Raw genomic sequence first — 115,343 nt, 5'->3', positions numbered from 1 at the left:
CCGCAGGAAAGTGCATGGGGACCGGCGGCAACCATCGCGGCACGCCAGTCAGCCACCGCGACCAAAACGGATACCCCGATTCAGAAAGTTCCCCAGTCTATTTCTGTGGTGACTGCCGAAGAGATGGCGCTACACCAGCCGAAGTCCGTGAAAGAGGCGCTCAGCTATACCCCAGGCGTTGCCGTGGGCACGCGTGGCGCATCTAACACCTATGATTACCTGATCATTCGCGGTTTCGCTGCCGACGGCCAAAGCCAGAATAACTATCTGAATGGCCTGAAGATGCAGGGGAACTTTTACAACGATGCGGTGATTGATCCTTATATGCTGGAACGCGCGGAAGTGATGCGTGGGCCGGTTTCTGTTCTGTACGGTAAGAGCAACCCAGGCGGTTTGTTGAACATGGTCAGCAAGCGTCCAACCACCGAGCCGCTGAAAGAAGTTCAGTTTAAAATGGGCACTAACAGCCTGTTCCAGACCGGTTTTGACTTCAGCGATGCGCTGGATGACGACGGCGTTTACTCTTATCGCTTAACAGGTCTGGCTCGCTCGGCGAATGCGCAGCAGCAGGGGGCGGAAGAACAGCGTTATGCTATTGCGCCGTCCTTTAGCTGGCGTCCGGATGACAAAACCAACTTCACGTTCCTGTCCTACTTCCAGAACGAACCTGAGACCGGTTACTACGGTTGGCTGCCGAAAGAGGGGACTGTCAGCACGCTGCCGAACGGTAAGCGTCTGTCGACAGACTTCAACGAAGGCGCGAAAAACAATACCTACTCTCGTAATGAGAAGATGGTCGGTTATAGCTTCGACCATGAATTCAACGATACGTTTACCGTGCGTCAGAACTTGCGTTACGCGGAAAACAAAGTGTCGCAGAACAGTGTATATGGTTACGGCATGTGTTCCGATCCGCTCTATTCGAGCAACCCGAGCACCAGCCCTTGCGCCAGCGTACCGCAGTCACAGTGGGGGCATACGCTGACCCGTCAGTATGTGGATGATAACGAAAAACTGCAGAACTTCTCTGTGGATACCCAACTGCAAAGCAAGTTTGCGACCGGTTCTCTGGATCATACCCTGCTGACCGGCGTTGATTTTATGCGTATGCGTAACGACATCGACTCCTGGTTTGGCTGGGCTGGTTCAGTTGCGCCATCTGACATCTACAACCTTGATCGCAGTGATTTCGACTTCGGATCCCATCCAGGGCCTGGCGCCGCCTATCGCGTGCTGAACAAGCAGAAGCAGACCGGCGTGTACGCCCAGGATCAGATGCAGTGGGATAAAGTGCTGGTGACGTTGGGCGGACGTTATGACTGGGCGCAGCAGGATACTCTGGATCGTGAAGCGAATACTCAGCACTCGCGTAATGATAACGAGTTTACCTGGCGCGGCGGCGTAAACTACCTGTTCGACAACGGCGTGACTCCGTACTTCAGCTACAGCGAGTCGTTCGAACCGGCTTCTACCGTGGGCGCGAACGGCAGCATCTTTGCGCCGTCTAAAGGCAAGCAGTACGAAGCGGGCGTGAAATATGTCCCGAACGATCGTCCGATCGTGATCACCGGTGCGGTCTATCAGTTGACCAAAACCAACAACCTGATGGCCGATCCTAACGGTTCGTTCTTCTCGGTTGAAGGCGGTGAGATTCGTTCACGCGGCGTTGAAGTGGAAGCAAAAGCGGCGCTGTCTGCCAGCGTTAACGTGGTCGGTTCCTACACTTATACGGATGCGGAATACACCACCGACACCAACTACAAAGGCAACACCCCGGCGCAGGTGCCAAAACATATGGCGTCGCTATGGGGCGATTACACGATGTTTGACGGCCCGCTTTCCGGTCTGACTCTGGGCACCGGCGTTCGCTATACCAGCTCCAGCTATGGCGATCCGGCTAACTCCTTTAAAGTCGGCAGCTACACCCTGGTGGATGCGCTGGTTCGGTACGATCTGGCACGCCTTGGCATGGCAGGTTCCAACGTCGCGCTGCATGTCAACAACCTGTTTGACCGCGAATACGTCGCCAGCTGCTTTAACACCTATGGCTGCTTCTGGGGCGCGGAACGTCAGGTCGTTGCTACCGCAACCTTCCGTTTCTAATTTTTCTTTGGGCACGCATTGCGTGCCCGCTTTACAAGTTGGCCGCTATGCAGGAACAGACTCATCATCCCGATACCACGTTTGCACTGCGTGATGTCTCCTTTCGCGTGCCAGGTCGCACGCTTCTGCACCCTCTGTCGTTAACTTTTCCCGTCGGTAAAGTGACTGGCCTGATTGGTCACAATGGTTCAGGTAAATCCACGTTGTTAAAAATGTTGGGTCGCCATCAGCCGCCGTCAGAAGGGGATATCCTGCTCGATGCGCAACCGCTGAACAGTTGGAACAGCAAAGCGTTTGCCCGTAAGGTGGCGTATTTACCGCAGCAGTTGCCGCAGGCGGAAGGGATGACCGTACGTGAACTGGTGGCGATTGGTCGCTATCCGTGGCACGGGGCGCTGGGCCGTTTTGGCGTCGCGGACAGAGAAAAAGTGGAAGAGGCGATCGCGCTGGTAGGGTTAAAACCCCTGGCGCATCGTCTGGTCGACAGTCTTTCCGGCGGTGAACGTCAGCGCGCGTGGATTGCGATGCTGGTGGCGCAGGACAGTCGCTGTCTGCTGCTCGATGAACCCACCTCGGCGCTGGATATTGCCCACCAGGTGGATGTGCTGGCGCTGGTTCATCGACTCAGCCAGGAGCGTGGCCTGACGGTGATCGCTGTGCTGCATGATATCAACATGGCTGCCCGCTACTGTGACTACTTAGTCGCCTTGCGCGGGGGCGAAATGATTGCCCAGGGAACGCCCGCCGACCTAATGCGTAGCGAAACCCTGGAACGTATTTATGGCATCCCGATGGGGATCCTGCCGCATCCGGCAGGCGCTGCACCTGTGAGTTTTGTGTATTGATGAGCGGCTTACACCACATAACACGTCGTCGTTTATTAACGGCGATGGCACTTTCCCCGCTGCTCTGGCAGATGAAACCGGCGCGCGCGGCCGCTGTCGATCCACATCGTATCGTGGCGCTGGAGTGGCTGCCGGTCGAGCTGTTGCTGGCGCTTGGCGTGACGCCCTATGGCGTGGCAGACATTCCTAACTACCGCCTGTGGGTGAATGAACCGCCGCTGCCTGCGTCGGTGATTGATGTCGGATTACGCACTGAGCCGAACCTTGAGCTGCTGACCGAAATGAAACCCTCCTATATGTTCTGGTCGACAGGGTACGGCCCTTCTCCCGAAACGCTGGCGCGAATTGCGCCCGGACGTGGCTTCAACTTCAGCGATGGCAAACAGCCCTTAGCCGTGGCGCGTCGATCTCTGATCGATATGGCGCAGATGCTGAATCTGGAATCTGCGGCTGAGCGACATCTGGCGGAATACGACCAGTTTATTGCCAGCCGGAAATCGCGCTTTGTGCAGCGCGGAGAGCGCCCGCTGCTGTTGATCACTCTCCTCGATCCTCGCCATATGCTGGTTTTCGGCCCGAACTGCCTGTTCCAGGACGTGCTGGATGAATACGGGATTCGCAACGCCTGGCAGGGAGAAACCAATTTCTGGGGCAGTACGGTGGTCGGGATCGATCGCCTTGCAGCCTACAAAGATGCCGATGTGCTTTGCTTTGATCATGGGAATAACAAAGAAATGGCCACGCTGATGGCAACGCCGCTCTGGCAGGCGATGCCGTTCGTACGTGAAGGGCGTTTCCAGCGCGTACCGCCCGTGTGGTTTTATGGCGCCACACTGTCGACCATGAATTTTGTCCGTATTCTGGATAATGCGCTGGGGGGCAAGGCGTGAGTCAACGTATTGCACGTTTCCCGGCGTTATTGCTGGCGCTGTTGTTTATCGTCGCCGTAGGGTTAACCTGGACGAATTTCACCGTTGCGCTGCCGCGTACCCAGTGGCAGCAGGCGCTGTGGTCACCGGATATCGACGTCATCGAGCAGATGATTTTCCATTACAGCCTTCTTCCTCGTCTGGTGATCTCCCTGCTGGTTGGGGCCGGGCTGGGTCTGGTTGGCGTGCTCTTTCAACAGGTGCTGCGTAACCCGCTGGCCGAACCGACTACGCTGGGCGTGGCGACCGGCGCACAGTTAGGGATGACGGTCACGACATTGTGGGCGATACCGGGCGTGATGGCCGGGCAGTTTGCCGCTCTGGCGGGCGCCTGTATTGTCGGGGCGCTGGTGTTTGGCGTCGCCTGGGGAAAACGACTTTCTCCCGTCACGCTGATCCTCGCCGGTCTGGTGGTCAGTCTGTACTGCGGGGCCATCAACCAACTGTTAGTCATCTTTCACCACGATCAGTTGCAGAGCATGTTCCTGTGGAGTACCGGAACGTTGACGCAAACTGACTGGGGCGGTGTGCAGCATCTGTGGCCGCAACTGCTGGGCGGCGTCATGCTCACTCTGTTGTTGTTGCGCCCGCTAACCCTGATGGGGCTGGATGATGGCGTTGCGCGCAACTTAGGGCTGGCGCTGTCGCTGGCGCGTCTGGCGGCGCTGACGCTGGCGATTGTACTTAGCGCGCTGCTGGTCAATGCGGTAGGGATTATCGGTTTTATCGGTCTGTTTGCGCCGCTGCTGGCGAAAATGCTGGGCGCGCGTCGTCTGCTGGCGCGCCTGATGCTGGCTCCGCTGATTGGGGCGCTGATTCTGTGGCTGTCCGATCAGGTTATTCTCTGGCTGACCCGCGTATGGATGGAAGTGTCCACCGGTTCTGTGACGGCACTGATCGGCGCACCGCTGCTGCTGTGGCTGCTACCGCGCCTGCGTAGTATGAGCGCGCCGGACATGAACGTCAGCGACCGGGTGACGACGGAACGTCAGCATGTGCTGGGTTATGCGCTGATCGGCGGCGTGCTGCTGTTAATCGGGGCATATGTCGCGCTGTCGCTGGGGCGTGGCGCGCAGGGCTGGAGCTGGGCCAGCGGCGTGCAACTGGAAGAACTGATGCCCTGGCGCTGGCCGCGCATTCTGGCGGCGATGATCGCCGGGGTGATGCTGGCGGTGGCGGGGTGTATCATCCAGCGGCTGACCGGGAACCCGATGGCGAGTCCTGAGGTGCTGGGGATCAGCTCCGGCGCGGCGTTCGGCGTTGTGCTGATGCTGTTTCTGGTGCCGGGCGATGCGTTTGGCTGGCTGTTGCCCGCAGGGAGTCTCGGTGCTGCCGCCACGCTGTTGATCATTATGATTGCCGCCGGACGGGGAGGGTTCTCCCCCCACCGTATGCTGCTGGCCGGGATGGCGCTCAGCACGGCCTTCACCATGCTGCTGATGATGCTACAGGCAAGCGGCGATCCGCGCATGGCCGGGGTACTGACCTGGATCTCCGGTTCGACCTATAATGCGACGGGTCAGCAGGTGCTGCATACCGGGGTGGTGATGGCGATCCTGCTGGCGATCACGCCACTGTGCCGTCGCTGGTTGACGATTTTGCCGCTGGGCGGTGATACCGCCCGTGCAGTCGGTATCGCGCTGACACCGTCGCGGGTTGGCCTGCTGCTGCTGGCAGCCAGTCTGACGGCTGCCGCCACAATGACAATCGGCCCACTGAGTTTTGTCGGGCTGATGGCGCCGCATATCGCGCGGATGTTAGGTTTTCGTCGAACGATGCCGCATATTGTGATGTCGGCGCTGGCGGGAGGATTATTGCTCATCTTTGCCGACTGGTGCGGGCGGATGGTGCTGTTTCCGTATCAGATCCCGGCGGGGATACTCTCGACGTTTATCGGTGCGCCGTACTTTATTTATCTGTTACGTAAGCAGAGTCGTTGATTCGGATGTTTTTCGCGTCGCCATCCGGCAATAAAAAAGCCGGGTGGCGGCTTCGCCTTACCCGACCTACGGTTTAAAACGTACTCTGTTACAGCTTTGCAAACACCCGACGCGCGGCGTCGATAGTGTTGTTGATGTCTTCCATGCTATGCGCCACGGACATAAAGCCCGCTTCAAATGCGGATGGCGCAAGGTAAATCCCCTCGTCCAGCATCATGTGGAAGAAGCGCTTGAAGCGTTCCACATCACAGGCCATCACGTCCTGATAGCAGGTGACAGTTTCCGCGTCGGTGAAGAAAATCCCGAACATGCCGCCAACGTGGTTAACGACCAGCGGGATCGCGGTTTCCTCTGCCGCTTCCAGCAGACCTTCCGCCAGGCGCGTCGTGAGTTCATCCAGCGTTTCGTGAATGCCCGGCTGCGCCACTTCGGTCAGACAGGCAAAACCGGCCGCCATGGCAATGGGATTGCCGGAGAGGGTGCCAGCCTGATAAACCGGGCCGGTCGGGGCCAGCGCGTCCATCACGTCGCGACGACCGCCGAACGCTCCTACAGGCATACCGCCGCCAATGATTTTGCCCAGACAGGTCAGATCCGGCACCACGCTGTAGTAATCCTGTGCGCCAGCCAGCGCCACGCGGAAGCCGGTCATCACTTCGTCGATAATCAGCAGCGCGCCGAACTCATCGCACAGTGTGCGCAGACCCGGCAGGAATTCCGGCAGCGGCGGGATGCAGTTCATATTGCCTGCCACTGGCTCAACGATGATACAGGCGATCTCCTGCGGGAACTGCTCGAACGCGGCACGCACGGAATTGAGATCGTTATAAGTACAGGTCAGGGTATGCTTTGCGAAATCTGCCGGCACGCCGGGAGAGTTCGGCTGGCCCAGCGTCAGTGCGCCAGAGCCTGCTTTTACCAGCAGACAGTCCGCGTGGCCGTGGTAGCAGCCTTCAAATTTGATGATCTTATCGCGGCCAGTGAAACCACGCGCCAGACGAATGGCGCTCATGGTCGCTTCGGTACCGGAGTTGACCATTCGTACCATGTCCATCGTCGGTACCAGTTCGGTCACAAGCTCCGCCATTTTGACTTCCATCTCGGTCGGCGCGCCAAAGCTCAGGCCGCGCTCAGCCGCTTCGATCAGCGCGTTGCGGATCGCCGGATGGTTGTGTCCCAGCACCATCGGTCCCCAGGAGCCGACGTAATCGATATAGGCTTTGCCATCGACATCGTACAGATACGCGCCGTCCGCTTTTTCGATAAACAGCGGAGTACCACCCACGCCAGTAAAGGCGCGAACAGGGGAGTTAACGCCGCCGGGGATTAGCTCGCGTGCTGCGCTGTAGAGGTTTTCAGACTTACTCATGGATGGGTTCCTGGTTCGTAGAAAAAGTGAATGCCCGCTATTCTAGTTATTCAGAGAAGGTTATGAAAGTTTTGCGCATTTGAAACATTACGATTTGCAGGGGATTTTCGGGTAAGAGGCGAGTACAATGCCGCCTCTGCATTTGTATTACCAATTAATGATCATCTGATGAAGACAGAAACTCCCTCTTTTGAAGCACAGCAAATTGTGCGCTTACGGCGCAGGGACCAAATCCGTCGACTGCTGGAACGAGATAAAACGCCGCTGGCGATCTTAATGATGGCGGCAGTGGTGGGGACGCTTACCGGTCTGGCAGGCGTGGCGTTCGAAAAAGCGGTGAGCTGGGTGCAAAACCTGCGTATCGGTGCGCTAGTGAATGTGGCTGACCATCCGATGCTGCTCTGGCCGTTGGCGTTTATTCTCTCTGCATTACTGGCGATGGTCGGCTATTTTCTGGTGCGTAAATTTGCGCCGGAAGCTGGCGGGTCGGGGATCCCGGAGATCGAAGGGGCGCTGGAAGAGCTTCGCCCCGTCCGTTGGTGGCGTGTGTTGCCGGTGAAGTTTATCGGTGGGATGGGCACGCTGGGTGCAGGGATGGTGCTGGGACGCGAAGGGCCGACGGTACAAATCGGCGGAAATATTGGCCGCATGGTGCTGGATATCTTCCGCATGCGTAGCGCCGAGGCGCGCCACACGCTGTTGGCAACTGGGGCAGCGGCAGGGCTTTCTGCCGCCTTCAACGCACCGTTGGCGGGCATTCTGTTTATCATTGAGGAGATGCGCCCGCAGTTTCGCTATAACCTTATCTCGATCAAAGCCGTCTTTACCGGCGTGATCATGTCGAGCATTGTTTTCCGCATTTTCAACGGTGAATCGCCGATTATCGAAGTGGGGAAACTGTCCAACTCACCGGTCAATACGCTGTGGCTGTATCTGATCCTCGGGATGATTTTTGGCTGTGTAGGACCGGTTTTCAATAAGCTGGTGCTGCGTACTCAGGATATGTTCCAGCGCTTTCACCATGGAAACACCACTAAATGGGTGCTGATGGGCGGGGCGATTGGCGGTCTGTGTGGCATTTTGGGGCTGATTGAACCCGCGGCGGCTGGCGGCGGTTTTAACCTTATCCCTATTGCGGCGGCGGGCAATTTTAGCGTCGGACTGTTGCTGTTTATCTTTATCGCGCGAGTGATCACCACGTTGCTCTGTTTTTCTTCCGGTGCGCCCGGCGGGATCTTTGCGCCGATGCTGGCGCTGGGTACGTTGTTGGGCACCGCATTTGGTATGGCAGCAGCGGCAGGCTTTCCGCATTATCAGCTTGAGGCCGGAACGTTCGCCATTGCCGGAATGGGCGCGTTGCTGGCGGCATCGGTGCGCGCGCCGTTGACCGGGATTGTGCTGGTGCTGGAGATGACCGATAACTATCAGCTCATTTTGCCAATGATTATTACCTGTCTTGGCGCAACACTATTAGCACAATTCCTGGGCGGAAAACCGCTATACTCCACTATCCTTGCCCGCACGCTGGCGAAGCAGGAAGCGGAGCAGGCGGCAAAAAGTCAGACGACCACCGCTGGCGAGAATACTTGAATGAAATACCAGGGTATTAGATAATGGCGTTAATATTGGGTCAGAATTTGCCCAATTGCTGATGTCGTTTGGAGCAAAAATATGAGTGATGACGTAGCGCTGCCACTGCAATTTACTGAAGCAGCAGCCAATAAAGTAAAAAGCCTGATCGCGGACGAAGAAAACCCGAACCTGAAACTGCGTGTCTATATCACCGGTGGCGGTTGCAGCGGTTTCCAGTATGGTTTTACCTTTGATGACCAGGTCAACGAAGGCGATATGACCATCGAGAAACAGGGCGTTGGCCTGGTGGTTGACCCTATGAGCCTGCAGTATCTGGTCGGCGGTTCCGTTGACTACACCGAAGGTCTGGAAGGTTCTCGTTTTGTAGTTACCAACCCGAATGCGAAAAGCACCTGCGGGTGTGGCTCTTCCTTCAGCATCTGAGTGCTGTCTGTAATGTGCCCGGTAAGCGCAGGCGCTACCGGGCAAAGCGTCTAATCCGGCCTGGATTTAACGGCTATTCTCATCTAACGCAAATGTTGGTAGCTTCAGATGCCAGCGGATCGCCGCGAGGCGAATGACCAGCGTCACAACCATCCCCATCATACTGGCGGCTTCCAGCGGCATCGCGAAGGTGTAATACGCGGTTGCGTGGACAATTCCGCCGATAATACAGGCCGTTGCATAGATTTCCGTACGCAGGATCATCGGGATTTCTCGTGCCAGCACATCGCGAATAATACCGCCGCCCACGCCGGTGATGACACCCATACAGATAGCCACCAGCGGCCCCGTCCCTGCTATAAATGCTTTGTTGACGCCGATCCCGACAAACACCGCCAGGCCGACGGCGTCCAGCACCGGCAGCATCCATTTAGGCAAGCGTCTGGGCTGACGCACCAGCAGGATCGTCAACATGCTGGTGACCATCGCCACCACCAGATCGGTTGGGTCTTTAACCCAGAAAACGGGACCGTTATCTAATGCCATATCACGGATCGTCCCGCCGCCCACGGCGGTAACGACGCCCAATACCAGCACGCCAAACGGGTCCATACGCAGTTTCCCGGCCAGTAACACGCCAGAGATAGCAAATACTGCTGTGCCTACAATATCCAGCCAATAGACGAGCATGATCAAATCCTCACAACACACCTGTTGGGGCAGGCGCTAATTCACCAGGGAAAGCGCATTACAGAGTTGTTTTGCGGCGAGGATAATACGCGGGCTTGCGCGTTCAAACCAGTCACTGTTGAGAGGAATTACCGGAATTTGTAGTTGATCACCCCAGTATTGCTTAATTTTGAGAATTTCACCTGCATCGCCGGCGACAACGATCGCTTGCGGCGCGCGCGCCAGCACCTGTTCACGACTGACCTGCGGCCAGGGAACCCGACTGCCGGCAAAGATGTTTTCTCCCCCGCAGAGCTCAATAACCTCGTTTTGAATCGATCCTTTTCCGCTGGTAAAGGGCGGATTGATACCAAACTGCAAAAACACGCGTTTTTTCGCTTTGCCTGCATACTGAGATTTTAGCTGCGAATAGTCGTCCAGCAAGGTTTGCGCGGCGTGCTTTGCCATTTCGGGATGCGGGCTAAAGTCGGCCAGCGTCTGCAACGTGTCGGCAATCTGTTCGATGGTGACGGCATCGATCCACATGACCTTGATGCCTAGCGAGGAGAGTTGATTCACCTGCCGTTCGGCATTACCGCCGCGCCAGGCGAGGACCAGATCCGGCTTCAGCGCCACAATCCTTTCCAGATTCATGCCTTGCCAGGTCGAGATCTGCTCGATACGTTGCGCCTGTGGCGGATAGTCTGAATAGCTGCTGACGCCAACGGGGGTGATCCCGGCGGCAAAGGCGAGTTCCGTGTTGGCAGGAGAGAGTGAAATCACGCGCGGTGCGGCATGCAGCCACACCGGGAGGGCTAACAGCAGGGCGACAAGCGCCCTGGAGAAGGATTTAGCCATGCGCCAGTTTCTGTACCAGCGATTCAACCATCAGCGTGGATTGCTTCGCGGCAACGGCCAGGAACTCATCAAAGCTGAGATGGGACTGCTGATCGGCAACGTCCGAGATCGCGCGGACCACCACAAACGGTACCTTGAAGTTATGGCAAACGTGCGCAATCGCGGTGGCTTCCATCTCAACGGCAATGGCCTGCGGGAAGTTGTGACGGATTTTCGCCAGCCCCACGGAGCCGTTAATGAAGGCATCGCCGCTGACAATCAAGCCGCGTACCGCGTTCAGGTTCAGCTCAGCGATGCAGGATTCCGCTGCGGCAATCAGTTTTTCATCGGCTTTAAAACCGGCCGGGCAGCCCGGCAGTTGGCCGAACTCATAACCAAATGCGGTGACGTCAGCGTCGTGATAGCGCGCTTCATCAGAGACCACAATGTCGCCCACTTTCAGGGTTGGAGCGAGGCCGCCTGCGGAACCGGTGTTAATAATGACGTCCGGCTTGCAGCGTTCGAGCAGCAGCGTAGCGCCCAGCGCCGCCGCCACTTTACCAATACCGGATTTCAGCAGCGCAACGTCGATTCCGTTAAGCTGACCGGTGTAAATTTCACAACCGCCCAGGGTGAGAGTTTGACGGTTTTCGATTTTGTCACGCAGCAGCGTAACCTCTTCTTCCATTGCACCAATGATGCCGATTTTCATAGATTTACTCGCGCCAGGTGAGATTTAAAGGCATAGTCTATCATGCGCTTAAGGCGAAGTGCATTCTCACGCGGGAGAGGACATGTCACAGATTGATTTCCGGAAAAAAATAAACTGGCACCGTCGTTTTCGTTCACCGCAAGGGGTCAAAACCGAGCATGAGATCCTGCGCATTTTTGAAAGCGACCGTGGACGCATTATTAACTCTCCGGCGATCCGTCGCCTGCAGCAGAAAACCCAGGTGTTTCCCCTTGAGCGTAATGCCGCCGTGCGTACGCGCCTTACCCATTCGATGGAAGTTCAGCAGGTGGGGCGTTATATTGCCAAAGAGATTTTAAGCCGCCTCAAAGAACAAAAACTGCTGGAACCATACGGCCTGGATGAGTTAACGGGACCGTTTGAGAGCATCGTCGAAATGTCCTGCCTGATGCATGACATTGGCAACCCGCCTTTTGGGCATTTTGGCGAGGCGGCGATCAATGACTGGTTTCGCCAGCGCTTACATCCGGCGGATGCGGAAAGCCAACCCTTAACCGAAGATCGTTGCATTGTGGCGACGTTGCGTCTGCGCGAAGGCGAGGAGTCGTTGAACGATATCCGCCGTAAAGTACGCCAGGACCTGTGTCATTTCGAAGGGAATGCTCAGGGGATTCGGCTGGTACATACCTTGATGCGAATGAACCTGACATGGGCCCAGGTCGGCGGGATCTTAAAATATACCCGTCCGGCATGGTGGCGGGGAGAAACGCCCGCGACGCACAACTATTTAATGAAAAAACCCGGCTATTACCTTTCTGAAGAACCGTATATTGCGAGGTTACGTAAAGAACTCGATCTGGCGGTTTACAGTCGCTTTCCATTAACGTGGATAATGGAAGCCGCCGACGATATCTCTTATTGTGTCGCCGATCTGGAAGATGCGGTAGAGAAAAGAATCTTCAGCGTTGAGCAACTCTATCATCATTTATATGAGGCCTGGGGGGAGCATGAGAAAGGTTCGCTCTTTGCGCAGGTTGTCGAAAATGCCTGGGACAAATCACGGGCGAATTATCTGAGCCGCAGTACTGAAGATCAATTTTTCATGTATTTGCGGGTGAATACACTTAATAAACTGGTGCCCTACGCCGCGCAGCGTTTTATTGATAACCTGGAACAAATCTTTGACGGAAGGTTTAATCAGGCATTGCTGGAAGACGGCAGCAGCTTTAGTCGCCTGCTGAAAATCTATAAAAATGTTGCGATGAAACATGTGTTTAGCCATCCTGATGTGGAGCAACTCGAATTACAGGGCTATCGGGTGATCAGTGGCTTACTCGATATCTACCGTCCTTTATTAAGCCTGCCGCTTGCGGATTTCAGTGAGCTGGTGGAAAAAGAACGCCTGCAGCGCTTTCCTATCGAATCCCGCTTATTTCAGAAATTGTCAACGCGTCACCGACTGGCCTATGTGGAGGCCGTGGGTAAATTAACACCAGATTCGCCTGAGTATCCCGTGCTGGAATATTATTATCGTTGCCGGCTGATCCAGGATTATATCAGCGGCATGACAGACCTCTATGCATGGGATGAATACCGCCGCCTGATGGCGGTCGAACAATAGACTGAGTTTTGTAAAGACGGACAATAAATTTTTACCTTTTCCATAAACTTCTGTCCGGAACTTAGCGCTATAAAATGAATCTGACGTACACAGCAATTTTGCGTTATCTGTTAATTGAGATTGAGACACATGAAAAAAACCACATTAGCAATGAGTGCACTGGCTCTGAGTTTAGGTTTGGCGTTATCCCCGCTTTCTGCAACGGCGGCTGAAACTGCATCAGCGACGACCGCACAGCAGATGCCAAGTCTGGCACCGATGCTCGAAAAAGTGATGCCATCGGTGGTCAGCATTAACGTGGAAGGTAGCACAACCGTCAATACGCCGCGGATGCCGCGTAATTTCCAGCAGTTCTTTGGTGATGATTCCCCGTTCTGCCAGGACGGTTCCCCGTTCCAGAGTTCGCCTTTCTGCCAGGGCGGCCCGCAGGGCGGTAATGGCGGCGGCCAGCAGCAGAAGTTTATGGCACTGGGTTCCGGTGTCATCATTGATGCCGCGAAAGGCTATGTCGTCACCAACAACCACGTGGTGGATAACGCCACGGTGATTAAGGTTCAACTGAGCGATGGCCGTAAATTCGACGCTAAGATCGTCGGCAAAGACCCGCGCTCTGATATTGCGCTGATCCAGATTCAGGATCCGAAAAACCTGACGGCGATTAAGCTGGCTGACTCCGACACCCTGCGAGTGGGGGATTACACTGTCGCCATCGGTAACCCGTTTGGTCTCGGCGAGACGGTCACTTCCGGTATCGTCTCTGCGCTGGGCCGTAGCGGCCTGAATGCGCAGAACTATGAAAACTTCATTCAGACCGATGCGGCGATCAACCGCGGTAACTCCGGCGGCGCGTTGGTTAACCTGAACGGCGAGTTGATCGGTATTAACACGGCGATCCTCGCGCCGGACGGCGGCAACATCGGTATCGGATTTGCGATCCCGAGCAATATGGTGAAAAACCTGACCTCTCAGATGGTGGAATTCGGCCAGGTGAAACGCGGCGAACTGGGTATCATGGGTACCGAACTGAGCTCCGAACTGGCGAAAGCGATGAAAGTCGATGCACAGCGCGGTGCCTTTGTCAGCCAGGTCATGCCGAACTCGTCCGCTTCGAAGGCCGGTATTAAAGCCGGTGATGTGATCACCTCCCTGAACGGTAAGCCGATCAGCAGCTTTGCCGCACTGCGTGCGCAGGTTGGCACCATGCCGGTGGGCAGCAAAATTACCCTCGGCCTGCTGCGCGACGGTAAGCCGGTTACCGTGAATCTGGAACTGCAGCAGAGCAGCCAGACTCAGGTTGATTCCAGCTCCATCTTCAGCGGTATTGAAGGGGCTGAAATGAGTAATAAAGGTCAGGATAAAGGCGTCGTGGTGAACAACGTGAAAGCGAACACCCCGGCGGCGCAAATTGGCCTGAAGAAAGGGGATGTGATTGTCGGCGCTAACCAGCAGCCGGTGAAAAACATCGCCGAACTGCGTAAAATCCTCGACAGCAAACCGTCTGTCCTGGCGTTGAACATTCAGCGTGGCGACAGCAATATCTACCTGTTGATGCAGTAATCTCCCCAAAACCCCTTCCTGTCACAGGAAGGGGTTTCTTTTTGTGATATTTCCCACAACTCCATACTTCTTCCCTTTGCTTTGTGCATCTGCACAATGTCAGCGTTTGTTATCTTCTTTATGCTGGAGCTCTGCTCACAGGAGGGCTTTATGGCTGGCTGGCATCTTGATACCAAAATGGCGCAGGATATCGTGGCACGCACGATGCGCATTATTGATACCAATATCAACGTGATGGATGCCCGTGGACGGATCATCGGTAGCGGCGATCGCGAGCGAATTGGGGAATTGCACGAAGGCGCGCTGTTAGTCCTCTCTCAGGGCCGCGTGGTGGATATCGATGATGCCGTTGCGCGTCATCTGCATGGCGTTCGTCAGGGGATTAACCTGCCGCTGCGCCTGGAAGGCGAAATTGTGGGCGTGATTGGCCTGACCGGCGAACCGGAACATCTGCGCAAATATGGCGAACTGGTGTGCATGACGGCGGAGATGATGCTGGAGCAGTCGCGCCTGATGCATCTGCTGGCCCAGGACAGTCGCCTGCGTGAAGAGCTGGTGATGAACCTGATTCAGGCGGAAGAGAACACGCCAGCGTTGACCGAGTGGGCGCAACGTTTAGGTATCGACCTCAACCAGCCGCGCGTGGTGGCGGTGGTGGAAGTGGACAGCGGACAACTCGGCGTGGACAGCGCTATGGCGGAATTGCAGCAATTACAGAATGCACTGACCACCCCGGAGCGTAATAACCTGATTGCGATCGTTTCGCTGACCGAGATGGTGGTGTTAAAACCGGCGTTGAATTCGTTTGGCCGTTGGGATGCCGAAGATCACCGCAAGCGCGTTGAGCAGCTGATTGCGCGCATGAAAGAGAACGGACAGTTGCGCTTTCGCGTTTCGCTGGGCAACTATTTTACCGGGCCTGGCAGTATCGCGCGTTCGTACCGTACTGCGCGCACGACGATGATGGTCGGCAAACAACGAATGCCGGAAAGCCGCAGCTACTTTTATCAGGATTTGATGCTGCCGGTACTGCTCGACAGTCTGCGCGGCGGCTGGCAGGCCAATGAGCTGGCGCGTCCGTTGGTACGGCTGAAGGCGATGGACAATAACGGCCTGTTGCGCCGCACTCTGGCGGCGTGGTTTCGCCACAACGTGCAGCCGCTGGCGACCTCTAAGGCGCTGTTTATTCACCGGAATACGCTGGAATATCGACTGAATCGCATCTCGGAATTGACCGGGCTGGATTTGGGGAATTTCGACGATCGGCTGCTGCTGTATGTGGCGTTACAGCTGGATGAGCAGCATTGATTCATTGCCTGATGGGGCTACGCTTATCAGGCCTACGCGGATGTGCCTGTAGGCCTGATAAGGCGTATGACGCCGCCATCCGGCAACAAACTGCTTATTTTCGCGTCAGTTTTTCCAGATCGGCTTCGATTTCGGTGATCTTATTCGCCACCACGCTTTCCAGATGGCGTAAATCATCAAGGATCTTACGTTTCAGATCCACTTCCGTGCGATCGCGCTGGCAGATCTGATCGAGTTCGTCGATCACATAGCGCAGGTTGGGACTGATCTCCTGTACCTCTTTGTATCCCTGACCCACTCCATCGGCAACCACGGTTTTGCGCTGGCGGGGGTATTTAAACTTCACGCTTTTGGCAAAGAACTCACCTTTATCCTTCTGGAAATAGATTTTCAGGATATCGTTATTGGCTTCTTGCCGCAGGCTGTAACGATCGATTTCTTCAGGATTAGTAATGCCCAGACTTTTCAGATTGTCATACATAGCGGTACCCTTAAGCTCACTATAACTATTGAATAATTAACGAAAAGCCCTGTTTCTGCCACTCGCAGATGTAAAAAAAGCGGGCTAAGCCCGCTTTTTCAAATCGCCGTTAGTCGATGGTACGCAATAACTCGTTGATGCCGACCTTGCCACGGGTTTTGGCGTCGACTTTTTTCACTATTACCGCACAGTACAGGCTGTACTTGCCATCTTTCGACGGCAGGTTGCCGGAAACGACAACGGAGCCTGCCGGAACGCGACCATAATGGACTTCACCGGTTTCACGGTCGTAAATGCGGGTGCTCTGACCAATATAAACGCCCATCGAAATCACCGAGCCTTCTTCGACAATCACGCCTTCTACGACTTCAGAACGCGCGCCGATAAAGCAGTTATCTTCGATGATGGTCGGGTTCGCCTGCAGCGGCTCCAGTACGCCACCGATGCCGACACCGCCGGACAGGTGAACGTTCTTACCGATCTGCGCGCAGGAACCGACGGTTGCCCAGGTATCGACCATCGTGCCTTCATCAACGTAAGCGCCGATGTTGACATAGGACGGCATCAGCACGGTGTTACGGGCGATAAACGCACCCTGACGAACTGCCGCAGGCGGAACCACACGGAAGCCTTCTTTCTGAAAGCGTGCTTCGTCGTAGTCGGCGAATTTCATCGGCACTTTATCGAAGTAGCGGCTTTCCGCGCCATCGATCACCTGGTTATCGTTGATACGGAAAGAGAGCAGCACCGCTTTCTTCAACCACTGGTGAGTCACCCACTGACCGTCTACCTTTTCTGCCACGCGCAGCGCGCCGGAGTCCAGCAGGGAAATCACCTGATTCACCGCTTCACGGGTCACGGTATCCACATTGGCCGGAGTAATGTCGGCACGGCGCTCAAAAGCGGTCTCAATAACGTTCTGTAACTGCTGCATTGTTAAACTCTTTCCCTATAAATAAACACACTACCCTTTATCGTTTGGATTGAGGGCCTCTGTCAACCGTTGATGCACTTCCTGCTGCAGCGCATTATTAAGTGCACGCCGGTCTGCTGTAGCGATTATGAATAAATCTTCTACTCGCTCACCAATGGTTGTAATTCGGGCGCCATGAAGCGAAATTCCCAGATCGGCAAAAATTTGCCCGACCCGCGCCAGCAGCCCTGGCTGATCGAGCGCGATAAGCTCGAGGAACGATTTGCGGTCGGTGTGCGTGGGCAGGAATGTGACCTCGGTATCGACGGTAAAGTGGCGTAATTTTGCCGGCTGTCGGCGCGGCTGCGGCGGCTGCCAGCTGCGCTGGGTGATTGCCTGTTCCAGCCCAAAGCGGATGGCTTCATGCCTGTCTGACGACAGCGGGCTACCGTCCGGTTCCAGTACGATAAAGGTATCCATCGCCATGCCATCGCGGGTGGTGAAAATCTGCGCATCGTGGACGCTGAGGTTACGCCGGTCCAGCTCGGCGCAGACGGCGGCAAACAGATACGGGCGATCCGGACTCCAGATGAAGATTTCCGTCCCGCCGCGCGTTGCCTGCGGGCTGAGCAGAATTAGCGGCTCGCTGAGATCGTGCTGCAACAGATGACGCGCATGCCAGGCCAGTTGGTTCGGGCTGTGGCGCACGAAGTAGTTGGCGCGACAGCGCGACCAGATATGGTGCAATGCTTCTTCATCAATGTTATCCATCCGCAGCAGCGCCAGCGCCTGCAACTGGTGATGGCGCACGCGTTCACGCATATCCGGCGTGTTTTGCATTCCCCGACGCAGCTGTTTTTCCGTGGCGAAGTACAGCTCGCGCAGCAAACTTTGCTTCCAGCTGTTCCATAGCGTTTCGTTAGTGGCGCATATATCCGCCACCGTCAGGCAAACCAGGAAGCGCAGGCGATGTTCCGTCTGTACCTCTTCGGCGAACTGCTTAATCACTTCGGGATCCTGAATATCCCGGCGCTGAGCGGTCACCGACATCAGCAGGTGCTGGCGAACCAGCCAGGCAATCAGCTGCGTTTCGCGCGAGTTCAGGCCGTGCAGTTCCGCAAACTTGAGCACGTCCTGTGCGCCCAGCACCGAGTGGTCGCCGCCGCGTCCTTTGGCAATATCATGGAACAGCGCGGCGATAAAAATGAGCTCAGGCTGGCGCAGACGCGGCCAGAGATCCACGCACAATGGGTGGCGCTGACGGGTCTCTTCTTTGGCAAAACTTTCCAGCTTCAGCATCACGCGAATCGTGTGTTCGTCCACCGTGTAAGCATGGAACAGGTCAAACTGCATCTGCCCGACAATACGTGACCACTGCGGCATGTAGGCCCACAGCACGCTATGGCGGTGCATCGGCAGCAGACCGCGGCTGACCGCACCAGGGTGACGCAGCATACTGAGAAACAGCGATCGCGCCTCCGGGATGTAGCACAGTGGCTGATTCAGGTGGCGGCGCGCATGGCGCAGATGGCGCAGGGTGGTGGAGTAGATCCCGGTGATCGCACTGTTGCGTACCATGGTATAGAACATCCGTAGGATCGCTTCCGGTTCGCGGATGAACAGATCGTCCTGACGCAGATCGATCAGCGTACCGCGCAGTTGAAAATCGTCATCAATAGGACGCGGCTTTTCGTCGGCGGACAGCGCGAGGATCGCTTCGTCAAACAGCTGCAGCAGCATCTGGTTGAGTTCCGTGACGCGGCGGGTGACGCGGAAATAATCCTTCATCATCTGCTCCACCGGCTCGTTGCCTTCGCCGCTGTAATTCAGGCGCTGAGCGACGCTCAACTGGCGATCGAACAGCAGGCGGTTATCGTAACGACTGACCACTAAATGCAGGGCAAAACGAATGCGCCACAGAATGTGCAGGCACTCGTTGAGCTCAGCGCGCTCTGCCTGAGTCAAAAAGCCGAAGCCGACCATTTCGTCGAGCGAGGTAGCGCCGAAATGGCGACGGGCGACCCACTGCAGCGTGTGGATATCGCGCAGACCGCCGGGGCTACTTTTGATATCCGGCTCGAGGTTATAGCTGGTGCCGTGATAGCGCTGGTGGCGCTGATGCTGCTCTTCCACTTTGGCGGCGTAGAACTTGTCGGAGGGCCAGAAACCTTCGCTGAAGATATGTTTTTGCAGCGCCAGAAAAAGGGCCACGTCACCAATCAACAGACGGGTCTCAATCAGGTTGGTGGCGACGGTCAGGTCCGACAACCCTTCCAGCAGGCATTCTTCCAGCGTACGTACGCTGTGCCCGACCTCCAGTTTGACGTCCCACAGCAATGTCAGCAGCTCGCCGACCTTTTGCGCCTGATCGTCCGGTAATTTTTTACGACTCAGGATGAGCAGGTCGATATCGGAAAGCGGGTGCAGCTCACCGCGTCCGTAGCCACCGACGGCGACCAGCGCCAGATCGGCAATCTGTCCAAAACCGGCGTCGATCCACAGACGTTGCAGCAACTGGTCGATAAACTCGGTCCGGGCTTCAATCAGCTGTTCGGCGGAAATCCCGCTGTCGAAGGCATCGCCCAGCCATTGCTGGAACGCGTCGATATGCGTTTTGATTCCGGCGACGGTGAGTTCGTCGCGAGACCAGGTCCCCGGGTTCTGCGGCTGACCGGGGAGGGTGGGGAGTGCGGTATTCGCGTGTTGTTCAGGAAGTGTATTCATTATGCGCCACCCATTAAAAAAGCCGGATATGGCGAAAGTGCCTTATCCGGCCTACGGAATAGTGCCATTTGTAGGCCTGATAAGCGAGAGCGCCATCAGGCAAAAAAGTTATGCGTCGTGCGTAATGACCGCCGGGATGGTGTCATCCTTACGTAACGTCAGAATTTCACAGCCGTTATCGGTCACCACAATAGTATGCTCGTATTGTGCAGACAAGCTCCGGTCTTTGGTTTTGACCGTCCAGCCGTCTTTCATTGTGCGGATACGGTAATCACCGGCGTTGAGCATCGGTTCGATGGTAAAGGTCATGCCCGGTTTCAGCACCACGCCGCCGTCATCCGCATCATAGTGCAGCACCTGCGGCTCTTCGTGGAAGCCACGACCAATGCCGTGTCCGCAGTATTCACGCACCACGGAGAAACCTTCTCCTTCCGCATATTTCTGGATCGCCGCACCGAGCGTACGCAGACGGATACCTGGTTTCACCATTCGCAGCGCCAGATACAGGCTTTCCTGGGTGACGCGGCACAGACGCTCGCCCAGTATGGTCGGTTTGCCAACGATAAACATTTTGGAGGTATCGCCGTGGTAATCGTCTTTAATGACGGTCACGTCGATGTTGACGATATCGCCATCTTTTAGATGTTTGGCATCATCCGGAATCCCGTGACATACCACTTCATTAATAGAGATGCAGACGGATTTCGGATAACCGTGATAGCCGAGACAGGCCGAGATCGCATGCTGCTCGTTAACGATGTAGTCGTTACAGATACGATCCAGTTCACCCGTGCTAACACCCGGTTTGATATACGGTTCGATCATCTCCAGCACTTCCGCGGCCAGACGGCCCGCGACGCGCATTTTTTCGATTTCTTCAGGGGTCTTGATTGAGATAGCCATGAATTCTGTCCATCAGTGTCGATTATTTCGACAATAATTGTGTAAGTGCTGTCAATGGTATCAGTCCAGCATACATGCTGCCAAATTGAGAATCATTAACAGCACAGCAAGCCAACAATTATTGGTGTCCACGGCGTATTTGTGGTATAAAGCGCGCCGGACTTCCGATCTCATTTCGTATACACAGAATGGACGGAAGCGACAAATCTCACTTTGTGTAACAACACACACGTATCGGCACATATTCCGGGGTGCCCTTTGGGGTCGGTAATATGGGATACGTGGAGGCATAACCCCAACTTTATCTATAGAGGTTTTAATCATGGCAACTGTTTCCATGCGCGACATGCTCAAGGCTGGTGTTCACTTCGGTCACCAGACCCGTTACTGGAACCCGAAAATGAAGCCGTTCATCTTCGGTGCGCGTAACAAAGTTCACATCATCAACCTTGAGAAAACTGTACCGATGTTCAACGAAGCGCTGGCTGAACTGAACAAGATTGCTTCTCGTAAAGGTAAAATCCTTTTCGTTGGTACTAAACGCGCTGCAAGCGAAGCGGTGAAAGACGCTGCTAACAGCTGCGACCAGTTCTTCGTGAACCATCGCTGGCTGGGCGGTATGCTGACTAACTGGAAAACCGTTCGTCAGTCCATCAAACGTCTGAAAGACCTGGAAACTCAGTCTCAGGACGGTACTTTCGAAAAGCTGACCAAGAAAGAAGCGCTGATGCGCACTCGTGAGCTTGAGAAACTGGAAAACAGCCTGGGCGGTATCAAAGACATGGGCGGTCTGCCGGACGCTCTGTTCGTCATCGATGCTGACCACGAGCACATTGCTATCAAAGAAGCAAACAACCTGGGTATTCCGGTATTTGCTATCGTTGATACCAACTCTGATCCGGATGGTGTTGACTTCGTTATCCCGGGTAACGACGACGCAATCCGTGCTGTTAGCCTGTACCTGGGCGCTGTTGCTGCAACCGTTCGTGAAGGCCGTTCTCAGGATCTGGCTTCCCAGGCGGAAGAAAGCTTCGTAGAAGCTGAATAATAAGGCTTGATAACTTCCCTGAAATAGTGCGAGTTGCAGGAAGGCGGCAAGCTCGAGAATTCCCGGGAGCTTACATCAGTAAGTGACTGGGATGAGCGAGCGAAGAAAACGCTCCTGCGGTTCGGAATATGAAGGGGAAGAGCCCTTATAAACCAGGTAGTATCATGTTTGGTTAGGGGGCCTGTATATGGCCCCCTTTTTCACTTTTAAATCTGTGCGGTTTGACGCCGGGCAGATCAAATCTTCCGAGGATTTTAGAATGGCTGAAATTACCGCATCCCTGGTAAAAGAGCTGCGTGAGCGTACTGGCGCAGGCATGATGGATTGCAAAAAAGCACTGACTGAAGCTAATGGCGACATCGAGCTGGCAATCGAAAACATGCGTAAGTCCGGCGCTATCAAAGCGGCGAAAAAAGCAGGCAACGTTGCTGCTGACGGCGTGATCAAAACCAAAATCGACGGCAACATCGCTTTCATTCTGGAAGTTAACTGCCAGACTGACTTCGTTGCTAAAGATGGTGGTTTCCAGGCATTTGCTGACAAAGTGCTGGATGCCGCTGTTGCTGGCAAAATCACTGACGTTGAAGTGCTGAAAGCGCAGTTCGAAGAAGAGCGCGTTGCGCTGGTAGCGAAAATCGGTGAGAACATCAACATCCGCCGTATCGCTTCCCTGGAAGGTGACGTTCTGGGTAGCTACCAGCACGGTGCGCGCATCGGTGTTCTGGTTGCCGCTAAAGGCGCAGACGAAGAGCTGGTTAAGCAGCTGGCAATGCACGTTGCTGCAAGCAAGCCTGAATTTGTTAAGCCGGAAGACGTGTCTGCTGAAGTGGTAGAAAAAGAATACCAGGTTCAGCTGGACATCGCGATGCAGTCTGGTAAGCCGAAAGAAATCGCAGAGAAAATGGTTGAAGGCCGCATGAAGAAATTCACCGGCGAAGTTTCTCTGACGGGTCAGCCTTTCGTTATGGAGCCAAGCAAGTCTGTTGGTCAGCTGCTGAAAGAGCACAACGCTGACGTAACTGGCTTCATCCGCTTCGAAGTGGGCGAAGGCATCGAGAAAGTTGAGACTGACTTTGCAGCAGAAGTTGCTGCGATGTCCAAGCAGTCTTAATTGTCGAAAAGGAGCCGCCTGAGGGCGGCTTCTTTTTGTCACCCGTCTCGCAAAATCAGTATGGCTCTTATTTCGTTGTACTGAGTAGCGACATATCATTGTCGCCAGAATTTACCCCCATTTTTAATCGTTGACAGTCTCAGGAAAGAAACATGGCTACCAATGCAAAACCCGTCTATAAACGCATTCTGCTTAAGTTAAGTGGCGAAGCTCTGCAGGGTTCGGAAGGCTTCGGTATTGACGCAAGCATACTGGATCGTATGGCTCAGGAAATCAAAGAACTGGTTGAACTGGGTATTCAGGTTGGTGTGGTGATTGGTGGCGGTAACTTGTTCCGTGGTGCTGGTCTGGCGAAAGCGGGTATGAACCGCGTTGTGGGCGACCACATGGGCATGCTGGCCACCGTGATGAACGGCCTGGCAATGCGCGATGCGCTTCACCGCGCCTATGTGAACGCCCGCCTGATGTCCGCTATCCCACTGAATGGCGTATGCGACAACTACAGCTGGGCAGAGGCTATCAGCCTGCTGCGTAATAACCGCGTGGTTATCCTCTCTGCGGGTACCGGTAATCCTTTCTTCACCACTGACTCTGCGGCGTGCCTGCGTGGCATTGAAATCGAAGCCGACGTGGTGCTGAAAGCAACGAAAGTCGATGGCGTCTTTACTGCCGATCCGGCGAAAGATCCTTCGGCCACCATGTATGAGCAGTTGACCTACAACGAAGTGCTGGATAAAGAACTGAAAGTGATGGATCTGGCGGCGTTTACGCTGGCGCGTGACCATAAGTTGCCGATTCGTGTCTTCAACATGAACAAGCCAGGCGCACTGCGTCGCGTGGTCATGGGTGAAAAAGAAGGCACGTTAATTACGGAATAATTCCCGTATTGGCCAATTCCGGGTAAGATTTGCCTTTACCCGGCGGGACTTTTATATCCTGTGTCATAAATTAAACGAGACTATACTGAGCACATTCTGAATACACAAAGTCATTCATGCTGCGTCAAGGCGACAAGAGCGTGAATCTCCAGGAGCGTACCTGAGTACGTGACTGGAGTGAACGCTTGCAGTCAACGCAGAGGCAGCTTGAAGGATGAAGTGTATTGTGTGCTGTCTGGTCTGACTGAGACTAGTATCCAAGGATTCGTAACGTGATTAGCGATATCAGAAAAGATGCTGAAGTACGCATGGAAAAATGCGTAGAAGCGTTCAAAAACCAAATCAGCAAAATACGCACGGGTCGTGCTTCTCCCAGCCTGCTGGATGGCATTGTCGTGGAATATTACGGCACGCCAACGCCGCTGCGTCAGCTGGCAAGCGTAACGGTAGAAGATTCCCGTACCCTGAAAATCAACGTGTTTGATCGCTCCATGAGCCCGGCCGTTGAGAAAGCGATTATGGCTTCTGACCTCGGTCTGAACCCGAGCTCCGCAGGCAGCGATATTCGCGTTCCGCTGCCTCCGCTGACGGAAGAGCGTCGTAAAGATCTGACGAAAATCGTTCGTGGTGAAGCTGAACAGGCGCGTGTTGCCGTACGTAACGTCCGCCGTGACGCGAACGACAAAGTGAAAGCACTGCTGAAAGACAAAGAGATCAGCGAAGATGACGATCGCCGTTCTCAGGACGACGTACAGAAAATGACGGATGCCGCCATCAAGAAAGTGGATGCGGCGCTGGCAGATAAAGAAGCAGAACTGATGCAGTTCTGATTCCACTGTACGCTCAAAACGCCGCTCAGAAGATCATACGATCGGCTGGCGGCGTTTTGCTTTTTATCCTGTCTCTTTTTTCGGATGTTTGATGAAGCAATTAACCATTCTGGGTTCGACCGGCTCTATCGGTTGCAGCACGCTGGACGTGGTGCGTCAAAACCCTGAGCACTTCCGCGTTATCGCGCTGGTGGCAGGTAAAAATGTCAGCCGTATGGTGGAGCAGTGCCTGGAATTCTCCCCGCGTTATGCCGTGATGGACGATGACGCCAGCGCGCGCCTTCTCAATGACGCGCTAAAGCAGCATGGTAGCCATACGGACGTTCTCAGCGGGCAACAGGCGGCTTGTGATATGGCGGCGCTTGATGAGGTCGATCAGGTCATGGCAGCCATCGTTGGCGCGGCGGGCCTGCTGCCAACGCTTGCCGCCATTCGCGCGGGAAAAACCATTCTGCTGGCAAACAAAGAATCTTTGGTGACCTGTGGACGCCTGTTCATGGACGCCGTGAAGCACAGTAAAGCCCGACTTTTACCGGTAGACAGCGAACATAACGCTATTTTTCAGAGTATGCCCCAACCCATTCAACACAATCTGGGATACGCTGACCTGGAGCAGAATGGCGTGATGTCCGTTTTGCTTACCGGGTCTGGTGGCCCGTTCCGGGAAACGCCGCTGCATGAACTGGTGTCGATGACGCCCGATCAGGCATGCCGTCATCCGAACTGGTCGATGGGACGTAAGATCTCCGTCGACTCAGCCACTATGATGAATAAAGGTCTGGAATACATTGAAGCGCGTTGGTTGTTTAACGCCAGTGCCCGTCAGATGGAAGTGCTGATTCACCCGCAGTCGGTGATTCACTCGATGGTGCGTTATCAGGACGGCAGCGTTCTGGCGCAACTGGGTGAGCCAGACATGCGCACGCCTATCGCACATACGATGGCCTGGCCGAATCGCGTAACCTCTGGCGTTGCACCGCTCGATTTCTGCAAACTCAGTGCGTTGACGTTTAGCGCGCCGGATTACCAACGTTATCCGTGCCTGAAACTGGCGATGGAGGCGTTTGAGCAGGGGCAGGCCGCCACAACCGCGCTGAATGCAGCCAATGAAATTGTCGTGGCTGCATTTCTTGCTGAAGAAATACGCTTTACCGATATCGCCGATCTCAATTTAGCCGTGCTGGAGCAGATGGATCTACAGGAACCACAGAGCGTCGATGACGTACTTAAGGTCGATGCGATTGCGCGAGAAGTCGCCAGAAAACAAGTGATGCGACTTGCAAGCTGAGGATTATCCTCCCGGAGGAGATCGTGCTATTTGTTAGCGTTGTGCTTCAGTGATATAGTCTGCGCCACCTGATCGCAGGTATTTGGCTTTTTTCGGTCAGGTAAGCCGTGGTTTGACACGGCTTTTTTGTGGATGCACAAAATCATTCAGGTTGCATCAAGGTGGCAAGTGAATGAGTTTCCAGGCGCATACAAAGAGTATGTGACTGAGGCGAATGATCACAGCCAACGAAGAGGCAGCCTGAAGGATGAAGAGCAAAAGGCTTCAGTATTCCTGAGTACCGCTAAATCCTTTCAGGGACTATAAACGCGTTATGTTGTCTGCAACTCAACCAGTAAGCGAAAATTTGCCTGCACATGGCTGTCGCCATGTCGCGATCATTATGGATGGCAATGGTCGCTGGGCGAAAAAGCAAGGGAAGATTCGCGCATTTGGGCATAAGGCCGGAGCGAAATCCGTCCGCCGTGCCGTCTCTTTTGCTGCCAACAATGGTATTGATGCGTTAACGCTGTATGCCTTTAGTAGTGAAAACTGGAACCGACCGGCGCAGGAAGTGAGTGCGTTAATGGAGCTATTTGTGTGGGCGCTTGATAGTGAAGTGAAAAGCCTGCATCGCCATAACGTCCGCCTGCGCATTATTGGCGACACCAGTCGATTTAACTCGCGTTTGCAAGAACGTATTCGTAAGTCCGAAGCGCTTACCGCCCAGAATACCGGGCTGACGCTGAATATTGCGGCGAATTACGGCGGACGTTGGGACATTGTCCAGGGAGTCAGACAACTGGCAGAACAGGTGCAGGAAGGTTTACTGCGTCCTGATCAGATTGATGAAGACATGCTCAACCAACAAATCTGTATGCATGAACTGGCTCCGGTGGATTTAGTAATTAGGACTGGGGGAGAGCATCGAATAAGTAACTTTTTGCTTTGGCAAATTGCCTATGCCGAACTTTACTTTACAGATGTTCTTTGGCCCGATTTCGATGAACAAGACTTTGAAGGTGCACTGCATGCCTTTGCTAATCGAGAGCGTCGTTTCGGCGGCACCGAGCCCGGTGATGACAAAGCCTGATGGGGGTCGCTTTTGCTGAAGTATCGCCTAATTTCTGCTTTCGTTTTAATACCCGTGGTCATCGCGGCGCTGTTTCTGCTGCCGCCGGTGGGGTTCGCCATTGTGACGTTGGTTGTTTGTATGCTGGCCGCGTGGGAATGGGGACAGTTAAGCGGTTTTGCCACGCGCACGCAACGCGTCTGGCTGGCGGTGCTGTGTGGGCTATTGCTCGCACTGATGCTGTTTCTGTTGCCGGAATATCATCATAATATTCATCAGCCGATGGTCGAAGCCTCGTTGTGGGCATCGCTGGGCTGGTGGGTTGTTGCGTTAGTGCTGGTGTTTTTTTACCCCGACTCGGCGACGATCTGGCGTAATTCGAAGACATTACGCATAATTTTTGGTGTGCTCACGATCGTTCCCTTCTTCTGGGGAATGCTGGCGCTGCGTGCATGGCACTATGACGAGAATCATTACAGTGGCGCAATATGGCTGCTCTATGTCATGATCCTGGTCTGGGGGGCGGACTCCGGGGCGTATATGTTTGGCAAACTGTTTGGCAAACATAAACTGGCGCCGAAAGTGTCGCCGGGGAAAACCTGGCAGGGCTTTTTTGGTGGCCTTGCCACAGCGGCTGTGATCTCCTGGGGTTACGGCATGTGGGCGAATCTGGATGTTGCACCTGTCACCTTATTAATCTGTTCTATTGTCGCTGCGCTGGCCTCCGTGCTGGGCGATCTGACTGAGAGCATGTTTAAGCGTGAAGCAGGAATTAAAGACAGCGGTCATTTGATTCCAGGACACGGTGGTATTCTGGACCGTATTGACAGCCTGACGGCGGCAGTACCGGTCTTTGCTTGCCTGTTGTTACTGGTATTCAAGACGCTTTAACGGAAGGTTTTATGCTGAGTATTCTCTGGAATCTGGCTGCATTCATTGTCGCACTGGGTGTGCTGATCACCGTGCATGAATTTGGTCATTTCTGGGTTGCCCGGCGCTGCGGTGTCCGTGTCGAGCGCTTTTCCATTGGATTTGGTAAAGCGCTCTGGCGCCGTACCGATCGGTCTGGGACCGAATATGTCATCGCCCTGATCCCGCTGGGCGGCTATGTCAAAATGCTGGATGAGCGCGCGGAACCGGTGATCCCGGAGCTGCGCCACCACGCTTTCAACAATAAAACCGTCGGCCAGCGCGCCGCGATCATTGCCGCCGGTCCGGTTGCCAATTTCCTCTTTGCCATCTTCGCTTACTGGCTGGTGTTTATCATCGGCGTCCCCGGTGTTCGTCCGGTTGTTGGTGAAATTACGCCCAACTCGATTGCCGCTCAGGCGCAAATTATTCCTGGCACGGAACTTAAAGCCGTTGATGGTATCGAAACCCCTGATTGGGACGCAGTGCGTTTACAGTTGGTCGCAAAAATTGGCGACGAACAGACGACAATCAGCGTGGCGCCTTTCGGCAGCAACCAGCGACAGGAAAAAACGCTGGATTTGCGGCAGTGGGCATTTGAGCCTGATAAGGAAGATCCTGTATCTTCTTTAGGGATTCGACCGCGCGGACCACAGATTGAACCGGTGCTGTCAGAAGTCCAGGCTCACTCCGCCGCAAGTAAGGCGGGTTTGCAAGCTGGCGACAGGATCGTTAAAGTCGATGGTCAACCGCTAACGCAGTGGATGACGTTCGTGAACCTGGTGCGCGATAATCCGGGTCAGCCGTTAGCGCTGGAAATTGAAAGGCAGGGCAGTGCCTTGTCTTTAACATTAATTCCGGATTCGAAACCGGGTAATGGGAAGGCAGAAGGGTTTGCCGGTGTTGTGCCGAAAATCATTCCTCTGCCGGATGAGTACAAGACAGTACGCCAGTATGGGCCATTCAGCGCCATTGCACAGGCCACGGATAAAACGTGGCAGTTGATGAAGCTGACGGTCAGTATGCTGGGAAAATTGATAACCGGTGATGTGAAACTGAACAACCTCAGTGGGCCGATTTCTATCGCTCAGGGGGCTGGGATGTCAGCGGAGTTCGGGGTGATTTATTATCTGATGTTCCTTGCGCTGATTAGCGTGAACTTAGGGATAATCAACCTGTTTCCGTTGCCCGTTCTTGACGGGGGGCATCTGCTGTTCCTGGCGATTGAAAAGCTTAAGGGCGGACCGGTATCCGAGCGGGTTCAAGACTTTAGTTATCGCATTGGCTCGATATTGCTGGTGCTGTTAATGGGGCTTGCACTTTTCAATGATTTCTCTCGGTTGTAAGAGAGTTAGTTAGGAAGAACGCATAATAACGATGGCGATGAAAAAGTTGCTCATAGCGTCGCTGCTGTTTAGCAGCGCGACCGTATACGGTGCTGAAGGGTTCGTAGTGAAGGACATTCATTTCGAAGGCCTGCAGCGTGTCGCCGTTGGTGCGGCCCTCCTCAGTATGCCGGTGCGCACAGGCGACACGGTTAATGATGAAGATATCAGTAATACCATTCGCGCACTGTTTGCCACTGGCAACTTTGAGGATGTTCGTGTCCTTCGCGATGGCGATACGCTTCTGGTTCAGGTAAAAGAACGTCCGACTATTGCCAGCATCACCTTCTCCGGTAACAAATCGGTGAAAGATGACATGCTGAAGCAAAACCTCGAGGCTTCTGGCGTGCGTGTTGGCGAATCTTTGGATCGCACCACTATTGCCGATATCGAGAAAGGTCTGGAAGACTTCTACTATAGCGTCGGTAAATACAGTGCCAGCGTGAAAGCCGTTGTCACGCCACTGCCGCGCAACCGTGTTGACCTTAAACTGGTGTTCCAGGAAGGGGTATCGGCGAAGATCCAGCAGATCAATATCGTCGGTAATCATGCCTTCAGCACGGATGAACTGATCTCTCACTTCCAGTTGCGTGATGAAGTTCCGTGGTGGAACGTTGTTGGCGATCGCAAATACCAGAAGCAGAAACTGGCGGGTGACCTTGAAACCCTGCGCAGTTACTACCTGGATCGCGGTTACGCACGTTTCAACATCGACTCAACGCAGGTCAGCCTGACCCCGGATAAGAAAGGGATCTACATTACCGTGAACATCACGGAAGGCGAGCAGTATAAGCTTTCTGGCGTTCAGGTAACGGGGAACCTGGCGGGGCACTCTGCGGAGATCGAAAGCCTGACCAAAATTGAGCCGGGCGAACTCTATAACGGCACCAAAGTGACCAAAATGGAAGATGATATTAAGAAGCTTCTGGGTCGCTATGGTTACGCCTATCCGCGTGTTCAGTCACAGCCGGAAATCAACGACACTGACAAAACCGTTATGCTGCGCGTAAACGTTGATGCGGGTAACCGTTTCTACGTGCGTAAGATCCGTTTTGAAGGTAACGACACGTCCAAAGATGCCGTCCTGCGTCGCGAAATGCGCCAGATGGAAGGGGCATGGCTGGGCAGTGATATGGTTGATCAGGGTAAAGAGCGTCTGAACCGTCTGGGTTACTTTGAAACGGTCGACACCGACACGCAGCGTGTTCCGGGCAGCCCGGACCAGGTTGACGTGGTCTATAAGGTGAAAGAGCGTAACACCGGTAGCTTTAACTTTGGTGTCGGTTACGGTACGGAAAGCGGGGTAAGCTTCCAGGCCGGTGTTCAGCAGGATAACTGGCTGGGCACGGGTTACGCGGTAGGGATTAACGGTACCAAGAACGATTACCAGACCTACAGCGAACTGTCCGTCACCAACCCGTACTTCACCGTTGATGGCGTGAGTCTGGGTGGGCGCATCTTCTATAACGACTTTGATGCGAACGATGCGGATCTGTCTGACTATACCAACAAAAGTTATGGTACAGACGTCACGCTGGGCTTCCCGGTCAACGAATACAACACTCTGCGTGCGGGTTTAGGGTATGTGCATAACTCCCTGTCTAATATGCAGCCGCAGGTCGCGATGTGGCGTTATTTGAACTCCGTGGGTGAATACCCGAGTGAATCGAATGACCGCAACTCCTTTAGCGCCAACGACTTCACCTTCAACTATGGTTGGACTTATAACAAGCTTGACCGTGGCTTCTTCCCGACGGAAGGGACGCGTATCAACCTGAACGGTAAGGTGACGATCCCTGGCTCTGATAACGAGTTCTACAAAGCGACACTGGATACCGCAACCTACGTACCGATCGACGACGATCATAAGTGGGTGGTCCTCGGTCGTACCCGTTGGGGTTATGGGGATGGAATCGGCGGTAAAGAGATGCCGTTCTATGAGAACTTCTATGCCGGTGGCTCCAGCACCGTGCGTGGCTTCCAGTCCAATACCATTGGTCCGAAAGCCGTTTATTATCCATCCAGCAGTCGTCATGATGGCGATAGCGACTACGATAACGAATGTGAAAGCACGCAATCGGCGCCGTGTAAATCGGATGATGCAGTGGGCGGTAACGCCATGGCTGTCGCCAGCCTGGAGTTCATTACCCCAACGCCGTTCATCAGTGATAAATACGCCAACTCGGTACGTACTTCGTTCTTCTGGGATATGGGTACCGTCTGGGATACTAACTGGGATTCAAGTGCATATTCCGGTTATCCAGACTACAGTGATCCAAGCAATATCCGTATGTCTGCTGGTATCGCATTACAATGGATGTCCCCATTGGGGCCGTTGGTCTTCTCCTACGCCCAGCCGTTTAAGGATTACGATGGAGACAAAAAAGAGCAGTTCCAGTTTAACATTGGTAAAACCTGGTAATTGTTCTTCGCAAAGGAATGTAATGGTAGTGTAGCGATGACTTAAGGCGATCATCTTGCATGGGATCGCCTGGCCACGCAAAGAACTGCACCTTCGGGTGCAAATGGGATGGTAAGGAGTTTATTGTGAAAAAGTGGTTATTAGCGGCAGGTCTCGGTTTAGCAATGGTTACGTCTGCACAGGCTGCTGACAAAATTGCTATCGTCAACATGGGTAGCCTGTTCCAGCAGGTTGCACAGAAGACCGGTGTTTCCAACACGTTGGAAAATGAGTTTAAAGGCCGCGCGAGCGAACTGCAGCGTATGGAATCCGATCTGCAATCTAAAATGCAGCGTCTGCAGTCCATGAAAGCGGGCAGCGATCGTACTAAGCTGGAAAAAGACGTGATGGCTCAACGCCAGACCTTCTCTCAGAAAGCGCAGGCTTTTGAGCAGGATCGTGCACGTCGTTCCAACGAAGAACGTGGCAAACTGGTTACCCGTATCCAGACTGCAGTGAAATCTGTTGCCAGCAGCCAGAGCATCGATCTGGTCGTTGACGCAAACACCGTTGCTTACAACAGCAGCGATGTAAAAGACATCACCGCTGACGTACTGAAACAGGTTAAATAAGTAATGCCTTCAATTCGACTGGCTGATTTAGCAGAACAGTTGGATGCAGAATTACACGGTGATGGCGATATCGTCATCACCGGCGTTGCGTCCATGCAATCTGCGCAAACGGGTCACATCACCTTCATGGTGAATCCAAAATACCGTGAGCACCTGGCCTTATGCCAGGCGTCTGCCGTTGTCATGACGCAGGACGATCTTCCTTTTGCTAAGAGTGCTGCGCTGGTAGTGAAAAATCCTTACCTGACGTATGCGCGAATGGCGCAAATTTTAGATACCACGCCGCAGCCGGCACAGAACATTGCACCGAGTGCAGTGGTTGATGCGACGGCAACGCTGGGTAGCAATGTTTCAATTGGCGCAAATGCGGTGATTGAGTCTGGCGTGGAGCTTGGCGATAACGTGGTTATCGGCCCGGGCTGCTTCGTCGGGAAAAATACGAAAATTGGGGCCGGTTCGCGTCTGTGGGCGAATGTATCGGTTTACCACGACATTCAGATCGGTGAGAATTGCCTGATCCAGTCCAGTACGGTCATCGGTGCTGACGGTTTTGGCTATGCCAACGATCGCGGCAACTGGGTGAAGATCCCGCAGTTAGGTCGCGTTATTATTGGCGATCGTGTGGAGATCGGCGCCTGTACCACCATCGACCGTGGCGCGCTGGATGATACTGTGATCGGCAATGGGGTTATCATTGATAACCAGTGTCAGATTGCACATAACGTTGTGATTGGCGACAATACGGCAGTTGCCGGTGGCGTCATCATGGCGGGTAGCCTGAAGATTGGCCGTTATTGCATGATCGGCGGTGCCAGCGTAATCAACGGGCATATGGAAATATGCGACAAGGTTACCGTGACGGGCATGGGGATGGTGATGCGTCCCATCACTGAACCAGGCGTCTATTCCTCAGGCATTCCGCTGCAACCTAACAAAGTATGGCGTAAGACAGCCGCACTGGTGATGAACATTGATGATATGAGCAAGCGCCTCAAAGCCATTGAGCGCAAGGTTAATCAACAAGACTAAACTCTCACCCGGTCACACATACTTTACGGCCTGTCGGCATTCATACGATTGCGGCAGGCCGTGTTATTATTGGCTTTTAGCATATTTGGACAGGAAGAGTATTTTGACTACTAACACTCATACTCTGCATATTGAAGAGATTTTAGAACTTCTGCCGCACCGTTTTCCGTTTTTACTGGTTGATCGCGTGCTGGACTTTGAAGAAGGTCGTTTTCTGCGCGCAGTGAAAAATGTCTCCGTTAACGAGCCGTTTTTCCAGGGGCATTTCCCGGGTAAACCGATTTTCCCTGGCGTGCTGATTCTGGAAGCCATGGCACAGGCTACCGGTATTCTGGCGTTTAAAAGCGTTGGTAAACTGGAGCCGGGAGAACTCTATTATTTCGCCGGTATCGATGAAGCGCGCTTTAAGCGTCCTGTCGTGCCAGGCGATCAGATGATCATGGAAGTCACTTTCGAGAAAACGCGCCGTGGCCTGACCCGCTTCAAAGGGGTTGCTCTGGTCGACGGTAAAGTAGTTTGCGAAGCAACGATGATGTGCGCTCGTAGCCGGGAGGCCTGATACGTGATTGATAATTCCGCCTTTGTTCATCCGACCGCCATTGTGGAAGAGGGCGCTTCACTTGGCGCTAACGTTCACATTGGTCCTTTTTGCCTTGTTGGACCCCATGTTGAAATTGGTGAGGGTACCGTACTGAAGTCTCACGTTGTCGTGAATGGTCATACCAAAATTGGCCGCGATAACGAGATATATCAGTTCGCCTCCATTGGCGAAGTGAACCAGGATCTGAAATATGCTGGTGAACCGACCCGTGTGGAAATTGGCGATCGTAACCGCATTCGCGAAAGCGTTACCATTCATCGTGGCACAGTGCAGGGCGGTGGATTGACGAAGGTGGGCAGCGATAACTTACTGATGATCAATGCCCATGTGGCACACGATTGCACAATAGGGGATCGCTGTATTCTGGCTAATAACGCCACGCTAGCGGGTCACGTCTCGCTGGATGATTATGTCATCATCGGTGGCATGACCGCTGTGCACCAGTTCTGCATTATTGGTGCACACGTGATGGTTGGCGGCTGTTCTGGCGTTGCTCAGGACGTTCCGCCGTACGTTATTGCGCAGGGCAACCACGCGACGCCGTTTGGCGTCAACATCGAAGGGCTGAAGCGTCGCGGATTTACTCGCGAAGCAATCACCGCCATCCGCAATGCTTACAAAGCGTTGTACCGTAGCGGCAAAACGCTGGAAGACGTAAAACCGGAAATCGCCGAACTGGCGAAGCAGTATCCGGAAGTACAGGCGTTCAGCGATTTCTTTGCCCGCTCAACGCGCGGTCTGATTCGTTAATGGCTGAGCAGCGCCCCTTAACGATTGCCCTGGTCGCCGGAGAAACCTCCGGCGATATTCTTGGTGCTGGCTTAATCCGGGCGCTGAAGGCGCGTGTTCCCGACGCGCGTTTTGTCGGCGTCGCAGGCCCACGTATGCAGGCCGAAGGCTGTGAAGCCTGGTATGAAATGGAAGAACTGGCGGTGATGGGCATTGTGGAAGTGCTTGGACGCCTGCGTCGTCTGCTGCATATCCGCGCCGATCTGACTCGTCGATTCACTGAGCTGCAGCCCGATGTTTTCGTTGGTATAGATGCACCCGATTTCAATATCACCCTCGAAGGGAATCTGAAAAAACAGGGTATCAAAACGATTCATTACGTCAGTCCGTCCGTCTGGGCGTGGCGACAGAAACGCGTTTTCAAAATAGGCAGATCCACCAATATGGTTCTGGCTTTTCTGCCTTTCGAAAAAGCGTTTTACGACAAGTACAACGTGCCGTGCCGTTTTATCGGTCACACCATGGCGGACGCGATGCCGCTGGACCCGGATAAAAACGCGGCGCGAGATGTGCTGGGGATCCCCCGTGACGCGCACTGTCTGGCGTTATTACCCGGCAGTCGCGGTGCGGAAGTCGAAATGCTCAGTGCCGACTTCCTGAAAACGGCCCAATTGTTGCGTCAGACCTATCCTGATCTTGAGGTGGTGGTGCCATTGGTGAACGCCAAACGGCGCGAGCAGTTTGAGCAGATCAAAGCAGAAGTCGCCCCGACGCTTTCCGTCCATATGTTGGATGGGATGGCGCGAGAAGCGATGATTGCCAGCGATGCCGCGTTGCTGGCATCCGGTACCGCTGCGCTCGAGTGCATGCTGGCCAAATGCCCGATGGTGGTGGGATATCGCATGAAGCCCTTTACGTTCTGGCTGGCGAAGCGACTGGTGAAGACAGATTATGTCTCGCTGCCAAACCTGCTGGCGGGAAGGGAACTGGTGAAAGAGCTGTTGCAGGAAGAGTGCGAGCCGCAAAAGCTGGCTGAAGCGCTTCTCCCCTTACTGGCGAACGGTAAAACCAGTCATGCGATGCACGATACTTTCCGCGAACTGCATCAGCAGATCCGCTGTAATGCTGATGAGCAGGCGGCGGATGCGGTCCTGGAGTTAGCACGATGATCGAATTTGTTTATCCACACACGCACTTAGTGGCGGGTGTGGATGAAGTCGGACGTGGTCCGTTGGTTGGCGCGGTCGTTACCGCAGCCGTGATCCTCGACCCGGCTCGCCCGATTGTGGGTCTTAACGATTCCAAAAAATTATCTGAAAAGCGCCGTCTGGCGCTGTATGACGAAATCAAAGAAAAAGCGTTGAGCTGGAGCCTCGGTCGTGCGGAACCGCACGAGATCGATGAGCTGAATATACTCCACGCCACGATGCTGGCCATGCAGCGAGCGGTGGCGGGGTTACATATTGCGCCGGAATATGTGCTGATCGATGGTAATCGCTGTCCGGCATTACCTGTGCCGTCTCTGGCGGTAGTGAAGGGCGACAGTCGGGTGGCGGAGATCAGCGCCGCTTCTATTCTTGCAAAAGTCACGCGTGACGCCGAAATGGCCGCGTTGGATAGCGTTTTCCCGCAATATGGTTTTGCCCAGCACAAAGGGTATCCAACCGCTTTCCATCTGGAAAAACTGGCTGAACATGGCGCAACGGAGCATCACCGACGTAGTTTTGCTCCCGTTAAACGCGCACTGGGACTCGCGTCCTGATTCTTGTGTCGAAGGAATCTGAAGATGTCTGAACCTCGTTTCGTCCACCTGCGGGTGCACAGCGACTACTCCATGATCGATGGGCTGGCAAAAACCGGGCCGCTGGTGAAAAAGGCGGCCGCGTTGGGCATGCCTGCGCTGGCGATCACCGATTTTACTAACCTCTGTGGTCTGGTGAAGTTCTACGGAGCGGGTCATGGCGCAGGGATTAAACCCATTGTTGGCGCTGATTTCCATGTTCAGAGCGAGCTGATGGGGGATGAACTGACGCATCTGACAGTGCTTGCCGCCAATAACACCGGGTACCAAAATCTTACCCTGCTGATATCCAAAGCTTATCAGCGCGGCTATGGCGCGGCGGGACCGATCATCGACCGTGACTGGCTGATCGAACTGAAAGAAGGGTTGATCCTGCTTTCCGGCGGGCGCATGGGTGACGTCGGGCGCAGTCTGCTGCGCGGCAACGGCGCGCTGGTTGATGAGTGTGTCGCGTTCTATGAAGAACATTTCCCGGATCGTTACTTCCTTGAGCTTATCCGCACTGGTCGTCCCGATGAAGAGAACTATCTTCATGCTGCCGTTGCGCTGGCGGAAGCGCGCGGTTTGCCGGTGGTCGCCACCAACGACGTGCGCTTTATCAACAGTGATGACTTTGACGCGCATGAAATTCGCGTCGCTATCCACGATGGTTTCACCCTCGACGATCCCAAACGTCCGCGTAATTACTCGCCGCAGCAATATATGCGTTCGGAAGAGGAGATGTGCGAACTCTTCTCTGATATTCCGGAAGCGTTGGAAAACACCGTTGAAATTGCCAAACGCTGTAACGTAACGGTACGTCTGGGCGAGTATTTCCTGCCGCAGTTCCCGACCGGCGATATGACCACGGAAGATTTCCTGGTCCTGAAATCGAAAGAAGGGCTGGAAGAGCGTCTGGCCTTCTTGTTCCCGGATGAAGCCGTGCGAAAAGAAAAGCGGCCGCCTTACGATGAACGTCTGGATATTGAACTGCAGGTGATCAACCAGATGGGGTTCCCGGGTTACTTCCTCATCGTGATGGAATTTATCCAGTGGTCGAAAGATAACGGCGTGCCGGTAGGGCCAGGCCGTGGTTCCGGTGCGGGCTCGCTGGTGGCTTACGCGCTGAAAATTACCGACCTCGACCCGCTGGAATTTGACCTGCTGTTCGAACGTTTCCTTAACCCGGAACGTGTCTCGATGCCTGACTTCGACGTTGACTTCTGTATGGAGAAACGCGACCAGGTGATTGAACACGTGGCCGACATGTACGGCCGTGATGCGGTATCGCAGATTATTACCTTCGGTACGATGGCGGCGAAAGCGGTGATCCGCGACGTGGGTCGCGTACTGGGCCACCCGTACGGCTTTGTCGATCGTATTTCGAAACTGGTGCCCCCCGATCCGGGGATGACGCTGGCGAAAGCCTTCGAGGCTGAACCGCAACTGCCAGAAATCTACGAGGCAGATGAAGAGGTTAAAGCGCTGATCGACATGGCGCGTAAGCTGGAAGGCGTGACCCGAAACGCCGGTAAACACGCTGGTGGTGTGGTTATCGCCCCGACGAAAATCACCGATTTTGCGCCGCTGTACTGTGATGAACAGGGGCTGCACCCGGTTACCCAGTTTGATAAAAACGACGTGGAATATGCCGGCCTCGTGAAGTTCGACTTCCTTGGCTTGCGTACACTCACTATCATTAACTGGGCGCTGGAGATGATTAACGCCCGCCGTGAAAAGAACGGTGAGCCGCCGCTGGATATTGCCGCTATCCCGCTGGACGATAAGAAAAGCTTCGATATGCTGCAACGCTCGGAAACCACGGCGGTCTTCCAGCTTGAATCCCGCGGCATGAAAGACCTGATTAAGCGTCTACAGCCTGACTGCTTCGAAGATATGATAGCCCTGGTGGCCCTGTTCCGTCCGGGGCCGTTGCAGTCCGGGATGGTAGATAACTTCATCGACCGTAAGCACGGGCGCGAAGAGATCTCCTATCCGGATGTGCAGTGGCAACACGAAAGCCTGAAACCAGTACTGGAGCCAACCTACGGCATCATCCTGTATCAGGAACAGGTCATGCAGATTGCCCAGGTGCTTTCTGGCTATACTCTTGGCGGTGCGGATATGCTGCGTCGTGCGATGGGTAAGAAAAAGCCGGAAGAGATGGCCAAACAGCGCTCCATCTTTGAAGACGGCGCGAAGAAAAACGGTATTGACGGCGAACTGGCGATGAAAATCTTCGACCTGGTGGAGAAATTCGCCGGTTACGGGTTTAACAAATCGCACTCTGCTGCCTACGCGCTGGTCTCTTACCAGACGCTGTGGCTGAAAGCGCACTATCCTGCTGAGTTTATGGCGGCGGTAATGACTGCCGATATGGACAACACCGAGAAGGTGGTGGGGCTGGTGGATGAATGCTGGCGCATGGGGCTGAAAATCCTGCCGCCGGATATCAACTCCGGGCTGTACCACTTCCACGTCAACGACGATGGCGAGATTGTCTACGGTATCGGCGCGATCAAAGGCGTGGGTGAAGGCCCGATCGAGGCGATCATTGAGGCGCGTAACAACGGCGGCTATTTCCGTGAGCTGTTTGATCTTTGCGCGCGCACCGATACCAAAAAGCTCAACCGGCGGGTGCTGGAAAAATTGATCATGTCCGGGGCCTTTGACAGGCTGGGGCCGCATCGTGCTGCGCTGATGAATTCGCTGGGCGATGCGCTGAAAGCCGCCGATCAGCACGCGAAAGCAGAAGCGATTGGTCAGGCAGATATGTTCGGCGTGCTGGCGGAAGAGCCGGAGCAAATTGAACAATCCTACGCCAGCTGCCAGCCGTGGCCAGAGCAGGTGGTGTTAGATGGGGAACGCGAAACGTTGGGGTTGTACCTGACGGGTCACCCGATCAACCAGTATTTGAAAGAAATTGAGCGCTATGTCGGAGGCTACCGGCTGAAAGACATGCATCCGACAGAACGTGGTAAAGTGACCACGGCTGCGGGGCTCGTCATTGCCGCAAGGGTTATGGTCACCAAGCGCGGCAATCGTATCGGCATCTGTACGCTGGATGACCGTTCCGGACGTCTGGAGGTGATGTTATTTACCGACGCCCTGGATAAATACCAGCAATTGCTGGAAAAAGACCGCATACTTATCGTCAGCGGACAGGTCAGCTTTGATGACTTCAGCGGGGGGCTTAAAATGACCGCCCGCGAAGTCATGGATATTGACGAAGCCCGGGAAAAATATGCTCGCGGGCTTGCTATCTCGCTGACGGACAGGCAAATTGATGACCAGCTTTTAAACCGACTCCGTCAGTCTCTGGAACCCCACCGCTCGGGGACAATTCCAGTACATCTCTACTATCAGAGGGCGGATGCACGTGCGCGGTTGCGTTTTGGCGCGACGTGGCGTGTCTCTCCGAGCGATCGTTTGCTTAACGATCTCCGTGGCCTCATTGGTTCGGAGCAGGTGGAACTGGAGTTTGACTAATACAGGAATACTATGAGTCTGAATTTCCTTGATTTTGAACAGCCGATTGCAGAGCTGGAAGCAAAAATCGATTCTCTGACTGCGGTGAGCCGTCAGGACGAGAAACTGGATATTAACATCGATGAAGAAGTGCATCGTCTGCGTGAAAAAAGCGTAGAACTGACGCGTAAAATCTTCGCCGATCTTGGCGCATGGCAGGTTGCCCAACTGGCACGCCATCCGCAGCGTCCTTACACCCTGGATTATGTTCGCCTGGCGTTTGATGAATTTGACGAACTGGCGGGCGATCGCGCTTATGCGGACGATAAAGCTATCGTCGGCGGCATTGCGCGTCTGGATGGTCGTCCGGTGATGATCATTGGTCATCAGAAAGGCCGCGAGACCAAAGAGAAAATCCGTCGTAACTTCGGGATGCCGGCGCCGGAAGGCTATCGTAAAGCGCTGCGTCTGATGGAAATGGCCGAGCGTTTCAACATGCCGATCATTACCTTTATCGACACTCCGGGGGCTTACCCAGGCGTGGGCGCCGAAGAGCGCGGTCAGTCCGAAGCTATCGCCCGTAACCTGCGTGAAATGTCACGTCTGAGCGTGCCGGTTATCTGCACCGTGATCGGCGAGGGCGGTTCCGGTGGCGCGCTGGCGATCGGCGTGGGCGATAAAGTGAATATGCTGCAATACAGCACCTATTCCGTTATCTCTCCGGAAGGCTGTGCTTCCATTCTGTGGAAAAGTGCGGACAAAGCGCCGCTGGCCGCAGAAGCGATGGGGATCATTGCGCCACGTCTGAAAGAGCTGAAGCTGATTGATTCCATCATCCCGGAACCGCTGGGCGGCGCGCATCGTAATCCGGAAGCGATGGCGGCTTCGCTGAAAGCGCAGCTGCTGGCGGACCTCGCGGATCTCGATGTATTGAGCACAGAAGATTTGAAAAACCGTCGCTATCAGCGTCTGATGAGCTACGGCTACGCGTAAGCGTTGACCATTCCGAAAAGGGCCACAATTTGTGGCCCTTTTTTTTACCTGCGGTTTGAACAGGCTATGATTAGCTAAGGTTTTTCCAGGAGGAACGCATGAATATCATCGCCATTATGGGGCCGCACGGGGTTTTTTATAAAGACGAGCCCATTAACGAGCTTGAGCGTGCGCTGCAATCACAGGGATTTCAGATTATCTGGCCGCAAAACAGCGTCGACCTGCTGAAATTTATCGAACACAACCCGCGCATTTGTGGGGTGATTTTTGACTGGGATGAGTACAGTCTCGATTTGTGCAGTGAGATTAACCAGCTCAATGAGTATTTACCGCTGTATGCGTTTATCAACACGCATTCGACGATGGATGTCAGCGTTCACGACATGCGCATGGCGCTATGGTTTTTCGAGTATGCGCTCGGGCAGGCGGAAGATATCGCGACGCGCATTCGCCAGTACACCAACGAGTACCTCGACAATATCACGCCGCCTTTTACCAGAGCGCTGTTCACCTATGTGAAAGAGGGGAAATACACCTTCTGCACGCCGGGTCACATGGCCGGAACGGCCTATCAAAAAAGTCCGGTTGGCTGCCTGTTCTATGACTTTTTCGGTGGCAATACCCTGAAAGCGGATGTGTCGATATCAGTCACTGAACTGGGTTCGTTACTCGATCACACCGGGCCACATCTGGAGGCTGAAGAGTATATCGCCCGAACGTTCGGCGCAGAGCAGAGTTATATGGTGACTAACGGCACCTCCACCTCAAACAAAATTGTGGGGATGTATGCCGCGCCAACCGGCAGTACGCTGTTGATTGACCGTAACTGCCATAAGTCGCTCGCGCATTTGTTGATGATGAGCGACGTCGTGCCGATCTGGCTGAAACCAACGCGTAATGCGCTCGGTATTCTGGGCGGCATTCCGAAGCGTGAGTTCACGCGCGAGAGTATTGCGAACAAAGTTGCCACCACGGCGCAGGCGCAGTGGCCAGTTCATGCCGTGATCACTAACTCGACCTATGACGGCCTGCTGTATAACACTAACTGGATCAAACAGACGCTGGATGTCCCTTCTATCCACTTCGATTCTGCCTGGGTGCCCTATACCCACTTTCATCCCATTTATCAGGGGAAAAGCGGGATGAGCGGTGAACGGGTGCCTGGCAAGGTGATTTTCGAAACGCAATCCACCCACAAAATGTTGGCGGCGCTATCGCAGGCGTCGCTGATTCATATTAAAGGGGATTATGACGAAGAGACCTTCAACGAAGCGTTTATGATGCACACCTCGACCTCGCCGAGTTATCCGATTGTCGCCTCCATCGAGACGGCGGCAGCGATGCTGCGGGGAAATTCCGGTAAGCGATTAATCAATCGCTCTGTGGAGCGCGCGTTACATTTTCGCAAAGAAGTGCAGCGGCTACGTGAAGAGTCTGACGGTTGGTTCTTTGATATCTGGCAGCCGGAAGAGGTTGATGAAGCCGCGTGCTGGCCGGTGGCACCCGGTGAAGACTGGCACGGATTTACCGATGCCGACGATGACCATATGTTCCTCGATCCGGTAAAAGTCACGATCCTGACGCCCGGTATGAACGAGCAAGGGGAGATGAGTGACGAGGGGATCCCCGCCGCGCTGGTGGCGAAATTCCTTGATGAGCGCGGCGTGGTGGTGGAGAAAACCGGGCCGTACAATCTGCTGTTTCTCTTCAGTATTGGTATCGATAAAACCCGGGCAATGGGGCTGTTGCGTGGACTGACCGAATTTAAACGCTCTTACGATCTCAATTTGCGCGTGAAGAATATGCTGCCGGATCTGTATGCAGAAGATCCTGATTTTTATCGCAACATGCGTATTCAGGATCTGGCGCAAGGGATCCACAAGCTCATCCGCCAACACGATCTTTCCGGTCTGATGCTGCGTGCGTTTGATACATTGCCGGAAATGATCATGACGCCGCATCAGGCCTGGCAGCGACAGATCAAAGGCGAAGTCGAAACGGTCCCCCTCGATCAACTGGTGGGACGCGTGTCGGCGAATATGATCCTGCCATACCCTCCCGGCGTTCCGCTGCTGATGCCGGGAGAAATGCTCACCGAGCAGAGTCGCGCCGTACTCGATTTTCTGCTGATGCTCTGTTCTATTGGTCAGCGTTATCCGGGCTTTGAAACGGATATTCACGGGGCGAAACAGGATAACGACGGCGTATACCTCGTACGAGTCTTAAAAACGGCATGACGACTTGCCTTCAGCGCTCCCGGGCGGGTAACGTGCTGATGATAAATAACGGAGATGAAGACATTATGCTGGGATTAAAACAGGTTCACCATATTGCGATTATTGCGACAGACTATGCCGCGAGTAAGTCCTTCTATTGCGATATTTTGGGGTTTACGCTGCTGAGCGAGGCCTACCGCGCAGAACGAGACTCGTGGAAGGGCGATCTGGCGCTGAACGGACAATATGTGATTGAGCTTTTTTCATTTCCTTTCCCGCCGGCGCGTCCTGGTCATCCGGAAGCCTGTGGCTTGCGCCATCTGGCGTTCAGCGTGGATGACCTGGATAACGCGGTGGCGCATCTGGAAGCGAATCATGTTAATTGTGAAGCCATCCGCATTGATCCCTTCACCAACAAGCGCTTCACCTTTTTTAAAGACCCGGATGGCCTGCCGCTCGAATTGTATGAGCAGTAAGGCTTGTTATTGTGACGATTGCCCGGTAACGTGCCGGACAACGTCACTGTAAATAACCGCTATGACAACACTCACGCTGAACACCTCGCTTATCACTTCCCGACAGATACTGGTCGCCTTTAGCGGCGGTCTGGACTCTACCGTGCTCTTACACCAACTGGTGCAATGGCGGACGCAACAACCGACTCTCTCGCTTCGTGCCATTCACATTCATCATGGACTTAGCGCTCACGCCGATAAGTGGGTGGCACACTGTGAAGCCATCTGCGCGCAATGGCAGGTTCCGCTGGTGGTGGAGCGGGTCACGCTGGTGGACGCCGGGCTGGGAATCGAAGCGCAGGCCCGGCAGGCGCGGTATCAGGCATTTGCCGATGCGCTATTGCCCGGTGAGGTGTTGGTGACTGCCCAGCATCTTGACGATCAGTGTGAAACCTTTTTGCTGGCGCTCAAACGCGGCAGCGGACCGGCTGGGCTGTCTGCAATGGCGGAGAGTGCTGAGTTTGCGGGCACGTTACTCATTCGTCCGTTATTGACACAACCCCGTGCGGCACTGGAGCAATGGGCAAGGCAGCATCAGCTTCGCTGGATTGAAGATGAAAGCAATCAGGATGACGCCTACGATCGGAACTTCCTGCGTTTGCAGGTTCTGCCGCTTCTGCAACAGCGCTGGCCGCATTTCGCTGACGCCACGGCACGCAGCGCAGCGCTGTGTGCTGAACAAGAGAGTCTGCTGGATGAACTGCTTGCCGATGAACTGTCTTCTTGCACCACAGATAACGGCACGCTGGAGTTAACGCCGCTCATGGCGATGACCCGTGTCCGGCGCGCTGCGCTACTTCGCCGCTGGCTGGCGGCGAAAAATGCGCCGATGCCTTCACGCGATGGACTGGAACGTCTCTGGCAGGAGGTGGCGCTGGCGCGTGAAGATGCGTCACCGTGCCTGCGTTTCGGCGAGTACGAGGTGCGGCGCTTTCAGGGACAGCTGTGGTGGATTAAATCTGTTGTCGGACAAAGTGAGACAATACTGCCCTGGCCTCGCTGGCAGTTACCGCTCACGTTGCCTGCCGGGCTGGGCCATCTGCGGTTACTGGTGGGGGACGAATTACGCGCGCCTCATGAGGATGAGCGTGTCAGTATCCGTTTTAAAGCGCCGGGAATGCTGCATATCGTTGGCCGTAGCGGTGGCCGCAAGCTCAAGAAAATCTGGCAGGAGTTGAATGTACCTTCCTGGCGACGAGATACCACGCCATTGCTGTTTTACGGCGAAACGCTGATTGCGGCTGCAGGCGTATTTGTCACGCGTGACGGCGCGGCGGGTGAGGAGTCGGGGGTGAGACTGGTGTGGGATCAAATCGGTGGAAATGCCTGATGGCGCAGCGCCACCAGGCAATATGGGTTCAGGATTCGCTAACCACCACGGTACCGATTTCCGGATGGCTGAAGCTGACAATTTTATCGAGACGAAGCTCGCGCGTTTCACCCGCAACCTCGGTGATTAGGTATTCCACGTTTTTCCGTGAAACCAAATCGTTGGCTTTCGCTTGCAAAACTTCACCATCTTTCAGTTCCAGCGTCAGTAATAAATGATGCTGGCAGGCGAGCTCAAGGTTGTCGTAGTCATCACAGTTGATGGGTTGGTATGTATCATTCATTGACATAATCGCTCACCAGTAAGTTCGCCGCAGCATACGCCGCCTTTTCCCTGACCGACTCTGAAAGGGCACTGTCTGCCGCTATTTCATTAAGCACCTTCAATACGCAACCCAGCGCATCCGGGATATACCCTAAGTCTCCGCTGGCGATTTCCGCATACCGCTTGCGTATTAACTCACAATATTTTTCCACATGCCCTCCTGTCAGCATTCTGACTTAACCGTGGATGCAAGTCTAAGCCTACGAAGATAAACTCTGTTTAGCAAGGTGACTATACCACAGCCATTCACGCAATATCAGCGCCTGATTGATGATCCCCGGACAGCCTTTTGGCTCCTTTTTCGCTACAATGGCTGCCTGATTCGAAAGGAGTTTTTCCATGGCGCTTAAAGCGACAATTTATAAAGCCGTCGTCAACGTGGCTGACCTTGACCGCAACCAGTTTCTTGATGCGGCGTTGACGCTGGCGCGTCACCCCTCTGAAACCCAGGAACGAATGATGTTGCGTCTGCTGGCGTGGATTAAGTATGCGGATGAGCGTCTCCAGTTTACGCGTGGCTTAAGCGCAGAGGATGAACCGGAAGCGTGGTTGCGTAACGATCATCTGGGTATCGACTTGTGGGTTGAACTGGGGCTACCGGATGAGCGCCGTATTAAGAAAGCGTGTTCGCAGGCTGCTGATGTGGCGCTGTTTGCCTACAATAGCCGGGCGGCGCAGATCTGGTGGCAGCAGAATCAAAGCAAATGCGCGCAGTTTTCGAATCTCACTGTCTGGTATCTGGATGATGAACAACTGACCCAGCTTAGCGCCTTTGCGAGCCGTACCATGACGCTACAGGCGACAATTCAGGACGGGGCGATCTGGCTGTCTGATTCTCAGAATAATCTGGAAATTCATCTGACGCCGTGGCAACAACCGGTATGATCGTTATTTCGCGGACTGTCTCGATCCCCGACGATGAGCTGGAGATCACCGCCATTCGCGCCCAGGGCGCAGGGGGACAGCACGTCAATAAGACCTCAACGGCGATACATTTGCGTTTTGACATTCGGGCCTCCAGCCTGCCAGAGTATTATAAGGACCGTCTGCTGGCTGCCAGCCATCATCTGATTACCGCTGATGGCGTGATGATTATTAAGGCGCAGGAGTACCGCAACCAGGAACTTAACCGGGAAGCGGCGATTGCCAGACTGGTAGCGGTTATAAAAGAGCTCACCGCAGTACAAAAAAGCCGACGCGCAACCCGACCGACGCGGGCATCGAAAGAGCGAAGATTAAACTCGAAGGCGCAGAAATCCTCAGTAAAAGCCCTTCGCGGTAAAGTCCGTCGTGATGACTGACGGGCAGGAATAAAATGTGATAGGGAGTCAGGGTGAAAAAAACACTACTTTCAGCGATGGCGGCATTTACGCTCTTCGCATTGATTGGCTGTAACAACCGTTCAGAGGTTGATGTTATCCAGCCGACTCAGGTTGCAGAATTAAAACCGATGCAGCAAAGCTGGCGGGGCATTCTGCCTTGTGCCGACTGCGAGGGTATTGAGACCTCACTGTTTCTGGAGAAAGATGGCACATGGGTAATGAACGAACGCTATCAGGGCGTGCGTGAAGAGCCGTCTTCTTTTGCTTCCTACGGCACCTGGGCGCGCACGGCCGATAAACTGGTGCTGACCGACAGTCAGGGTGAGAAGTCTTATTATCGCGCGAAAGGCGAAGCGCTGGAGATGCTGGATCGGGAAGGCAATCCGGTTGAATCACAGTTTAACTATACGCTTGAACCGGTGAAATCCAGTTTGCCGGTAACGCCAATGGCGATGCGTGGCATGTATTTCTATATGGCGGATGCCGCGACCTTTACCGACTGCGCAACCGGAAAGCAGGTTTCTGTTGCCAGTAACGCAGAACTGGAACGCGGTTATCTTGCGGCGCGTGGCACCAGTGAGAAACCGGTGCTGTTGTCCGTCGAAGGGCACTTCACGCTGGAGGCGAATCCGGATACCCATGAGCCGGTGAAAACGCTGATGGCCGATAAAGAGATTAAATTTATTCCGGGTAAGAGCTGCACCGACTGAGTGATGGACTCAATGATAGCTGTCCGGGTGACTGGACAGTTATCGTCTTACCCGCAGTTTTGCTATTGTGTATCGCGCTTAACGCGTCAGTCCTACAAAACGTCCCGTCTTGATATAAATCCCTAACTTCAAATGACCGACATAGCGTAGCTGCGTTTCTGGCTTAAATGCGGCAACGTCGCCTTCCCGCATGTGCATCAGGTCAGCAGGGCTGATCCAGCCCGATTGCGCCAGGGTTAGCGGATGTCCCGCTTTGGTAAACGCATCAGTGACGAATTCGGAGCAAAACCACGCCGTTTTTTCTCCCTCGCGGGCATCGCTCAACTGCGCTTTCGCCAGCCCGCTGACGCACTGTTGCCGGAAATCCGCAGAGAAGGGGTTTAGCGAACACATCTGGCGAGTCACCATAAACGGAATGAATTCTACGATACCGCGATAGTTATAGCCGCTGTCTTTGATTTTATAGGCGAAGGTTTTGATCTCAGCGGCCTGTTGCGGAGTCAGCTCCGGGACTCTCAGGGCAAAAAGTTTATCACTGTGTTTCATCGCCTGTTTGAGTGACACGATTTGTACCCCAGCACCGGTGGCTTCTGCGACTTCATTATCGCCCAGATAGACGGCAACATGGCTTACGGAAGCATTGCTGAACGCGCGGATGCCTAATGAGGTCACCCCGAGGCTGGAGGAGAACAACAGATCGCCTGGCTTAAGGTCGGTATCGGTAATTTCGACGAGTGCTTTATTCGTGAATGAGCTCTGGCGCTGGAATGTAACCGCCCATTTTTTGGTAATGACTCCAACTTACTGATAGTGTTTTATGTTCAGATAATGCCCGATGACCTTGTCATGCAGCTCCACCGATTTTGAGAACGACAGCGACTTCCGTCCCAGCCGTGCCAGGTGCTGCCTCAGATTCAGGTTATGCCGCTCAATTCGCTGCGTATATCGCTTGCTGATTACGTGCAGCTTTCCCTTCAGGCGGGATTCATACAGCGGCCAGCCATCCGTCATCCATATCACCACGTCAAAGGGTGACAGCAGGCTCATAAGACGCCCCAGCGTCGCCATAGTGCGTTCACCGAATACGTGCGCCACAACCGTCCTCCGTATCCTGTCATACGCGTAAAACAGCCAGCGCTGACGTGATTTAGCACCGACGTAGCCCCACTGTTCGTCCATTTCAGCGCAGACAATCACATCACTGCCCGGCTGTATGCGCGAGGTTACCGACTGCGGCCTGAGTTTTTTAAGTGACGTAAAATCGTGTTGAGGCCAACGCCCATAATGCGGGCGGTTGCCCGGCATCCAACGCCATTCATGGCCATATCAATGATTTTCTGGTGCGTACCGGGTTGAGAAGCGGTGTAAGTGAACTGCAGTTGCCATGTTTTACGGCAGTGAGAGCAGAGATAGCGCTGATGTCCGGCAGTGCTTTTGCCGTTACGCACCACCCCGTCAGTAGCTGAACAGGAGGGACAGCTGATAGAAACAGAAGCCACTGGAGCACCTCAAAAACACCATCATACACTAAATCAGTAAGTTGGCAGCATCACCCATTTTTTGGATTGTGCATCAATGGCGGCGGCGGATTTATTCGGTGGGCTGACGTCAACGGTGCAGGCCGAAAGCAAAAGAAGGCAAGGGAGGAACAGGCGGTAATACGCCGTGAGTTTAGCCATTTTATACAATCCATGTAAAAAAGAGGCCCTGAAAATCAGAGCCTCTTATGACATCAGCCTTTAATCTGTTTAACCAGATAGTTGACGATGTCGCCGGTTTTTATCAACTGTTTCTCGCCATTGCGACGGTATTTGTATTCAATATCGTCGTTGTCGAGGTTACGGTCGCCCAGCACGATAGTGTGCGGAATACCGATCAGCTCCATATCGGCGAACATCACGCCTGGGCGCTCTTTACGGTCGTCCATCAGCACTTCGATGCCCTGCGCACGCAGTTCGGCATACAGTTTTTCCGCCAGTTCCTGCACACGATAGGACTTGTGCATGTTCATCGGCAGAATCGCCACCTGGAACGGCGCGATAGCGTCAGGCCATACGATCCCGCGCTCGTCGTAGTTCTGCTCAATAGCCGCTGCTACCACGCGTGTGACCCCGATACCGTAACAACCCATGGTCAGGATCTGGTTGCGGCCATCTTCACCCTGGACGGCGGCTTTCATTGCTTCCGAGTACTTGGTGCCCAACTGGAAGATATGACCGACTTCGATACCGCGTTTGATCAGCAACGTGCCTTTTCCATCCGGGCTTGGATCGCCGGCGACGACGTTACGGATATCAGCGACTTCCGGGGTTGCGACATCGCGATCCCAGTTAATGCCGAAGTAATGCTTACCATCCACGTTAGCGCCTGCCGCGAAATCACTCATTGCGGCAACGGTACGGTCAATAATCACCGGCACTGGCATGTTTACCGGGCCCAAAGAACCCGGACCGGCATTCACCAGCGCGCGGATCTCTTCTTCGGTTGCAAACGTTAGCGGGCTGGCAACCTGCGGCAGTTTTTCCGCTTTGACTTCGTTCAATTCGTGATCGCCGCGAACCAGCAGTGCGACCAGCGGAGACTTGCTGTCTTCCACGGCTTTCACCAGCAGGGTTTTCACGGTTTTCTCGATTGGCAGACTAAACTGTTCAACCAGCTCGGCGATGGTTTTTGCGTTCGGCGTATCAACCAGCGTCATTTCTTGCGTTGCAGCGGCGCGCGGCGCTTTCGGCGCAACGGCTTCCGCAAATTCAATGTTGGCCGCGTAGTCAGAGGAATCAGAGAAGATCACATCGTCTTCGCCGCTCTGTGCCAGTACCTGGAATTCGTGTGAGGCGCTACCGCCGATAGAACCGGTGTCAGCCTGTACCGCGCGGAAATCCAGCCCCATGCGGCTGAAGATCTTGCTATAAGCCGCGTACATCGCGTCGTAGGTTTCCTGCAGAGATTCCTGAGAAGTATGGAAAGAGTACGCATCTTTCATCAGGAATTCACGGGAGCGCATCACGCCGAAACGCGGACGCACTTCGTCACGGAATTTAGTCTGAATCTGGTAGAAGTTCAGCGGCAGCTGTTTGTAAGAGCTGAGCTCGTTACGAATCAGATCGGTGATCACTTCTTCATGCGTTGGGCCAAGTACGAACGGACGATCGCCACGGTCAGCAATACGCAGCAGTTCCGGACCGTACTGTTCCCAACGACCACTCTCTTGCCACAGTTCAGAAGGCTGAACCACCGGCATTAACACCTCGATCGCACCGGCGTTGTTCATCTCTTCACGCACGATGTTCTCAACTTTTTTCAGGACGCGCACGCCGGTCGGCAGCCAGGTGTATAACCCGGAGGCCAGCTTGCGGATCATCCCGGCGCGTAGCATCAGCTGGTGGCTGATCACCTCGGCGTCGGCAGGTGTCTCCTTCAGAGTGGAGAGCAGATATTGGCTAGTACGCATGTTGTTACGGTTCCAGTTGAACGATCGAACAGGCTCAATGTGAGCCTGACACAAAAAAAAGTAACTCAGTTTACCAGCGAGAAAGGGATGTCAAAAGAGAAGGGCGTGAAATTAGCGGGGTTCAAGCGCAAAGACTTCAAAACCCGTCTCGGTTACGCGCCAGCGCACGTTGAAATCATGCAGCCAGACAGCATAATTTTTACCGGTCTCTTCCCCTTTTCGATAGGCAGGACGCGGATCCTGCGCCAACACATCACGAATAAACGTCTTCAGCAGGGGATAACGTTTTTCCAGCGCGGGAAACTGTTGCTCAATCTCGTCGGTAAAACTCACCGACATTTCGGCTTGCGGTGCCTGTTGCGCATAGCTGGCGGTCGCATTCGGTAGCGATTCCGCGAACGGCAGGTAAGGCTTGATATCGATGACCGGCGTACCGTCAACCAGATCCAGACTGCCCAGTTGCAGAATGACCTGATCTTTCTGACAGACAACGCCTTTCAGTTCAACCAGCGACATGCCGACGGGATTGGGGCGAAATGTTGAGCGCGTAGCAAATACGCCCATCCGCGCATTGCCGCCAAGACGAGGCGGGCGCACGGTGGGGTGCCATCCCCCTTCCATCGTCTGATGGAAAACAAAGATCACCCATAAGTGGCTGAATGCTTCAAGACCGCGTACCGCATCGGCCTGATTGTAAGGAGACAGCAGGTGCAGTTCGCCGTTGACGCTTTTTACCAGCCCTGGCTGGCGGGGAACGGCGAACTTCTCTTTGTAAGGCGAGCGAATGACACCGATTTGCTCAAACTGAAAATGACTCATTTAGCCGAGATGTTGAGCGCAGAACCAATGCAGACAGCCTGACGATAACAACCCGGCGTCCCGCTGGTGACTTCACAGCTATGCAGTAACACGGCATTGGCTTTCATTTTTGACGCATTAATCTGCATGCGTTTACGTGCTGTCGGGATGTTCGGCGGAGAGTCCTGGTTAGAGGCCTGACAGGATTCACCGGTCACTTCACCGAGATCGCGGAACGGCTTGCCGACCAGATCTTCAGCATTGGTGTAAATTCTGACGGGAACAGCGCGCGGCGCTTTCGGTTTTTCCGGCTCCGCTTTTGGCGGGGTTGCGGTGCTTTGAACGGGTTCAACAGGGGATCTGCTTAGCATGGAACAGCCGCTCAGCATGAGTGCCAATAAACAGATCGGTAAAGCACGCATAATATTTCCTCAATGAATGATCTAACTGTCACATATTGAATCAGGAGCTTGCATAAATGACAAGACGGGCAAACGCCCGTCCTGAATGATATTACAGATTGTGAAAAGCGCCTAAAAATTACCAGCCCTTAACAGCACCACCGTTGAAGACTTTATTGGCGGCTTCGTAAACTTCGTCAGACTGATAGGCCTGAACGAATTTCTTCACGTTCTCCGCGTCTTTGTTATCTTCACGGGTCACGATCAGGTTGACGTACGGGGAATCTTTATCTTCAACGAAGATACCGTCTTTCGCCGGCGTCAGGTTGATCTGGCTGGCATAAGTGGTGTTGATTACCGCCAGAGCAATTTGCGCATCGTCAAGAGAACGCGGCAACTGAGGGGCTTCCAGTTCAACAATTTTCAGATTTTTCGGGTTCCCGACGATATCCAGTGAGGTCGGCAGCAGACCCACGCCATCTTTAAGTTTGATCAGACCGACTTTTTGCAGCAGCAGCAGAGAACGGCCCAGGTTGGTTGGATCGTTCGGAACCGCTACCTGCGCGCCATCCTGAAGCTCATCCAGAGATTTGATTTTTTTAGAGTAGCCCGCAATCGGATAAACGAAGGTATTGCCTGCGGCAACCAGCTTGTATCCGCGATCTTTGATCTGCTGATCCAGATACGGTTTGTGCTGGAAGGCGTTGGCATCGATATCGCCTTTGCTCAGCGCTTCGTTCGGCAGAACGTAGTCATTGAAGGTCACCAGTTCGACGTCCAGACCGTATTTTTCTTTCGCAACTTTTTGTGCGACTTCAGCTACCTGCTGTTCCGCACCGACAATCACGCCGACTTTGATGTGGTTTGGATCTTTTTCATCCTGACCGCAACCCACGAGTGCCAGAGAACCAATCAGGGCGCCGACTGCCGCAATGGTTTTGAATTTGAACGCCATGCTTATTTCCTTAATGTGATAATTGTGTTTTGTAGAACGTTACTTGTGCGTCACAGTCCGGACGATGCGATCGCCCGCGAACTGAATTAAATAAACCAGAACAACGAGTAATACCAGTACCGTATTCATAACAGTAGCATTGTATCCAATATAGCCGTACTGATAGCCGATCTGTCCAAGGCCGCCGGCACCCACGGCACCGCCCATGGCGGAATAACCAACCAGGGTAATCAGCGTAATTGTCGCAGCGTTTACCAGCCCTGGCAGGGCTTCTGGCAGCAGCACCTTACGTACAATTTGCAGCGGTGTTGCGCCCATTGCGCGGGACGCTTCAATCAGGCCGGTCGGGATTTCCAGCAGGGCGTTTTCCACCATACGGGCGATAAACGGTGCCGCGCCGACGGTGAGCGGGACAATGGCAGCCTGCAAACCGATTGATGTCCCGACAATCACACGAGTGAACGGAATCATCCATACCAGCAGAATAATGAACGGAATCGAACGGAAGATGTTCACAACCGCAGACAGTGTGCGGTAGAGCTTCGCGTTCTCAATGATTTGCCCGGGACGCGTGACGTACAGCAGCACGCCAACGGGAAGACCAATCACAAAACCAAAGAACCCGGATACGAAGGTCATCGCCAGCGTTTCCCAGACGCCACGAACCAGCAGCCACATCATCGGCTCAGACATAACCCAGTACCTCTACTTTTACATGGTGTTCCTGCAGCCAGGCAATCGCGGCTTGCGTTTCTTCTTGTGTGCCGTGCATTTCAGTCAGCATGATGCCGAACTTCACACCGCCGGCGTAATCCATCTGCGCGCTAATAATGTTGTTATTCACGTTAAAGCGGCGCGCCGTTTCGGAAAGCAGCGGCGCATCCACCGACTGACCGGTGAATTCCATGCGCAACATCGGGACGCTGTCGGTCGTCGACTCCGCTTTGAGGCGTGCCAGATAATCTTCCGGAATATCCAGATGCAGTGTGGACTGAATAAATTTCTGCGCCAGGGGCGTTTTCGGGTGGGAAAACACTTCGCTGACGGTATCTTGCTCAATCAGCTCACCGTTGCTGATGACGGCTACGCAGTCGCAGATGCGTTTCACCACGTCCATTTCGTGCGTGATCAGTAGAATGGTCAGGCCAAGGCGACGGTTAATGTCTTTCAGCAGTTCAAGAATGGAGCGAGTAGTGGCTGGGTCCAGCGCACTGGTCGCTTCATCACACAGCAACACTTTTGGCTGACTTGCCAGTGCACGGGCGATAGCGACACGCTGTTTCTGACCACCAGACAGATTCGCAGGGTAGCTGTCGTGCTTATCACCCAGGCCAACGAGATCGAGCAGTTCCGTCACGCGGCGCTTAATTTCTTCCTTTGGGGTGTTATCGAGTTCCAGCGGCAGCGCGACGTTACCAAAAACGGTTCGGGAGGCCAGCAGGTTGAAGTGCTGGAAAATCATGCCAATCTGACGACGCGCCTTAGTCAGTTCAGATTCTGATAGCGTCGTCAGTTCCTGTCCGCCAACCTGAACGCTTCCTTCTGTCGGGCGCTCCAGCAGGTTTACACAGCGGATCAGCGTACTTTTACCTGCGCCTGAGGCACCGATAACGCCATAAATTTGTCCGGCAGGAACATGCAGGCTAACGTTATTCAACGCCTGAATGGTGCGGGTCCCCTGATGGAACACTTTGGTGATATTCGAAAGTTTAATCATTGATTATTTATTATCGTAATGAAGTTACCGTGGCATTTTCGTCTGTCTGATGCGGTCAAAAGCCGTCAACAAAATGGATGTTAAGGCATCCAGACGTCTAAATCAATCAGGGTTTCTACGATGAGCACTTTCTTGCCTGCCGAAACATGCGATACTAGCGCCACATGCCTTATTCAGGAGCTATAAAAGGTGGCAAAGTCCGTACCCGCTATTTTTCTCGACCGTGACGGCACAATTAATGTTGATCACGGCTACGTACACGAAATCGACGAGTTCGAATTTATCGACGGTGTTATTGATGCTATGCGCGAGCTTAAAACACTGGGCTATGCGCTGGTAGTTGTCACCAACCAGTCAGGGATTGCGCGCGGCAAATTTACCGAAGCGCAGTTTGAAACATTAACAGAGTGGATGGACTGGTCACTGGCCGATCGCGATGTCGACCTCGACGGTATCTATTATTGTCCACACCACCCGCAAGGCAGTGTGGAAGAGTATCGCCAGGTTTGTGATTGTCGTAAGCCGCATCCCGGTATGCTTATCTCGGCCCGCGATTTCCTGCACATTGATATGGCCGCGTCTTATATGGTGGGCGACAAATTAGAAGATATGCAGGCTGCGGCTGCGGCAGGAGTCGGGACAAAAGTGTTAGTGCGAACCGGCAAGCCCATTACTGCGGAAGCAGAAAATGCGGCAGATTGGGTATTAAATAGTCTTGCTGATCTGCCATCGGCGATAAAAAAGCAGCAAAAATAAGCATTGTGGTTAAAAGGTGAGCGGTTGAAATAAAACTGCATTTTTCCGCTTGTCTTCCTGAGTCGACCCCCTATAATGCGCCTCCATCGACACGGCGGATGTGAATCACTTCACACAAACAGCCGGTTCGGTTGAAGAGAAAAATCCTGAAAATCAGGGTTGACTCTGAAAGAGGAAAGCGTAATATACGCCACCTCGCGACAGAGCGCTAAAGCGCGTCGCAACTGCTCTTTAACAATTTATCAGACAATCTGTGTGGGCACTCAGAGTGACATGGATTCTTAACGTCGCAAGACGAAAAATGAATACCAAGTCTCAAAGAGTGAACACGTAATTCATTACGACGTTTAATTCTAAGAGCATCAAACTTAAATTGAAGAGTTTGATCATGGCTCAGATTGAACGCTGGCGGCAGGCCTAACACATGCAAGTCGAACGGTAACAGGAAGCAGCTTGCTGCTTTGCTGACGAGTGGCGGACGGGTGAGTAATGTCTGGGAAACTGCCCGATGGAGGGGGATAACTACTGGAAACGGTAGCTAATACCGCATAATGTCGCAAGACCAAAGAGGGGGACCTTCGGGCCTCTTGCCATCGGATGTGCCCAGATGGGATTAGCTTGTTGGTGAGGTAACGGCTCACCAAGGCGACGATCCCTAGCTGGTCTGAGAGGATGACCAGCCACACTGGAACTGAGACACGGTCCAGACTCCTACGGGAGGCAGCAGTGGGGAATATTGCACAATGGGCGCAAGCCTGATGCAGCCATGCCGCGTGTATGAAGAAGGCCTTCGGGTTGTAAAGTACTTTCAGCGGGGAGGAAGGGGTTAAGGTTAATAACCTTAGCCATTGACGTTACCCGCAGAAGAAGCACCGGCTAACTCCGTGCCAGCAGCCGCGGTAATACGGAGGGTGCAAGCGTTAATCGGAATTACTGGGCGTAAAGCGCACGCAGGCGGTCTGTCAAGTCGGATGTGAAATCCCCGGGCTCAACCTGGGAACTGCATTCGAAACTGGCAGGCTTGAGTCTCGTAGAGGGGGGTAGAATTCCAGGTGTAGCGGTGAAATGCGTAGAGATCTGGAGGAATACCGGTGGCGAAGGCGGCCCCCTGGACGAAGACTGACGCTCAGGTGCGAAAGCGTGGGGAGCAAACAGGATTAGATACCCTGGTAGTCCACGCCGTAAACGATGTCTATTTGGAGGTTGTGCCCTTGAGGCGTGGCTTCCGGAGCTAACGCGTTAAATAGACCGCCTGGGGAGTACGGCCGCAAGGTTAAAACTCAAATGAATTGACGGGGGCCCGCACAAGCGGTGGAGCATGTGGTTTAATTCGATGCAACGCGAAGAACCTTACCTGGTCTTGACATCCACAGAACTTGGCAGAGATGCCTTGGTGCCTTCGGGAACTGTGAGACAGGTGCTGCATGGCTGTCGTCAGCTCGTGTTGTGAAATGTTGGGTTAAGTCCCGCAACGAGCGCAACCCTTATCCTTTGTTGCCAGCGGTCCGGCCGGGAACTCAAAGGAGACTGCCAGTGATAAACTGGAGGAAGGTGGGGATGACGTCAAGTCATCATGGCCCTTACGACCAGGGCTACACACGTGCTACAATGGCATATACAAAGAGAAGCGACCTCGCGAGAGCAAGCGGACCTCATAAAGTATGTCGTAGTCCGGATTGGAGTCTGCAACTCGACTCCATGAAGTCGGAATCGCTAGTAATCGTGGATCAGAATGCCACGGTGAATACGTTCCCGGGCCTTGTACACACCGCCCGTCACACCATGGGAGTGGGTTGCAAAAGAAGTAGGTAGCTTAACCTTCGGGAGGGCGCTTACCACTTTGTGATTCATGACTGGGGTGAAGTCGTAACAAGGTAACCGTAGGGGAACCTGCGGTTGGATCACCTCCTTACCTTAAAGAACCTGCCTTTGTAGTGCCCACATAGATTGTCTGATGAAAAGTAAAAAGCAAGGCGTCTTGCCGAAGCAGACTTCAGTGTCCCCTTCGTCTAGAGGCCCAGGACACCGCCCTTTCACGGCGGTAACAGGGGTTCGAATCCCCTAGGGGACGCCACTTGCTGGTTTGTGTGAGTGAAAGTCGCCGGCCTTTGTATCTCAAAACTGACTCAGCGAGTCATGTTTGAGATATTTGCTCTTTAAAAATCTGGATCAAGCTGAAAATTGAAACGACACACTGTTAATGGTGTGTTCGAGTCTCTCAAATTTTCGCAATCAGAAGTGAAACATCTTCGGGTTGTGAGGTTAAGCGACTAAGCGTACACGGTGGATGCCCTGGCAGTCAGAGGCGATGAAGGACGTGCTAATCTGCGAAAAGCGTCGGTAAGGTGATATGAACCGTTATAACCGGCGATGTCCGAATGGGGAAACCCAGTGCAATTCGTTGCACTATCGTTAACTGAATCCATAGGTTAACGAGGCGAACCGGGGGAACTGAAACATCTAAGTACCCCGAGGAAAAGAAATCAACCGAGATTCCCCCAGTAGCGGCGAGCGAACGGGGAGCAGCCCAGAGCCTGAATCAGCATGTGTGGTAGTGGAACGGTCTGGAAAGGCCGGCGATACAGGGTGACAGCCCCGTACACAAAATTGCATGTGCTGTGAGCTCGATGAGTAGGGCGGGACACGTGGTATCCTGTCTGAATATGGGGGGACCATCCTCCAAGGCTAAATACTCCTGACTGACCGATAGTGAACCAGTACCGTGAGGGAAAGGCGAAAAGAACCCCGGCGAGGGGAGTGAAAAAGAACCTGAAACCGTGTACGTACAAGCAGTGGGAGCCTCTTTAATGGGGTGACTGCGTACCTTTTGTATAATGGGTCAGCGACTTATATTCTGTAGCAAGGTTAACCGAATAGGGGAGCCGAAGGGAAACCGAGTCTTAACTGGGCGTTAAGTTGCAGGGTATAGACCCGAAACCCGGTGATCTAGCCATGGGCAGGTTGAAGGTTGGGTAACACTAACTGGAGGACCGAACCGACTAATGTTGAAAAATTAGCGGATGACTTGTGGCTGGGGGTGAAAGGCCAATCAAACCGGGAGATAGCTGGTTCTCCCCGAAAGCTATTTAGGTAGCGCCTCGTGAATTCATCTCCGGGGGTAGAGCACTGTTTCGGCTAGGGGGCCATCCCGGCTTACCAACCCGATGCAAACTGCGAATACCGGAGAATGTTATCACGGGAGACACACGGCGGGTGCTAACGTCCGTCGTGAAGAGGGAAACAACCCAGACCGCCAGCTAAGGTCCCAAAGTCATGGTTAAGTGGGAAACGATGTGGGAAGGCTCAGACAGCCAGGATGTTGGCTTAGAAGCAGCCATCATTTAAAGAAAGCGTAATAGCTCACTGGTCGAGTCGGCCTGCGCGGAAGATGTAACGGGGCTAAACCATGCACCGAAGCTGCGGCAGCGACACTAAGTGTTGTTGGGTAGGGGAGCGTTCTGTAAGCCTGTGAAGGTGTGCTGTGAGGCATGCTGGAGGTATCAGAAGTGCGAATGCTGACATAAGTAACGATAAAGCGGGTGAAAAGCCCGCTCGCCGGAAGACCAAGGGTTCCTGTCCAACGTTAATCGGGGCAGGGTGAGTCGACCCCTAAGGCGAGGCCGAAAGGCGTAGTCGATGGGAAACAGGTTAATATTCCTGTACCAGGTGTTACTGCGAAGGGGGGACGGAGAAGGCTATGTTGGCCGGGCGACGGTTGTCCCGGTTTAAGCGTGTAGGTGTGTGTTCCAGGTAAATCCGGTTCACTCTAACACTGAGGCGTGATGACGAGGCACTACGGTGCTGAAGCAACAAATGCCCTGCTTCCAGGAAAAGCCTCTAAGCATCAGGTAACATCAGATCGTACCCCAAACCGACACAGGTGGTCAGGTAGAGAATACCAAGGCGCTTGAGAGAACTCGGGTGAAGGAACTAGGCAAAATGGTGCCGTAACTTCGGGAGAAGGCACGCTGATACGTAGGTGAAGCGATTTACTCGTGGAGCTGAAATCAGTCGAAGATACCAGCTGGCTGCAACTGTTTATTAAAAACACAGCACTGTGCAAACACGAAAGTGGACGTATACGGTGTGACGCCTGCCCGGTGCCGGAAGGTTAATTGATGGGGTTATCCGTAAGGAGAAGCTCTTGATCGAAGCCCCGGTAAACGGCGGCCGTAACTATAACGGTCCTAAGGTAGCGAAATTCCTTGTCGGGTAAGTTCCGACCTGCACGAATGGCGTAATGATGGCCAGGCTGTCTCCACCCGAGACTCAGTGAAATTGAACTCGCTGTGAAGATGCAGTGTACCCGCGGCAAGACGGAAAGACCCCGTGAACCTTTACTATAGCTTGACACTGAACACTGGTCCTTGATGTGTAGGATAGGTGGGAGGCTTTGAAGCGCGGACGCCAGTTCGTGTGGAGCCGCCCTTGAAATACCACCCTTTAATGGCTGGTGTTCTAACGTAGGCCCGTAATCCGGGTTGCGGACAGTGTCTGGTGGGTAGTTTGACTGGGGCGGTCTCCTCCTAAAGAGTAACGGAGGAGCACGAAGGTTAGCTAATCCTGGTCGGACATCAGGAGGTTAGTGCAAAGGCATAAGCTAGCTTGACTGCGAGCGTGACGGCGCGAGCAGGTGCGAAAGCAGGTCTTAGTGATCCGGTGGTTCTGAATGGAAGGGCCATCGCTCAACGGATAAAAGGTACTCCGGGGATAACAGGCTGATACCGCCCAAGAGTTCATATCGACGGCGGTGTTTGGCACCTCGATGTCGGCTCATCACATCCTGGGGCTGAAGTAGGTCCCAAGGGTATGGCTGTTCGCCATTTAAAGTGGTACGCGAGCTGGGTTTAGAACGTCGTGAGACAGTTCGGTCCCTATCTGCCGTGGGCGCTGGAGAATTGAGGGGGGCTGCTCCTAGTACGAGAGGACCGGAGTGGACGCATCACTGGTGTTCGGGTTGTCATGCCAATGGCACTGCCCGGTAGCTAAATGCGGAAGAGATAAGTGCTGAAAGCATCTAAGCACGAAACTTGCCCCGAGATGAGTTCTCCCTGACCCTTTAAGGGTCCTGAAGGAACGTTGAAGACGACGACGTTGATAGGCCGGGTGTGTAAGCGCAGCGATGCGTTGAGCTAACCGGTACTAATGAACCGTGAGGCTTAACCTTACAACGCCGAAGCTGTTTTGGCGGAATTGAGAGAATTTTCAGCTTAGATTCAGATTATGTCACTGCGTGAAAACGGGGTGATAAAACAGAATTTGCCTGGCGGCTGTAGCGCGGTGGTCCCACCTGACCCCATGCCGAACTCAGAAGTGAAACGCCGTAGCGCCGATGGTAGTGTGGGGTCTCCCCATGCGAGAGTAGGGAACTGCCAGGCATCAAATTAAGCAGTAAACTGATGTAAAAATCAGTGGTTGTAGAAAAATTCGGTGGAGCGGTAGTTCAGTTGGTTAGAATACCTGCCTGTCACGCAGGGGGTCGCGGGTTCGAGTCCCGTCCGTTCCGCCACTTATTAAGAGCCCTGAGTTAACACTCAGGGCTTTTTCTTTGCCTTAAATCTAATTGTTGCTAAAAACGCAAAAATCCTCTGCATTTTTCGCTCTTTTTCAACAAAACGCAAAACGTCATAATCCTCTCAGTTAACGAACATGATGAATCAAAGAGGAATTATTATGACTATCCCGGCATTCGGTTTAGGTACCTTCCGTCTTAAGGACGATGTTGTTATTGCATCCGTAAAAACGGCTCTGGAGCTCGGTTACCGTGCTGTCGATACTGCACAAATCTATGATAATGAAGCCGCAGTTGGCCAGGCAATTGCAGAGAGCGGCGTTCCGCGCAATGAGTTGTACATTACGACCAAGATCTGGATTGAGAATCTGAGCAAAGACAAGCTGATCCCTAGCCTGAAAGAGAGCCTGAAAAAACTGCGTACTGATTATGTTGATCTGACGCTGATCCACTGGCCATCACCAAATGATGCTGTATCGGTTGAGGAATTCATGCAGGCGCTGCTGGAAGCGAAAAAGCAGGGACTGACGCGTGAAATCGGTATCTCTAACTTCACTATCCCGCTGATGGAAAAAGCCATTGCAGCGGTTGGTGCTGAAAATATTGCGACTAACCAAATTGAACTGTCTCCTTACCTGCAAAATGGCAAAGTAATTGACTGGGCGAAAGCACACGGTATCCACATCACGTCTTACATGACGCTGGCATATGGTAAGGCACTGAAAGATGAAGTGATTACCCGCATCGCGGCGAAACACAACGCCACTGCAGCTCAGGTGATCCTGGCATGGGCGATGGATGAAGGTTACTCGGTCATTCCTTCTTCCACTAAGCGAGAAAACCTGGCAAGCAACCTGTTGGCGCTGGATCTAACGTTAGATGCCGAAGATAAAAAAGCGATCGCTGCTCTGGATTGCAACAATCGCCTGGTAAGCCCGGAAGGACTGGCTCCGCAGTGGGATTAATGCGTTAACCCCTGAATGCCTTTAACCCTCTTTAACAGCTCCTCCGGGAGCTGTTCTTATATATTCACTCAGAAAATCGATAAATGCCCGAATACGCGTACTCACGGCACGATCGCTGTAATAGACGGCGCTGAACGGCATCTCTACCGGCAGGCGTTTATCGGCCATCAGCTCCACCAGTTCACCTCGCGCAATTTCCCGATCAATCATGTAGTCCGACAGGCAGGCAATGCCGTTTCCGCTGAGGCAGAGCTGTTTAAGCGTTTCGCCGCTGTTTGACGAAATTCCACAGACAATCTCGTGAAGTTGCCCATCGCTACAAGCGATAGGCCAGGTGTTGAGGGATACGGGTTCGGTGAAACCCAGGCACAGGTGTGCTTTTAGCTCTTCCACTGTTTCCGGCTTCCCGTATCGTTCAAGATAGTCCGGCGAGGCAATAATCTTCCGATAGCTGTTAAAGAGCGGTCGGGCGCGGAGACTGGAATCCGTCAATGTGCCTGCACGGATTGCAATATCCACTTTTCTCTCGATCAAATTGATAAAGGTTTCAGAGGAAACAAGAGAAAGCGTAATTTCCGGGTAACGTTCGCGGAAAGGCTTTATCAACGGCATCAGAAAATGCAGCATCACCGGCGTGGCGGCATCGATACGGAGCACCCCGCGTGGAGTGCTGCGTGTCTCCATGATTTCCGTTTCTGCCGCCGCCATCTCCTGCAACAAAGACTGGACGCGGCGAAAATAGCGTTCACCTTCTTCTGTCAGGCTGAGCTGCCGGGTTGTGCGGTTGAGTAAACTCACGCCAAGCTTCATTTCCAGCTTTTTAACTGCCCGGCTAACCGCTGAGTTTGCCTGACCTAACTGTTCTGCCGCCCGGCTGAAACTTCCGCTTTCTACCACTGAAACAAAAATGGCGAGTTCTTCTGAAGTTGCTTTCATTTTTGCACCCGAAGCAAAATTGTATTGAGATTTTGGATGTTTTTGTTATTAAACCATCCCGGCATACTGCGTGTCATCCGAATACTGATGATATGGAGCGATTTATGCCTCTCGCGTTATTTGCGCTGACAATAAGTGCCTTTGCTATTGGCACAACCGAATTTGTGATTGTAGGCCTGGTGCCGACAATTGCCGAACAGCTGGCCATTTCTCTGCCTTCAGCGGGGATGTTGGTTTCCATCTATGCCCTCGGCGTGGCGATTGGCGCGCCAGTACTGACGGCATTGACTGGACGTCTGCCGCGTAAGCCGTTGCTGGTTGCGCTGATGGTCCTGTTCACGGCGGGCAACCTGCTGGCATGGCAGGCTCCTGGCTATATGACGCTGATTGCGGCCCGTTTACTGACCGGTCTGGCTCATGGCGTGTTCTTCTCGATTGGCTCCACCATTGCCACCAGTCTGGTAGCAAAAGAAAAAGCGGCTTCTGCCATTGCAATCATGTTTGGTGGTCTGACGGTTGCTCTGGTGACCGGGGTTCCTCTGGGGACGTTCATCGGCCAGCATTTTGGCTGGCGCGAAACCTTTCTGGCCGTTTCTGTGTTGGGCGTGATTGCGCTGATCAGCAGTCAGTGGCTCATTCCGGCGAACATTCCTGGACGCGCCGCGGCGACGCTGCGTGACCAGTTGAGTGTCTTAACGCATCCACGCTTGTTGATCATCTATGCGATCACGGCATTGGGCTACGGCGGCGTCTTTACCGCATTTACCTTTCTGGCGCCGATGATGCAGGATCTGGCGGGTTTCTCGCCTGCCGCAGTGAGTTGGATCTTATTAGGCTATGGCGTATCCGTCGCGGTAGGTAACATCTGGGGCGGAAAACTGGCGGATAAACATGGGGCGGTGCCTGCGCTGAAGTTTATTTTCGCCGCACTGTTTGTACTGTTGCTCGTCTTTCAGTTTACCGCCACAATGCAGTACGCCGCGCTGGCAACGGTACTGGTGATGGTGATCTTTGCTTTCGGCAATGTACCGGGTTTGCAGGTCTATGTGGTGCAAAAAGCCGAACAATTTACGCCGAATGCGGTAGATGTGGCATCCGGCCTCAACATCGCGGCTTTTAACATCGGGATTGCGATCGGTTCTGTTGTCGGCGCACAGACGGTGGAGCACTTCGGCCTGACGCAAACACCGTGGATTGGGGCATTGATTGTGTTGGGAGCCTTCCTGTTGATGGGGATTAGTGGTCGACTGGATAAACCCGCACGCGTAGCCGTGCTGGGTTAAGTACTTGATGTAAGTGTGTGCTTACAAAACAATCTGCAATTGGTCGTTGAAAGTGTGAGCTAAAATCCCTATAACAGAAGAACCAGTCCGGCACCGGGCTGGTTGACGTTACAGAGGTTTGAAAGTCAAAAGTGCGAAAAAACACCTATGCCATGCGCTATGTTGCCGGACAACCCGCTGAGCGGATTTTGCCGCCCGGGTCATTTTCGAGCATCGGCCAGGCATTACCCGCCGGGGCGCCGTTAAGCAGTGAAGATCGGATCCGTATCCTGGTGTGGAATATCTTTAAGCAGCAGCGAGCGGAATGGCTTTCGGTGCTGAAGAATTTTGGCAAAGATGCGCACCTGGTGTTGTTACAGGAAGCGCAAACGACGCCGGAGCTGGTGAAGTTTGCGACGGCGAATTACCTGGCGGCCGATCAGGTGCCGGCATTTGTTCTGCCACAGCATCCGTCAGGGGTGATGACGCTCTCATCCGCGCATCCCGTATACTGTTGCCCACTTCGTGAGCGAGAGCCTATCCTGCGCCTGGCAAAATCGGCGCTGGTTACCGTCTATCCGTTGCCCGATACGCGACTGTTGATGGTCGTTAATATCCATGCGGTTAACTTTAGTCTGGGGGTCGATGTGTATAGTAAGCAGTTACTTCCAATCGGTGACCAGATTGCGCATCACAGTGGCCCGGTGATTATGGCCGGAGATTTTAATGCCTGGAGCCGACGCCGCATGAATGCGCTGTATCGCTTCGCGCGCGAAATGTCGTTGCGCCAGGTTCGTTTTACTGACGATCAGCGCCGTCGTGCGTTTGGTCGCCCCCTGGATTTTGTCTTTTATCGTGGTCTGAACGTCAGTGAGGCTTCAGTACTGGTCACACGCGCATCCGATCACAATCCGCTACTCGTTGAATTCAGTCCCGGCAAACCTGTGCAGTAAGGTGTGTCAGGTCTGCCGTTGGGGCAGACCTGTAGTGGTGCTGCCCTTTATCTTGCAAACAACCAAAGGACAGCATAATGACAACACACTCCCACCACGATAACGTCGAAAAGCAGTTTGGCTCCCAGGCGAATGCCTATTTAACCAGTGCCGTGCATGCAACCGGTCGCGACTTGCAGCGTCTGGCTGAGCGCCTTTCTGCGTTCCCTCATGCCAGCGTACTGGATATGGGCTGTGGCGCCGGGCATGCAAGCTTTATCGCCGCGCAGAATGTGAAACAAGTGGTGGCTTACGATTTATCTTCGCAGATGCTTGACGTTGTGGCGCAGGCGGCAAAAGAGAAGGGATTAGCCAACATCACCACCAGGCAGGGCTATGCCGAAAGCCTGCCGTTTGAGGATGCTGTCTTTGACGTTGTTATCAGTCGTTATTCCGCGCATCACTGGCATGATGTGGGCAGAGCGCTGCGCGAAGTTAATCGGGTATTAAAACCGGGCGGAGTCCTGATTATTATGGATGTCATGTCCCCAGGGCATCCGGTCCGCGATATCTGGTTACAGACGGTGGAGGCATTGCGCGACACCTCGCACGTTCGCAACTATTCCAGCGGCGAATGGCTGGCGCTGATGAATGATGCAAACCTGATTGTTGATTCGTTGATAACCGACCGTTTGCCGCTGGAGTTTAGTTCATGGGTGACGAGAATGCGCACACCCGCTGAACTGGTAGATGCGATTCGTCTGTATCAGGTAAGCGCCTCTGCGGAGGTGAAAGCTTACTTCGCTTTACAGGACGAGGGATCGTTTACCAGCGATACCATCATGGCCGAAGCGCACAAAGCGGCATAAGGAAAAAAGGCACCGGGGGAAATCGGTGCCTTTTAATATTGTGAGCTATCAGGAGTCTGGCGTGTTGTTGTTTTTCACAAACAACGTCAGTTGATCGCCGGGCTTCAGATTGTCCGTATCGTTGTTCCAGCGCATGACATCTTTGATGTTAACGCCGTGACGTTTAGCAATGCTCGAAAGCGAATCGCCCTTACGTACACGATAGGTAATGCTGTCGCTGTTTTTAGCCAGTTGCTGTGCACTGTTACCGGCACCCACCGTCAGACTTTGGCCCACTTTCAGCGTTGAACCACGCAGCTTATTCCACTGCTGCAGATCCTTCGTGCTCACGCCGAGACGTGAAGCAATGCCTGAAAGCGTATCGCCAGAGCGAACGGTGTAACTACGACTGTTCAGCGGGGTGTTATCAGCCACCAGAGTGGACTGTACGGCAGCAATTTCGCCAGAGGCCAGAGATTCACGCAGTTTCTCTGCATGCTTCTTTGGTACCATTACGTATTGCGGACCGCTTGCGCCCAGCGTGGAGCCTTTCACACCAGCATTAAAGGTCTTCAGCTTGCTGACGGGAATCCCCGCCATATCGGCAACCTGCGCCATTTCAACCGGACTGCTTAAACGAACACGCGCCAGTGCACGACTTTCGTCTGTGGTTGGCAGACGTACGCCATAACGTTTGCTGTTCTTGAGAATATCACTCAGGGCCAGCATTTTTGGCACGTACAGCTTCGTTTCCTGAGGCAACGGCAACGACCAGAAGTCGGTGGATTTCCCACGCGCTTTGTTCGTTTTAATCGCCTTCATGACCCGACCTTCACCGCTATTATAAGCCGCAACGGTCAGCAGCCAGTCGCCGTCAAACATTTTGTTCAGACGTTGCATCATGTCGAGCGCTGCGGTTGTGGAAGCCACCACATCGCGACGCGCGTCATAACTGCGGGTCTGTTTTAAACCATAATTGCGCCCCGTGCTCGGAATGATCTGCCAGATGCCTGCGGCATTGGCGCCAGACGTCGCATGAGGATCAAAAGCGCTCTCCACTATGGGTAGTAGTACCAGTTCCATTGGCATGTTACGTTTCTTAACTTGCCCGGCTATCCAGTACATATACGGCTCTGCCCGTAAAGTTACATCGTGGAGATAGCTCTTATTGCGTAAATACTTCTGTTTTTGTTCGCGAATCCGGTCGTTTTCCGGAATTCCCATCTTTAGCTCGTCGCCAATGAAAGCCCACAAGTCTTGATCCGGCGCGAGGGACGTCCCATCGTCCATCCATCGAGCCTGACTCGTAAACTTTCCTGCTTCCCCTTGACCAGCTGCAGAAAGGCTCTGTGCGTGCTGTTGGACATTACCGGCGTTTTGAGACGACTGGCAACCCACGAGCAGGACAGAGGCGAGTAAGATCGCTTTTGCCTTCATGTGTGTGTCAATAGTTGCTTAAAAGACGACCGATCATAACGGCGAAGTTTTGAAAAGGCAACCTGCAATTATCAGAAGCTGTCTTTCTTTGACCTTAACCAGGCAAATCGCTCTTCAGGGTGTTGCAATATTGTTTCTTTGTTAATTTCATTAATTAAATCAATATCTTCTGTTCTCAAAAAAATATTATTTTGCCGCTCATTTTTCAGAATAACGGGGAGTGTCATTTGTTTTTTTACCCGTAACTCATTAACTTTACGATAATAATCATTTATGAACGAATCGTGCGGCAGGATGCTCAGAGCAAACTTCATATTTGCTAAAGTATATTCATGGGCGCAACAAATGAGTGTATCGTCTGGAAGTGCGGATATTTTTTTAAGTGATTGATACATCTGACTCGCTGTGCCTTCGAACAGGCGTCCACAACCACCCGAAAACAGCGTATCTCCGCAGAAAAGATAAGGATGGCTAAAGTAACAGATATGTCCTAAAGTGTGACCGGGTGTAGCAAATATACTAAATTCATGCCCCAAAATGAGGGCGGAATCGCCATCTTCGACTATATGAGTGACCCCCTTATCTTGTGTCTCTGCTGGTCCGTAAACCACTAGTTTAGGAAAGTTCTGTACCAGTTCTTTCACGCCACCCACATGGTCCTGATGATGATGAGTGAGTAGAATAGCCTCTGGCTGCCACTGGTTTTCGGCAATCGCTTTTAACACCGGCGCGGCGTCGCCCGGGTCCACGATCAGACAACGTCCTTCATCATTACTCAGAACCCAGATGTAATTGTCCTGAAACGCCGGAATACTGTTAAGATTCATAAATTACCTCTCTGTCTATGCATAACGGATGGTTGTGATGAAACCGGCAAAAAACCCTCAAACAGTCGTAGCACCCGATCGCTGGAGCGATTTGCCCTGGGGAGAGTACTATCGTGAGGCGCTGGAAAAACAGCTTAACCCGTGGTTTGCAAAAATGTATGGTTTTCACCTGCTTAAGGTGGGCAATTTAAGTGCAGAAATCAACTCGGAAGCCTGTGCGGTTTCGCATCAGGTTAACGTTTCTGCCAAAGGCTCGCCGGTTCAGGTTCAGGCCGATCCGCTTCATCTCCCTTTTGCCGATAAATCGGTCGACGTCTGTCTACTGGCGCACACGCTACCCTGGTGCGCCGATCCCCACCGCTTGTTACGTGAAGCCGATCGGGTACTCATTGATGATGGCTGGCTGGTACTGAGCGGATTCAACCCGGTGAGCCTGATGGGGCTGCGCAAGCTGGTGCCGGTGCTGCGTAAATCGTCGCCTTATAATAGTCGTATGTTTACGCTGATGCGCCAACTGGACTGGCTGTCGCTGCTGAATTTTGAAGTGCTGCACTACAGCCGTTTTCACGTCCTGCCATGGAAAAAGCAAGGAGGAAAGATGTTGAGTGCACACCTTCCTGCGCTGGGCTGTATGCAGATGATTGTGGCGCGTAAGCGAACGATTCCGCTTACGCTCAATCCGATGAAACAGAACAAGGCGAAAGCGCGCATACCGCAGGCCGTTGGCGCGACCCGGCAATATCGCAAGCCGGACGTTTAAGCTTCGGGCTGATAACCAACGTCTTCCTGAGTAGGATTCATGGCGGCGGCACGGGCAAGCTCATCGCAACGCTCGTTTTCTGGATGACCGGCATGGCCTTTTACCCACTCCCATTTGATCTGATGCTGCCCGAGAGCGGCATCAAGACGCTTCCAGAGATCGACATTTTTTACCGGTTTTTTGTCGGCGGTTTTCCAGCCGCGTTTTTTCCAGTTATGAATCCATTGGGTGATCCCCTGGCGCACATACTGACTGTCAGTGCTCAAAATGACTTCACAATGTTCTTTCAGGGCTTCCAGGGCGACGATCGCCGCCATCAGCTCCATGCGATTATTGGTCGTGAGGATATAGCCCTCATTAAAGGTTTTTTCGCGCCCGCGATAGCGTAAAATTGCCCCGTAACCGCCCGGACCTGGATTGCCCAGGCACGAACCGTCGGTGAAAATTTCTACCTGTTTAAGCATCTCTGGTAGACTTCCTGTAATTGAATCGAACCGTAAAACGACAAGTCTGACATAAATGACCGCTATGAGCACTGCAATTACACGACAGATCGTCCTCGATACCGAAACCACCGGTATGAACCAGATCGGCGCGCACTACGAAGGGCACAAGATCATTGAGATCGGTGCTGTAGAGGTGGTGAACCGCCGTCTGACGGGGAATAACTTCCATGTCTATCTGAAGCCTGATCGGCTGGTGGATCCGGAAGCGTTCGGTGTCCACGGTATTGCGGATGAGTTCCTGCTGGACAAGCCGACATTTGCCGAAGTGGCGGATGAATTTCTCGATTATATCCGCGGGGCGGAACTGGTCATTCATAACGCGTCGTTTGATATCGGCTTTATGGATTATGAGTTCAGCAAGCTCAACCGCGATATCCCGAAAACCAATACTTTCTGTAAAGTCACCGATAGCCTGGCGCTGGCGAGGAAGATGTTCCCAGGCAAGCGTAATAGCCTGGATGCATTGTGCTCGCGTTATGAGATAGACAACAGCAAGCGTACGCTGCACGGCGCATTGCTCGATGCCCAGATTCTGGCTGATGTTTATCTGATGATGACCGGCGGTCAGACGACGATGGCGTTTTCGATGGAAGGGGAAACCCAGCAGCAGGGCAATACGGGGATCCAGCGGCTTGTACGTCAGGCCAGCAGGCTACGCGTCGTTTTCGCCACCGATGAGGAAGTGGCGGCCCATGAATCGCGCCTCGACCTGGTGGAAAAAAAAGGGGGAAGTTGCCTCTGGCGGGCGTAGAAAGTCGGCAAATGGGGTAAAAACCGCCGCTCGGGTGATTTTTAGAGCAAACGATTAAAAACGTGAGAAAAAGCGTTGACGAGGTGTCTGGCAATCCGTAATATGCGCTTCGTTCCCAAGTGGAACACATCGCGGAGCGGTAGTTCAGTTGGTTAGAATACCTGCCTGTCACGCAGGGGGTCGCGGGTTCGAGTCCCGTCCGTTCCGCCACTATTCAGAAAGCCTGAGTCAGTAATGATTCAGGCTTTCGTCGTTTTTATCTCGTCAAAAAATCAGCGCAGAATAAACGGGTCGGCATCCTGCCAGGCCGGAAACGTCTCCCGATACGCTTTCAGCGCACTCAAAGAAAGTTCCGCGTCAATGCGAGTAGCCTGATGGGCTTCCGCTGTCGCAATGATTTCTCCTTGCGGGCTGATAACCCGACTGTCGCCACGATAGTGATGCCCGTTGCCGTCGGTGCCGACGCGGTTACATCCAGCCACCCAGACCTGATTTTCAATCGCGCGCGCCGCCAGCAACGTCTGCCAGTGCTGAGAACGAGGCGCCGGCCAGTTGGCGACATACAGCGCCAGATCATAATCATTCAAATTGCGTGACCATACCGGAAACCGCAGGTCATAACAGACCTGCGGGAGAATGCGCCACCCGCGCCATTCCACGATCACGCGGCGGTTGCCTGGCTGGTAATGATGATGTTCGTCAGCCATTCGAAACAGGTGGCGTTTATCATAAAAGTGCACGTTACCTTCTGGCTCGACCAGTAAAAAACGGTTCACCGCGCCACGTTCTGTCTGAAGCGCGGCGCTACCGGCAATCAGAGCGTTCGTTCGCTGCGCCTGTTTTTGCATCCATGAAATCACCTCCTCCTGAGTGGGCGCTTCTCTGGCAGCCTCCATCGCAAACCCTGTGGTGAACATTTCGGGTAAGACGATGAGATCGCGCCCCGTTACCGGTTCCAGTAAAAGGTCAAAGTGACGCAAATTGGCGGGTCCATCCATCCAGACCAGCGGTTGTTGCAGCAGCGTAATTTTCAAACCAGGCACGGTAGGGTCTCCTTGTTGAACAGCATTCTGACACTGTAGCACGTGATTTCAGGAAACGCGGATGATAAAAAGCCCCGCCGAAGCGAGGCTAAAAGGTCATGCGTAAGCGTTACGCGGCTTCGACTTTACGCACTTTCTCTGGCAGCTTTACCGGCTTTGTCGCCAGCTCCTCGGGTTCAAAATCGTCCACATTGATGCTGCGCAGTCGGCTTTCTTCCGCTTTGACCAGAATCGCTGCTTCGTCCTTATCAATGAGCCCTTTGGCCAGCGCATTTTGCGCCAGTTCATCCAGACGGGTGAACGGCAGGTTTTTGCCAATCTCTTTGCAAATACGCTGATGGATAGGGTCGGCGGCCATCACATCCAGCAGCGCTTCTTCCAGTAATCCCACCGGGTTATGCTCGCTCGGCGTCAGATACTGTCCACGGCCGATACGGTCACGGGTGGCGCTCGGTACCTGCAATATCTTCGCGACTTTATGATCCAGCTTGTCGGAAGGGGCCAGGTAGTGACGACCGGTCGGGAAGATCACCACGTTCAGCAGGCCAGCCACCAGGCGGTTCGGAAAGTTCTGCAGCAGATCGTCGATTGCCCGTTCCGCTTTATACAGCGCATCCTGCACACCCCAGTGAACCAGCGGCAGGTCCGCTTCATGACGGCCTTCGTCGTCGTAACGTTTCAGAACCGCAGAGGCCAGATACAGCTGGCTCAGTACATCTCCCAGACGAGCAGATATGCGCTCGCGGCGTTTGAGACTTCCGCCCAGCACAGCCATCGACACGTCAGAGAGTAGCGCCAGGTTCGCGCTCAGGCGGTTAAGATGCTGATAATAACGCTTCGTCGCATCGCGGGTGGGCGTTTGGCTGGTTAAACCACGCGTCAGACCCAACCAGAAGCTGCGCACTTTGTTGCTGCCGACGTGGCCGATATGTTTAAACAGCAGTTTGTCGAACGCATTCACATCGTTATTCTGTGCGGCCGCCATCTCTTCGAGGACATACGGATGGCAGCGAATTGCCCCCTGACCGAAGATCATCATGCTACGGGTCAGAATGTTCGCGCCTTCCACGGTGATGGCGATCGGCGCGCCCTGATAGGCCCGCGCCAGGAAATTACCTTCGCCCAGCATAATGCCCTTGCCACCGGTGATATCCATCGCGTCAATAATTGACTGCTGACCACGATGAGTACAGTGATACTTGACGATTGCCGACAGCACTGCCGGTTTCTCACCGAGCATAATGCCGTAGGTGATGAGGGACGCAGCGGCATCCATCACGTAGGCGTTACCGGCAATGCGTGCCAGCGGTTCTTCAATCCCTTCCATTTTACCGATAGAGATTTTGAACTGACGACGAATGTGGGCATAAGCACCGGTAGCCATCGCAACGGATTTTACGCCGCCGGTCGAGTTAGACGGCAGGGTAATCCCGCGGCCCACCGACAGACATTCCACCAGCATACGCCAGCCCTGACCGGCCATTTTCGGGCCGCCGATGATGTAATCGATCGGAACAAATACATCGTTACCGCGAGTCGGACCGTTCTGGAACGGGACGTTCAGCGGGAAGTGACGACGACCAATTTCCACGCCCGGCGTCGAGGTTGGGATTAACGCGCAGGTGATCCCCAGTTCTTCTTCGCCGCCCAGCAGCTTATCCGGGTCAGAAAGTTTAAATGCCAGTCCCAGGACGGTGGCGATAGGCGCGAGGGTGATATAACGCTTGTTCCAGGTCAAACGCATCCCCAGCACCTGCTGGCCTTGCCATTCGCCCATACAAACAATACCGGTATCCGGAATGGCGCCCGCATCAGAACCCGCTTCCGGGCTGGTCAGCGCAAAACAAGGGATCTCCTGACCACGCGCCAGACGAGGCAGGTAATGGTCTTTCTGCTCTTGTGTACCGTAATGTTGCAGCAGCTCGCCTGGGCCTAAGGAGTTCGGCACGCCCACGGTAATCGCCAGGATCCCGGAGACGCCAGAAAGTTTTTGCAGCACGCGAGACTGGGCGTAAGCGGAGAATTCCAGCCCGCCGTACTCTTTCTTAATGATCATCGCGAAGAAGCGATGTTCTTTCAAAAACGCCCACAGTTCCGGCGGGAGATCGGCCAGCTCGTGGGTGATCTGGAAGTCGTTCGCCATGCGGCACGCTTCTTCCACCGGGCCGTCGATGAACGCCTGCTCTTCGGCGGTCAGACGCGGCTGCGGATAGTTGTGCAGTTTTTTCCAGTCCGGATTGCCCTGAAACAGATCGCCTTCCCACCAGGTGGTACCGGCATCAATCGCTTCTTTCTCCGTACGTGACATCGGCGGCATCACCTTACGGAAGCCACGGAACACCGGCGCGGAGATCATCGATTTACGCATCGGCGTCACATTGAACGGGACGAGGAGAATGGCCAGCGGAACCAGCAGCCAGATATTCCACAGTCCGGCCACGCCAAGCGCGGCCGTCCATGCGAGCAGAATCAGGCTGCTGAGGAACAGGCTCACGCGGTGATAAAACAGCGCGCCGAGCAGAACAATCGTAGCGAGAATACTCAAAATCATCATAACGAAAAGCTCCCTTGCTTGTAGGAGGTCTGACCACTTGTGATGATATGGTTGTAGTGGATGTGAATTCTTTTAGCAATGTGTTTACAAAATAATTACAACAAAGCTCACATTGTTGCCGATTTCTGCGGCACGAAAAATCAAAAGCCGTCGCCATTGATGTGGCTTATGCTTCTCGCTGCTAGTGCTATCCGGTACACTGCATCCTGTCATTTACATTCATGCTGAAGGATATCCTCATGTACCAGGATCTTATTCGTAACGAACTGAACGAAGCGGCGGAAACGCTGGCGAATTTTTTAAAAGATGATGCCAATATTCACGCCATTCAGCGCGCGGCGGTCCTGCTGGCAGACAGTTTTAAAGCAGGAGGTAAGGTACTGTCCTGCGGTAACGGCGGCTCTCATTGTGACGCCATGCACTTTGCCGAAGAACTGACCGGGCGTTATCGCGAAAACCGTCCGGGCTATCCGGCCATTGCGATTTCCGACGTTAGCCACATCTCCTGCGTCAGCAATGATTTCGGTTACGACTACGTCTTTTCCCGTTATGTGGAAGCGGTAGGGCGCGAAGGCGATGTGCTGTTAGGCATCTCAACCTCCGGCAATTCGGGTAACGTGATCAAAGCCATCGCCGCGGCACGCGAGAAGGGAATGAAGGTCATCACCCTGACCGGTAAAGACGGCGGCAAAATGGCCGGTACTGCCGATATCGAAATCCGCGTTCCGCATTTCGGCTATGCTGACCGTATTCAGGAAATTCATATTAAAGTGATTCATATCCTGATTCAGTTGATCGAAAAAGAGATGGTTAAGTAAGTCTTCGCCGGGGGTTTTGCGCCCCCGCAGTTGTGGAGGTGATGTATGTGCGAACTGCTCGGGATGAGCGCCAATGTGCCTACCGATATCTGCTTTAGTTTTACCGGGCTGGTTCAGCGTGGAGGGGGAACCGGACCGCACAAAGACGGCTGGGGCATCACCTTCTATGAAGGCAAAGGCTGCCGGACGTTCAAAGATCCGCAACCCAGCTTTAACTCCCCCATCGCCAGACTGGTACAGGACTACCCGATCAAATCCTGTTCCGTGATTGCCCATATTCGCCAGGCGAACCGGGGCGAAGTGGCGCTGGAGAACACCCATCCCTTCACGCGTGAACTGTGGGGCCGCCACTGGACTTACGCGCACAATGGTCAGCTTTCGGGCTATAAGACGCTGGAAACCGGCAATTTTCGCCCGGTGGGTGAAACCGACAGCGAAAAGGCATTCTGCTGGTTGCTGCACAAACTCACTCAGCGCTACCCGCGCACGCCTGGCAACATGACGGCGGTGTTCAGGTATATCGCAACGCTGGCGGGCGTACTGCGTGAGAAAGGGGTCTTTAACATGCTGTTGTCAGATGGTCGTTATGTGATGGCATTCTGCTCAACGAATCTGTTCTGGATCACGCGCCGTGCACCGTTTGGCGTCGCCACGTTGCTCGATCAGGATGTGGAGATAGATTTTCAGAAAGAGACCACACCGAACGATGTGGTCACCGTCATTGCCACGCAACCGCTGACAGGCAACGAAACCTGGCAAAAGATTATGCCAGGCGAGTGGGCGTTATTTTGTCTCGGGGAGCGTGTAGTTTGACGCCAGCTGCGGCTGAACCACTTCATGACTCAACGGTTTGCTGACGACATAGCGGCCATCGACAACCGACACGGTCGGTGGCTTGCGGGTCTGCTCAAAGTAATCGTATCCCGGTTTTAACTGCGACCAGAACTCTTTGTAATACGAATACTTGTGACGCTGCATATTGGCATCGGTCATGCGGAAGGGATAAATACTGACCTGCACACTCGACTGACCAAAGACCAACGCACCGGTGACAAACTGGAAAATCTCATCAATGCCGCTGTCGGTCATGGCGTAACAGCCAACCGAGACGCAGGCACCGTGAATCATCAGATATTTGCCTTCATAACCATGAGCACGGTCATAGGCGTTGGGGAAGCCAATATTAATGGCTTTATAAAAGCGGCTGTCAGGTTTGAGCTGGCTACGCTGGACGTTATAAAAACCTTCAGGACTTTTAAAATCGCCCTGGCGTTGTTTTGGACCTAATCCGCCGGAGTAATTACAAATTTTGTAGCTGTCGAGAAGTTGATACTGTTCGCCCATCTTGACGTAGAGATCGAGCGTGCGCTCTTCCTTGAAGATCTGAATATAGACCGGCGATCCCATCAATTGTTGCTTATACTCTTTGCTGATGGGGGTTGTGGAGCTATTGCTACTCAGCAAGCCGGCGAATGACACGCACGGGATCAAAAGCATCGCAATAAATAATGCGATTTTACGCATACTGCTTGTTCCTTGATAAAACGATTACCCACGCCAGAACGGCAAAAATAAGATCCCCAAATCGGACTAATCTGGATTTGGAACGCTCACATTAACACCACGACAGTTTTTCGCAAGCCCCTCGTGGTGCGTTTACAATTTATACAGAACGTTAGCGACACTGGCTGTCAGAACCGGCCCGATTTTGTCCATTTCCGCAGAACGGATGTCAGGCTCGTCGGCAGGGGCATGGCGGATACAATTCACTGATAATAAACCATTAATTTTTTAATTATTGATTATTAAGCCTGGTCAGTTCCTCGCCTGGTTAAACTGTCGCCTCACTGTTTATTTAGGTTATGTTTTTTTATGTTTTTATCAGGTGCTCCGCGCGCCATTCTGCCGGGGCTACTCTCGTTATGTCTCCTTTATTCACCGTTATCTGCAGCCGTCTCTTCACATCAGACGTTTAGCTATGCCGCGACGTTGCGGATGCATAACCGTGAACGTCTGCTCAGTAAATATCAGGCGAAGCGCAGAAGGCAGGCGCATTACATTGTTTCCGGAACCCCGCAGAGCAAGAGAGCGTTGCGCCAGCACAACCGTGAGTTGCTTGAACAGCATCCAGAATGGTTCCCGGGGCCGCTGCGCGCGGACAACCATCGCTGGCAGGAACTGGCAGAAAATAAGGCGTTCCTCACTAGCGACCATTTGCAGAACATCACGGAAGTGGCGATTCATCGCCTTGAGGCGCAACTGGGGAAACCGTACGTATGGGGAGGCGTCAATCCGGATCGCGGATTCGACTGTAGTGGGCTGGTTTTCTACGCCTACAATAAAATCCTGGCGGCCAAATTACCGCGCACGGCAAATGAAATGTATCATTACCGTCGGGCAACCATTGTCGCTAACCGTGACCTGCGCCGTGGCGATCTGCTGTTCTTCCATATACACAGTCAGGATATCGCCGACCATATGGGCGTTTATCTGGGGGATGGACAGTTTATCCAGTCCCCGCGTACGGGCGAAACCATCCGGGTGAGCCAGTTGACCGATCCGTTCTGGCAGGATCATTTCCTCGGCGCACGCCGGATCCTCAAGGAAAATACCATCATCTAACAGGCAAGCAGCAGCAGGATGATGAAGACAAGCATCATCGTGCCTGCCAGCAACAGATCGACGGGTTCGATGAGCGCGACGTGCGCGGGCATCGCGTCATCTGTTGATTGCGTTTCATTATGTTGTTGCAACTCTTGCTGGCGCACAAACTCCCGGTATGTGCGCCAGTACAATCTGGCGTCATCATGCTGAGCGTCGTTTTCTGAAGGGGATGGGATATTCTGTTGAATGGTCACTCATCAATCCTTTAACTTGAGCAGGCATTTGAAATGCAACCTCCTTGTCGCGTCATCTTTATAAAGCGGCAGAAAAAACGCCGACTTAAACAGCCGGGTAATTATTTAACTCAGTGCCCCCATAATTTTCAGCTCCAGTTCATCTGCCACTTCGTTATAAGACAGAACGTTCAGACCCGGCGCGAAGAGTCGGGCATAGCGCGCCAGCAGCGGACGTAGCGACGGCGCGACCAGCAGCACCGGCTCTTTGCCTGCGGCTTTCATCTGCTCCTTAATTTGCGGCATATTGCTCTGGAACTGATTGAGCATGTTCGGATCCACCGGCACGCTATCGAGCATCACCTTACCGCTCTGCTGCGCCTGATTCACCACGTTAGAAAGCAGGTTTTCCAGTTCGTTATTCAGCGTATAGACCGCCAGTTCCTGCTTGCGGACAAACGGGTGCGTAATGCTGCGACGCAGCGCAAGGCGGATATCAGCGACCAGCAGAATGGGATCTTTCGTTACGCTGCTGCTGGCAACCAGCACGGTGGCGATAGTCACAATGTCGCGCAGTGATACGCCTTCAACCAGCAGTGCCCGATACACTTTCAGCAACTGGCTGTAGTTGAGCGCGGCGCTGAGATCTTCCGCCAGGCGCGGTGCCATTGACGAGAGACGGTTATGCAGTTGCGTAATGTCATCATAATTAAACAGATCGGGAATGTAGCTGCGCACCACCTTATTCACATGCGTGGCAATCACGCTGGCGCTGTCGATCACCTGATACCCCATATTCAACGCTTTCGCCTTCTGCGCTGCCTGGATCCAGGTCACTGGCATCCCGTACGCCGGGTCATTACCCAGAATGCCATCTATCTCGCCGTAAGTTTCGCTGGAAGGCAGCGCCATCAGGCGGTCAGAGGGAATATCGGCTTCATCGGCCTTAATCCCGTTGATATAGATCGCGTACTGGCTGGGCTTTAACCTGAAATTTTCACGAATGCGAATTTCCGGCAGCAGCACGCCGTTGGTATCGGAGATCACCTGGCGCACGCCACGGATACGCTGGGTCAGCGGATTGCCTTTTGATTTATCCACCAGTGAGACCAGCTTATACCCCAGGCTCAGGCTGATTGGCTCAATCAGCGGGATGGTTTCCCAGGTAATCTGCTGCTCGGTCGTTTCGACGATTGTTTTCGTCAGCGTTTCGAGGTTTTTCTCTTCAGCCTCAGCGGCTTTCGGGCGTTTACTCATCCGCCAGGCGGTGAAGCCCAGCAGGCCGCTGAACGCGAGGAACGGGAAATGTGGCATTCCCGGCACCACTGCCAGTACAAACATAATGCTGGTGGCGGTATACAGCACAGACGGGTTGGCCAGTAACTGTGCGCGAACATCGGTGGCGATATCGCCATTGTCACTGACGCGGGTCACGATGATCGCGGCGGCGGTAGAGAGCAGGAGGGAAGGGATCTGCGCCACCAGACCGTCACCGATGGTCATCAGCACGTACTGCTGGAATGCCGCTTCGGCACTGAGATTGTATTTAAAAATCCCGATGCACACGCCGCCGATCAGGTTGATCGCCAGAATCATCATCCCGGCGATGGCGTCGCCGCGCACGAACTTCGAGGCCCCGTCCATCGCGCCATAGAAATCGGCTTCGCCGGCGACGTCCTTACGTCGCGTCTGCGCCTGCTGCTGGTTGATAAGCCCGGCATTCAGGTCGGCGTCGATCGCCATCTGTTTGCCTGGCATCGCATCAAGGGTAAAGCGGGCGGATACTTCGGAGATACGTTCAGCGCCTTTGGTGACGACGATGAAGTTGATTGTGAACAGCGTCAGTAAATCCGATCGAGAAAACATTGTGGCGGCGTTGCATGGCCAGTCGATCTTTAATGGCGGGGGCTTAACGGCGCTGAATAAAATTGGTCAAAAGCCGATTACCGCGATGGCAAGCAGGAGTAGCACCCCGCGTAATAAGTCCACCACCGAGGAAACGAACTCAGCAAAAGAACGGATAAAAGTGAGTGAGGCAACCGAGAGAAAAGCGCGTGATGTGAATGAGAAAACGGCGCTGCTGAAAAGAAAATCCGCCTCAGAATTAGGTGAATTGGCCACCAGTATTAATACTGTTGCGCGAAATGCGCACATGGAAACTAACCTGGAAATGGAGATAGTGCCCCAGGGGTTACGTGTGCTGATTAAAGACGACCAAAACCGCAGTATGTTTGAGCGTGGCAGTGCACGGATCATGCCGTTCTTTAAATCGCTTCTGGTTGAGCTGGCGCCGGTTTTTGACTCGCTGGACAATAAGATCATTATTACCGGGCATACGGATGCCATGGGTTATAAAAATAATATTTATAACAACTGGAACCTGTCAGGGGACAGAGCGTTATCCGCACGTCGCGTACTGGAAGAAGCGGGGATGCCGGAGGATAAAGTGATGCAGGTTAGTGCGATGGCTGACCAGATGCTGCTGGACACCAATAATCCGGAAAGCGCAGGAAACCGACGCATCGAAATCATGATTCTGACCCAGAGCGCAGCCGATACTTTGTATCAATATTTTGGTCAACATGGTGAAAAAGTGGTTCAACCGTTGGTGGAGAAACTGGATAAAAAACAGCACCTCGCCGCTTTGCATCACAACCCGGTGCCACGGTAATCACAAAGCTCGAATTCATCGCGCTGTCACGGTGAGCGATCGCTTCCCATTTATTGATTTCACTGTATACTTAAACAGTATTTCGGGAGGTGGGTGATGCGTAAAATCATACATGTTGATATGGACTGTTTTTTCGCCGCGGTTGAGATGCGGGACAACCCGGCGTTGCGCGACATCCCTATTGCCATTGGCGGCAGCCGTGAGCGCAGAGGCGTTATCAGCACCGCCAACTATCCCGCCCGTAAATTTGGCGTGCGCAGCGCGATGCCGACCGGTATGGCGCTGAAACTGTGTCCGCACCTCACGTTATTACCGGGCCGTTATGAGGCCTACAAAGAAGCCTCCCGCCAAATCCAGTCCATTTTCGCCCGCTATACCTCATTAATTGAGCCGCTGTCACTGGACGAGGCGTATCTGGACGTCACGGACAGTACACACTGTCATGGGTCAGCCACGCTTATCGCTCAGGAAATACGCCAGACGATTTTCAACGAGCTGCAACTTACCGCCTCGGCGGGCGTGGCACCGGTGAAGTTTCTGGCCAAAATCGCCTCCGATCTGAATAAACCCAACGGACAGTATGTCATTACGCCGGATGATGTGCCGGCGTTCCTCAGTACGTTGCCGCTGGGGAAAATTCCCGGCGTCGGTAAAGTGTCTGCGGCAAAACTGGAAAGCATGGGGCTACGCACCTGCGGTGATGTCCAGCAGTGCGATTTGGCGACATTACTTAAGCGCTTCGGTAAGTTTGGGCGGGTATTGTGGGAGCGTAGCCAGGGAATCGACGAACGGGATGTCAATAATGAACGCTTACGCAAATCGGTCGGCGTGGAACGCACCATGGCGGAAGATATTCATCAGTGGTCTGACTGTGAGGCGATCATTGAGCAGTTATATCCGGAACTCGAACGGCGACTGGCGAAAGTCAAACCCGATTTATGCATTGCTCGCCAGGGGGTAAAGCTCAAGTTCAATGACTTTCAGCAAACCACCCAGGAACACGTCTGGCCGAAGCTGAATAAAGAAGACCTGATTTCTACTGCGCATAAAACCTGGGATGAGCGGCGGGCAGGGCGGGGGGTAAGGCTGGTGGGGCTGCACGTAACGCTACTCGATCCGCAACTGGAACGGCAGTTATTGCTGGGGTTATAAAGAGCAAAATGCCGGATAAGGCGCAACGCGCCGCCATCCGGCATTTTTATAGCACGACAGCCGTAACTTACTTCGTCGGAATCGCTTTCAGCAATTCGGTCAGAAGCGTCCAGTAATGACTGACGCTTTCGATATGCACCTGCTCATCCGGTGAGTGTGGACCGGTAATGGTTGGCCCGATAGAGACCATATCCATATCCGGGTACGGTTTCTTAAACAGACCGCACTCCAGACCCGCGTGGATAATCTGGATGTTCGGCGTCTTGTTGAACAGACGCTGATAGGTTTCGCGCACCAGATGCATCACCGGTGAGTTCGCATCCGGCTGCCAGCCAGGGTAGCTCCCTTTCGCTTCGGTTTTCGCGCCTGCCAGTTTCCCCAGCGAATCCAGCATGCTAACGACATAGTCTTTACCGGTGTCGATCAGCGAACGGATCAGGCAATGGATTTCGACGTTGTCGTCGGTCATGGTGACGACGCCCACGTTCAGTGAGGTTTCAACCACGCCTTTTGCGACGTCGGAATTGCGGATCACACCGTTCGGCGTGGCGTTCAGCAGACGGATAAAGCCATCGCGAGATTGTGCGGTCAGTGCGGCTTTATCGCTCGCGGCGCTCTCCAGCAGAACCACCAGGTTTTTCTCTTTTTCAGCCAGTTCGTTTTTCAGAATGTCCTGATAAGCGTTAACCCGCGCTTTCAGCGCCTCTACGTTGTCTGCCGCAACGGCAACGGTCGCAAAGGCTTCACGTGGAATTGCGTTACGCAGCGTACCGCCGTTGAAATCGACCAGACGCAGATCCAACTCTTCAGCATGACCGGCCAGGAAACGAACCAGCAGTTTGTTCGCGTTGCCAAGACCAACGTGGATTTCGCCACCGGAGTGACCGCCTTTCAGCCCTTTCAGCGTCAGCTTAAAGGTCTGGAAACCTGCCGGAACGGCTTCGCGGGTCAGCGGCAGGTTAGAGGTGAAGTCGATCCCTCCTGCGCAACCCATGTAGATCTCACCTTCTTCTTCCGAGTCGGTGTTGATCAGAATATCCGCCTGCAGCCAGTTGGCCTGCAGACCAAATGCACCGTCCATCCCCGCTTCTTCGGTCATGGTCAGCAGCACTTCCAGCGGTCCGTGAACGACGCTGTCGTCAGCCAGAACCGCTAATGCGGAAGCCATCCCGATGCCGTTATCGGCGCCCAGTGTGGTACCACGCGCTTTCACCCATTCGCCATCAATATAAGGCTGGATCGGATCTTTGGTGAAATCGTGCACAGTGTCGTTGTTTTTCTGCGGCACCATGTCCAGGTGCGCCTGCAGAACCACCGGTTTACGGTTTTCCATTCCCGCACTGGCCGGTTTGCGAATCAGGATATTCCCTACCTGGTCGCGCTCGACGTGGAAACCTTTCTCGTTTGCCCAGCCGATGATGTGCTCAGCGAGTTGCTCTTCATGATAGGACGGGTGAGGAATTGAACAGATTTTTGCAAAAATATCCCACAGCGGTTGCGGGGAGAGTTGAGATAGTTCAGACACGATAATTCTCCTTGTATACCCGTCATACTTTAGGTGGTATTCAGGGTATAGATGCGCTGCAAACAGGCTTGCAGGTCACAGGGTTAGCAGGTTAATTATTACCACAAGTCTGGCTTGCGAGATGCGCTTGAGAATACCACTTTCTGCGCCCGCTGCGAGTATAAAGCACGTAAAAAGAGGGCCCGATTCCGCGAAACACTGGTTTTTGGTGGCTCAGATCTCTATAATCTCGCGCAACCTATTTCCCCCTCGAACACTTTTTAAGCCGTAGATAAACAGGCTGGGACACTTCACATGAGCGAAAAATACGTCGTCACCTGGGACATGCTGCAGATCCATGCACGCAAACTGGCAAACCGCCTGATGCCTTCAGAACAGTGGAAAGGCATCATTGCCGTTAGTCGTGGTGGTCTGGTGCCGGGCGCATTGCTGGCACGTGAACTGGGCATTCGTCATGTCGATACCGTATGCATTTCCAGCTACGATCACGACAACCAGCGTGAACTGAAAGTTCTGAAACGCGCTGAAGGCGATGGTGAAGGCTTTATCGTCATCGACGATCTGGTGGATACCGGTGGTACCGCCGTGGCTATCCGTGAAATGTACCCAAAAGCGCACTTTGTCACTATCTTCGCGAAACCGGCGGGTCGTCCGTTAGTCGATGATTACGTGATTGATATCCCGCAGGATACCTGGATTGAGCAGCCGTGGGACATGGGCGTGACCTTCGTTCCGCCGATTTCTGGCCGCTAATCTCTGACTTTTTCAACGCCTGGCACAGCCGGGCGTTGTTCTATTTAGCCGGTGTCGGGTTACAATAAGCCTCAGTGAGTACTTCAGGAGGCTGTACGCATGTCACAGGCTAATCTAAGCGAAATCCTGTTCAAACCCCGTTTCAAACATCCCGAAACGTCGACCCTGGTCCGCCGTTTTAATGCCGGGACGCAGCCGCCTGTGCAATCGGCGCTGGATGGCAAGAATATTCCCCACTGGTATCGCATGATTAACCGCCTGATGTGGATCTGGCGCGGGGTGGATCCGCGAGAAATTCTGGATGTTCAGGCGCGCATCGTGATGAGTGACGCCGAGCGCACCGATGCCGATCTTTACGATACGGTGATCGGTTACCGTGGCGGCAACTGGATTTATGAATGGGCAAAACAGGCGATGGACTGGCAGCAGAAAGCCTGCCAGGAAACGGACCCTGAGCGCAGTGGTCGCTACTGGCTACACGCCTCGACGCTGTACAACATCGCTGCCTATCCGCACCTGAAAGGGGACGATCTGGCGGAACAGGCGCAGGCCTTATCTAACCGTGCCTATGAAGAAGCCGCGCAGCGACTGCCCGGTACGCTGCGTGAGATGGAATTTAGCGTGCCTGGCGGCTCGCCCGTCACCGGGTTCTTGCATATGCCAAAAGGTGACGGCCCGTTTCCGACGGTGCTGATGTGCGGCGGTCTGGATTCAATGCAAACCGATTACTACACCCTGTATGAGCGCTATTTCGCGCCGCGCGGCATCGCCATGCTGACGCTGGACATGCCTTCCGTCGGTTTCTCGTCAAAGTGGAAGCTCTCTCAGGACTCCAGCCTGTTGCACCAGCATGTGCTGAAAGCGCTGCCGAATGTGCCGTGGGTGGATCATACCCGGGTGGCGGCGTTCGGATTTCGTTTTGGTGCCAACGTGGCGGTGCGCCTGGCCTATCTTGAATCACCGCGTCTGAAAGCGGTGGCCTGCCTCGGTCCGGTTGTCCATGCGTTGCTGAGCGATCCGTTACGTCAGGGAGCGGTACCGGAAATGTATCTTGACGTTCTGGCAAGTCGACTGGGGATGCACGATGCGTCCGATGAAGCGTTGCGCGTGGAGCTTAATCGCTATTCGCTGAAGGTGCAGGGACTGCTTGGCAGACGCTGCCCGACGCCAATGCTGTCGGGCTTCTGGAAGAACGATCCGTTCAGTCCGGAAGAGGAGTCGCGTTTAATCACGTCTTCATCTTCTGACGGTAAGCTGCTGGAGATTCCCTTCAATCCGGTGTATCGCAATTTTGACAACGCGTTACAGGAAATCACCCGCTGGATTGAAAAGAGATTGTGTTAATAATTTGCTAAATTCTACTGTTTTGGTAAAACAGTTGCTTCACAACAGGAGATCGCAATGACGTTACCGAGTGGACACCCGAAGAGCAGATTGATCAAGAAATTCACCGCGCTTGGCCCTTATATCCGCGAAGGAAAGTGCGAAGATAATCGATTCTTTTTCGATTGTCTGGCTGTTTGCGTCAACGTGAAGCCCGCGCCTGAACTGCGCGAATTCTGGGGCTGGTGGATGGAACTGGAAGCGCACGAAAAGCGTTTTACCTACAGCTACAAATTTGGTCTGTTCGACAAAGCGGGCGACTGGAAGACTGTGGCGATCAAAGATAAAGAAGTCGTTGAGCGACTGGAATATACCCTGCGCGAGTTTCACGAGAAGTTGCGTGAGCTGTTAAACACGCTGCATTTGTCACTGGAGCCCGCAGACGATTTCCGTGATGAGCCGGTGAAGCTAACGGCGTAATCCAAAAAAGAGGCCGGATGAATCATCCGGCCTCTCTGTTTTTAGCCGGATAAGTCAACTCATCCGGACCATTCTGGCATCAGAACTGATAGGTCATACCCAGCGCCACGATGTCATCGCTGTTGACGCCCAGTTTGTTGTTGTCATCAATCTGGTTGATTTTATAATCAACAAACGCCGACATATTCTTGTTGAAATAATAGGTCGCGCCGACGTCGATATATTTCACGATATCTTCATCACCAATACCTTCAATATCTTTGCCTTTCGACTGAACGTAACCGATGGACGGACGCAGGCCGAAATCAAACTGATATTGTGCGACGGCTTCGAAGTTTTGCGCTTTGTTGGCAAAACCACCGGAGATCGGCGCCATGTTGCGGGTTTCAGAATAGATGGTCGCCAGATAGATGTCGTTGCCATCGTATTTCAGACCGGTCGCCCAGCCTTCAGCATTCTGGCCATGACCGCGCGCCTGCTGGTTTTGCTCATTGGTACGGTCAGAGTTGGCATAGGCGCCAATGATCGCGAAATCGCTGCCGCCGAAGTCGTAGCTCAGTGATGTCCCGAACCCGTCACCGTTTTGTTTCTTCACGTCACGGTCTTCGTTTTTGCCCTGATATTGCAGGGTCATGTTCAGACCGTCGATCACGCCGAAGAAGTCGGTGTTCCGGTATGTCGCCAGACCGCTGGCGCGTTTGGTCATAAAGTTATCGGTCTGCGCCAGGCCGTCACCACCAAATTCCGGGAACATATCGGTCCAGGCGGCAACGTCATACAGTGCGCCCAGGTTACGACCATAATCGAAAGAGCCGATATCTTTTAGCTTGACCCCGGCAAACGCCAGACGCGTTTTCTGACCGGATTCGCTTTCGGTTTTGTTGCCCGCAAATTCCGCTTCCCAACGACCGTAACCGGTCAGTTGATCGTTAATCTGCGTTTCGCCTTTAAAACCAAAGCGAACATAGGTCTGGTCGCCGTCTTTGCTGTCATTGTCGCTGAAATAGTGCATCGCTTTGACTTTGCCATACACATCCAGTTTATTACCGTCTTTATTAAACACTTCCGCTGCCTGCACGGATGCCGATGCCACAATACCCATCACCACTAATGCCAGAGTGCTCTTTTTCATTTTCAGTCCTGATTTAACGTACGCGCTATTATTTACTGGGTGTGATCCCCGTTGAAAGACAGGAGGGTTTTAACGTTCTGGAGTGAAGGTTTTATGACAACGTAAGAATAATTTTAAAAAAGGATGTTTTTCTGTTTCAGTAATAAAAACGTCAAAAATTGCCGCTACGCTTGCTGATCCAGCACAACAAAATTCCATGCTTTGTGCGCTGCTTGTTGGCAACCGGGGCCAGTCCTGCTAAAACGTTCGTTTACTATCATTTTCCCTATTTTGAACGGCAGAGAATCATGAGTGACAGCCAGACGCTGGTGGTAAAACTCGGCACCAGTGTGCTAACGGGCGGATCGCGCCGCCTGAACCGTGCCCACATCGTAGAACTTGTTCGTCAGTGCGCGCAGTTGCATGCCGCAGGACACCGTATTGTTATCGTCACGTCGGGCGCTATCGCCGCCGGGCGTGAACATCTCGGATATCCGGAACTGCCGGCGACCATTGCCACCAAGCAACTGCTGGCGGCGGTCGGGCAGAGCCGACTGATCCAACTGTGGGAACAGCTGTTTTCGATTTACGGCATTCACGTCGGGCAGATGCTGCTGACGCGGGCGGACATGGAAGACCGGGAACGCTTTTTGAATGCGCGCGACACCCTGCGTGCCCTGCTGGATAACAATATTGTTCCGGTTATCAATGAGAACGATGCGGTTGCCACAGCGGAAATTAAAGTGGGCGACAATGACAATCTCTCCGCGCTGGCGGCGATCCTCGCCGGGGCGGACAAACTACTGCTGCTGACCGATCAACAGGGGCTGTTCACCGCCGATCCGCGTACCGACCCGCAGGCCGAACTGATTAAAGATGTCTACGGGATTGATGACGCGTTGCGCGCAATCGCCGGCGACAGCGTATCGGGGCTGGGAACGGGCGGCATGGGCACTAAGTTGCAGGCCGCTGACGTCGCCTGCCGCGCCGGGATTGATACGATTATCGCCGCTGGCAGCAAGCCGGGCGTGATTGGTGATGTGATGGAAGGCATCTCTGTCGGTACCCGCTTCCATGCACAGGCCTCTCCGCTGGAGAACCGCAAGCGCTGGATCTTTGGCGCGCCGCCTGCTGGTGAAATCACCGTCGATGAAGGCGCGATGGCGGCGATTCTGGAACGCGGCAGTTCATTGCTACCTAAAGGCATTAAAAGCGTGACAGGCAACTTCTCACGTGGTGAAGTGATCCGCATCTGTAATCTGGAGGGGCGTGATATTGCCCACGGCGTGAGCCGCTACAACAGCGACGCGCTGCGCCGCATTGCCGGACACCACTCTCAGCAGATTGACGCGATTCTGGGTTACGAATATGGCCCGGTCGCCGTTCATCGCGATGATATGATTACCCGTTAAGGAGCAGATAAATGCTGGAACAAATGGGCATTGCTGCCAAAGCCGCGTCGTACAAACTGGCGCAACTCTCCAGCCGCGAAAAAAATCGCGTGCTGGAACAAATAGCTGATGCGCTTGAAGCGCAAACGGAAACTATCCTGAACGCCAACGCGCAGGACGTGGCCGAAGCGCGTACGAACGGTCTGAGCGAGGCGATGCTTGATCGCCTGGCGCTGACGCCGGCGCGCCTGAAAGCGATTGCTGATGACGTCCGTCAGGTCTGCAATCTGGCGGATCCGGTTGGGCAGGTGATTGACGGAGGGCTACTGGACAGCGGGCTGCGTCTGGAGCGTCGCCGTGTGCCGCTGGGCGTGATTGGCGTGATTTATGAAGCCCGCCCGAACGTCACCGTCGATGTCGCCTCTCTGTGCCTGAAAACGGGCAATGCGGCGATTCTGCGCGGCGGTAAAGAGACGTATCGCACCAATGCTGCCACCGTGCGCGTGATCCAGCAGGCGTTAACCTCCTGCGGGCTACCGGAAGCGGCGGTTCAGGCCATTGAAAGCCCCGACCGTGCGCTGGTGAATGAGATGCTGCGCATGGACAAATATATCGATATGCTGATTCCGCGTGGCGGCGCGGGTCTGCATAAGCTGTGCCGCGAGCAGTCGACCATTCCGGTGATCACCGGTGGGATTGGGGTGTGTCATATCGTTGTCGACGACAGCGCAGAGATTGCCCCGGCGCTGAAGATTATCGTCAATGCGAAAACGCAACGTCCGAGTACCTGTAACACGGTAGAGACGCTGTTAGTGCACCAGGACATCGCGGCGCGTTTTCTGCCTGCGCTGAGTCAGCAGATGGCGGAGAGCGGTGTAACGCTGCATGCGGATGAACGGTCGTTTGCCCTGTTGAGATCAGGCCCGGCAAACGTGGTGGCAGTCAAAGCGGAAGAATTTGACGACGAGTTCCTGTCGCTGGATTTGAACGTCAAAATCGTCGCGGACCTGGATGACGCCATCGCGCATATTCGCGAGCACGGCACTCAGCATTCCGACGCCATCCTGACGCGCACCATGCACAACGCGAACCGTTTTGTGAACGAAGTGGATTCGTCCGCGGTATACGTCAACGCCTCGACCCGTTTTACCGATGGCGGACAGTTTGGTCTCGGTGCGGAAGTTGCCGTCAGTACGCAAAAATTACATGCCCGTGGTCCTATGGGGCTGGAAGCGCTGACCACCTATAAGTGGATCGGCTTTGGTGACGATACGATTCGTGCCTAAATAACACCGGGTGATGCAAAATCAGCCACTTGATTCGCAAGGCTATTGACGCATCGCCCGGTTAGTTTTAACCTTCTACCCCGTGTTCACACTCGTGGTCACGTCCTCTTCAGGGCCGATATAGCTCAGTTGGTAGAGCAGCGCATTCGTAATGCGAAGGTCGTAGGTTCGACTCCTATTATCGGCACCATTAAAATCAAATTCTTACGTAAGATCTTATCATTCTCCCACCAAAAAATTATTTTCATGTAACAGCTGGTGTAAGTAAATTCTATCAACGAAGATCAATCTTATCTACTGACCAAAAAGGCCTGATAGGGCTTCGCTCACTATACATCCGTGGCTGCAGGTTTAGTTGTCCATGTCTACACCACTCCTAAATTTAATGTGTTGGCAATGTGTTCAATAAAGCTCGAACAAATTAGCTCATTATGATCGGTTAATACTTCAACTTCTGGTTGCATGATTGTTTGTCCGTAAAAAGATAACGCGCCCGCCGGGTAGTAGCAGGCGCATTACGCAATAGGTAAACAAGGGAGGAAGTTCAGAAATGTAAATCGGGAAGGTTGTACGCAATGTTCATCGTACTACGTTGTTACGGCTTTGCCGCAACAAGCCAGTTGCCTGCCGCGCTCGCAGAATGTCTACAGCCCGGAGATAAGGAGATTGTTCCTGCCAGCTAAATCCCTTCCTGTCTATACGAACCAGCTCGTATTTTTCTACCAGAAAATTCACGGCATCGGCTAGGGTGATACCGGCATCGATGTGTTCCTTAATCACAGCCTCATTGCAGAATGGCGTGTCGTTTATTGTCAGACCATAGTGCTGTTCCAGCAGACGTGTCAGTAACATTTGCCAGACAGCCACGGGTGACAGGCAGGGCTTCACCGCCCGCTGAGTTGTTGCAGGTAAAGTTTTCATGTTTGCTCTCGTGAAGGTAATTAACGCTGAGTGGGGTAAATGGCGATGTATACGTAGCCGCAACTGCCAAGGGTGTCGGCTTCGCAGGTTAAATCGTTGTGGTACAGGGTAACGCAGTGGGCATGGTGGGTGCTGAGTTCACCAGTGGTCAGCATCGATTCCATCTGGCGGATAAAGTGCGGGAATGTTTCATCCAGCTTCCGGTATTCGATGTCACTGAACTTGCCGGTCATGCTGGCCCGGTCAGCCAGATAATGCAGTCGGTTGCCTTCCTGCACCAGACGGGCTCCCAGACGTGGCGTGATATCACGCTGCAGACCCCATGTGATTTTGCTCATTGATAACCTCTTTATTGTCAGTTCAGGGTGATGCTCATCAGGCAGGCATAAGGCCCCTCGCGGTCCTGGCGGCGTTCGGCGTATACCGCCAGGACTCCTGTGATATCCGGAACGTCCCTGCCGGTGTAATGGCAGACGCTACCGTGCCACTGGTATTTGCCGGTGCAGAAACGAAAGATTCGGGACTCAGGATGCTGGCGGTATATCGTCATTGCCCGGCGTTTACTGATAATTTTCATGTAATACCTCACAGCAGACCGTGTTCTGCGAACGAATAGATTTGCCTGCCGCCGACAATCAGATGGTCAGGGACACGGATATCCACCAGTTGAAGTACCTGAACCAGTCGCTGCGTGAGGGCTTTGTCAGCCTGGCTGGGCGTCGTCTCGCCGGAAGGATGGTTATGCGCCAGTATTACCGCTGCCGCGTTGAAGTACAGAGCGCGCTTGACCACCTCGCGGGGATGTACCTCGGTACTGCTAATAGAACCGGCAAACAGGGTTTCGTGGGCAATCAACTGGTTCTGCTGGTTCAGATACAGCACCCGGAACTCTTCCCGTTCAAGCGCGGCCATATGCAGCCGCAACCACTCCCGGACGGCATGAGTGGAGGTGAAGGCTACCCCAGGCTCATGCAGGTGCCGCTCCAGAGCCCTGAGCGCCCGCTGAATGAGACGCCGGTCCTGTGGCGTTATCTCGCCGGGTAAAAAGGAAAGCTGTTTCATTCGTTGCTCCTCCGGTCAGTCAATGATACGCAAAATGGCGTGGGCTTCAGAATGCTGCAGGGCATAGTCCCGCAGGCGGTAATAGTGCGCGGTCATTGCGTCACACTCTGTACGGCAGGTGTGATGGCTGTATTCAATCAGGCAGACAGCAATGCCTGCGGCTTCAGCACTCATGTCCGCGCCATTGCCGTTCATACCGTTGAACAGATGCCATTTATCGTCAACGTCAGCATCAGGGGCCATAAACGCGCCGCCATTGCTGAGCGTGTAAAAGGACCAGATACCACTGTTGTACTCGTCACAGAAGCGGTCCATCCAGGCGAAAATGCGGGGTTCCAGCGTTATCCATTGTGGGATAGAGCCAAAGTACTGCGGCCAGAAGCAGATACGCTGTTCGTCGGGTATCTGCGTTACGGTCAGTTCAAATTCGGATTCGTTAGCAGCAGATGCGAGGTTGTTTTTTGTCGCTGTTGTCATGGGTATGTCTCCGTCAATAAAAAAACGCCAGCGGCGACGGCTGGCGTATGCGGTAATAATGAGTGTTCGGGAAGATTAAATGTTGCTGGTAAATCATGCGGAGCCAGCAGATGGATACGTCCGTACAGATGCCTGGCTTGCGGGTATAGCGGTTAAGACCTTCACCGGCATCCGGTTCAAAGTTCCATGCCTGCCCTAGTCGTCTTCAATGTTAACGCCGGTGATACTGGCAGGAACTAATGGCCCTGCTGCGCAATCAGCCGATACCCACTACGGTAGGTCATAAAGCGATTAGTGAAACGACTTCAAACCTTCAGAATTATTCATTACTCCCCCCCTGAAAAATAATAAAAAAGCGGCAGAATCGTGAGATTCTGCCGTTAGTTGTGTATGTTCAGAGGAATGATATATATCTGAATATTTTTATAATGCTGATAGGCCGTTTTGTGCCAAAAGCAGAAGCTGGTAATTCGTGTCTAATATACTTCACTTAACGTATATCCCAGCTCTGGTACAGAATATGCAAATTAAATACCCAAGAAGTGGCAGGCTGATTAACAAAGAACTCCTTCGATTATAGGATGATTTGTATCGGCACTCATCACACCATGTGCTCGATTCACGCCGCATAGTCAGTTGAATTTTGCTACTCTGTAAGAGGTGGTAAGCATTATCCAATACGGATTTAAATCAATGGAATAAATGATTATGAGTGAAAATGAAACAATCCCAAAGAAGTCTCACAGCCAGATTAACAAAGCTGTATTCTTTACATCTGCTTTGTTAATTTTTCTTCTTGTCGCTTTTGCCGCTGCATTCCCGGATGTTGCTGACAAAAATTTCAAACTACTTCAGCAACAAATCTTCACGAATGCAAGCTGGTTCTACATCCTTGCTGTGGCCCTGATTTTATTGAGTGTCACGTTTCTGGGACTCTCACGCTACGGTGATATCAAGCTGGGTCCGGACCATGCGCAACCTGATTTCAGCTATCACTCCTGGTTTGCGATGCTTTTTTCGGCAGGGATGGGGATCGGCCTGATGTTCTTTGGCGTTGCTGAACCGGTGATGCATTATCTCTCACCTCCCGTTGGCGCCCCAGAGACTGTTGCGGCAGCGAAGGAAGCAATGCGGCTGACCTTCTTCCACTGGGGTCTGCATGCCTGGGCAATATATGCCATTGTAGCGCTGATTCTGGCCTTTTTCAGTTACCGCCACGGTCTACCTTTAACGCTGCGTTCTGCACTCTATCCCATTATTGGCGATCGCATATACGGACCTATAGGCCATGCGGTTGATATTTTTGCCGTTATAGGTACGGTCTTTGGCGTTGCAACATCGCTGGGTTACGGTGTTTTGCAGGTGAATGCCGGTTTGAACCACCTATTCGGGGTGCCCATTAATGAAACGGTGCAGGTCATTCTGATCGTGGCCATCACGGGGTTAGCGACGATTTCTGTGGTGACCGGCCTAGACAAGGGAATACGTATCCTGTCTGAGCTCAATTTGGGCCTCGCGTTGTTGCTCCTGGCGCTGGTCCTGTGTCTGGGGCCAACTGTGCTTCTGCTGAAGTCATTTGTGGAAAATACCGGCGGTTATCTTTCGGAACTGGTGAGTAAAACGTTCAATCTTTACGCATATGAACCTAAGTCGAGCAACTGGCTGGGGGGCTGGACATTACTGTACTGGGGATGGTGGCTTTCATGGTCGCCATTTGTGGGGATGTTTATCGCACGGGTCTCACGCGGCCGAACCATTCGCGAATTTGTCACCGGTGTGCTGTTTGTTCCGGCCGGCTTTACGCTCATGTGGATGACGGTGTTTGGTAACAGCGCAATCTATCTCATTATGAACCAGGGGGCGACCGATCTCGCCAATACCGTCCAACAGGATGTCTCGCTGGCCTTGTTCAATTTCCTGGAGCATTTCCCGTTCTCCTCCGTGCTGTCATTTATTGCAATGGCTATGGTCATCGTCTTCTTTGTCACATCTGCTGACTCGGGGGCAATGGTTGTAGATACTCTGGCATCAGGTGGGGTGGCAAACACACCCGTCTGGCAGCGAATCTTCTGGGCATCGCTCATGGGAGTTGTTGCAATTGCGCTTCTCCTTGCGGGAGGGCTGAGCGCGCTGCAAACGGTGACAATAGCAAGTGCATTACCCTTCTCCGTGATCTTGCTGATATCCATATACGGGCTGTTAAAAGCCCTGCGTCGAGATTTGACTAAGCGTGAAAGCCTGAGCATGGCGACTATTGCTCCTACGGCTGCACGTAACCCAATTCCCTGGCAGAGAAGGTTACGCAATATCGCGTATCTGCCGAAACGATCTCTTGTGAAACGTTTTATGGACGACATTATCCAGCCTGCCATGACGCTGGTTCAGGAAGAACTGAACAAGCAGGGGACGATAAGCCACATTAGTGACGCAGCCGACGATCGTATTCGTCTTGAAGTGGATTTGGGCAACGAGCTGAATTTTATATATGAAGTGAGGCTTCGCGGGTATAGCTCACCCACCTTCGCGCTCGCCGCAATGGATAATGATGAGCAGCAGACTGACCAACATCGATATTATCGCGCTGAGGTTTATCTCAAAGAAGGCGGTCAAAATTATGATGTGATGGGCTGGAATCAGGAACAGTTGATTAATGACATACTGGACCAGTACGAAAAACACCTGCACTTCCTGCACCTGGTTCGTTGATAGCAAAATGCCGTCCTAGGGGGCGGCAATTATTTATCCCGACCGCAATACGAGGGAATGCAGAATGATTTCACGCTGGCAATGGATTCTGAAGCAAACATTTAAGAAACTCTGGTTCAGAGCTACGTTATTCGCAATTGTCGCGATAATAACGGCTCTTTTATCTATTCTTTTTAAATCAATGATTCCTGAGTCGGTTTCAGTGAAGGTTGGTGCGGAAGCAGTTGATAACATTCTGAACATACTGGCATCGAGTATGCTGGCAGTGACCACATTTTCGCTGAGTATCATGGTCACAGCCTACGGTTCAGCCACTACTAATGTTACTCCCAGAGCAACGCGTTTAGTTGTGGAAGACGTAACCACACAAAATGTACTGGCCACCTTCATTGGTTCCTTTCTCTTCAGTCTGGTAGGAATTATTGCCCTCAATATGGGAGCCTACGGAGAAAGGGGAAGAGTCATTTTATTCATTGTCACACTCGTTGTCATTGCCCTCATCCTCATCACATTGCTTCGTTGGATACAGCATTTGACCTCTCTGGGGAGGGTCGGTGAGACAACAGCAAAAGTAGAACAGGCGGCCATCGAAACATTTATTGCGAGAGCCAGAAATCCCTGTCTCGGCGGATATCCATGGCTTGAGAGCTATGAACAGCCGAAAGGAACGGTTGCAGTTTATCCGAAGAAGATTGGCTATGTTGAATATATTGATATGGAGAAACTCAGCAAGCTGCTGGCCAATGATCCTCGTCATGTATACCTTGTGGCGCAACCAGGCAGTTTCATTCATCCGTCCATGCCAGCTTTGTACCTGAGTCAGGGCCAGGAGTCATCAATCTGCGCCGATTTACTTGAGACGATCATTGTCTCGGATGTGCGTTCATTTGCTCAGGATCCCCGATTTTGTCTTAGCGTCATGGCCGAAATAGCCTGCAGAGCCCTTTCACCCGCAGTGAACGATCCTGGAACCGCAATCGATGTCATTGGCAGAGGTGTTCGTATACTTTCTGCTTACGCGCAGAATAAGTCTCATGAAATTGAAGTGACCTATCCTTCAGTACACGTTGCGCCACTTCAGAACAACGATCTCCTGGAAGACTTTTTCTCACCTGTCGCACGCGATGGTGCCAGTATGAGAGAGATTCAGATAAGAGTGCTCAAAGGGCTATCTATGCTGAGTACGGGTTGGCCTGAGATGTTTGCTGATGCCGCGCACACTCTGGCAATTGAAACATTAGAGCATGCAAATCGCGCTGACCATATAGACTCCGATAGAGAATTCATAAAATCAATTTATTTTGATTTGTTTTTTGATGAAAACGCTAATAAGCAATCATAGTTGTGGAGCAAGCGATTTGGTTGCTAGCGAGACAAGAACAAAGCGTCTGCATGAGAATGGGCGTCTGCTTTGTATTAGAAGAGAACATACTGAGTCTTCATCACTTTTGCAGCAGGCTTTATCTCTACGTAAGACATCGCCTACAATCAAATATTTCGGTTTAATACCAGGAGAACACTAAATGTAGAAATTATGTCTACTCAGTTCGGAACAGACTACTGTTTTTTTATTCCGTAGCTGAGACCATCATATTTCCTCCAGCAAAGGAGATAAAAATGGAAAAATTATTTACCCAGTTTCAGACCGGTGATACTGACCTGGTAAACCGCGTCGTTATGGCCCCCATGACCCGCTCACGGGCAATGACTAGTGATACCGCTGATGAACTGACCGCAAAATATTATCAGCTGCGTGAATCCGTATGGGGCAAACCGGAGGTCGTCCGTGACGGGCTCAGGGATCTGGTTCGCCGCACGGGCGCAGATGAAATTATGGTGAACTCATGGCAAGGCACTCGTCTTTGCCGCTCTTCAGAAATAATGCTGAGTATTCTACCGGAAAGGCAAAAGGATCATTTACCAAAGATAATGACGAGAAAGTCATTGACGAAGCGGGGAAGGGGTTAAGTCATCAATCCATATCAAAATATCAGACGCCTGTTTACGCTATGCGGGCGTCCGCTTTTCGCTCACAGCGGACCTTCAATCCAGTAAGTATGTCGGCTTCGTGCTATGAGTCCAGCGATTATTGCAAGAATCGAAATACGCTAACCAACTGGGATCGGGGTACGTCGGCAATCGAAGCTGCAGGCAGGTAGCTCCTGCAGCCAGTATTGTTAACATTTCAACAGCAGCACTCTGCTTCTTTTTCACTACATTCTTCACAAATTCTGCAAGAGCAGAAGTCCTCAAGGTTATTGCACTGGCTACATTTTTTGCAGGTACAGTCCGACTCTTTCTCGTCACAGTTCTCACAAGTTCCACAAGTACATGCACTCATCATGTGTGCACACTTATCACAAATTTTATCCATAGTTTCTCTCAACCGCTAAATAAACAATCTCAACATAACACGTGATTATTTTATCATTGCTATATAGTCAACTAAAACTGGCCACTGCGCTCATTATTCGGAAGTGCCTGGACTAATCGGTGGAAATAAAAAATGAAAAAAATAAACCCTGACTGCTCCTGGCAGTCAGGTATGTTGTTATGGATGGAAAGCACAACTGTCACTCGTTAGTGCAGTCTGCTAATGTTGGCAGTGCCTTCGTAGCGTTCGTCAGGTCAACGCTGAAGGTCCCCGCTTTGCGGTCATTGACGTAGACGTCGAACTGCCTGGCCTTACGGATATCCATGATGAAACTAAACCAGGCATTATCCCCGTTACGCCAGCCAAGGGTTGAGGGAATGGCGTATTGCTTATGGGGCCCATCACCACTGTGATGTCGGTACTGTCATCATGCGAGCTGATCGTTTTATCCCCTGCGAGGGTCAGAAAAACCGATTGCTGGTAAATACCGTTCTGGTCCGGATTTTCCGTGCAGTTGATGGTAAACATCTTTCCGCTGCTATCCGTCACACTGTATTCCGCATTGCCCTGACCGTACCCCTGTTGCCAGAGTCCCGAAACCGCAGAGGCATTGAAGCTGACAAGCAGCACGCCAGCGAGCATGAGCCGACTTAAAGAATTTATTTTCATTTCTGTCTCCTTTGTCTTTGTATTTATTCCCGGTTATCAGGATTTGAGGGTATCAGCAGCCGTCCCATCAGTTTGCCGTCATGGGAATATTCAAGGAAACGCTCCCGGGTGCGCGGGTCCGTTTTCTCGTGGTATTCCAGGCTGATGTTGTCGGCAATACACAGCGCATTCATCAGCGGCTGCACGGTTTTCTCCTCCATATCCACGAGGTAGTAGTAACAGCCACCCTCGCAGCCATCGGGCGACTGACGGGTACGTAAGACCTGCATAGTGGGACCAGAAAGAGCAATCTGCGACCACTCTTCCCTGACATCATCCTGACGGCTCACCACATCGCTGAAGCGCGGAGGCGTGAGGTCCTTAAATTTACTGATAGCTTTCAGGTCATCACTCCTGTCATCGCAAGCGCTCAGAAACAGAGTGGAGGCAACCAGCGCCAGTAGAGGTAGTGTTTTACGTTTCATTATTTTTTCCTGAAATCAGACGAACCACTTTGGTAAAGACATAAATCCCCACGAAAATACCCACCGGCACGCCGACGAACGGCGTCAGCGCGACACTGGCAGCACCGGCTGCGCCACCTCCCGTCAGTAGTGCGGCAACGGTTGCAAGTGTCAGGGCCGTGAGGCTGTCGGACACTCCAGTTTTGTTCAGAATGATGACGATGATAACAATGGCGATAATGGCAATAACAGGCACTGGGCTCCTCCCTGTTGCCGGGTTGATAACAACGCCTGCGCTATTCCGGCGGGCTGTCAGCCGGAACAAACGTAAGCAGTGAATGCTGGATAAAGCGAAAATGGGGTAAGGCCTGAATGAAGACCGGGTCTTCAGTCAGGCGGCACAGACTGTCATTCCGGCGAAAAGTCTCCTGCAAAGGCTGAATCAGATGGATTTCATCAAGTGTGAATAAGGCGATATGTCCGTCGTGCTCTGCCACCAGATACCAGGCCTGCTGGTGGATAAGTAACCGGCAGGGAGCCAGCCGCTCACAGCGCTGCCCCTCGGCAATCAGCGTCACCCGCCTGCGCCCGGTAATGGCCTGAATCAGTCGCCAGAAAGACAATGCGCCTGATGGCGAAGGAGCCGGACTGGCGGGTGCGATTACGCAGGGAGACTCATCGCACATCAGCAGTGCGTTTACCAGACGACGGTCAAAGCCAGGGAAAAGACCGGCCATCCCGCTGCGGTGGGCAAAGATAAGCACGTCGGGCACCATCTGCGTCTCACTGCCCGCAGTGCGTAAGCGGCAATATCCGGACTGATACTCCAGGTCCAGATACATCAGCCGCTCACGAAAATCACGCCGCAGCGTGCGCACCGACACACCAAACTCAGCGGCCAGCTTACGCACACTCAGTGTTTCCCCTGCCACCAGACGGCTGATTATCAGTGACAGCCTGACAGCCAGCCGGTCATGGCGGCGTTCTGCCTGTGTCATGAGACGTTCTCCGTGAAAGTTAACTGACTGAAAATGATGTGATTACTTTAAAGAGGGGGTCGGACAGGGTATGGACATCACAGAAACTATTTTTCATTTCTGCAAAAGCCAGAGGCAGCGGGGGTTACAGGCCATTCCTCAGTGAGTGAGGACCGCCAGCACGGTGCGATGCGGACAGGTGGTGTCCGATATTAACAAAGCGGCAACATTAAACGGTCACTGCAGTTGCGTGAGCATCGCTTCCGCCATCACCCACAGTGCCCGGTTAAGTTTCACGTCCCCGTCGATACCGCGAACGGCACGGGTATGTGACCGTCCTCCTTTGGCATTACGGCCACTGAGCCCACCCTTAATCAGGTTCTCCTGAATACGCTGGTACGTGGTCCACAGGTCGCTACTCTCATCTTGCCAGCGGCGCGGGGAGAGGATCTGCGACTCAGTCACCGGCTGGTGGTCCTCACCAAAGCGGTACGTCAGCGCGGCTTTTGCCAGTGCCTGCTGCGCAGGTGGTGGCAACAGCAACGACTGCATCGCATCCCGCTTCTCCTCCACACGGTCAAAAATGCCCAGCACTTCATAGGCCCCCTCAATCACCTGACTCACTACATCGCCTTTGTGCGGCACACGCACCTCGCCAAATGACTCACCGCAGACGAGCCCGTTCTGACAAACCGCACGAAATAAACCCGGCAACATCTGGTACGAACTGGTGCCATCATGGGAGTTGAGCAGGATAATTTCTGGTACCTGTTTACCGGTAATCTGCCCCTCCCGACGAAGGCGTAGCATGTGTTTTGTGTGCTCGCGTCGACCCGGGTCGCGTACCCGGGTCTGACAGGCAAAGAACGGCTGGAAGCCTTCGCGCTGCAGGCTGTCCAGCAGGGATATGGTGGGTATATAGGTATAACGCTCACTACGGGATGCGTGTTTGTCCTCACTGAATACACTGGGCACCACGCGAAACAGCTCTTCGCGGGTTAACGGGCGGTCGCGACGGATAAGATTTGCTGCGCCAAAGCGCGAAGCCAGACGGGCCATAAGCAGACTCCTCATAACGGGAAAACAAATAAAAGGGATCCCCGTCGCATCTGCGACAGGGGCAGGGAAGTAACAGGGATGGGTTAAATACTCAGAAGAAGAAATCCCAGACGGCGCGGGCCACTGACACCACCGTGGTGCGCACGGCCTGAATGACAGCCCGTACCGGGGCGGGTATCAGGGGAAAGGCACTGATGCTATCGAGTACGGCCCCGACGGTTTCACCAAAATCGCTACGAGCCTGTTCCCGGACTACCGTCGTGCGAAAGGAAGACTGGAGTTGCGACACCACCGGGCTGGTGGCCTCACGTGGCAGGCACTTAATCATTCGCTCGGCCATCACCCGCAGTCCCCACTGAAGACGGACCGACACGGCACACACCGGATGTACGGGCTGGAACAGCTCATGCAGCAGACAGATTTTACGGCTGATATTCTGCTTCTGCGCCGTGGACAACGGTCCCCCACCGCTGGTGGGTTCGGCCTTATCCGACTGGCTGATAACAAACAGCACCTTATGCCGGTATACCTCTCCAATCACCTGATGATAAAAATGTTCATCCACCGCCAGCGCCCGGTCATCGGCCTTAATCAGCCACAGAACCAGGTCGAGCCGGGGGAGTTGTTCGCGGTACATCGCAGCATACTCGGTATCGCGAGCACCACTTTCGCCCACGCCGGGCAGGTCCACCAGCGTCATATAGCGCTCGCCGACTTGCAGGCGAAAGCGCAGTGGCTCACGGGTACATGCAGCCACATCGCTGACCGGTGATATATCTCCGGCAAACAGGGCATTGCACAGACTGCTCTTCCCAACACCGGTTTTACCCATAATGCCGATCACTGGCTCGTAGCGGGTTAACTGATTTATCTGCTGCAATATACGTTCAGACACCCACTGTGGCAGACCAGCGAGCGATTGCTGAAACGGCTTCAATCCTTCAGAATTGTTCATTACTACTCCTCTGAAAAATAATACAAAAACGGCAGGATCGTGAGATTCCACCGTTAGTCAGGTATGTTCAGAAGAATGATATCTATCTGAAAATAATTTGAATTAAGGTAAGCGTTAAACAGCTGCCGCCTGTGATCCCGGCCCCTAAGTCGTTAGGTTATTCTGCCCCCCTCATCCTCAAGCCAGACCAGTGGATAAGGGCAAATTGTCCGAGGGGCGATAGGGCATTGGGCATTGGGCATTGGGCATTGGGCATTAAGGTTTTATAGTTGTTAGGCATTAATCTAACGTTATAGAAACATCAGCTAATACGATGACTGTCTACGTTTGAAACGTCATCTCTTGCTTTTACATAAGTATTAATGTTGATTATCATCAATTTGATTATAATCATGGCACTTTATTGATTACCGTATTAAATTTTCATTTTTCCCTATAGTGATGATTCATGCCTAGTCCCCCTTGTAAGCGGCTTGACGACTTGAGTCAGGTCCAGCGCGAACGGCTGGCCTACATCGATTTTCGGCTTTACTTCTTCGGTGAGATCGGTCGCCCAGATCTGATTGAGCGCTTTGGCGTTGCTCCAGCAGGAGCGACTCGCGATTTGGCTTTGTACCGGGAAATCGCTCCGAATAACATCACCTTTGATGGTAGCGACAAGATCTATCGTATCGGGCAGGCGTTCTCTCCGTTGTTCGAGCACGCATCGCAGCGTGTTCTGTCGGCGCTGGCTCTGGGCTTTGGCGATGGCGTGAATGGCCCAATGCAGGCGTTGCTACCCTGTGAATCCCCCACAGCCCTGAGCATACCCAAGATGGATGTGTTGGCCGTGATTTGTCGAGCCATCCACTCCAAGCGCCCCGTCGCCATCCGCTACCACTCGATGAGCAGCGGAAAGTCCGAACGGATCATTGTGCCCTTTGCTTTGGTAGATACCGGCCTGCGCTGGCACGCCCGGGCCTTTGATCGCAAGAGTGGAGAGTTTCGGGATTTCGTCGTCACCCGCATCGAAGCGCCAACATTGCTTGAAGAGGTTCCGCAGGCCAACGAACGACCGGATAATGATATCCAGTGGACGCGCATCGTTGAGTTGGATTTCGTGCCGCACCCGCGTGTTGAACGCCCCGAAATCATCGAGATGGACTACGGGATGACCGGTGGCTCGATTAGGATGTACGTTCGTGCAGCGGTGGCAGGCTATATGTTGCAGCGCTGGCGTGTTGACTGCTCACCCAATCATTGCCTAAATGGACCGGAGTACCGTTTATGGCTCAAAGATCATCTCGCGATCTACGGCGTGAAAAACGCCTTACTGGCACCAGGCTATAGCACCTCTACAAAGGCTGACTCTTGATGGAACTGATCGACAATATCAATCGTCTGCTCGGAGACGACCTAAAGCAGACGCTCAAACCCGGTGCTCGCCTGAAGATCGCCGCCTCCTGTTTTTCGATGTACGCGTTTGAAGCGCTAAAAGCAGAGCTGGAAAAAATCGACGAGCTGCAATTCATCTTTACCTCGCCGACGTTCACCGCTAATGAAGTAACCGACAAGATTCGTAAGGAACGCAAAGAATTCCACATACCGAAGGCTGACCGCGAACGTAGTCTGTACGGTAGTGAGTTCGAAATTCAGCTGCGCAACAAACTGACCCAGCGCGCAATTGCAAAAGAGTGTGCGGACTGGATGCGGCGTAAGACAACATTCAAGTCCAATCGCAGCAAGGCTCCGATGCAGCAGTTTGCTTGTGTTCAGGCCGCCGCCGCAGAGACTGCCTACATGCCACTGCACGGATTTACGGCCGTCGATCTTGGCTACCAGCAAGGCAATGCTGTTTCAAACCTCGTCAACAAAATGGACGAGTCGACGTTTACGGCGACCTACCTCAATCTGTTTAACCAGATCTGGCAAGATCCTGAGAAGCTGGAGGATGTAACGGCGCAGATCTGCGACCACATTGCATCCGTCTACCAGGAAAACTCGCCTGAAAGTATCTACTTCCTGATGCTCTATAACATCTTCAATGAGTTTCTGGACGACCTCAACGAGGATGTCCTGCCCAATGACCGCACGGGCTATCAAGACACGCTCATCTGGAACAAACTCTTCAATTACCAGAAAGATGCTGCCACTGGGATCATCAACAAACTTGAAAACTACAGCGGTTGCATCCTGGCCGACAGCGTGGGCTTGGGCAAAACCTTCACCGCACTTGCCGTCGTAAAGTATTACGAACTGCGCAACAAGTCAGTTCTGGTGTTATGCCCCAAGAAACTTGCGGACAACTGGCTGAACTATAACCGCAACCTTAAGACCAACATATTTGCTCGCGACCGGTTCAGCTACGACGTGCTTTGTCATACTGACCTCAGCCGTACGAGCGGCGAGTCGTTTGGAACACAATTGAATCGCATCAACTGGGGCAGTGAAGTGGCACACTGAATTTGTCCACCTGAACAGAGGTGATATGCTCACCTCAGAACAACACAGGTGCTCCAATGAAAAAAAGAAATTTCAGCGCAGAGTTTAAACGCGAATCCGCTCAACTGGTTGTTGACCAGAACTACACGGTGGCAGATGCCGCCAAAGCTATGGATGTTGGCCTTTCCACAATGACAAGATGGGTCAAACAACTGCGTGATGAGCGTCAGGGCAAAACACCAAAAGCCTCTCCGATAACACCAGAACAAATCGAAATACGTGAGCTGAGGAAAAAGCTACAACGCATTGAAATGGAGAATGAAATATTAAAAAAGGCTACTGTAGATTCAATTGGTCAACGCAACAGTTATGTGAAAACATGGGGTTGCGGAGGTTTTTTGAATGAGACGAACATTTACAGCAGAGGAAAAAGCCTCTGTTTTTGAACTATGGAAGAACGGAACAGGCTTCAGTGAAATAGCGAATATCCTGGGTTCAAAACCCGGAACGATCTTCACTATGTTAAGGGATACTGGCGGCATAAAACCCCATGAGCGTAAGCGGGCTGTAGCTCACCTGACACTGTCTGAGCGCGAGGAGATACGAGCTGGTTTGTCACCCAAAATGAGCATTCGTGCGATAGCTACTGCGCTGAATCGCAGTCCTTCGACGATCTCACGTGAAGTTCAGCGTAATCGGGGCAGACGCTATTACAAAGCTGTTGATGCTAATAACCGAGCCAACAGAATGGCGAAAAGGCCAAAACCGTGCTTACTGGATCAAAATTTACCATTGCGAAAGCTTGTTCTGGAAAAGCTGGAGATGAAATGGTCTCCAGAGCAAATATCAGGATGGTTAAGGCGAACAAAACCACGTCAAAAAACGCTGCGAATATCACCTGAGACAATTTATAAAACGCTGTACTTTCGTAGCCGTGAAGCGCTACACCACCTGAATATACAGCATCTGCGACGGTCGCATAGCCTTCGCCATGGCAGGCGTCATACCCGCAAAGGCGAAAGAGGTACGATTAACATAGTGAACGGAACACCAATTCACGAACGTTCCCGAAATATCGATAACAGACGCTCTCTGGGGCATTGGGAGGGCGATTTAGTCTCAGGTACAAAAAACTCTCATATAGCCACACTTGTAGACCGAAAATCACGTTATACGATCATCCTTAGACTCAGGGGCAAAGATTCTGTCTCAGTAAATCAGGCTCTTACCGACAAATTCCTGAGTTTACCGTCAGAACTCAGAAAATCACTGACATGGGACAGAGGAATGGAACTGGCCAGACATCTAGAATTTACTGTCAGCACCGGCGTTAAAGTTTACTTCTGCGATCCTCAGAGTCCTTGGCAGCGGGGAACAAATGAGAACACAAATGGGCTAATTCGGCAGTACTTTCCTAAAAAGACATGTCTTGCCCAATATACTCAACATGAACTAGATCTGGTTGCTGCTCAGCTAAACAACAGACCGAGAAAGACACTGAAGTTCAAAACACCGAAAGAGATAATTGAAAGGGGTGTTGCATTGACAGATTGAATCTACAACCGCGCTCTTGATGTCAGACTCCCTGAACAGTTCTCGATAATCGGGAAACTCAGAGCGCATTATCCTGTGGTCACACTCTGCCATGTGTTCGGGGTTCATCGCAGCAGCTACAGATACTGGAAAAACCGTCCTGAAAAACCAGACGGCAGACGGGCTGTATTACGCAGTCAGGTACTTGAGCTACATGGCATCAGCCACGGTTCGGCCGGAGCAAGAAGCATCGCCACAATGGCAACCCGGAGAGGCTACCAGATGGGACGCTGGCTTGCTGGCAGGCTCATGAAAGAGCTGGGGCTGGTCAGCTGTCAGCAGCCGACTCACCGGTATAAACGTGGTGGTCATGAACATGTTGCTATCCCTAACTACCTTGAAAGGCAGTTCGCCGTGACCGAGCCAAATCAGGTGTGGTGCGGTGATGTGACCTATAGTGTGCCCGGAGTTCAGGGCGGGCATGGATGCTTAAATGAACCGCGAGTCTGTCTGGAATATTGAACCGGTAACTCACGATGAGAAACCCAACAATCCCACCGGGTGTGACGGTGGAGAACCTGAGCGGCAGTGACCTGCGGCATGCCCGCAGGGTGATGTAACCCGCTGACAACGGGGATTGAGGCGAGATCACTAAGCCGAGATGATCCTCAAGGTTAAGTACTGAAAGGCTGAAGAACATGAACCCGTTAATCCGCCTCTGTGGGTTGAAAACGTCACCACGGCCTACGTGATCTGACAGGCCGTGCAGGAGGAACTGGCAGTGATACGTAAGCACTGCCGGTCGAAGGTGTTTTGACATGTATGCGAAACACCGGGGCAGCAGCGTCTATCACGCTTGCGTTGCTGACTTCTGCCAACTTGCGGCAAGCAAGGATAAAGAGTGCGACGGGCAGCCTCCTCAGTATGCCTGAGTCCAGGCAGGTAAACCGGGGAAGGTCAGCGACGGATGTTAAGGGGGCATGGCTCCGATGACGCGCTGGCTGGCGGAGCTTCCGTAGTAGTCCGCGATGGGGAAAGCCCATTACATGGCGAAGGGAAGCAGTTTGAATGTGTTTGCGACGTGAATTAACTGACCTAACGAGGTGAAGACCTTTGATAATCAGCGAAATGCAACGCAAGCTTGCCACATGGGCAGCCACCGATCCGTCCCTACGGATTCAACGGCTGCTGCGTCTGATAACACAACCAGAATGGCTGGCTGAAGCGGCGCGGATCACGCTTTCATCAAAGGGGGCGCATACCCCCGGCGTTGATGGCGTGAACAAAACAATGCTACAGGCCAGACTGGCTGTTGAGCTGCAAATCCTCAGGGATGAATTACTCTCAGGCCACTACCAGCCCTTGCCCGCCAGACGGGTTTACATCCCTAAAAGCAACGGCAAACTGCGACCACTGGGTATCCCCGCGTTGCGGGATCGTATTGTTCAGCGGGCCATGCTGATGGCGATGGAGCCGATATGGGAGAGTGATTTTCATACGCTCTCATATGGCTTCCGGCCTGAGCGCAGTGTCCACCACGCGATCCGCACGGTGAAATTACAGCTCACAGACTGCGGTGAAACCCGGGGACGCTGGGTGATTGAAGGCGACCTGTCCAGTTACTTCGACACCGTACATCATCGACTGCTGATGAAGGCTGTACGCCGCAGGATCAGTGACGCACGTTTCATGACTCTGCTGTGGAAAACCATCAAGGCGGGACATATCGATGTCGGTCTCTTTCGGGCGGCCAGTGAAGGTGTGCCACAGGGCGGTGTTATATCGCCGCTATTATCGAACATCATGCTGAATGAGTTCGATCAATACCTGCATGAGCGCTACCTGAGCGGGAAAGCCAGAAAAGATCGGTGGTACTGGAATAACAGTATCCAACGGGGCCGAAGTACGGCGGTCAGAGAAAACTGGCAGTGGAAACCCGCGGTGGCGTACTGCCGCTATGCCGATGATTTTGTCCTCATCGTCAAAGGCACCAAAGCACAGGCGGAAGCCATCAGGGAGGAGTGTCGGGGTGTGCTCGAAGGCAGTCTGAAACTCAGGCTGAACATGGATAAGACTAAAATCACCCATGTTAATGACGGCTTTATCTTTCTGGGGCACAGGATCATTCGCAAACGCAGTCGTTATGGCGAGATGCGAGTGGTCTCAACGATCCCGCAGGAGAAAGCCAGAAACTTCGCCGCATCGCTGACAGCACTGTTATCAGGCAACTACAGTGAAAGCAAAGTCGATATGGCTGAACAACTCAACCGAAAACTGAAAGGCTGGGCCATGTTCTATCAGTTCGTTGATTTTAAGGCCAAAGTCTTCAGTTATATCGACCGTGTCGTGTTCTGGAAGCTGGCTCACTGGCTGGCCCGCAAATACCGTACAGGTATCGCTTCCCTGATGAGGTGGTGGTGTAAATCACCGAAACCGGGTCAGAGCAAAACGTGGGTTTTATTTGGTAAAACCAATCACGGCAAGCTCAGCGGCGAAATACTGTACCGGTTGGTGGGGCAAGGCAAGAAGCTGTTCCGCTGGCGGCTACCCGAAGGTAATCCCTATCTGAGGACGGAGACCAGAAACACGTATACATCGCGCTTTACAGAAGTGGCAATGGCGTTCGCCAGCATTTAAATGGAGAGCCGGATGCGCTGAAAGGTGCACGTCCGGTTCGGGGAGGAGAGGCAGGGAAATAGTCCGACTACGCCCTGCCTCTTACTCTACTCTGGACAGGCAAGCGTTGGGCTTACCTTGCTGTTGTTCTCGATCTGTTCGCAAGGAAACCTGAGGGTTGGGCAATGTCATTCTCACCGGACAGCAAGCTGACATCAAAGCGCTGGAAATTGCGTGGGAAGCTTGCGGTAAACCCGCCGGAGTGATGTTCCACAGTGACAGTAATAATGCCGGTGTCAGTCTTTACCACCACTCAGTTTGCCGTTTAACCCGATTGGTGTGATTACTGATGCAGTGAAGACCTTTCCGCATCACATCACTACAAATATTGATTTTTGATTGTTGGATTCGCACCAGATTTCACCTCTGTAGGGTATTCAAAAATGCTCAGTTATTACTGATGCCTAAACTGCAGCGTTGCGGGCAGGTAGCGTTGTAGCGTTTCGGGCGTATCGCCCTCGATCAATTGGCTTATGGGGTTTGAGGGCCAATGGAACGAAAACGTACGCTAAGAAGGTAATTCATTGTTTAAATTAAAATTTAATTCTCTCAGTTCCCCCTTCAAAATATCCTCCGGTAGCGTGAACGTATAATGCCCCAGCATATTGATATGCCCGTGCATCAGTGGGGATAACCGGACGATATCTTCACCCCCGGTTTCTTCTCCATTCCTGCGCATCCAGCTCAGGGCTTCCTGCATATAAAGTGTGTTCCACAGTACCACTGCGTTAGTGACGAGGCCCAGTGCACCCAGTTGATCTTCCTGACCTTCACGATAGCGCTTTCTGATCTCACCGCGCTGCCCGTAGCAGATCGCCCTCGCCACAGCATGGCGGCCTTCTCCCCGGTTTAGCTGCGTCAGGATCCGCCGACGATAATCTTCATCATCAATATAATTTAGAAGGTACAGCGTCTTGTTGACGCGCCCCACTTCCATGATCGCCTGTGCCAACCCTGATGGGCGCGAGCTTTTCAGCAAAGAGCGAATGAGTTCTGAAGCATGAATGGTACCCAGTTTCAGCGAACCGGCGGCTCGCATCATCTCATCCCACTGATACTCGGCTTTCGACAGATCGGCACAACCACGAGCCAGTTCGTCTAGTGCACCGTAATTTGCCGATTTATCCACCCGCCAGAATACTGCTTCACCGGCATCGGCAAGCCGAGGAGAAAACTGGTATCCCAGCAGCCAGAAGAGGCCAAAAATAATGTCGCTGGTACCGGCTGTGTCTGTCATGATCTCAACCGGATTCAGCCCTGTCTGCTGCTCCAGAAGGCCTTCCAGCACAAAAATGGAATCACGTAATGTGCCGGGAACAACGATGCCGTGGAATCCAGAATACTGATCAGAGACGAAGTTGTACCAGGTGATGCCACGTCCGGAACCAAAATATTTTCTGTTAGGTCCTGAATTGACGGTTTTCACCGGCGTGACAAAGCGCATGCCGTCAGCTGAAGCCACTTCGCCGCCACCCCAGCGGCCAGCAAGCTCCAGTGTGGACTGAAAATCAACCAGGCGGACATTGGCGCTGACCAGCGTTTCTGCCCGGAGGTAATTCTGTTTCACCCAACTGAGCCGGTGGCGCGTCAGCGCCGGTATATTGTGCTTTATCAGCGGTTCCAGCCCGATATTGCAAGCCTCAGCCATCAGGACCGCGCACAGGCTGATGTGCAGATCCTGCGCCCGGGCCCCGGATTCACTGACATGCGTAAACTCACGTGTAAAGCCCGTTCTGGCATCTATCTCAAGCAACAGTTCCGTCAAATCTACCGGCGGGAGTAGCTGCCTTACCCGACTGTTGAGACGATGCAACGATGGTGGCTCCTCCAGTTTCTCCAGGCTGCTGATAGTCAGGGAAGGATATTTACCGTCATGGCAGATATTAACCTCCGCATTTCCTTCAAAGCGAGATGCGACGGCTTTCCAGGTTTTATCCAGTTGGACCGCCAGCTGTTGCACGCCTTTATGTCCATCAGTGGGATGTCCCAGCGCCCGACAGATGGGGACCCGCTGAACCTGCCATTCTTCCCCCTGCAACAGCTTCTCGCGGGGATTTCCCCAGCGATCGCTGTTTTCGAGCCAGATGTCCCGTCGGCGTAGTGCATCCTGAAGGCGCTCCAGCAGACAAAGCGAGTAACCGGCACGCTGTATCCGGCCCTCCGCATCGTATACCAGGCGTTTCCAGGGGCCGGTAATAATATGTTCAGGCGCATCGTCCAGGATGCGCTTTTTCGAGCCGTTCAGTTCGGTCAGATAATGAATGGCGGACAGCGTATGTTCTCCGGCTGGCGCTGCCTGGAAATGCAGGTCGCGCAATACCGCCGGAAGAAAACGCTTTACCCGCCCGTACTGTTCCACCATTTCGTCATGGAAATTGTTGTTCTGAGGCCGGGCCAGCTCATTTACCTTGCTGACGGATTCTGCCAGCCTACTTTTCGGTATGCTGCTGAATATGGTCTCCCTCAGTTCAGCATCGTCAGCCTGCTCAGCTAGCAACAATGAACATGCCTGCGCCAGCAGTAGCGCAGCACGGTCAAGATCTTTCAGCGTCCTGAGCCGTTTTTTCTGCCCCGTTTTCTTCGCCGCACGAGTGATATCCAGTATAAGCATATCGAGCACATCAACGGCTTCATCCAGCGCCGCAGTCTCCTGTGCTTTAACGAATGCGGTGAGTACGGCCAGCTTTCTCTGCTGTGGCATTCGCGCGATATATTTTACCGACGCCATGCCTGCGTAACGGGCCAGATTACGTAGTTGTATAGCGGGCAGACCGGTAAAACTCAGTCGGGAAAACTCCAGGTTTCGCAGCCGGATATACCGCTCCAGCGCTTCGGTAAATGCCGGACCGCTGACGGTGACAGGTCCCTTTTTCAGTTGCTCCAGCGGTGAAATTCGCTGCCCCTCAGGAATGTCCAGCAGCTCAGTCACGCGGGCGGTCTGCCAGCTGTCCGGCAACGCGGCCAGTTTCTTCCAAAGTTGCTGATTTGCCCGTTCACGTATTTCACTGACGAGACGTACAAGTGTGGTTGCTCCGGGCAGCAGGACCTTATTCTGAAGCAACCAGGCGGTGGCAAAATCAAACATCAGGCCGGGTCGCTCATTACTGAGCCATGCACGGGTGTATAGCAGGCGCTTCAGGCGGAAAGACCAGGGGAAATCGCCAAATTCATGGTAACCGTAATATTCCTTAATCAGCGCAGTATGCTCTCTGAGGGTGGTATCCCGTTCTGCGTAGCGGGAAAGGACTTCCGGACGGCGGATATTAAGCTGCACCGCGACAAATTGCTGAACACCCGGCAGAACCCGGGTTAAATCTGTCAGAAAGGTGCCCAGAAAACGGGCGGTGGTGAGCTGAAGCGCAATTCCCAGCCGGTTATGCCTTCCCCGTCGCTGGTTAATGAAGGCAAGATCTCGCTCATCAAGATGAAAATAGCGCGCCAGCTGCACGTCATTGGGTTCTGCAACATAGCGACCATAATTCAGTTCCTGCTCAGTGGTCAGAAAATCGACGGGCATATAGGCCTTCCTGCCTGACGGTTATATATTAACAATTTCGCAACCGTCCGAAATGTTATAATTTATAAGACAGCATAAAACGGCAGGCATGGACTGTCTATTAAATCGTATTTTTGCCATAATAGACACAAGGTGTCTGATATTCGATTTAAGGTACATTTTTATGCGACTTTTTGGTTACGCACGGGTCTCAACCAGTCAGCAGTCCCTAGATATTCAAATTAGAGCACTTAAGAACGCGGGGGTAAAAGCCAACCGTATTTTTACGGACAAGGCATCGGGAAGTTCAGCTGCCAGGGAAGGACTTGAGCTGTTGCGCATGAAGGTGGAAGATGGAGATGTCATTCTGGTGAAGAAGCTAGACCGTCTTGGTCGTGACACTGCCGATATGATTCAACTAATAAAAGAATTCGATGCCTTGGGTGTGGCAGTCCGATTCATTGATGATGGGATCAGTACCGATGGAGAAATGGGGAAGATGATCGTCACAATTCTATCAGCAGTGGCACAAGCAGAACGTACTCGCATCTTTGAACGAACAAATGAAGGAAGAATTGAGGCCAAGTCTAAAGGAATTAAATTTGGCAGAAAACGGAAAATAGACAGGAATAAAATAAAATTTATGCATGATAAAGGAACTGGAGCAACTGAAATAGCTAAGCATATGGGTATTGCGCGTTCAACCGTATATAAAATTATCAATTCAGAACGTTCACCAATCAATGATTGATTATCTTACAACTGACAAGGTGGAATTGTGAGAACATTTGTTATAATTTGGACGATAGCTTTCATTGCGGTAATTGCTGTAATGTGTACAGTGGATCTTTCATTATATGTACCTTCAATTTACACCGTATTTAATAAAAACAAACCTTTAGTAACTGGTATTATATATATACTACTAATATCTATTTTTATATGGCTAATTGTAGCGTTATATCTTTTAAAAAAATACTCATTTAAAGTAGAGAAATTAAGTTTAGGCGGCGTTAATGTTCTGTTCAATGAAAGTGGTACGTTATATCGCAAAAGTATAAAAAATCATCTGGATTCAAAAAGAGCTATCTTTAAGTTGAAGAAAAATGTGGACGCATTCGATGAAGTTATCTCATCATATTATCAGACATATCAATTTATTAGAGATGAAATGAAACTATTGAATCCAAAAAAAGACAATGAGTTATATAATATTAGCAATGATATGTTAATGGTGTTAAATAAATTTTTAACTAAAAATCAAAATAATTATAAAAGATGGTATAAATATATATCAGATAAGGATGAAGTTATTGATGTTATAACTAATACACCATTAAAAGTTCACCTGACGCCTATAAATAAAATACAAAAGCAATACTATAACTACAGTAAAATATGTAACGATTTTAAAGTAGTAAATGATTTTTTCACATCACGGGTTCAACAAACATTTAACGTGAACACCACCAAATGGGATTGGTAACAAGTAAAGGGGAGTATCATACTCCCCTTTACTGTTTCTGCTAGCCATTACGCATTCTCATTGGGGTAGAAAAAACGTATTCGCACTTATCTTTATCTTGATATGTTAACTCAATCATTTTTCTAAGGTTTTCTGGGTTATTGTGTATCTGATCCCAGTTGACTATTGATATATATGACTTTTCACTCATCAAGTTATCGATAACTCTTTCAGGCATATATGGATATATTTCTTTATATGTTGTTCTGTCGTTGATTGTTATCCACTCGGTTATATTAGGATGAAATTCATTTTTTTCATTTTCACCATGACTGGCTCTAATGTTGTTTGTCCCTGTTGAAGGAAGATTTATAATAAAAATACCTGATTTGCCGTTTCTGGGACTATCCCTCATGGATGAATATAATTCCCAATCAACATGCTTTCTATTTTTAGTCTCAGTCCCAACGAGTAAAATAAGAGCGGATGTATCACGTAAATATTCATCCCTTATTATTTCTCTGATCTTTTGAGGTTCTTCTTCTTCATCAATGTCACCAAGTGATACCGAGCGATTCACAAAAATATCAAAAACATCATTCATTTTTTCAAGTTCGTTTTTGTACCATTGGTCATTAGCATGGTGGTAACTGATGAAAACTTTGTGCTTGGTCACGCTTTTTCCTCATTTATTCTCTGGTTTACGGATTTTACATCTTCATCCATACCGAGTAAAAGTCTTATAATTTATTTTTTCACACTAAGAGATACTCTCAACCACTGGATACAGTATAATCAGGAAGTGGCTACATTCTTCCAATTCAAATGAAGAGAGCAGACTTACATGCAATTCATCCATAATGATCTTGGTCAAAGAAAAAGAGGGGAGATTGTTGAAATCACCCTTACCAGTGGTGCAAATGTTAGACTAATGGATAGTTCTAACTTCAGTAGTTATAAGAATGGCCGACGACATTCCTACATTGGTGGGTTAGCAAAGCGCTCCCCCATAAGGTTACAGATCCCTTCATCAGGCCATTGGCATATTGCTGTAGATATGCAGGGATTAAGGGGGAGTACCAGGGCTTCTGTTCGCGTTCTTCCAGGGGTTCTTCCTGAAATTCAGGATAGGCCGTTAAGCGAAGTTCCTAGTCTGGTAAGAGATAACAGACCACCGTCAACAGCACAGAGCAACGAGATACATGACGTATTTATTTCGCATGCCTCAGAGGATAAAGATGATTTTGTTCGCTCTCTGGCAAACTCATTAATCAGTCACGGCCTTAATGTATGGTATGACGAAATGACGTTAAGAATTGGTGACAGCCTGAGACAAAAAATAGACAAAGGTTTAGCAAACAGTCGTGTTGGGTTAGTAGTTTTGTCTCCGGCGTTTATAAGCAAAGGTTGGACAAATTATGAACTTGATGGAATCGTCACTCGTGCTATTTCTGGTGAGCAAATATTGCTTCCCATATGGCATAATATTACAAAACAAGAAGTTGTCGATTTTAGTCCATCATTAGCAGACAAAGTTGCTCGTAGTACTGCAACTCATACAATCGATGAAATTGCTCATGAGATAGCCGAGCTACTGCATTCTCGTGGTTAATGTTTATCGAAATTCAAATAGCAAAACAAAAGGATCAATCAGCGATCCTTTTTTTATTTTTATGAATATCAATAAATTACATTCTTAACGTACGTTTTCGTTCCATTGGCCTTCAAACCCCTCAAATGGCTGTTCGAACTGAACGCCAAACAGCGTGAAGTGCTGGCACGTCGTTTTGGTCTGCTGGGTTATGAAGCTGCAACACTGGAAGATGTGGGCCGCGAAATCGGTCTGACTCGTGAACGTGTTCGTCAGATTCAGGTTGAAGGCCTTCGCCGTCTGCGTGAAATTCTGCAGACTCAAGGGCTGAATATCGAAGCGCTCTTCCGCGAGTAAGCACCGTTCTAACAAGAAAGGCCAGCCTCTTTGAGGCTGGCCTTCTTCTTTCTGGCTGACTACGCTGTGTTTTTGCTGGTGAAGGCAGACGGGAGCATTTTCATGCTTACTCAGGTTTGTTAATCAGGCATCATTTTCTTGATTAGCAGGGCGAATTGCGCGCGTTCCTCGTCATTCAACCGTCCCAGAAATTCCTCATCCACCCGATTTCCCAACGGCATGCTTACCTTCAGCAAGGCTTCTCCTTCAGGGGTCAGATAAACGAAGCGGCGACGTTTATCCAGCGGATCGTTTTCACGCCTCACCAGCCCACGTTTTTCCATTCGGCTTAGCATTTCTGCCAGCGTCGCTTTGGTACTGACGGCGGCCTCCATCAGATTAACCTGTTCAATGCCGGGACGTTCCGCAATGGCACGCATCACCGCGTACTGTGGTTTAGTCAGATCCGGCAACGCATGCTGCCAACGCGCCGTATGTTGTTGGAACAGCTGGCGTAACAGGTGAAACGCTTTATTCCGTAACTCCATGAAAACTCCAGGCTAAAAATCATGTCTCCTATCATAACGGGTAACACCGCGTTTTTTAACGAGGAAATCTTAAGCAATACGTGCGGAAAAAAACGGGCGCTATTGTCGTCGCTGTTTTACAGGGGTAATTTATATTAAATGTTCGTATACGAACAATTTGTGGAGTGATGAATGAGACTGATTGTGGGGATGACTGGGGCAACGGGAGCGCCGCTGGGTGTAGCACTGTTGCAGGCGCTGCGGAAGATGCCGGATGTGGAAACGCATCTGGTGATGTCGAAATGGGCCAAAACCACCATTGAACTGGAAACGCCATACCGTGCGCGCGACGTTGCCGGACTGGCCGATTTTTGCCACAGCCCGGCGGATCAGGCGGCGACCATCTCGTCAGGTTCGTTTCGTACCGACGGCATGATCGTT

100 protein-coding genes, 4 tRNA genes, 3 rRNA genes and 9 pseudogenes (2 of these 116 cut by a window edge) are annotated in these 115,343 nt (G+C 52.8%); 71 read left to right on the top strand and 45 right to left on the bottom strand.

The features are described 5' to 3' along the window. The 4 genes in view from fhuA to fhuB are tightly spaced (at most 47 nt apart) and all read left to right on the top strand, a layout consistent with a single transcriptional unit that may run on beyond the window. On the top strand, positions 1-2,103 hold the 3' portion of the coding sequence (gene fhuA, locus C2U53_RS04135) for a ferrichrome porin FhuA (RefSeq protein ID WP_042997883.1). The gene continues 150 nt to the left of window position 1, outside the view; the window shows 2,103 of its 2,253 coding nt (coding positions 151-2,253); its start codon lies off the left edge, out of view; it ends in the stop codon at positions 2,101-2,103. A gap of 47 nt (positions 2,104-2,150) precedes the next feature. After that, on the top strand, positions 2,151-2,948 hold the full coding sequence (gene fhuC / locus C2U53_RS04130; protein ID WP_044255394.1) for a Fe3+-hydroxamate ABC transporter ATP-binding protein FhuC: 798 nt from the start codon (positions 2,151-2,153) through the stop codon (positions 2,946-2,948). Next, positions 2,948-3,838, top strand: a complete 891-nt coding sequence (fhuD, locus tag C2U53_RS04125; RefSeq protein WP_042997881.1) for a Fe(3+)-hydroxamate ABC transporter substrate-binding protein FhuD — start codon at positions 2,948-2,950, stop codon at positions 3,836-3,838. The genes fhuC and fhuD overlap by 1 nt, the downstream gene beginning before the upstream one ends. Next, the gene (gene fhuB, locus C2U53_RS04120) at positions 3,835-5,817 is read left to right on the top strand and encodes a Fe(3+)-hydroxamate ABC transporter permease FhuB (RefSeq protein ID WP_104445654.1); all 1,983 of its coding nucleotides are present in this window, start codon (positions 3,835-3,837) and stop codon (positions 5,815-5,817) included. The genes fhuD and fhuB overlap by 4 nt, the downstream gene beginning before the upstream one ends. 88 nt (positions 5,818-5,905) lie before the next feature. On the opposite strand, the gene hemL is transcribed toward fhuB, so the two are convergent. Continuing rightward, the gene (gene hemL / locus C2U53_RS04115) at positions 5,906-7,186 is read right to left on the bottom strand and encodes a glutamate-1-semialdehyde 2,1-aminomutase (protein WP_104445653.1); all 1,281 of its coding nucleotides are present in this window, start codon (positions 7,184-7,186) and stop codon (positions 5,906-5,908) included. Positions 7,187-7,354: 168 nt separating this feature from the next. Here hemL and clcA point away from each other — a divergent pair, with 168 nt between their 5' ends. Beyond that, complete coding sequence (clcA, locus tag C2U53_RS04110) at positions 7,355-8,776, top strand: H(+)/Cl(-) exchange transporter ClcA (protein ID WP_054177178.1); 1,422 nt, start codon at positions 7,355-7,357, stop codon at positions 8,774-8,776. Positions 8,777-8,857: 81 nt separating this feature from the next. Next, positions 8,858-9,202, top strand: a complete 345-nt coding sequence (gene erpA, locus C2U53_RS04105; protein WP_042997877.1) for an iron-sulfur cluster insertion protein ErpA — start codon at positions 8,858-8,860, stop codon at positions 9,200-9,202. 66 nt (positions 9,203-9,268) lie between these two features. Here erpA and C2U53_RS04100 read toward each other — a convergent pair whose 3' ends face one another. Genes C2U53_RS04100 through mtnN form a run of 3 tightly spaced genes read right to left on the bottom strand, consistent with a single transcriptional unit; the run spans position 9,269 to position 11,420 of the window. Next, complete coding sequence (locus tag C2U53_RS04100) at positions 9,269-9,892, bottom strand: TRIC cation channel family protein (RefSeq protein ID WP_042997876.1); 624 nt, start codon at positions 9,890-9,892, stop codon at positions 9,269-9,271. 36 nt (positions 9,893-9,928) lie between these two features. After that, positions 9,929-10,729, bottom strand: coding sequence for a vitamin B12 ABC transporter substrate-binding protein BtuF (gene btuF / locus C2U53_RS04095; RefSeq protein WP_104445652.1), 801 nt, complete (start codon positions 10,727-10,729; stop codon positions 9,929-9,931). Further along, positions 10,722-11,420 carry a 5'-methylthioadenosine/S-adenosylhomocysteine nucleosidase gene (gene mtnN, locus C2U53_RS04090; protein WP_044255386.1) on the bottom strand — a complete coding sequence of 233 codons (699 nt, stop codon included), beginning with the start codon at positions 11,418-11,420 and terminating at the stop codon, positions 10,722-10,724. The genes btuF and mtnN overlap by 8 nt, the downstream gene beginning before the upstream one ends. Positions 11,421-11,502: 82 nt before the next feature. Here mtnN and dgt point away from each other — a divergent pair, with 82 nt between their 5' ends. The 3 genes from dgt (at position 11,503) to cdaR (ending at position 15,885) form a co-directional block, all read left to right on the top strand. Then, positions 11,503-13,020 (top strand): dGTPase, encoded by a 1,518-nt coding sequence (dgt, locus tag C2U53_RS04085; protein ID WP_042997873.1) that lies wholly within the window; start codon positions 11,503-11,505, stop codon positions 13,018-13,020. 129 nt (positions 13,021-13,149) lie between these two features. After that, on the top strand, positions 13,150-14,577 hold the full coding sequence (gene degP, locus C2U53_RS04080; protein WP_044255385.1) for a serine endoprotease DegP: 1,428 nt from the start codon (positions 13,150-13,152) through the stop codon (positions 14,575-14,577). Positions 14,578-14,727: 150 nt separating this feature from the next. Further along, positions 14,728-15,885 (top strand): DNA-binding transcriptional regulator CdaR, encoded by a 1,158-nt coding sequence (gene cdaR / locus C2U53_RS04075; protein WP_044255383.1) that lies wholly within the window; start codon positions 14,728-14,730, stop codon positions 15,883-15,885. Positions 15,886-15,979: 94 nt separating this feature from the next. On the opposite strand, the gene C2U53_RS04070 is transcribed toward cdaR, so the two are convergent. From C2U53_RS04070 to map, 4 genes are all read right to left on the bottom strand, one after another. Continuing rightward, positions 15,980-16,366: a DUF3461 family protein gene (locus tag C2U53_RS04070; RefSeq protein ID WP_042997870.1), complete on the bottom strand. Its 387-nt coding sequence runs from the start codon at positions 16,364-16,366 to the stop codon at positions 15,980-15,982. A gap of 109 nt (positions 16,367-16,475) precedes the next feature. After that, the gene (dapD, locus tag C2U53_RS04065) at positions 16,476-17,300 is read right to left on the bottom strand and encodes a 2,3,4,5-tetrahydropyridine-2,6-dicarboxylate N-succinyltransferase (protein ID WP_042997869.1); all 825 of its coding nucleotides are present in this window, start codon (positions 17,298-17,300) and stop codon (positions 16,476-16,478) included. Between the two features lie 30 nt (positions 17,301-17,330). Next, on the bottom strand, positions 17,331-20,003 hold the full coding sequence (gene glnD, locus C2U53_RS04060) for a bifunctional uridylyltransferase/uridylyl-removing protein GlnD (protein ID WP_042997868.1): 2,673 nt from the start codon (positions 20,001-20,003) through the stop codon (positions 17,331-17,333). Between the two features lie 108 nt (positions 20,004-20,111). Continuing rightward, a complete protein-coding gene (gene map, locus C2U53_RS04055; RefSeq protein WP_042997867.1) occupies positions 20,112-20,906 on the bottom strand; it encodes a type I methionyl aminopeptidase in 795 nt (264 codons plus the stop codon). 322 nt (positions 20,907-21,228) lie between these two features. Between map and rpsB the strand changes: the two genes are divergently transcribed. From rpsB to tilS, 20 genes are all read left to right on the top strand, one after another. Beyond that, positions 21,229-21,954 carry a 30S ribosomal protein S2 gene (rpsB, locus tag C2U53_RS04050; RefSeq protein WP_012133990.1) on the top strand — a complete coding sequence of 242 codons (726 nt, stop codon included), beginning with the start codon at positions 21,229-21,231 and terminating at the stop codon, positions 21,952-21,954. A gap of 259 nt (positions 21,955-22,213) precedes the next feature. Then, a complete protein-coding gene (gene tsf, locus C2U53_RS04040; RefSeq protein ID WP_042323696.1) occupies positions 22,214-23,065 on the top strand; it encodes a translation elongation factor Ts in 852 nt (283 codons plus the stop codon). Between the two features lie 152 nt (positions 23,066-23,217). Next, on the top strand, positions 23,218-23,943 hold the full coding sequence (gene pyrH, locus C2U53_RS04035; RefSeq protein WP_042323694.1) for a UMP kinase: 726 nt from the start codon (positions 23,218-23,220) through the stop codon (positions 23,941-23,943). 272 nt (positions 23,944-24,215) lie between these two features. Further along, positions 24,216-24,773, top strand: coding sequence for a ribosome recycling factor (gene frr, locus C2U53_RS04030; RefSeq protein ID WP_042323692.1), 558 nt, complete (start codon positions 24,216-24,218; stop codon positions 24,771-24,773). Between the two features lie 91 nt (positions 24,774-24,864). Next, positions 24,865-26,061 (top strand): 1-deoxy-D-xylulose-5-phosphate reductoisomerase, encoded by a 1,197-nt coding sequence (gene ispC, locus C2U53_RS04025; protein ID WP_044255378.1) that lies wholly within the window; start codon positions 24,865-24,867, stop codon positions 26,059-26,061. 313 nt (positions 26,062-26,374) lie between these two features. Beyond that, positions 26,375-27,133 (top strand): (2E,6E)-farnesyl-diphosphate-specific ditrans,polycis-undecaprenyl-diphosphate synthase, encoded by a 759-nt coding sequence (ispU, locus tag C2U53_RS04020; RefSeq protein WP_042997864.1) that lies wholly within the window; start codon positions 26,375-26,377, stop codon positions 27,131-27,133. A 12-nt stretch (positions 27,134-27,145) separates the two neighbouring features. Continuing rightward, a complete protein-coding gene (cdsA, locus tag C2U53_RS04015; RefSeq protein WP_042997863.1) occupies positions 27,146-28,003 on the top strand; it encodes a phosphatidate cytidylyltransferase in 858 nt (285 codons plus the stop codon). A gap of 11 nt (positions 28,004-28,014) precedes the next feature. Beyond that, positions 28,015-29,367 carry a sigma E protease regulator RseP gene (gene rseP, locus C2U53_RS04010; RefSeq protein WP_090049144.1) on the top strand — a complete coding sequence of 451 codons (1,353 nt, stop codon included), beginning with the start codon at positions 28,015-28,017 and terminating at the stop codon, positions 29,365-29,367. A 31-nt stretch (positions 29,368-29,398) separates the two neighbouring features. Then, complete coding sequence (gene bamA / locus C2U53_RS04005) at positions 29,399-31,828, top strand: outer membrane protein assembly factor BamA (protein WP_044255371.1); 2,430 nt, start codon at positions 29,399-29,401, stop codon at positions 31,826-31,828. A 125-nt stretch (positions 31,829-31,953) separates the two neighbouring features. Continuing rightward, the gene (gene skp, locus C2U53_RS04000) at positions 31,954-32,439 is read left to right on the top strand and encodes a molecular chaperone Skp (protein WP_042323679.1); all 486 of its coding nucleotides are present in this window, start codon (positions 31,954-31,956) and stop codon (positions 32,437-32,439) included. Positions 32,440-32,442: 3 nt separating this feature from the next. After that, positions 32,443-33,468, top strand: a complete 1,026-nt coding sequence (lpxD, locus tag C2U53_RS03995) for a UDP-3-O-(3-hydroxymyristoyl)glucosamine N-acyltransferase (protein ID WP_042997860.1) — start codon at positions 32,443-32,445, stop codon at positions 33,466-33,468. Positions 33,469-33,571: 103 nt separating this feature from the next. After that, positions 33,572-34,027 (top strand): 3-hydroxyacyl-ACP dehydratase FabZ, encoded by a 456-nt coding sequence (fabZ, locus tag C2U53_RS03990; RefSeq protein WP_003018528.1) that lies wholly within the window; start codon positions 33,572-33,574, stop codon positions 34,025-34,027. Between the two features lie 3 nt (positions 34,028-34,030). After that, positions 34,031-34,819: an acyl-ACP--UDP-N-acetylglucosamine O-acyltransferase gene (gene lpxA, locus C2U53_RS03985; RefSeq protein WP_042997859.1), complete on the top strand. Its 789-nt coding sequence runs from the start codon at positions 34,031-34,033 to the stop codon at positions 34,817-34,819. Next, the gene (lpxB, locus tag C2U53_RS03980) at positions 34,819-35,967 is read left to right on the top strand and encodes a lipid-A-disaccharide synthase (RefSeq protein WP_042997858.1); all 1,149 of its coding nucleotides are present in this window, start codon (positions 34,819-34,821) and stop codon (positions 35,965-35,967) included. The genes lpxA and lpxB overlap by 1 nt, the downstream gene beginning before the upstream one ends. After that, on the top strand, positions 35,964-36,560 hold the full coding sequence (gene rnhB / locus C2U53_RS03975) for a ribonuclease HII (protein WP_042997857.1): 597 nt from the start codon (positions 35,964-35,966) through the stop codon (positions 36,558-36,560). The genes lpxB and rnhB overlap by 4 nt, the downstream gene beginning before the upstream one ends. A gap of 24 nt (positions 36,561-36,584) precedes the next feature. Beyond that, positions 36,585-40,067: a DNA polymerase III subunit alpha gene (gene dnaE / locus C2U53_RS03970; protein WP_104445651.1), complete on the top strand. Its 3,483-nt coding sequence runs from the start codon at positions 36,585-36,587 to the stop codon at positions 40,065-40,067. 12 nt (positions 40,068-40,079) lie between these two features. Beyond that, on the top strand, positions 40,080-41,039 hold the full coding sequence (gene accA / locus C2U53_RS03965) for an acetyl-CoA carboxylase carboxyl transferase subunit alpha (RefSeq protein WP_042997855.1): 960 nt from the start codon (positions 40,080-40,082) through the stop codon (positions 41,037-41,039). A 98-nt stretch (positions 41,040-41,137) separates the two neighbouring features. Next, positions 41,138-43,276, top strand: a complete 2,139-nt coding sequence (gene ldcC / locus C2U53_RS03960; protein WP_104445650.1) for a lysine decarboxylase LdcC — start codon at positions 41,138-41,140, stop codon at positions 43,274-43,276. Positions 43,277-43,341: 65 nt separating this feature from the next. After that, positions 43,342-43,731, top strand: a complete 390-nt coding sequence (locus C2U53_RS03955) for a VOC family protein (protein ID WP_044327031.1) — start codon at positions 43,342-43,344, stop codon at positions 43,729-43,731. Positions 43,732-43,792: 61 nt separating this feature from the next. After that, entirely contained in the window at positions 43,793-45,100 is a 1,308-nt protein-coding gene (gene tilS / locus C2U53_RS03950) for a tRNA lysidine(34) synthetase TilS (RefSeq protein ID WP_104445649.1), read from the top strand. Positions 45,101-45,128: 28 nt separating this feature from the next. Here the strand turns inward: tilS and rof are convergent, their stop codons facing one another. Both rof and C2U53_RS03940 read right to left on the bottom strand, forming a co-directional pair. Beyond that, positions 45,129-45,389 carry a Rho-binding antiterminator gene (rof, locus tag C2U53_RS03945; protein WP_042323659.1) on the bottom strand — a complete coding sequence of 87 codons (261 nt, stop codon included), beginning with the start codon at positions 45,387-45,389 and terminating at the stop codon, positions 45,129-45,131. Further along, positions 45,376-45,576, bottom strand: a complete 201-nt coding sequence (locus C2U53_RS03940; RefSeq protein ID WP_042323658.1) for a YaeP family protein — start codon at positions 45,574-45,576, stop codon at positions 45,376-45,378. Before C2U53_RS03940 ends, rof begins: the two co-directional genes overlap by 14 nt. A 187-nt stretch (positions 45,577-45,763) precedes the next feature. On the opposite strand from C2U53_RS03940, the gene C2U53_RS03935 reads away from it, so the two are divergent. The 3 genes from C2U53_RS03935 to nlpE are packed head-to-tail and all read left to right on the top strand — an operon-like array spanning position 45,764 to position 47,456. Further along, positions 45,764-46,309 (top strand): YaeQ family protein, encoded by a 546-nt coding sequence (locus C2U53_RS03935; RefSeq protein ID WP_044267465.1) that lies wholly within the window; start codon positions 45,764-45,766, stop codon positions 46,307-46,309. Then, positions 46,306-46,725 carry an alternative ribosome rescue aminoacyl-tRNA hydrolase ArfB gene (arfB, locus tag C2U53_RS03930; RefSeq protein WP_044255354.1) on the top strand — a complete coding sequence of 140 codons (420 nt, stop codon included), beginning with the start codon at positions 46,306-46,308 and terminating at the stop codon, positions 46,723-46,725. The genes C2U53_RS03935 and arfB overlap by 4 nt, the downstream gene beginning before the upstream one ends. A 32-nt stretch (positions 46,726-46,757) precedes the next feature. Beyond that, positions 46,758-47,456 (top strand): envelope stress response activation lipoprotein NlpE, encoded by a 699-nt coding sequence (gene nlpE / locus C2U53_RS03925; RefSeq protein WP_042997849.1) that lies wholly within the window; start codon positions 46,758-46,760, stop codon positions 47,454-47,456. A gap of 78 nt (positions 47,457-47,534) precedes the next feature. On the opposite strand, the pseudogene C2U53_RS03920 reads toward nlpE, so the two are convergent. The 9 genes and pseudogenes from C2U53_RS03920 to metN form a co-directional block, all read right to left on the bottom strand. Beyond that, a pseudogene (locus C2U53_RS03920) lies at positions 47,535-48,242 on the bottom strand (YaeF family permuted papain-like enzyme); the annotation flags it as partial. A 15-nt stretch (positions 48,243-48,257) separates the two neighbouring features. After that, a protein-coding gene (locus C2U53_RS03915; protein ID WP_223195251.1) for an IS1-like element IS1A family transposase occupies positions 48,258-48,955 on the bottom strand; the annotation gives its coding sequence in 2 pieces (ribosomal slippage) (positions 48,258-48,706 and positions 48,706-48,955; 699 coding nt in all). Positions 48,956-48,988: 33 nt separating this feature from the next. Beyond that, complete coding sequence (locus tag C2U53_RS29840) at positions 48,989-49,135, bottom strand: hypothetical protein (RefSeq protein ID WP_172740554.1); 147 nt, start codon at positions 49,133-49,135, stop codon at positions 48,989-48,991. A gap of 53 nt (positions 49,136-49,188) precedes the next feature. Beyond that, entirely contained in the window at positions 49,189-50,907 is a 1,719-nt protein-coding gene (gene proS / locus C2U53_RS03905) for a proline--tRNA ligase (protein WP_042997847.1), read from the bottom strand. Between the two features lie 111 nt (positions 50,908-51,018). Next, complete coding sequence (gene tsaA / locus C2U53_RS03900; protein WP_044255345.1) at positions 51,019-51,726, bottom strand: tRNA (N6-threonylcarbamoyladenosine(37)-N6)-methyltransferase TrmO; 708 nt, start codon at positions 51,724-51,726, stop codon at positions 51,019-51,021. Continuing rightward, complete coding sequence (gene rcsF / locus C2U53_RS03895; protein WP_042323642.1) at positions 51,723-52,127, bottom strand: Rcs stress response system protein RcsF; 405 nt, start codon at positions 52,125-52,127, stop codon at positions 51,723-51,725. Before rcsF ends, tsaA begins: the two co-directional genes overlap by 4 nt. A 118-nt stretch (positions 52,128-52,245) precedes the next feature. Further along, the gene (gene metQ / locus C2U53_RS03890) at positions 52,246-53,061 is read right to left on the bottom strand and encodes a methionine ABC transporter substrate-binding lipoprotein MetQ (protein WP_042997845.1); all 816 of its coding nucleotides are present in this window, start codon (positions 53,059-53,061) and stop codon (positions 52,246-52,248) included. 39 nt (positions 53,062-53,100) lie between these two features. Then, on the bottom strand, positions 53,101-53,754 hold the full coding sequence (locus tag C2U53_RS03885) for a methionine ABC transporter permease MetI (protein ID WP_042323638.1): 654 nt from the start codon (positions 53,752-53,754) through the stop codon (positions 53,101-53,103). After that, a complete protein-coding gene (gene metN, locus C2U53_RS03880; protein WP_042997844.1) occupies positions 53,747-54,778 on the bottom strand; it encodes a methionine ABC transporter ATP-binding protein MetN in 1,032 nt (343 codons plus the stop codon). The genes C2U53_RS03885 and metN overlap by 8 nt, the downstream gene beginning before the upstream one ends. Positions 54,779-54,967: 189 nt before the next feature. Here metN and gmhB point away from each other — a divergent pair, with 189 nt between their 5' ends. The 7 genes from gmhB (at position 54,968) to dkgB (ending at position 62,011) form a co-directional block, all read left to right on the top strand. Beyond that, complete coding sequence (gmhB, locus tag C2U53_RS03875; RefSeq protein ID WP_042997843.1) at positions 54,968-55,534, top strand: D-glycero-beta-D-manno-heptose 1,7-bisphosphate 7-phosphatase; 567 nt, start codon at positions 54,968-54,970, stop codon at positions 55,532-55,534. 370 nt (positions 55,535-55,904) lie between these two features. After that, a 16S ribosomal RNA gene (locus C2U53_RS03870) occupies positions 55,905-57,446 on the top strand. Between the two features lie 86 nt (positions 57,447-57,532). Next, positions 57,533-57,608 (top strand) — tRNA-Glu (locus tag C2U53_RS03865). 186 nt (positions 57,609-57,794) lie between these two features. Then, positions 57,795-60,701, top strand: a 23S ribosomal RNA gene (locus tag C2U53_RS03860). Positions 60,702-60,796: 95 nt separating this feature from the next. Beyond that, a 5S ribosomal RNA gene (gene rrf / locus C2U53_RS03855) occupies positions 60,797-60,912 on the top strand. Together the 16S, 23S and 5S rRNA genes with 2 tRNA genes alongside form the textbook arrangement of a ribosomal RNA operon. 54 nt (positions 60,913-60,966) lie before the next feature. Beyond that, positions 60,967-61,043: transfer RNA gene (locus C2U53_RS03850), tRNA-Asp, on the top strand. Positions 61,044-61,207: 164 nt separating this feature from the next. Beyond that, complete coding sequence (dkgB, locus tag C2U53_RS03845; protein WP_104445647.1) at positions 61,208-62,011, top strand: 2,5-didehydrogluconate reductase DkgB; 804 nt, start codon at positions 61,208-61,210, stop codon at positions 62,009-62,011. Between the two features lie 21 nt (positions 62,012-62,032). On the opposite strand, the gene yafC is transcribed toward dkgB, so the two are convergent. Beyond that, positions 62,033-62,947, bottom strand: a complete 915-nt coding sequence (gene yafC / locus C2U53_RS03840; RefSeq protein ID WP_044258795.1) for a DNA-binding transcriptional regulator YafC — start codon at positions 62,945-62,947, stop codon at positions 62,033-62,035. A gap of 104 nt (positions 62,948-63,051) precedes the next feature. On the opposite strand from yafC, the gene C2U53_RS03835 reads away from it, so the two are divergent. From C2U53_RS03835 to C2U53_RS03825, 3 genes are all read left to right on the top strand, one after another. Then, positions 63,052-64,230 (top strand): MFS transporter, encoded by a 1,179-nt coding sequence (locus C2U53_RS03835; protein ID WP_104445646.1) that lies wholly within the window; start codon positions 63,052-63,054, stop codon positions 64,228-64,230. A gap of 131 nt (positions 64,231-64,361) precedes the next feature. After that, positions 64,362-65,162 carry an endonuclease/exonuclease/phosphatase family protein gene (locus C2U53_RS03830; protein ID WP_042997839.1) on the top strand — a complete coding sequence of 267 codons (801 nt, stop codon included), beginning with the start codon at positions 64,362-64,364 and terminating at the stop codon, positions 65,160-65,162. A gap of 77 nt (positions 65,163-65,239) precedes the next feature. After that, complete coding sequence (locus C2U53_RS03825; protein WP_054177343.1) at positions 65,240-66,010, top strand: class I SAM-dependent methyltransferase; 771 nt, start codon at positions 65,240-65,242, stop codon at positions 66,008-66,010. Between the two features lie 48 nt (positions 66,011-66,058). Here C2U53_RS03825 and mltD read toward each other — a convergent pair whose 3' ends face one another. After that, positions 66,059-67,426, bottom strand: coding sequence for a murein transglycosylase D (gene mltD, locus C2U53_RS03820; RefSeq protein ID WP_042997837.1), 1,368 nt, complete (start codon positions 67,424-67,426; stop codon positions 66,059-66,061). A 71-nt stretch (positions 67,427-67,497) separates the two neighbouring features. Then, the gene (gloB, locus tag C2U53_RS03815) at positions 67,498-68,253 is read right to left on the bottom strand and encodes a hydroxyacylglutathione hydrolase (RefSeq protein ID WP_104445645.1); all 756 of its coding nucleotides are present in this window, start codon (positions 68,251-68,253) and stop codon (positions 67,498-67,500) included. A gap of 37 nt (positions 68,254-68,290) precedes the next feature. On the opposite strand from gloB, the gene C2U53_RS03810 reads away from it, so the two are divergent. Further along, entirely contained in the window at positions 68,291-69,013 is a 723-nt protein-coding gene (locus tag C2U53_RS03810) for a class I SAM-dependent methyltransferase (protein ID WP_104445644.1), read from the top strand. Here C2U53_RS03810 and rnhA read toward each other — a convergent pair. Continuing rightward, positions 69,010-69,477, bottom strand: a complete 468-nt coding sequence (gene rnhA / locus C2U53_RS03805; protein ID WP_042997834.1) for a ribonuclease HI — start codon at positions 69,475-69,477, stop codon at positions 69,010-69,012. The two genes, C2U53_RS03810 and rnhA, sit on opposite strands and share 4 nt — an antisense overlap. Before the next feature lie 64 nt (positions 69,478-69,541). Between rnhA and dnaQ the strand changes: the two genes are divergently transcribed. Together dnaQ and C2U53_RS03795 are read left to right on the top strand one after the other, a co-directional pair. Beyond that, positions 69,542-70,270 carry a DNA polymerase III subunit epsilon gene (gene dnaQ / locus C2U53_RS03800; RefSeq protein ID WP_044258800.1) on the top strand — a complete coding sequence of 243 codons (729 nt, stop codon included), beginning with the start codon at positions 69,542-69,544 and terminating at the stop codon, positions 70,268-70,270. 133 nt (positions 70,271-70,403) lie between these two features. Next, positions 70,404-70,480, top strand: a tRNA-Asp gene (locus tag C2U53_RS03795). 62 nt (positions 70,481-70,542) lie between these two features. Here C2U53_RS03795 and C2U53_RS03790 read toward each other — a convergent pair. Continuing rightward, on the bottom strand, positions 70,543-71,313 hold the full coding sequence (locus C2U53_RS03790; RefSeq protein WP_044258802.1) for an amidohydrolase: 771 nt from the start codon (positions 71,311-71,313) through the stop codon (positions 70,543-70,545). Between the two features lie 109 nt (positions 71,314-71,422). Continuing rightward, positions 71,423-73,867, bottom strand: coding sequence for an acyl-CoA dehydrogenase FadE (fadE, locus tag C2U53_RS03785; RefSeq protein WP_099433506.1), 2,445 nt, complete (start codon positions 73,865-73,867; stop codon positions 71,423-71,425). A 239-nt stretch (positions 73,868-74,106) separates the two neighbouring features. On the opposite strand from fadE, the gene lpcA reads away from it, so the two are divergent. Both lpcA and C2U53_RS03775 read left to right on the top strand, forming a co-directional pair. Beyond that, the gene (lpcA, locus tag C2U53_RS03780; protein ID WP_028017728.1) at positions 74,107-74,685 is read left to right on the top strand and encodes a D-sedoheptulose 7-phosphate isomerase; all 579 of its coding nucleotides are present in this window, start codon (positions 74,107-74,109) and stop codon (positions 74,683-74,685) included. Between the two features lie 45 nt (positions 74,686-74,730). Then, the gene (locus C2U53_RS03775) at positions 74,731-75,498 is read left to right on the top strand and encodes a class II glutamine amidotransferase (protein ID WP_044258806.1); all 768 of its coding nucleotides are present in this window, start codon (positions 74,731-74,733) and stop codon (positions 75,496-75,498) included. On the opposite strand, the gene dpaA is transcribed toward C2U53_RS03775, so the two are convergent. Then, entirely contained in the window at positions 75,469-76,209 is a 741-nt protein-coding gene (gene dpaA, locus C2U53_RS03770) for a peptidoglycan meso-diaminopimelic acid protein amidase (RefSeq protein WP_042997828.1), read from the bottom strand. The genes C2U53_RS03775 and dpaA overlap by 30 nt on opposite strands. A gap of 348 nt (positions 76,210-76,557) precedes the next feature. On the opposite strand from dpaA, the gene C2U53_RS03765 reads away from it, so the two are divergent. After that, complete coding sequence (locus C2U53_RS03765) at positions 76,558-77,307, top strand: C40 family peptidase (protein WP_071888436.1); 750 nt, start codon at positions 76,558-76,560, stop codon at positions 77,305-77,307. Here C2U53_RS03765 and C2U53_RS03760 read toward each other — a convergent pair. Both C2U53_RS03760 and C2U53_RS03755 read right to left on the bottom strand, forming a co-directional pair. Continuing rightward, positions 77,304-77,543, bottom strand: a complete 240-nt coding sequence (locus tag C2U53_RS03760; protein ID WP_042997826.1) for a hypothetical protein — start codon at positions 77,541-77,543, stop codon at positions 77,304-77,306. The genes C2U53_RS03765 and C2U53_RS03760 overlap by 4 nt on opposite strands. A 105-nt stretch (positions 77,544-77,648) precedes the next feature. Further along, a pseudogene (locus C2U53_RS03755) lies at positions 77,649-79,367 on the bottom strand (flagellar biosynthesis protein FlhA); the annotation flags it as partial. Between C2U53_RS03755 and lafU the strand changes: the two are divergent. Beyond that, entirely contained in the window at positions 79,333-80,193 is an 861-nt protein-coding gene (gene lafU / locus C2U53_RS03750) for a putative lateral flagellar export/assembly protein LafU (protein WP_172740556.1), read from the top strand. The pseudogene C2U53_RS03755 and the gene lafU sit on opposite strands and share 35 nt — an antisense overlap. A 96-nt stretch (positions 80,194-80,289) precedes the next feature. Next, positions 80,290-81,345 (top strand): DNA polymerase IV, encoded by a 1,056-nt coding sequence (gene dinB / locus C2U53_RS03745; protein ID WP_044265098.1) that lies wholly within the window; start codon positions 80,290-80,292, stop codon positions 81,343-81,345. 67 nt (positions 81,346-81,412) lie between these two features. Here dinB and pepD read toward each other — a convergent pair whose 3' ends face one another. Continuing rightward, positions 81,413-82,870, bottom strand: coding sequence for a cytosol nonspecific dipeptidase (pepD, locus tag C2U53_RS03740; protein WP_042997822.1), 1,458 nt, complete (start codon positions 82,868-82,870; stop codon positions 81,413-81,415). Positions 82,871-83,164: 294 nt separating this feature from the next. Here pepD and gpt point away from each other — a divergent pair, with 294 nt between their 5' ends. The 3 genes from gpt (at position 83,165) to crl (ending at position 85,426) form a co-directional block, all read left to right on the top strand. Then, entirely contained in the window at positions 83,165-83,623 is a 459-nt protein-coding gene (gene gpt / locus C2U53_RS03735) for a xanthine phosphoribosyltransferase (protein ID WP_042997821.1), read from the top strand. A gap of 99 nt (positions 83,624-83,722) precedes the next feature. Further along, positions 83,723-84,967, top strand: coding sequence for an esterase FrsA (gene frsA, locus C2U53_RS03730; RefSeq protein ID WP_042997820.1), 1,245 nt, complete (start codon positions 83,723-83,725; stop codon positions 84,965-84,967). A 57-nt stretch (positions 84,968-85,024) separates the two neighbouring features. Then, positions 85,025-85,426 (top strand): sigma factor-binding protein Crl, encoded by a 402-nt coding sequence (gene crl, locus C2U53_RS03725; protein WP_042997819.1) that lies wholly within the window; start codon positions 85,025-85,027, stop codon positions 85,424-85,426. Between the two features lie 79 nt (positions 85,427-85,505). On the opposite strand, the gene phoE is transcribed toward crl, so the two are convergent. Then, the gene (phoE, locus tag C2U53_RS03720; RefSeq protein WP_042997818.1) at positions 85,506-86,558 is read right to left on the bottom strand and encodes a phosphoporin PhoE; all 1,053 of its coding nucleotides are present in this window, start codon (positions 86,556-86,558) and stop codon (positions 85,506-85,508) included. Between the two features lie 287 nt (positions 86,559-86,845). On the opposite strand from phoE, the gene proB reads away from it, so the two are divergent. From proB to C2U53_RS03705, 3 genes are all read left to right on the top strand, one after another. Next, on the top strand, positions 86,846-87,949 hold the full coding sequence (proB, locus tag C2U53_RS03715; protein ID WP_042997817.1) for a glutamate 5-kinase: 1,104 nt from the start codon (positions 86,846-86,848) through the stop codon (positions 87,947-87,949). 11 nt (positions 87,950-87,960) lie between these two features. Beyond that, the gene (gene proA / locus C2U53_RS03710; RefSeq protein ID WP_042997816.1) at positions 87,961-89,214 is read left to right on the top strand and encodes a glutamate-5-semialdehyde dehydrogenase; all 1,254 of its coding nucleotides are present in this window, start codon (positions 87,961-87,963) and stop codon (positions 89,212-89,214) included. A gap of 114 nt (positions 89,215-89,328) precedes the next feature. Then, positions 89,329-89,404, top strand: a tRNA-Thr gene (locus C2U53_RS03705). Between the two features lie 389 nt (positions 89,405-89,793). On the opposite strand, the gene ykfI is transcribed toward C2U53_RS03705, so the two are convergent. The 6 genes and pseudogenes from ykfI to C2U53_RS30695 form a co-directional block, all read right to left on the bottom strand. Next, entirely contained in the window at positions 89,794-90,135 is a 342-nt protein-coding gene (gene ykfI, locus C2U53_RS03700; RefSeq protein ID WP_003031349.1) for a type IV toxin-antitoxin system toxin YkfI, read from the bottom strand. A gap of 20 nt (positions 90,136-90,155) precedes the next feature. Continuing rightward, entirely contained in the window at positions 90,156-90,473 is a 318-nt protein-coding gene (locus tag C2U53_RS03695; protein ID WP_003031347.1) for a type IV toxin-antitoxin system YeeU family antitoxin, read from the bottom strand. 17 nt (positions 90,474-90,490) lie between these two features. After that, positions 90,491-90,712, bottom strand: a complete 222-nt coding sequence (locus C2U53_RS03690; RefSeq protein WP_003031346.1) for a DUF987 domain-containing protein — start codon at positions 90,710-90,712, stop codon at positions 90,491-90,493. Between the two features lie 8 nt (positions 90,713-90,720). Beyond that, complete coding sequence (locus tag C2U53_RS03685) at positions 90,721-91,197, bottom strand: RadC family protein (RefSeq protein ID WP_003031345.1); 477 nt, start codon at positions 91,195-91,197, stop codon at positions 90,721-90,723. Between the two features lie 15 nt (positions 91,198-91,212). Continuing rightward, positions 91,213-91,674: an antirestriction protein gene (locus tag C2U53_RS03680; protein ID WP_104445641.1), complete on the bottom strand. Its 462-nt coding sequence runs from the start codon at positions 91,672-91,674 to the stop codon at positions 91,213-91,215. A 112-nt stretch (positions 91,675-91,786) separates the two neighbouring features. Next, positions 91,787-91,879, bottom strand: a pseudogene (locus C2U53_RS30695) (DUF905 family protein); the annotation flags it as partial. A 503-nt stretch (positions 91,880-92,382) separates the two neighbouring features. On the opposite strand from C2U53_RS30695, the gene C2U53_RS03675 reads away from it, so the two are divergent. From C2U53_RS03675 to C2U53_RS30690, 3 genes and pseudogenes are all read left to right on the top strand, one after another. Beyond that, positions 92,383-94,380 carry a choline BCCT transporter BetT gene (locus C2U53_RS03675; RefSeq protein ID WP_016245729.1) on the top strand — a complete coding sequence of 666 codons (1,998 nt, stop codon included), beginning with the start codon at positions 92,383-92,385 and terminating at the stop codon, positions 94,378-94,380. Positions 94,381-94,444: 64 nt separating this feature from the next. Further along, positions 94,445-95,722: a DUF2254 domain-containing protein gene (locus C2U53_RS03665; protein ID WP_003036928.1), complete on the top strand. Its 1,278-nt coding sequence runs from the start codon at positions 94,445-94,447 to the stop codon at positions 95,720-95,722. 275 nt (positions 95,723-95,997) lie between these two features. Next, positions 95,998-96,141, top strand: a pseudogene (locus C2U53_RS30690) (morphinone reductase); the annotation flags it as partial. A gap of 812 nt (positions 96,142-96,953) precedes the next feature. Here the strand turns inward: C2U53_RS30690 and yfjT are convergent. The 6 genes and pseudogenes from yfjT to C2U53_RS03630 all read right to left on the bottom strand — a co-directional run bounded on the left by yfjT (position 96,954) and on the right by C2U53_RS03630 (position 100,857). Continuing rightward, positions 96,954-97,423: pseudogene (yfjT, locus tag C2U53_RS03655) on the bottom strand (protein YfjT). A gap of 23 nt (positions 97,424-97,446) precedes the next feature. Beyond that, a complete protein-coding gene (locus C2U53_RS03650) occupies positions 97,447-97,887 on the bottom strand; it encodes a YfjS/YafY family lipoprotein (RefSeq protein ID WP_003029616.1) in 441 nt (146 codons plus the stop codon). After that, on the bottom strand, positions 97,877-98,122 hold the full coding sequence (gene ypjK, locus C2U53_RS03645) for a protein YpjK (protein ID WP_003029614.1): 246 nt from the start codon (positions 98,120-98,122) through the stop codon (positions 97,877-97,879). The genes C2U53_RS03650 and ypjK overlap by 11 nt, the downstream gene beginning before the upstream one ends. A gap of 40 nt (positions 98,123-98,162) precedes the next feature. Beyond that, positions 98,163-98,864: a WYL domain-containing protein gene (locus C2U53_RS03640; RefSeq protein WP_003029611.1), complete on the bottom strand. Its 702-nt coding sequence runs from the start codon at positions 98,862-98,864 to the stop codon at positions 98,163-98,165. Positions 98,865-99,080: 216 nt separating this feature from the next. Next, positions 99,081-99,902 (bottom strand): DUF932 domain-containing protein, encoded by an 822-nt coding sequence (locus C2U53_RS03635; protein ID WP_003029610.1) that lies wholly within the window; start codon positions 99,900-99,902, stop codon positions 99,081-99,083. Between the two features lie 91 nt (positions 99,903-99,993). Next, positions 99,994-100,857: a GTPase family protein gene (locus tag C2U53_RS03630; protein WP_003029608.1), complete on the bottom strand. Its 864-nt coding sequence runs from the start codon at positions 100,855-100,857 to the stop codon at positions 99,994-99,996. Between the two features lie 448 nt (positions 100,858-101,305). On the opposite strand from C2U53_RS03630, the gene C2U53_RS03625 reads away from it, so the two are divergent. From C2U53_RS03625 to C2U53_RS30255, 7 genes and pseudogenes are all read left to right on the top strand, one after another. Next, positions 101,306-102,211 carry a YafY family protein gene (locus C2U53_RS03625; RefSeq protein WP_032933065.1) on the top strand — a complete coding sequence of 302 codons (906 nt, stop codon included), beginning with the start codon at positions 101,306-101,308 and terminating at the stop codon, positions 102,209-102,211. Continuing rightward, the gene (locus C2U53_RS03620) at positions 102,211-103,299 is read left to right on the top strand and encodes an SNF2-related protein (RefSeq protein ID WP_003029602.1); all 1,089 of its coding nucleotides are present in this window, start codon (positions 102,211-102,213) and stop codon (positions 103,297-103,299) included. The genes C2U53_RS03625 and C2U53_RS03620 overlap by 1 nt, the downstream gene beginning before the upstream one ends. A gap of 56 nt (positions 103,300-103,355) precedes the next feature. Continuing rightward, positions 103,356-103,613 (top strand): annotated as a pseudogene (locus tag C2U53_RS03610) (IS3 family transposase); the annotation flags it as partial. 67 nt (positions 103,614-103,680) lie between these two features. Next, the gene (locus C2U53_RS03605) at positions 103,681-104,832 is read left to right on the top strand and encodes an IS30-like element IS30 family transposase (RefSeq protein WP_003029596.1); all 1,152 of its coding nucleotides are present in this window, start codon (positions 103,681-103,683) and stop codon (positions 104,830-104,832) included. A gap of 9 nt (positions 104,833-104,841) precedes the next feature. Further along, positions 104,842-105,267, top strand: a pseudogene (locus C2U53_RS03600) (IS3 family transposase); the annotation flags it as partial. A gap of 672 nt (positions 105,268-105,939) precedes the next feature. Next, positions 105,940-107,448 carry a group II intron reverse transcriptase/maturase gene (ltrA, locus tag C2U53_RS03590; protein ID WP_001189111.1) on the top strand — a complete coding sequence of 503 codons (1,509 nt, stop codon included), beginning with the start codon at positions 105,940-105,942 and terminating at the stop codon, positions 107,446-107,448. Positions 107,449-107,528: 80 nt separating this feature from the next. Further along, positions 107,529-107,716, top strand: a pseudogene (locus C2U53_RS30255) (DDE-type integrase/transposase/recombinase); the annotation flags it as partial. A gap of 279 nt (positions 107,717-107,995) precedes the next feature. On the opposite strand, the gene C2U53_RS03585 reads toward C2U53_RS30255, so the two are convergent. Beyond that, complete coding sequence (locus tag C2U53_RS03585) at positions 107,996-111,004, bottom strand: Tn3 family transposase (RefSeq protein WP_004098837.1); 3,009 nt, start codon at positions 111,002-111,004, stop codon at positions 107,996-107,998. A 163-nt stretch (positions 111,005-111,167) separates the two neighbouring features. Between C2U53_RS03585 and C2U53_RS03580 the strand changes: the two genes are divergently transcribed. Beyond that, a complete protein-coding gene (locus C2U53_RS03580) occupies positions 111,168-111,734 on the top strand; it encodes a recombinase family protein (protein ID WP_004098835.1) in 567 nt (188 codons plus the stop codon). A gap of 27 nt (positions 111,735-111,761) precedes the next feature. Then, complete coding sequence (locus C2U53_RS03575; protein WP_001258875.1) at positions 111,762-112,469, top strand: hypothetical protein; 708 nt, start codon at positions 111,762-111,764, stop codon at positions 112,467-112,469. A gap of 40 nt (positions 112,470-112,509) precedes the next feature. Here the strand turns inward: C2U53_RS03575 and C2U53_RS03570 are convergent, their stop codons facing one another. Beyond that, positions 112,510-113,124 carry a TIR domain-containing protein gene (locus C2U53_RS03570; protein ID WP_000160641.1) on the bottom strand — a complete coding sequence of 205 codons (615 nt, stop codon included), beginning with the start codon at positions 113,122-113,124 and terminating at the stop codon, positions 112,510-112,512. Positions 113,125-113,292: 168 nt separating this feature from the next. Here C2U53_RS03570 and C2U53_RS03565 point away from each other — a divergent pair, with 168 nt between their 5' ends. Then, a complete protein-coding gene (locus C2U53_RS03565; RefSeq protein WP_001159650.1) occupies positions 113,293-114,060 on the top strand; it encodes a DUF1883 domain-containing protein in 768 nt (255 codons plus the stop codon). A 120-nt stretch (positions 114,061-114,180) separates the two neighbouring features. Continuing rightward, positions 114,181-114,396 (top strand): annotated as a pseudogene (locus C2U53_RS03560) (sigma factor-like helix-turn-helix DNA-binding protein); the annotation flags it as partial. A gap of 119 nt (positions 114,397-114,515) precedes the next feature. Here the strand turns inward: C2U53_RS03560 and C2U53_RS03555 are convergent. Beyond that, a complete protein-coding gene (locus C2U53_RS03555) occupies positions 114,516-114,923 on the bottom strand; it encodes a MarR family winged helix-turn-helix transcriptional regulator (protein ID WP_042999545.1) in 408 nt (135 codons plus the stop codon). Between the two features lie 171 nt (positions 114,924-115,094). On the opposite strand from C2U53_RS03555, the gene C2U53_RS03550 reads away from it, so the two are divergent. Further along, on the top strand, positions 115,095-115,343 hold the beginning of the coding sequence (locus C2U53_RS03550) for a non-oxidative hydroxyarylic acid decarboxylases subunit B (protein ID WP_042999546.1). The gene runs 345 nt beyond the window's last position; 249 of the gene's 594 nt are visible here — the first part of the coding sequence; it begins with the start codon at positions 115,095-115,097; its stop codon lies off the right edge, out of view.

The sequence above is a fragment of the Citrobacter sp. CFNIH10 genome, from assembly GCF_002934585.1.
Lineage (GTDB): Bacteria > Pseudomonadota > Gammaproteobacteria > Enterobacterales > Enterobacteriaceae > Citrobacter_A > Citrobacter_A amalonaticus.
The sequence above is the reverse complement of the archived record's forward strand: the minus strand, read 5'-3'. Positions and strand labels throughout refer to the sequence as shown.

What these genes read in the sequence shown, in the direction of transcription:
- fhuC (WP_044255394.1), top strand. Translation starts at nt 2,151, where the DNA reads ATGCAGGAACAGACTCATCATCCCGATACCACGTTTGCACTGCGTGAT.
- fhuD (WP_042997881.1), top strand. Translation starts at nt 2,948, where the DNA reads ATGAGCGGCTTACACCACATAACACGTCGTCGTTTATTAACGGCGATG.
- hemL (WP_104445653.1), bottom strand. Translation starts at nt 7,186, where the DNA reads ATGAGTAAGTCTGAAAACCTCTACAGCGCAGCACGCGAGCTAATCCCC.
- clcA (WP_054177178.1), top strand. Translation starts at nt 7,355, where the DNA reads ATGAAGACAGAAACTCCCTCTTTTGAAGCACAGCAAATTGTGCGCTTA.
- erpA (WP_042997877.1), top strand. Translation starts at nt 8,858, where the DNA reads ATGAGTGATGACGTAGCGCTGCCACTGCAATTTACTGAAGCAGCAGCC.
- C2U53_RS04100 (WP_042997876.1), bottom strand. Translation starts at nt 9,892, where the DNA reads ATGCTCGTCTATTGGCTGGATATTGTAGGCACAGCAGTATTTGCTATC.
- btuF (WP_104445652.1), bottom strand. Translation starts at nt 10,729, where the DNA reads ATGGCTAAATCCTTCTCCAGGGCGCTTGTCGCCCTGCTGTTAGCCCTC.
- mtnN (WP_044255386.1), bottom strand. Translation starts at nt 11,420, where the DNA reads ATGAAAATCGGCATCATTGGTGCAATGGAAGAAGAGGTTACGCTGCTG.
- dgt (WP_042997873.1), top strand. Translation starts at nt 11,503, where the DNA reads ATGTCACAGATTGATTTCCGGAAAAAAATAAACTGGCACCGTCGTTTT.
- degP (WP_044255385.1), top strand. Translation starts at nt 13,150, where the DNA reads ATGAAAAAAACCACATTAGCAATGAGTGCACTGGCTCTGAGTTTAGGT.
- cdaR (WP_044255383.1), top strand. Translation starts at nt 14,728, where the DNA reads ATGGCTGGCTGGCATCTTGATACCAAAATGGCGCAGGATATCGTGGCA.
- C2U53_RS04070 (WP_042997870.1), bottom strand. Translation starts at nt 16,366, where the DNA reads ATGTATGACAATCTGAAAAGTCTGGGCATTACTAATCCTGAAGAAATC.
- dapD (WP_042997869.1), bottom strand. Translation starts at nt 17,300, where the DNA reads ATGCAGCAGTTACAGAACGTTATTGAGACCGCTTTTGAGCGCCGTGCC.
- glnD (WP_042997868.1), bottom strand. Translation starts at nt 20,003, where the DNA reads ATGAATACACTTCCTGAACAACACGCGAATACCGCACTCCCCACCCTC.
- map (WP_042997867.1), bottom strand. Translation starts at nt 20,906, where the DNA reads ATGGCTATCTCAATCAAGACCCCTGAAGAAATCGAAAAAATGCGCGTC.
- rpsB (WP_012133990.1), top strand. Translation starts at nt 21,229, where the DNA reads ATGGCAACTGTTTCCATGCGCGACATGCTCAAGGCTGGTGTTCACTTC.
- tsf (WP_042323696.1), top strand. Translation starts at nt 22,214, where the DNA reads ATGGCTGAAATTACCGCATCCCTGGTAAAAGAGCTGCGTGAGCGTACT.
- pyrH (WP_042323694.1), top strand. Translation starts at nt 23,218, where the DNA reads ATGGCTACCAATGCAAAACCCGTCTATAAACGCATTCTGCTTAAGTTA.
- ispC (WP_044255378.1), top strand. Translation starts at nt 24,865, where the DNA reads ATGAAGCAATTAACCATTCTGGGTTCGACCGGCTCTATCGGTTGCAGC.
- ispU (WP_042997864.1), top strand. Translation starts at nt 26,375, where the DNA reads ATGTTGTCTGCAACTCAACCAGTAAGCGAAAATTTGCCTGCACATGGC.
- rseP (WP_090049144.1), top strand. Translation starts at nt 28,015, where the DNA reads ATGCTGAGTATTCTCTGGAATCTGGCTGCATTCATTGTCGCACTGGGT.
- bamA (WP_044255371.1), top strand. Translation starts at nt 29,399, where the DNA reads ATGGCGATGAAAAAGTTGCTCATAGCGTCGCTGCTGTTTAGCAGCGCG.
- lpxD (WP_042997860.1), top strand. Translation starts at nt 32,443, where the DNA reads ATGCCTTCAATTCGACTGGCTGATTTAGCAGAACAGTTGGATGCAGAA.
- lpxB (WP_042997858.1), top strand. Translation starts at nt 34,819, where the DNA reads ATGGCTGAGCAGCGCCCCTTAACGATTGCCCTGGTCGCCGGAGAAACC.
- rnhB (WP_042997857.1), top strand. Translation starts at nt 35,964, where the DNA reads ATGATCGAATTTGTTTATCCACACACGCACTTAGTGGCGGGTGTGGAT.
- dnaE (WP_104445651.1), top strand. Translation starts at nt 36,585, where the DNA reads ATGTCTGAACCTCGTTTCGTCCACCTGCGGGTGCACAGCGACTACTCC.
- accA (WP_042997855.1), top strand. Translation starts at nt 40,080, where the DNA reads ATGAGTCTGAATTTCCTTGATTTTGAACAGCCGATTGCAGAGCTGGAA.
- ldcC (WP_104445650.1), top strand. Translation starts at nt 41,138, where the DNA reads ATGAATATCATCGCCATTATGGGGCCGCACGGGGTTTTTTATAAAGAC.
- C2U53_RS03955 (WP_044327031.1), top strand. Translation starts at nt 43,342, where the DNA reads ATGCTGGGATTAAAACAGGTTCACCATATTGCGATTATTGCGACAGAC.
- tilS (WP_104445649.1), top strand. Translation starts at nt 43,793, where the DNA reads ATGACAACACTCACGCTGAACACCTCGCTTATCACTTCCCGACAGATA.
- rof (WP_042323659.1), bottom strand. Translation starts at nt 45,389, where the DNA reads ATGTCAATGAATGATACATACCAACCCATCAACTGTGATGACTACGAC.
- C2U53_RS03935 (WP_044267465.1), top strand. Translation starts at nt 45,764, where the DNA reads ATGGCGCTTAAAGCGACAATTTATAAAGCCGTCGTCAACGTGGCTGAC.
- arfB (WP_044255354.1), top strand. Translation starts at nt 46,306, where the DNA reads ATGATCGTTATTTCGCGGACTGTCTCGATCCCCGACGATGAGCTGGAG.
- C2U53_RS29840 (WP_172740554.1), bottom strand. Translation starts at nt 49,135, where the DNA reads ATGGCTAAACTCACGGCGTATTACCGCCTGTTCCTCCCTTGCCTTCTT.
- proS (WP_042997847.1), bottom strand. Translation starts at nt 50,907, where the DNA reads ATGCGTACTAGCCAATATCTGCTCTCCACTCTGAAGGAGACACCTGCC.
- tsaA (WP_044255345.1), bottom strand. Translation starts at nt 51,726, where the DNA reads ATGAGTCATTTTCAGTTTGAGCAAATCGGTGTCATTCGCTCGCCTTAC.
- rcsF (WP_042323642.1), bottom strand. Translation starts at nt 52,127, where the DNA reads ATGCGTGCTTTACCGATCTGTTTATTGGCACTCATGCTGAGCGGCTGT.
- metQ (WP_042997845.1), bottom strand. Translation starts at nt 53,061, where the DNA reads ATGGCGTTCAAATTCAAAACCATTGCGGCAGTCGGCGCCCTGATTGGT.
- C2U53_RS03885 (WP_042323638.1), bottom strand. Translation starts at nt 53,754, where the DNA reads ATGTCTGAGCCGATGATGTGGCTGCTGGTTCGTGGCGTCTGGGAAACG.
- metN (WP_042997844.1), bottom strand. Translation starts at nt 54,778, where the DNA reads ATGATTAAACTTTCGAATATCACCAAAGTGTTCCATCAGGGGACCCGC.
- dkgB (WP_104445647.1), top strand. Translation starts at nt 61,208, where the DNA reads ATGACTATCCCGGCATTCGGTTTAGGTACCTTCCGTCTTAAGGACGAT.
- yafC (WP_044258795.1), bottom strand. Translation starts at nt 62,947, where the DNA reads ATGAAAGCAACTTCAGAAGAACTCGCCATTTTTGTTTCAGTGGTAGAA.
- C2U53_RS03835 (WP_104445646.1), top strand. Translation starts at nt 63,052, where the DNA reads ATGCCTCTCGCGTTATTTGCGCTGACAATAAGTGCCTTTGCTATTGGC.
- C2U53_RS03825 (WP_054177343.1), top strand. Translation starts at nt 65,240, where the DNA reads ATGACAACACACTCCCACCACGATAACGTCGAAAAGCAGTTTGGCTCC.
- mltD (WP_042997837.1), bottom strand. Translation starts at nt 67,426, where the DNA reads ATGAAGGCAAAAGCGATCTTACTCGCCTCTGTCCTGCTCGTGGGTTGC.
- gloB (WP_104445645.1), bottom strand. Translation starts at nt 68,253, where the DNA reads ATGAATCTTAACAGTATTCCGGCGTTTCAGGACAATTACATCTGGGTT.
- C2U53_RS03810 (WP_104445644.1), top strand. Translation starts at nt 68,291, where the DNA reads ATGAAACCGGCAAAAAACCCTCAAACAGTCGTAGCACCCGATCGCTGG.
- rnhA (WP_042997834.1), bottom strand. Translation starts at nt 69,477, where the DNA reads ATGCTTAAACAGGTAGAAATTTTCACCGACGGTTCGTGCCTGGGCAAT.
- dnaQ (WP_044258800.1), top strand. Translation starts at nt 69,542, where the DNA reads ATGAGCACTGCAATTACACGACAGATCGTCCTCGATACCGAAACCACC.
- fadE (WP_099433506.1), bottom strand. Translation starts at nt 73,867, where the DNA reads ATGATGATTTTGAGTATTCTCGCTACGATTGTTCTGCTCGGCGCGCTG.
- lpcA (WP_028017728.1), top strand. Translation starts at nt 74,107, where the DNA reads ATGTACCAGGATCTTATTCGTAACGAACTGAACGAAGCGGCGGAAACG.
- C2U53_RS03775 (WP_044258806.1), top strand. Translation starts at nt 74,731, where the DNA reads ATGTGCGAACTGCTCGGGATGAGCGCCAATGTGCCTACCGATATCTGC.
- dpaA (WP_042997828.1), bottom strand. Translation starts at nt 76,209, where the DNA reads ATGCGTAAAATCGCATTATTTATTGCGATGCTTTTGATCCCGTGCGTG.
- C2U53_RS03765 (WP_071888436.1), top strand. Translation starts at nt 76,558, where the DNA reads ATGTTTTTATCAGGTGCTCCGCGCGCCATTCTGCCGGGGCTACTCTCG.
- dinB (WP_044265098.1), top strand. Translation starts at nt 80,290, where the DNA reads ATGCGTAAAATCATACATGTTGATATGGACTGTTTTTTCGCCGCGGTT.
- gpt (WP_042997821.1), top strand. Translation starts at nt 83,165, where the DNA reads ATGAGCGAAAAATACGTCGTCACCTGGGACATGCTGCAGATCCATGCA.
- frsA (WP_042997820.1), top strand. Translation starts at nt 83,723, where the DNA reads ATGTCACAGGCTAATCTAAGCGAAATCCTGTTCAAACCCCGTTTCAAA.
- crl (WP_042997819.1), top strand. Translation starts at nt 85,025, where the DNA reads ATGACGTTACCGAGTGGACACCCGAAGAGCAGATTGATCAAGAAATTC.
- phoE (WP_042997818.1), bottom strand. Translation starts at nt 86,558, where the DNA reads ATGAAAAAGAGCACTCTGGCATTAGTGGTGATGGGTATTGTGGCATCG.
- proB (WP_042997817.1), top strand. Translation starts at nt 86,846, where the DNA reads ATGAGTGACAGCCAGACGCTGGTGGTAAAACTCGGCACCAGTGTGCTA.
- proA (WP_042997816.1), top strand. Translation starts at nt 87,961, where the DNA reads ATGCTGGAACAAATGGGCATTGCTGCCAAAGCCGCGTCGTACAAACTG.
- ykfI (WP_003031349.1), bottom strand. Translation starts at nt 90,135, where the DNA reads ATGAAAACTTTACCTGCAACAACTCAGCGGGCGGTGAAGCCCTGCCTG.
- C2U53_RS03695 (WP_003031347.1), bottom strand. Translation starts at nt 90,473, where the DNA reads ATGAGCAAAATCACATGGGGTCTGCAGCGTGATATCACGCCACGTCTG.
- C2U53_RS03690 (WP_003031346.1), bottom strand. Translation starts at nt 90,712, where the DNA reads ATGAAAATTATCAGTAAACGCCGGGCAATGACGATATACCGCCAGCAT.
- C2U53_RS03685 (WP_003031345.1), bottom strand. Translation starts at nt 91,197, where the DNA reads ATGAAACAGCTTTCCTTTTTACCCGGCGAGATAACGCCACAGGACCGG.
- C2U53_RS03680 (WP_104445641.1), bottom strand. Translation starts at nt 91,674, where the DNA reads ATGACAACAGCGACAAAAAACAACCTCGCATCTGCTGCTAACGAATCC.
- C2U53_RS03675 (WP_016245729.1), top strand. Translation starts at nt 92,383, where the DNA reads ATGAGTGAAAATGAAACAATCCCAAAGAAGTCTCACAGCCAGATTAAC.
- C2U53_RS03665 (WP_003036928.1), top strand. Translation starts at nt 94,445, where the DNA reads ATGATTTCACGCTGGCAATGGATTCTGAAGCAAACATTTAAGAAACTC.
- C2U53_RS03650 (WP_003029616.1), bottom strand. Translation starts at nt 97,887, where the DNA reads ATGAAACGTAAAACACTACCTCTACTGGCGCTGGTTGCCTCCACTCTG.
- C2U53_RS03640 (WP_003029611.1), bottom strand. Translation starts at nt 98,864, where the DNA reads ATGACACAGGCAGAACGCCGCCATGACCGGCTGGCTGTCAGGCTGTCA.
- C2U53_RS03635 (WP_003029610.1), bottom strand. Translation starts at nt 99,902, where the DNA reads ATGGCCCGTCTGGCTTCGCGCTTTGGCGCAGCAAATCTTATCCGTCGC.
- C2U53_RS03630 (WP_003029608.1), bottom strand. Translation starts at nt 100,857, where the DNA reads ATGAACAATTCTGAAGGATTGAAGCCGTTTCAGCAATCGCTCGCTGGT.
- C2U53_RS03625 (WP_032933065.1), top strand. Translation starts at nt 101,306, where the DNA reads ATGCCTAGTCCCCCTTGTAAGCGGCTTGACGACTTGAGTCAGGTCCAG.
- C2U53_RS03620 (WP_003029602.1), top strand. Translation starts at nt 102,211, where the DNA reads ATGGAACTGATCGACAATATCAATCGTCTGCTCGGAGACGACCTAAAG.
- C2U53_RS03605 (WP_003029596.1), top strand. Translation starts at nt 103,681, where the DNA reads ATGAGACGAACATTTACAGCAGAGGAAAAAGCCTCTGTTTTTGAACTA.
- ltrA (WP_001189111.1), top strand. Translation starts at nt 105,940, where the DNA reads ATGCAACGCAAGCTTGCCACATGGGCAGCCACCGATCCGTCCCTACGG.
- C2U53_RS03585 (WP_004098837.1), bottom strand. Translation starts at nt 111,004, where the DNA reads ATGCCCGTCGATTTTCTGACCACTGAGCAGGAACTGAATTATGGTCGC.
- C2U53_RS03580 (WP_004098835.1), top strand. Translation starts at nt 111,168, where the DNA reads ATGCGACTTTTTGGTTACGCACGGGTCTCAACCAGTCAGCAGTCCCTA.
- C2U53_RS03565 (WP_001159650.1), top strand. Translation starts at nt 113,293, where the DNA reads ATGCAATTCATCCATAATGATCTTGGTCAAAGAAAAAGAGGGGAGATT.
- C2U53_RS03555 (WP_042999545.1), bottom strand. Translation starts at nt 114,923, where the DNA reads ATGGAGTTACGGAATAAAGCGTTTCACCTGTTACGCCAGCTGTTCCAA.